Origin of the sequence: Pseudomonas sp., assembly GCF_050739935.1 — a bacterium.
GTDB lineage: Bacteria > Pseudomonadota > Gammaproteobacteria > Pseudomonadales > Pseudomonadaceae > Aquipseudomonas.
Genome location: NZ_JBOICF010000127.1, coordinates 1 through 95,916, shown reverse-complemented (window position 1 = coordinate 95,916; position 95,916 = coordinate 1). Strand labels below are relative to the sequence as shown.

Below are 95,916 nucleotides of genomic sequence, written 5' to 3'. Positions count from 1 at the left end.
GTGTTACTCATATGTACCCGACCCACCGCGTTCGCCAGCAAGCCGGCTCCTACAGTAGATCGAGGTGCGGCAAAGAGGTGTGTTCGGCATCAGAACGCGAAGAGCGTTGGCGCTGGCAGTCAGGCTGTCGCGCGTGATCATTCCTACGCCCACCCGCAACGGATAAGCCAATCCCACAACCCTTACAAAACACACGCCCAAAAAAAGCCCCGCCAATGAGCGGGGTTGAGGTACGAGCGTGGCAGCTCGAAAAACAGCGAAGGCCCGCCCAATGTGGAGCGGGCCTTTTGAGGTTTACAGCAGGATCGTGCGGATGTCCGCCAGCAGATCGCTCAGACGCTTGGTGAAGCGAGCAGCTGCGGCGCCGTTGATCACGCGGTGATCGTAGGACAGAGACAGCGGCAGCATCAGGCGCGGCTGGAAGGCTTTGCCGTCCCAGACCGGTTGCATGGTGGCCTTGGACACGCCGAGGATCGCGACTTCCGGCGCGTTGACGATCGGCGTGAAGCCGGTACCGCCAATGTGGCCCAGGCTCGAGATGGTGAAGCAGGCACCCTGCATGTCATTGGCCGACAGCTTCTTGGAACGTGCCTTTTCGGCCAGTTCGGCCGCTTCGGCAGCCAGTTGCAGCAGGCTCTTCTGATCGACGTTCTTGATCACGGGGACCAGCAGGCCGTCCGGGGTATCCACCGCGAAACCGATGTGGAAATACTTCTTGCGAATGACCGCTTTGCCGCTTGGTGCCAGCGAGCTGTTGAAGTCCGGCAGTTCCTTGAGCAGGTGCGCGATGGACTTGAGCAGCAGTGGCAGCACGGTCAGTTTGACGCCGGCTTTTTCAGCGACGGCTTTCTGCGCGACGCGGAAAGCTTCCAGGTCGGTGATGTCCGCCTGGTCGAACTGAGTGACGTGCGGAATGTTCAGCCAGCTGCGGTGCAGGCCGGTTGCGCCCAGTTGCATCAGGCGAGTCATTGGCACTTCTTCGATTTCGCCGAAACGGCTGAAATCGACTTCCGGAATCGGTGGAATGCCCGAGCCGCCGGTGGCGCCGCCGGCAGCTGACGCGTCCTTGGACTTGGTCATGACGGATTTGACGTACGCCTGCACGTCTTCCTTCAGCACGCGGCCATGTGGACCAGTGGCGGTCACAGCATTCAGTTCGACACCAAACTCGCGAGCCAGCTGACGAACAGCCGGACCAGCGTGGACTTTGGCGCCGCTTGGTGCTGGCGCTGCAGCAGGAGCAGGAGCAGGAGCAGGAGCAGGAGCAGGAGCAGCTTCAGCTTTTGCTGCTGGAGCAGCGGCCGGAGCGGCGGAAGGAGCCGCAGCAGGCGCGTCAGCCTTGGCCGGAGCCGGGGCAGCAGCTTGTGCTGGAGCTGCAGCAGGTGCAGCGCCTGCGACTTTCAGTTTCAGGATCAGATCGCCAGTGCCGACTTCGTCTTCGACTTTGACGCTGATGCTTTCGACCACGCCAGCGGCTGGAGAAGGGATCTCCATCGAGGCTTTGTCGGATTCCAGAGTGATCAGCGATTGATCAGCTTCGATGCTGTCACCCACCTTGACCATCAGCTCGATGATGCGTGCTTTGCCCGACGAACCGATATCAGGAACGTGAATGTCCTGAACGGTCTCAGCAGCGGCCGATGCTGGAGCAGGCTCGGCGGCAGGCGCCGGGGCGGCAGTTTCGGTCAGTTTCTCGGTGGCGGGTGCAGGAGCAGCCGCGGCCGGTTCAGCAGCAGGGGCGGCGGCAGCCTCGCCTTCGCCTTCCACTTCCAGTTCGAACAGCTCGTCGCCTTCTTTCAGGCGGTCGCCCAGCTTGACCTTCATGGTCTTGATGACGCCGGCCTTTGGAGCAGGAATTTCCATGCTCGCCTTGTCCGATTCGAGCGTCAGAACGCTCTGGTCCGCTTCGATGCGATCACCGACCTTGACCATCAACTCAATGACTTCACCTTCACCGTTGCCGATGTCGGGTACGCGAATTAGCTCACTCACAATGTCTCTCCTTAGGAGAACCTGTTCACTCGACTGCGCTGGTGCACTAGCGACGAAACAGCCCTGGATGCTCATTTACCGGAGTAAATTCCGCATCGAAGGCTGTTTCGCGCATTCTGTCAGCGCTCTATACGATCTTCAGCGCAGACCTTAGCAGTCCAGCGGGTTGCGTTTTTCCGGGTCGATGCCGAACTTGGCAATGGCTTCAGCCACGACTTTCGGTTCGATATCGCCGCGATCGGCCAAGGCTTCCAGGGCGGCCAGCACAACGAAGTGGCGGTCGACTTCAAAGAAGTTACGCAGCTTCTTGCGGCTGTCGGAACGGCCGAAACCGTCGGTGCCCAGGACTTTGTATTCCTTGGTCGGAACCCACTGACGGATCTGGTCAGCGAACAGTTTCATGTAGTCGGTCGAAGCGATCACCGGACCTTTGCGACCATCGAGGCACTCTTCAACGTAGCTCAGTTGTGGCTTCTGGCCTGGCTTCAGACGGTTGCTGCGCTCCACGGCCAAGCCGTCGCGACGCAGTTCGTTGAAGCTGGTTACGCTCCAGACGTCCGCGCCGACGTTGAACTGCTCGCGCAGGATCTTCGCCGCTTCGCGAACTTCGCGCAGGATGGTGCCCGAACCCAGGAGCTGCACGTGATGCGCGGCTTCCTTGGTGTCCTCTTCCAGCAGGTACATGCCCTTGACGATGCCTTCTTCCGCACCGGCCGGCATGGCTGACTGGGTGTAGGATTCGTTCATCACGGTGAGGTAATAGAAGACATCCTGCTGTTCTTCGAACATCTTCTTCATGCCGTCCTGAATGATCACCGCCAGCTCATAGCCGTAGGTCGGATCGTAGGTGCGGCAGTTCGGGATGGTCGAGGCTAGGATGTGGCTGTGACCGTCTTCGTGCTGCAGACCTTCACCGTTCAGGGTGGTTCGACCGGCGGTGCCGCCGACCAGGAAGCCACGGGTGCGGCTGTCGCCAGCGGCCCATGCCAGGTCGCCGATACGTTGGAAACCGAACATCGAGTAGAAGATGTAGAACGGAATCATCGGCTGGTTGTGGCTGCTGTACGACGTACCGGCAGCGATGAAGGAGGACATGGCGCCTGCTTCGTTGATGCCTTCCTCGAGGATCTGACCCTTCTTGTCCTCGCGGTAGAACATTACCTGTTCTTTGTCGACTGGCTCGTACAGCTGGCCTACGGAAGAGTAGATGCCCAGTTGACGGAACATGCCTTCCATACCGAACGTACGTGCTTCGTCCGGGATGATCGGCACGATGCGCTGGCCGACTTCCTTGTCCTTGACCAGCTGCGCCAGGATGCGCACGAAGGCCATGGTGGTGGAAATTTCGCGGTCGCCGGAACCGTCCAGGATTGCCTTGAGGGTTTCCAGCGGCGGGGTCGGCAGGCTGAAGCTTTCTGCGCGACGCTGTGGCACGAAACCGCCCAATGCGGCGCGACGCTCGCTCAGGTAACGGGCTTCGGCGCTGCCTTCTTCGGGTTTGAAGAACGGCAAGGCTTCCAGGTGCTCATCCTTGACCGGGATGTCGAAGCGGTCACGGAAGTGACGCAGGCTGTCCACGTCGACTTTCTTGGTGTTGTGTGCGGTGTTTTTCGCTTCACCGGCGCCGGTGCCATAACCCTTGATGGTCTTGGCCAGAACCACGGTCGGCTGACCCTTGTGGTTAACCGCCTGATGGTAAGCGGCGTAGACCTTGTACGGGTCGTGGCCACCACGGTTGAGTTTCCAGATTTCGTCGTCGGACATATCCGCAACCATCGCCTTGAGTTCTGGCGTGTTGAAGAAGTGTTCGCGAACGAAGGCGCCGTCTTTGGCCTTGTAGTTCTGGTATTCGCCGTCGATGACTTCGTCCATGCGACGTTGCAGGATGCCGTCGACGTCCTTGGCCAGCAGTGGGTCCCAGAAACGGCCCCAGATGACTTTGGTCACGTTCCACTGAGCACCGCGGAACACGCCTTCCAGTTCCTGGATGATCTTGGCGTTGCCGCGAACCGGACCGTCCAGACGCTGCAGATTGCAGTTCACGACGAAGATCAGGTTATCCAGCTTCTCGCGACCGGCCAGGGCGATGGCGCCCAGGGATTCCGGCTCGTCGGTCTCGCCGTCGCCCAGGAAGCACCAGACTTTCTGCTTGCCTTCCGGGATATAGCCGCGATGCTCCAGGTACTTCATGAAGCGCGCTTGATAGATGGCCTGGATCGGACCCAGCCCCATCGAAACGGTCGGGAACTGCCAGAAGTCTTTCATCAGCCACGGGTGTGGGTAGGACGACAGACCGTTGCCATCGACTTCCTGGCGGAAGTTGTTCATCTGCTCTTCAGTGATGCGGCCTTCCATGAACGCACGGGCGTAGACGCCAGGCGATGCGTGACCCTGGAAGTAGATCAGGTCGCCGCCATGTTCGTCGGTCGGGGCCTGGAAGAAGTAATTGAAGCCGATGTCGTACAGGGTTGCACTGGAAGCGAAGCTGGAGATGTGACCGCCCAGATCCGGATCGCCGATGTTGGTTTTGACAACCATTGCCAAGGCGTTCCAACGCACCAACGAGCGAATGCGGCGTTCCATGAACAGGTCGCCAGGCATGCGTGCTTCGTGGGTGACAGGGATGGTGTTGCGGTATGGCGTGGTGATGGCGTACGGCAGCTGCGAACCACTCCGTGTGGCCAGCTCACCCATACGGGTCATCAGGTAATGAGCACGGTCTTCGCCTTCTTTGTCGAGAACCGATTCCAGGGCGTCCAGCCATTCCTGGGTTTCGACGGGATCGAGGTCTTGCATGGCTTGCTCCAGGGCGGAAAGGCTTCCAGAATCGGTTGCCTGAGTTTGTTGCGACTGGCCTTGTGGGCAGACGACGTAAAAATTCTTGGATGACCGGAGTGGTATCCGGCGTTGTGTAGTTTTACTACAAATCTTTAGCCGTTTCAGCTTTTTGACTTGTATATACAGTAGTAAAACTACAGCTGAGCGATGTTTTCGCTCATGTGTCGCAATGAATCAAATGAACAATGTTGGTAGAAACAATAAAAAAATCAGCTGCTAAATTATGCTGACATCCAAAAACAGGCAAATGCCAGCAATTTTTAACCTTTGTTCGACAGTCCGGTCCGTTTCGTGGGTGCAACCCTCACGGCGGGTAGTCTTTTGAACGCCGATCAAGGATAGACCATGAGCCTCCCCTCGCTGGCTGATCTGCCGGCCGTCCTTCTGCCGTTGGTCACTCGCGCGCAGCAGTCGTTCCGCGCTGCGCTTGCTGCTTCGTCCGATACCGGCCTTGCGACCTTCGAGGCCTGGCCCGCTGAACGCCTGGCCGCTTTCGATCGCGTCTGCGCGGCCAGTGATTTTGTCGCCGACCAGATCGTGCGCGATCCTCAGATGCTGCTAGATCTCGCCGCATCGGGTGAGTTGGAGCGCAGCTTTACGGCCGGTGAGTTGCGTGAGCACATCGCCAACGCGGTTGCCGAGGCGACCAGCGACGATGAACTGGGGCGTAATCTACGTCGTCAACGGACACGTCAGCAAGTCCGAATTATCTGGCGCGACCTTACACGCCGTGCTGACCTGGTCGAAACCTGCCGCGACCTTTCCGACATGGCCGATGGCAGTATCGACCTCGCTTATCGCTGGTTGTACGACAGACATTGCCAGCAATTCGGCACGCCGACGGGGCGCCGCAGCGGCGAACCACAGCAAATGGTCATCCTCGGCATGGGCAAGCTGGGGGCCGTTGAACTCAACCTTTCTTCCGATATCGACCTGATCTTCGCCTACCCCGAAGGGGGCGAAACCCAAGGCGTGAAGCGTGCGCTGGATAACCAGGAATTCTTCATTCGCCTGGGCCAGCGGCTGATCAAGGCGCTGGACCCGGTCACGGTCGACGGTTTCGTCTTCCGCGTCGATATGCGCCTGCGGCCTTACGGCTCATCCGGGGCGCTGGTGCTCAGCTTCAATGCGCTCGAGCAGTACTACCAGGATCAGGGGCGGGACTGGGAACGCTACGCCATGATCAAGGCGCGGGTCGTTGGCGGCGATCATGCCAAAGGTGCCGAGTTGCTGGAGATGCTGCGACCGTTCGTCTATCGGCGTTATCTGGATTTTTCCGCGATCGAAGCGCTGCGCACCATGAAGCAGCTGATCCAGCAGGAAGTCCGCCGCAAGGGCATGGCCGCGAACATCAAATTGGGCTCGGGCGGCATCCGCGAGGTTGAGTTCATTGCCCAGGCTTTTCAATTGATCCACGGTGGGCGCGATCTGAGCCTGCAACAGCGGCCGTTGCTCAAGGTGCTGCGCACGCTGGAAGGGCAGGGCTATCTGCCAGCGGCGGTGATCTCCGAACTGCGCGAAGGTTACGAGTTCCTGCGCTACACCGAGCACGCCATTCAGGCGATTGCCGACCGTCAGACACAGATGCTGCCCGAGGACGCCCAAGATCAGGCACGCATCGCACTGATCATGGGTTTTTCCGACTGGGACGCTTTCCACGAGCAGCTGATGTACTGGCGCGGCCGGGTCGACTGGCATTTCCGCCAGGTGATTGCAGACCCGGATGAGGAAGAGGGCCAGGAAGACGGCGGCGAAGAGATCGTCGGCGGCGAGTGGCTGCCGCTGTGGGAAGAATCGCAAAACGAAGAAAGCGCCTGTCTTCAGTTGCAGGAAGGCGGATTCGCCGATGCGCCGAGAGCGCTGAAACATCTGAGCAATCTGCGTAACAGTTCCCAGCTGCGCTCGATGCAACGCCTGGGGCGTGAACGGCTCGATGCGTTCATTCCGCGTCTGCTTGCGCAGGCGGTCGAACACGATAATCCCGATCTGGTTCTCGAACGCGTGTTGCCCCTGGTGGAAGCGGTGGCCCGGCGTTCGGCTTATCTGGTGCTCCTGACTGAGAATCCTGGTGCGTTGCGCCGCTTGCTCACCTTGTGCGCGGCCAGCCCCTGGATTGCCGAACAGATAGCTCGTTTTCCGCTTTTGCTGGATGAACTGCTCAACGAGGGACGTTTGTTCAGCCCGCCAGACGCGCCGGAATTGGCAGCCGAGCTGCGCGAACGGCTGACGCGGATTCCGGAGGATGATCTGGAGCAGCAGATGGAAGCGCTGCGCCACTTCAAACTCGCGCATCGCCTGCGTGTGGCCGCGTCGGAAATCACCGGCAGCCTGCCGCTGATGAAAGTCAGCGACTACCTGACCTGGCTGGCCGAGGCGATTCTGGAGCAGGTGCTGGCGCTGGCCTGGCGGCATACGGTTGCCCGCCATGGTGCGCCGCGCCGTCCTGATGGCACGTTGTGCGATCCCGGGTTCGTGATTGTCGGTTACGGGAAAGTCGGCGGCATCGAACTGGGGCATGGTTCGGACCTGGATCTGGTGTTCATCCACGATGGCGATCCGCAGGCCGAAACCGATGGTGCCAAACCGATCGACGGTGCGCAGTTCTTCACCCGTCTGGGGCAGCGGATCATTCATTTGATCACCACGCAGACCAACTCCGGTCAGCTGTATGAGGTGGACATGCGCCTTCGGCCGTCCGGCGCCTCGGGGCTTTTGGTCAGCTCGCTGGGGGCGTTTTCGCGCTATCAGGAGAACGAGGCCTGGACTTGGGAGCATCAGGCGCTGGTGCGCGCGCGAGTGCTGGTGGGCAGCGCCGACGTGGGCAAGGGATTCGAGGCCGTACGCGCCTCGGTGCTGGGGCGCGAGCGCGATCTGGATCTGTTGCGCCAGGAAGTCAGCGACATGCGCGCCAAGATGCGCGACAACCTCGGGACCAGGGGAACGATGGCCGGCAAGGGCGCGAATGCCTTCGAAGTCACGGCTTCGTTCGATCTCAAGCAGGACGCCGGAGGTATCGTCGATATCGAATTTATGGTGCAATACGCGGCCTTGGCGTGGTCCAGAGAGCATCCCGCGCTGCTTCGATACACCGATAACATCCGCATTCTCGAAGGTCTGGAAGAGGCAGGTCTGATACCTGCCGCCGACGCGAGCCTGTTACGCGAGGTGTATAAAGCGTACCGTTCCGCCGCTCACCGACAGGCCCTGCAGAAGGATGCGGGGGTTGTCAGCGGGGACCAGTTCGCCAATGAGCGGCGTGAAGTGATGCGGATCTGGGGGCAGTTGGGGTTGAGTTGAATTGAGCGTCGGGCACAGGACCCTGTGGGAGCGAATCATTCGCGAAAAATCGTGCAGTCGATGAAGCTGTGTCGGCTGTTCGAGGGGCTCGCGCATGAATTCGCTCCCCACCGTGGGCTCCGGTGCTCGCCGTCATGAACATGCAGTATATAAAGCTATGACAGGGAGGCGTCAGGCTGTGTGCAAGCGTCACGCAGTCTGATGGGCCTCCCTGCTCGTTTCTGGTCGTTTTTGGATTGAGCATGAGAATTCTGATCGTAGGGCCCAGCTGGGTCGGTGACATGGTGATGGCGCAAACGCTGTTCCAGTGCCTGAAGCAGCGCCACCCGCAATGCGAAATCGATGTCCTGGCTCCCGAGTGGAGTCGGCCGATCCTTGAGCGTATGCCAGAGGTGCGCACGGCCTTGAGCTTTCCGCTCGGTCATGGCGCGCTTGAACTGGGCACCCGCCGTCGAATCGGCAAATCCCTCAAGGGCCAGTACGACCAGGCGATCCTGCTGCCCAATTCCCTGAAGTCGGCGCTGGTGCCGTTCTTCGCCGGTATTCCCGAACGCACCGGCTGGCGTGGTGAATTCCGCTATGGCCTGCTCAACGACGTGCGCACGCTCGATAAACTCAAATACCCGTTGATGATCGAGCGCTTCATGGCGCTGGCTTACGACAAGGACGCTGAACTGCCGCGCCCATATCCCAAGCCAAGCCTTTCGATCGAACCCGCCAGTCGCGATGCAGCAATCGCGAAGTTCGGGCTGAGCCTTGATCGCCCGGTCCTGGCGCTGTGCCCTGGCGCTGAGTTCGGCGAGTCCAAACGCTGGCCGTCCGGGCACTATGCCAAGGTCGCTGAAGCAAAGATTCGCGAGGGTTGGCAGGTCTGGTTGTTCGGCTCCAAGAACGATCATGCGGTCGGTGAGAGCATTCGCGAGCGCTTGATTCCCGGCCTGCGTGAAGAATCGACCAACCTCAGCGGCGGCACGTCCCTGGCCGAAGCCATTGATCTGTTGTCCTGCGCCGATTCCGTCGTCTCCAACGATTCCGGGCTAATGCACGTCGCCGCCGCGCTCAACCGCCCGCTGGTAGCCGTGTACGGCTCCACATCGCCGAGCTTCACGCCGCCGCTGGCCGACCGGGTCGAGATCGTGCAACTGGGCATCGAATGCAGCCCGTGTTTTGATCGCACCTGCCGTTTCGGTCATTACAACTGCCTGCGTCTGCTGGAGCCGGATTCGGTGATCCACGCATTGAGCCAGCTGGGCGGCACGCCGGTAGAGGTCGCCTGACTTGCGGGTACTGCTGATCAAAACTTCGTCGCTGGGTGACGTCATTCATACCCTGCCTGCGCTGACCGACGCCGCTCGCGCGCTGCCGGGCATTCAGTTCGATTGGGTGGTGGAAGAAGGCTTCGCGGAAATCCCGACCTGGCATCCTGCGGTGTCCGGGGTAATTCCGGTCGCGATCCGTCGCTGGCGCAAAAATCTCTGGCAGACCTTCAGGAACGGTCAGTGGCGCCAGTTCAAACAGCGGTTGCGCGACACCCATTACGACTTGGTCATCGATGCGCAGGGCCTGCTGAAAAGTGCGTGGCTGACGCGTTACGTCAAAGCCCCGATTGCCGGTCTGGATAAAGACTCTGCACGTGAACCGCTTGCCGCACGCTTCTACGACCAGGCATACCCTGTCGCTCGTGGCCAGCACGCGGTCGAGCGCCTGCGTCAGCTGTTCGCTCAGGCGCTGGGCTACGAAGTGCCTGGGGGGCTTGGCGATTACGGGCTGGATCGCAGTCGTCTGCTTGGAGCAGGAAGCGGCGCGCCGTTCGTGCTGTTCCTGCACGGCACGACCTGGGACACCAAGCACTGGCCGGAGCTTTACTGGCGTCAGCTGGCCGAACGCATGATCGCTCAGGGGCTCGAAGTGCATCTGCCTTGGGGCAATCCGGCAGAGAAGGCGCGGGCCGAGCGTATAGCCGAGGGCCTTGATAAAGCCGTCGTGCTCCCCAAACTCAATCTGGCTGGCGTCGCCAAAGTGCTGGCTGGCGCGCAGGGTTGCGTGGCCGTGGACACAGGCCTTGGGCATCTGGCGGCGGCGCTGGACGTGCCGACCCTGTCGTTGTTCGGCCCCACCAACCCCGGCCTGACCGGCGCCTACGGCAAGTCGCAAGTTCATCTGGCGAGCGATTACCCGGCCTGCGTGCCCTGCCTGCAAAAGAAGTGCACCTATCGACCGACGGCTGAAGATCAGCGTCAGTTCGATACCGAACGCGAGTGGCCGATGTGCTTCACTCGCCTGAATCCCGAGCGAGTAGCGAGCCAGTTGGGTTCGCTGTTGCTGGCAAAGGAACATCCGTGATGCAACTGGCATTCGTGCTTTATAAATATTTTCCCTTTGGCGGCTTGCAGCGCGACTTCATGCGCATCGCCCTGGAATGTCAGCAGCGCGGCCACTCGATCCGCGTCTATACCCTGATCTGGGAAGGCGACGTGCCGCCGGGTTTCGAAGTGCTAGTGGCGCCGGTCAAGGCGATCTTCAACCATCGGCGCAATGAAAAACTCACCGACTGGATGAACGCCGATCTGGCCAGACGTCCGGTAGACCGGCTGATCGGCTTTAACAAAATGCCCGGCCTGGACGTGTATTACGCCGCCGATGGCTGCTTCGAAGACAAGGCGCAGAACCTACGTCACGGCTTGTACAAACACTGGGGCCGCTATCGTCACTTCGCCGCTTACGAGCGCGCGGTGTTCGCCAGGGATGCGAAAACCGAAGTATTGATGATCTCCGAAGTGCAACAGCCGCTGTTCATCAAGCACTACGACACGCCGCTCGAACGCTTCCATCTGCTGCCGCCGGGGATTTCCCAGGACCGCCGCGCACCGGACAATGCCGCCCAGATCCGCGCCGAGTTCCGTCGCGAGTTCAAGCTGAGCGATGACGACCTGCTGCTGGTGCAGATCGGCTCCGGCTTCAAGACCAAGGGCGTCGACCGCAGCCTCAAGGCACTGGCCGCGTTGCCGTCCGAGCTGCGAAAACGTACGCGCCTGTTTGTCATCGGTCAGGACGATCCCAAGGTTTTCCAGTTGCAAAGCACTGCATTGGGCCTTAGCGATAACGTCACTTTCATGAAAGGCCGCAGCGACATTCCGCGTTTCCTGTTGGGCGCCGACCTGTTGATCCACCCGGCGTACAACGAAAACACCGGCACCGTGCTGCTCGAAGCGTTGGTCGCAGGCTTGCCGGTGCTGGTCAGCGCGGTGTGCGGTTATGCCCATTACATCGCCGAGGCCGACAGCGGTCTGGTGCTCGATGAGCCGTTCGAACAGAACCAGCTCAATCAGTTTCTGGCCCGCATGCTCAAGGACGATGCCGCGCGCCAGATGTGGCATCGCAACGGGCTGGCATTCGCTGACACGGCTGACCTTTACAGTATGCCGCAGCACGCTGCGGATGTGATTCTGGCGGAGCACCACGGATGAAATTGATCCTTGCTGAACCCTTCAAGAGCCTCTGGGCCGGACGCGATGCATTCGAGGCCGTCGAAGCGCTGCAGGGGCAGGTTTATCGCGAACTGGAAAACCGCCGAACGCTGCGCACTGAAGTCGACGGGCGTGGCTACTTCGTCAAGATCCATCGCGGCATCGGCTGGGGGGAAGTGGCGAAAAATCTGCTGACCGCGAAATTGCCGGTGCTCGGTGCAGGGCAGGAATGGCAAGCGATCAACCGCCTGCACGAGGTTGGCGTGCCGACCATGACCGCGGTCGCCTATGGCGAGCGTGGCAACAGTCCGGCATCGCAACATTCGTTCATCGTCACCGAAGAGCTGGCGCCGACCGAAAGCCTGGAAGACGTCAGCATCAACTGGCGTAACGAGCCACCTGAGCCGCGCATGAAACGTGCGTACATCGCCGAAGTGGCGCGGTTGGTCGGCATGATGCATCGCGCCGGGGTAAACCACCGCGACTGCTACATCTGCCATTTCCTACTGCACACCGACAGGCCGATCACGCCCGAGGACTTCAAACTCTCGGTGATCGACCTGCACCGCGCCCAGACACGCCCGGCGATCACGATGCGTTGGCGCAACAAGGACCTGGCCGCACTGTATTTCTCGGCGATGGACATCGGCCTGACCCGCCGCGATAAGCTGCGTTTTCTCAAAGGCTATTTCCAGCAGCCGCTGCGCCAGATTCTCGCGGAAGAATCGGCGCTGCTGAGTTGGCTCGAAGCCAAGGCCGAGAAGCTCTATCAGCGCAAGCTGCGGTACGGGGATGCGCTCTGATGGCGGGTTGGAACCTGGAACCGAAATACGCTGCGCTGGCCGACGACTTTGGCTCACTGGACGCTGTTTTTGCCCTGAAAGGCGAACGCCTGACGCGGGATCCGTTGTCGGAAGTGATTCGCGTCGAGCGCGATGGCGTGAACTATTACGTCAAGCGGTATGTGGCGGCGGGCAAGGGCCTGCGTCGTTATCTGGGGCGGCCTCGGGTCAAGTCCGAGTGGCAGAACCTCAAACGTTTCGCCAAGTGGGGCATTCCGACCGCCGAGGTCGTGGCGTGGGGGCTGGAGCGCAAGGGCGCGGCTTACGATCGTGGCGCGCTGATCACCCGCGAACTGCCACGCACCGAAGATCTGTCGGAGCTGGCCCGAACTCACGATGTGCGTCTGAACAACCGTTCCTGGGTCGACGGCATCAGTCAGCAGGTCGCGCGATACACCCGGACCATGCACGATCACCACTTCACGCATAACGATCTGAAGTGGCGAAATCTGCTGGTGGACGACCGCTCGACGGTGTTCCTGATTGACTGCCCCAACGGTGCGTTCTGGGTCAGCTTCATGCTGCGGTATCGCATCACCAAAGATCTGGCGTGTCTGGACAAGGTCGCTAAATATCACCTGTCAGCCACCCAGCGCCTGCGTTTTTATCTGCAATACCGAGGGCGCGAACGCCTGAATGATTCAGACAAAAAGCGCATTCGTCACATCGTCAGCTTTTTCGAGGGCCGCGAATGAGTGATTTTATCGCTGAAGCCGATCGCGCCTTGCTGGAACGTCATGGTCTGGCGGATTTCGATTCACTCTGGGACGTGGAACTCGACGCGGTCGACGAGCCGAATACCGGGCGCGGCGGCTGGAGCAGCGTGTTTCGCCTGGAGCTTGAAGGTTCGGGGTATTACCTAAAGCGCCAAAGCAATTACCTGACCCACACCTTGCATCATCCGTTGGGCGAGCCTTCTTTCTCACGCGAGTTTCGCAACATCAGTCTGTACCAGAAGCTGGGTATTCCGGCGCTGCACGCGGTGTTCTATGGCGAGAAGAAAGTCGATGGCGAGCGCCGGGCTATCCTGATGACTCGCGCGCTGGACGGCTGGACGGATCTGGACACACTGCTGCTACAGTGGGGCGAGTTATCCGCCACGCAGCGACTGGCGATCCTGCAGGCTTGCGCAGAACTGGCGCGTACGCTGCACAAGGCCGGGCAGGTGCATGGCTGTTTCTACCCCAAGCACATTTTCCTCAAGGCTCGGGGCACTGCCTATCAGGCGCAGTTGATCGATCTTGAGAAAACCCGCAAATCGATCTTCGGCCAGCGCGACCGGGTCAAGGACATCGAGCCCCTGCTACGCCGCGCGCCGGTGTGGAACGAAGCGGAAATCCGCGAACTGCTCGCGGCCTATTTACAGGCGCCGGGCGACAGCGGTCTGGTCGACGCATGGTGGGAGCGGCTGGCGAAACGCGGCAGTCATAAGCGGGGCGGGCGGCCTGCTACGTGATGTCGGCGGGCACTGTCCTCTGTGGGAGCAAATTCATTCGCGATGCGTCGGTACATCCGACACATTCATTTGGTCCGAAAACTCTTTCGCGAATGAATTCACTCCCACAGGTTCATCACCCTTGGCAATGTCTGCGTTTCATTCATGTTTGATCGAAGAGGGCACCGATGCGTTTGTCTGAACTGAAAAACGCCGGTCGCACCCCGGCGCTGCCGATGAGCATTGCGTTGGCGGATGCTGCCGGTCCGGCTGAATTGCAACTGCTGAGCCTGCTGCGAGTGCTGCCCGGTCAACGTTACGTGGGCGCCGGGGTCTGGCGTGGGCGTCCGGTGTTGGCCAAGTTGCTGGTCGGGCAAAAAGCGCCGCGGCATTTTCAGCGCGAGCGCGCCGGGGTGCAGTTGCTCGCCGAGCAGGGCCTGGCCACGCCGCTGCTGTTGGCTGATGGGCTTCAGGAAGGCGAAGGCGGCTGGCTGTTGTTCGAGTTTCTCGACAAGGCCGAGAGTCTGGGTGATGCCTGGAAGTCAGTCGAACACCTACCGCCGTTGGCCGATGAGCAGGCTGCCGTATTGGGCGACGCGCTCGCTGCCGTGGGGCAGATGCACGCAAAAGGCCTGTGGCAGGAAGATTTGCACCTGGACAACCTGCTGCGTCAGGACGGCAAGCTGTACATGATCGATGGCGCCGGCATTCGGGTCGAAGAAGCCGGCAAGCCATTGTCCCGCCAGAAGGTGCTGGAAAACCTCGGCGTGTTCTTCGCGCAATTGCCCAAGTCGCTGGAGCCGTACACCGAAGAACTGCTGGTCTATTACCTGCTGAGCAATGGCGAACATGCGCTGCCCGTCGAAGCGCTGCAAAAGCAAATCGACAAGGTCAGCCATTGGCGTTTGCGCGATTACCTGATCAAGGTCGGACGTGAGTGCAGCCTGTTCAGCGTTTCGGATGGCCCGTTTGGGTTGCGTGCGATTCGTCGCGAAGAAGAAGCCGCCATGCTGCCAGTCCTGGAAAAAGCTGACGCGCTGATCGATAACGGCCACCTGTACAAGACCGGCGGCGCTGCGAGCGTGGCGAAAACCGAGGTCAGCGGTCGAGCTTTGGTGATCAAACGCTACAACATCAAGCATTTCGCCCACTGGCTCAAACGCTTCTGGCGTCCGAGTCGTGCCTGGCATTCGTGGCGCGAGGGTAATCGCCTGATGTTCCTCGGTATCGCCACACCCAAGCCGCTCGCGTTGCTGGAGCAGCGTTTTTTCTGGTTGCGGCGCAAGGCGTATCTGGTCACCGAATACCTACCGGGCCCGGACATCATCGAGCGTTTCGCGCCCTATGTCGCGACAGGCGATGCGCCGGAAAGCGAATTGCAGGCGCTGGACAGGTTGTTCGCACAGTTGATCCGTGAACGCATCAGCCACGGCGACCTGAAGGGGCATAACGTGTTCTGGCATCAGGACCGCTGGGCTCTGATCGATCTCGACGCGGTGTGCCAGCACACCTCGCAAAGTGCATTCGCCGCAGCCTTCGCGAGGGATCGCGCGCGGTTCATGCGCAACTGGCCCGCCGACAGCGCGCTGCACCAATTGCTGGAGCAGCGCTTGCCGACCGCGCCTTAGCCAGAACTCAAAAAGGGCGGCCCCTGAGGACCGCCGCTTCTTGGCTTGCGGGCCTAGCCAACTCGGCTCAGCCCGTGCCTGGCCATCGCCAGCACCAATGCATCCAGGTTCTCATAGGACTGCAGGTGGATAGCGGCCCAGTTCGGACGATTCACAAATGGCTTGCCTTCGGCATCCAGCCGAATGGGCGTGCGGTAAATCTCATTGTCCCGAGACCGGTGGACGATGACCCGCGAATGATCGGCCTGCTCCTCAATCACGAACTCGCCGGGTTTTGCCAGACGATCTTGCAGCGACAACGCTTGAGGAGGTGTAACGTCCAGCGCGGTCCCCGGAACATGCATGTCGAGCTTGAAGTCGCCTTTGACGAAACCTTCTTCCTTCTTGATCGAAAGTCGTGCAATTTCGCCTGAGTCTTGGGCAATGCCCGTGGGTACCCCGGCGGGTACTTCAGCGACGCGAATACCGATGGCGCCTTCCAGCTCAGCCAGACCAGGCACCGTTCTGTAAATATTGCAGTGACTGTTTCCCACCAAGGCGATCCACTTGTGTTTACCCATGATCGCCTGGTGTCGGCGGATCGTGCGTGAGGCGAAGTAATTCATCATTTGCTGGCGAGTCGTCGGGGTCGGCAGGCGCAAGCCCTTAAGGTGATAACTGGCGGCGCAATCGATGGCGCGAATTTCAATGCCATGTTGCTGCGCCTTGAGCACCAGGTTTTCGAAGTTATAGACCTTCTGCGGATCTGTCATATGTCCAGTATCGAGCGTTCTGAGGTCCTTCAGAAGTTTGTCGCTCATAAGTCCGGTGTCGAAAAAACGGTCCAGGTCTACCTGATGCAAATCCGTCAGCAGATGCTCCATGTACAGCGTTTTCACATTCTGCTGCGCGAGCAGCGGCATGTTGTCGATGATGAACTTCTTGCTGGCGACCGAAGAATGAAACTCGCCAATCACCATCCCGTCGGTTTGTTGATACAAACTCTGGATGAATTGTGCAGGGCTGGTTTGCGGCTCAATGACGGGCATTGTTGGCCGTGGAGGAAGATCGACGGAAAGAATCTGGTTGGCATCGTTTCGCAGTTTCGCGCGCAATTCGAAGAATCGCGTCTGCACCGGTATCGACTTGGGCTCGACCGTAAAGTAGTCGCCGTCCAGGCCCCTTGGTTGGTCATAGGCCAAGTGGTGGAGTGTGTCTGCCGATTCTGTCGGGATTTCGTAGGTGGCATCTGTGAGCGATTGCTGCAGTGCGGTCAGCGGATTTTCGGCAAGCCGGTTTTCAGCGGCAACGCGTTGCCATCCTGCCCCTTCTTCCCAGCGAAAACCTGTATCCCTCGTATCAGTTTTGGCAGCCGCCGCGCCTGCGCCGCTTGATGGGGGGTTGTCCAGCCTGCCGACGATCGCAGGAGAAGCCGCAGGTCCGACCGTGTTCCGGTCGGCGAACTCTATTTTGAAGTCGCACCCGACGGGCTGGGCATCCAGTTGCACAAGGCCGGCGTCTCGGCTGATCAGTGTTGGTCGGCCAGCAGGTACGTCCTGTATGTGGACACTGATAGCCCCCTCCAGATCGGCAATTCCGGGAATCTGTTCGTAAGTAGTTGCCAGCTTTTCGTCCAGCAGGGCGATCCAGCGCTTCGAGGGGGCCGCCGCAACGTCACGGCGTATCACCTTGTGGCTGAAAAACTTGCTCATTTTTTGGACGGCTGTGCTGTCAGTCGCAGGTGTTGCAACGAGGAAATCATCCAGCGGATAACTGACCGACGAACTCAACGGACGGACCTCAATATTGTGCCGATGCGCTTCTTTGATGAGGTGGTAGTAGTCGTATTCCTGGCTCAGATTATCCACCGATTTGTTGTTGATGGACTTGAGGTGATACTTGATTTCATGTGAGCCGGAACGAATGCTTCGCCCTTGGGCATAATATTTGGCCAATTTGCGCACGTGCTTGTCCGTAAACAGATGCGGGATGTAAAGCACCTCGACACGCTGCTCAGCGAGGGTCTGCATGTGAGTCATGAGCAGGCGTTTGCTGGCAATGGATTTGGGAGCCTCACTCAAAACCAGCCCGTTGCTTTTATTGAATACGTTTTCCAGAAAGCCGGAGACAGTCGTGGATGCGTCGATGTCAGGAAGGGAGGGGCGTGGCGGCAGTTCCACAGCGCGTGAAAAAAAGGCCTGTGCATCGCGATACAGATTTTCCCTGAGTTCCAAGAAGGCCGGGCGCATCTGGGCGTAATAGGTTTCGAAGTATTCGTCTATGCCCGCGCCCAGGTCATCCAGCCGACGTAGGCCCAGGATGCCCTCCATGTGAGGTTGCAGGTGTTGCGGCAGTTCATAATCACTCAGGCTTGATGCCGCAGCGCTGCTCGATGTGGCTTCCTGGGGCAAGGGGGTGAAGCCTGTTGGGTCGTCCTTGCCACCGCCGCGTAGGCGTGAACGCTCTACCACCTTCCATTGCCCCTGCTCGTTCAGCCTGACAGGCTGACGGCCGAAAAAGGCGAACGGATTTTTCGGGTCGACGATGTGCCAGCAGCGGACGCTCGCGTCGTAGTGCACCTGATACGCCAGACCGTTCATCTCGATGTAATGTTTGCCGTTGCCCAAGGCGACGCCCTTGGCGTGTCCATCGTTGACCTTGGGCAGGTCGTCCAGGGAAATATTGACGATGCGATCGGCGCCGACCCCATTCGGCGCAGACGCTGAGGGCGGGGTGGAAGGCTGCCCCAACGGTTGCCAACTGCCGTTATCATCCATGACGGCATAGTGTCTGGTGGCGTGCAACTCGTCAGTGTCGAAACCCAGACTTCGATAAACCGGTGCCTGGCCGCTGGCGTTGGGTTTACTGATGAGGAAAGACTCGTTCTGCACCTCGACCGGGTACAGCCCTTGCTGGCGTGCCGGTTTCGAAAGTTTTTTCAGCGCAGCCGGTCGGGCACCTTTCTGCGACTTGCTGGCAAGCTTGCGAGCCATGCCACCAAAACCCTTCAAGCCTTGACTGAGGTCGCCTGCTGCGCCGGCGGCGTTCAACACCGAAGCGAGAATCAGCGCGCTGGCGTCATCCGCAGACTCCCCCGTCAGCGCCTGAAACGCCCTGAAACTGTCGCGTAATGACAGCGCGACCCCGACAGCGAAGCTTGCTGGCGGGAAGGGCAGCGTGAGCACCGTGGCGATGATGTCGACACTGGTCCAAATCAAGTTGCTCAGCATGTCATGGCGACCGGTCGTGGTTTCCTCCACGTCACGCAATTTGCGCTCGATTGGCCGGTTGAAGCAGATTTGCGCGAGGTCCGAAATCGACTCCCGTGGGATGACCGGAGGCTTGTTGGCATTACCCCGCTTCATATCGTTCAGAAAGAAGGACAAGACCCTGCGCGCCTTGATTCGGCAGCGATCCTTGTAGTAGTCGATCATGCCTGGCTGGCTCAGCGATTCGACGAACGAGCTGAAAACGCGGAACTCAACCCCGTCGGGTGCCTCGGGGGTATACAGCAGCGCCGCCAGCCTGTTGTCGGCCGACAGCAAGGCGAAGCAACCCTGGACGGTTTCCACATGAGTCAGATTCGTGTCGGGCATGACCAACTGGTCCACTGCGCGCAGACCTGAGGCAATAAAAGGCTTGTCGACGTGAATTTGCAGTGGATAGATCGGATAGCGTGCGCGGGTAGCGGGATCGCTCAGGTGTGCGTTGCTCAATACCCCCTCAAGCGAGCGATACTGAGCGGCGTCGATATGGCCTTTGAGGAAACTGCGCAGTGCCGCCGCCTGCATTTGCAGAACGGTTATCGCGGTGCTGGTCTGGCGTCGGTATTCATAACCGGTGGATTGCGGGTTGAGCAGGGTGCGCCTGATCAAGGCGGCATAGTCGTCGGCGAGCCATTTGCCGTGTACCGAGCGCGCTACCGATGCCGGCGTGAGCACGCTCAGGTCGACGCCTTCCGGACCGCTGAAGGTCGCCATGGTGTCGGCGGCCGGATTGAGAAACCCGATGCTGTCGTCATATCCGTTGCGAATCATCCTGGTGTAGGTGATCGTTTCGCGTTCGGATGTTATGACGATTTGATCCGGGTCCACCGTGCCCGCCGGGACCTTCAACAACTGACAGATTTTTTCGCTGGCGCGCTGGTGTACGTAGTCTTCGAAATCCTGGACCTTGGTGTGCGCCTGGGCTTCATAGTTGCGAGCGGCTGCAACTGCGGCGTCTTCCAGAGCCACCAGCTTCTGGCGATTCGACGGGCTGGCTTCCAGATACCAGTTGGGGGTGTGGGTTTCGTGCTCGGAGAGCGATACGCGAACAAGCTCACTGACCAGGCCCTGCACGCCTGCGTCGTAGCTGTCGAGTGATACCAGTTGAATGAAGTCGGATTCGGGATGCGGTTTGTCCCTCAGCCTTTCCAGCGTTTCATTGAGTGCTGCTCGGTTGGGGGCTTGCAGTTGTTGAAGCAGGTAATCGTGCATCTCGGGCATCGCGGCCCATCCCACCAGTTCGTGACACAGCTGGGTTTCGTTGTGGAAACTCTGGAAAAGTCGGTCGCGTGGTGCATCCGACGAGAACATGATCAGCCGTTCGAGTCCGCCCTGAGCGTTCTCCTTTCTGAAGACCAGTACGCGCGCAAGAGTGTCGCTGTCGTTGATGCGAATATGCTGGACGCGCAACGCACTTGCGTTTCCAGCGGCCGAAACCTTGGTAAGGCTCTCAATGATGCTCAAGTCTTCGAGCGAAATATGCCCCTGCATCTTTGCAGCGTGCGCCGATTCCGCGATCTGGATGTGAAGCAGCTCACGCATCAATTTCTGATTGTCTTCTTTTGCATACGTGGTGCGCTGGTAGCCGCCGAAACTGATGCGCAGTTTCAGCTCGTCGATCATCCCGGCCAGATAGGCCGGAGTGAGCGAGACGTATGTGTCCTCGGCAGGCGCACCGTCGACGCTGATCGTGGTTTGGGTCAGAAATTCCGAACCGTCGCGCTGGTCGTCCGGGTGCATGCCGTAAAGCGCCAACTGCGGCAGTGAGCGAGTGACGGTGTAGCTTTCGCCGGTAACAGGCAGGGTGCGCTGCGTACTGACGGTGACCTTGTCGGGCGCAATGTCGTAACCCAAATCATTGGCCAGCCGTACGCGCAGATTCACGTCTGCATATTGCTCGGCAAAAGCGGCCCCATTGAGCGCGCTGGAAAGCGCTTCACGCGCCTGGTCATAGCGTTTGATGTGCCCCGTGTAAGCTTCGAGGTCTGCAGGTGTCGCGATTTTTATCCAGTCCGGCAGCGCTGAACGCAGTTTTCGTTCGGCCAGGGCTTGCTCGCGTCGCTCTAACATGGCTGACGGGCCGAACAGCCCGGGCATGCGTATTGCGCTCTCGATTTGCCCTGCATGGAGTTTCGGATCGGGGTTCAATCCCAGGCCACAGACGTAGCGCAGATCCTCGCGCTGTTTATCGAGCTGTCGTTTTAACGCGTGCCGATAGGGATCATCGGTGATTGCCTGAAGCTGCACATCGGTTATATCGAATGCCTCTATGAACAGGTCTGGATCTTCAGCGATGCCGAAGGCTGCATCCTGATGTCGCTGATCGGCATTGATAAGCAGCGCCCATCGCAGCTCGTCGTCATTGAGCCATTGCGCGACTTTTTCTAACAGGGCGTTTTGGGTCGCAAACTCCGTCAGGCCACTGCCGGGTAACGCCAGTAACGTGCGCTGCGCGGAGAGGGTCATAACGAGCGCCCCCTTGATTTCCACCCACGTCTGTTCGTTTAGCTTCACGTGCAGTGAATGGACGCTGATCGGCGCCAGCGAGTTTTCACCTTCGGCGGTCGCGGAGACCGGGAGGCACGCCGCCGCGTTCGGTCCGAGGTCGTTCTCATGGGATTTGAGCAATGCTTCATCATGAAGCGTCTTTTCCAGGCTGGTTGCGAACAGCGTGCGTCGGCTTTGCTTCGAGGCCCCAGGCGCACGCCAATAGGCATCGATCTGTTGCAGCAGACTGGAGATTTCCTGGTCCAGATGCTCCTTGCTCTCGGTCTTCAAACCTTCGAGCAGTGCCTGGTGGGGTTGTGGAAGTTGCGACAGCTCAGTGGACAAGGTTGAGCTTGAATCGATAAGACGTTTCAAGGCTGCGCTGGCGTCATGCTGCGTGACTGTGGGTTTTGCGGGAACGGGGCTGAATGTCTGCATTGAATGTGGTTCCTGATTGGCCCTTTTCAGCAAGGGCACCTGTGGCACGGGTGGATCCGCGTGCTTCGAGGGTTTCAATCAATCAGAGCTCAGGCGGGGCAAGGCGGTAGATATGTATGACAGGGCGGGGGATGCAAAGGGAGAGAATATTTTCAGCGTAGGCCGCTGAACCGATGCCGGGTCCTGTACGGTTCGAATATCGGTCTGGGCGGTTTTTTTCGGCCGCGCCATATCCTGGTTCATTACGCTATAATCCCGCCCTTTAGCTGCCCGCCGCACTTGCGCCAGGCGCACCTTATTTGTCAGGCGCGACGCCTGTCTGCAGACTTTAAGAGGCTAGACCCTAGTGGCATTGACGATCCTTGGCCTGTCCGGCGCCCTTAGCCATGATCCTTCCGCAGCCCTGTACATCGACGGCAAGCTGATTGCAGCCGCCGAAGAAGAGCGCTTCGTTCGCGACAAGCACGCAAAGAACCGCATGCCTTACGAATCTGCGAAGTTCTGCCTCGAACAAGCTGGCATCAAACCGTCCGATGTCGATGTGGTGGCTATTCCATTTGCCCCGATCAGCCTGTTCGGCGAAGCACGCTGGCACTACGCCAAGCGTTACTGGTACGCCCCGGACCGCGCGCTCGACGCCATCCTGATGGGCAACCGTCGCTACAAACGCTATCGCAACAAGATTGTCTGGTGCCTCGAACAACTGGGCTTCGATCCGAAGAAGATCAAGATCGAGCCGGTCGAGCACCACCTGGCCCACGCTTCCAGCGCCTACCACTGCTCCGGTTTCCAGGAGAAAACCGCGATCCTGGGGATCGACGGCAAGGGTGAGTACGCCACCACGTTCTTCGGCTATGGCGAAAACGGCAAGATCCACAAGATCAAGGAATTCTACGATCCGGATTCCTTGGGCGGCCTGTACGGAGCGATCACCGAGTTTCTCGGTTTCGAAATGCTCGATGGCGAATTCAAGGTCATGGGCATGGCGCCGTACGGCGACGCCAGCAAATACGACTTCTCGCGTCTGGCCAGCTTTGAAAACGGCGAACTGGTGATCAACACCGAATACGCCAACGTCATCGGTCTGCGTCGTTATAAAGAGAAGGGCAAGGGCTTCTACTTCTCGCCGAAACTGATCGAGTGGCTGGGTCCGAAGCGCGAAGGCGACATCGCCGACGAGCCGTACATCCACTACGCGGCCAGCATGCAGGCGCTGTTCGAAAAGCTGGCGCTGCAAATGATGGATCACTATCTGGGCGACATCCTCAAGGAAACCGGCAAGATCGCTTTCGCCGGTGGCTGCGCGCTTAACGTCAAACTGAACCAGAAGATCATCGCCCGCCCAGAGGTCAAGGAGCTGTTCGTGCAGCCTGCCTCCGGGGACGCCGGTACTGCGGTCGGTGCCGCGGCTTACGTTTCCCACGCGCGCGGTGTGCCGGTGGAGAAAATGGAGCATGTCTACCTTGGCCCGTCGTACAGCAACGAAGACGTGATCGCGGCTTGTGCCCGTCATCCGAGCACGCCTGCATGGCGCAAGCTTGAAAACATGCCGGAGCAGATCGCCCGGATCATGGTCGACGGCAATCCAGTGGCCTGGTTCCAGGGGCGAATGGAGTTCGGCCCGCGCGCACTGGGCGGCCGTTCGATCATCGGCTGCCCGAGCGTTGCGGGCGTTGCCGACCGCATCAACCACCAGATCAAGTTCCGCGAGCGCTGGAGGCCTTTCTGCCCGTCGATGCTCGACACCGTTGCGCCGCAGATGATCAAGATCGATCACCCCGCACCGTTCATGACCTTCACCTTCGAAGTCGCCGAAGAGTGGAAAACCCGCGTGCCGGAAGTCGTCCACGAAGACGGTACGTCCCGTGCCCAGGTACTCAAGCGCGAATACAACCCGCGTTACTACGACATGATGAAGGCGCTGGAAACCCTGACCGGTAACGGCGTGTCGCTGAACACCTCGCTGAACCGTCGCGGCGAACCGATGATCTGCTCACCGACCGACGCCCTGAACATGTTCTTCGGCTCGGACCTGCAGTACCTGATCATGGAAGACATCCTGGTGGTCAAAGAGGGCGCGGATACCTATGACACGCTCGGCTGAGCGCCATGTGCTGCAGTTTTGCCACGGCTATGACAGGCCGTTTCTTGACTGCGCCCGTCAATACGCCAGCCTGTTCGTGGGCAAGGGATATCGGGTCACCACGGTATTCCTGACCGGTGCCGCAGACCCTGAAGTGGCTGCGGCCTGCGCCTCCGATGATGTGCTGTTCATGGAGTACAGCTCCAAGGCCATTCGCGGCCTGAAGCTGGGTGCTATTCGTGATCTGCGCAAGATCGCCGCATCCCGGGATTTCGCGTTCTGCATTGCTCACCGTTTCAAGCCGACCTATGTCGCGCTGTTGGCAACCAGTTTGCCGGTCATCGGTGTGCATCACGCCTTTGGCGACTATGAGCGCCGCAGCCGCAAGCTGTTGGCGCACCTGTTCCGCATGCGCCTGAGCCTGCTGGGGGTATCCGACGCAGTGCGCGACGACATCCGCAAATGCCTGCCCAAATGGCCGACCGGACGTATCCAGACGCTTTACAACCGGATCGACATCGATCAACTCGCGGCCGCTCAGGTATCCCGCGAAGAGGCTCGCGAAGCGCTGGGTCTTCCGCAGGACGCCTGGATCGTCGGCAACGTCGGTCGCCTGCACCCGGACAAGGACCAGGCCACGCTGCTGCGCGGCTTCGCCCAGGCGCTGCCCGGATTGCCAGCGAACAGTCAGCTGCTGATTCTGGGCAAGGGGCGCCTTGAGCAGGACCTCAAGGAACTGGCGATGGAGCTGGGTATCGGCTCGCGTGTTCTGTTGCCGGGTGAGGTAGAGCAAGCCAGTCGGTACTTCAAGGCGTTCGATGTGTTCGTGCTCAGCTCCGACCACGAACCGTTCGGCATGGTCTTGCTCGAAGCCATGGCGGCGGGTGTACCTCTGCTGGCAACTGCAGGCGGTGGCGCTCGTGAAGTGGTCGACGGTGTGGGGATACTGTTTCCATTCAGTGATGCCGAACGCTTGGCGCAGGGTCTTGAGCATCTGTCCCGGCTTGACGCCGGACAACGAGACGCGTGCGCCGAGCTGATGCTGCAACGGCTACGCGAGCGGTTCTGCGATGAAGCCGGCAGAAGCGTATTCTGGCAACTGCCTCAGGTTGTCGGGATTACCGAACGGTTATGACGTACGAGGCCTCCGATGAAAGTGTTCTGTCGGTGGCGGCGCGGTATTTACAAATTGCATGATGGCCAGCGCATAGGCAAACCCTGAAGGTACGGATGGTGATGGTCGTTAAAAGTTTGTCGTTGCGTTTGGGTTATTTCGCCGGTCTGTTACTCGCGGTTGCGATGATTGCCCTGTTTGTCGGCCCCTTCTGGTGGCCCGGTGAATCCAGTTCCTGGGCCGCGTTCATTCGAGCCACATTGGTATTGGCGCTGCTGTGCGCCGTGCCTGGCGCACGCAAGCAGTCGTTCCGGTTCACGCCGCTGGCGGGCACGGTATTGGTGCTCATCGGCTATTTGATACTCAATAGCCTGTTTGCCGATGATTCGCTGCGCTCTTTCAGGCGGTTGTTGCTCATTATCGTATTCATCCTTGGGGTTGGTCTGATCAAGTCAGACGGGCCTTTCGACTGGAAAAAGATTCTGCAGTTGTCGGTCGTTATCGTTGCCGGATTTGCTGCGTTTTCCATGCTCAATCTCGCAGCGCGCGGGACCTTTTTGCTTGGATACAGGCAGATGTCGTTGTCCGGTTCCGGCGTCACCGACGTCGCGGATTTCGGCAATACCATCGTCGCAGGTATGCACTATGGGCTGTTCCTGCTGGCCGGCCTATGGCTGATGCTCCGTTCCCGACAGCGCAGCGAATTCGCCATCTGGTTCGTATGTTGCGGGCTCATCGCGCTCTATATCTTTTTCACTTTTGCCCGTACGGCCTGGGTCGCTACGATCGTAGGCGGCTTCGTACTGATGTGCCTGATGACTACCGGCAAGGTGCGGCGAAACATCCTGCTCGCCTCGGCCGCTATCGCGATCATTATTCTGCTCCTTGGCTTTCGTGAATTGCTTTATGAAGTGCAAGTGCGGGGTATCACCAATCGCGACGAGGTCTGGCACACGGTGTTCGAGAGGTTGTCCGGGCAGTGGTGGTTTGGTGTAGGGGCGGGCGGGGCGTTGGGCGAAGTGGTGCTCAGAAGCGGGCAAGTCGTGCGCAACACCCATGGCCTTTACTTCGAGGTGCTCTATCAGTTCGGCATCGTGGGCGTCGCGCTGCTGTTGGCAACCATGGCGCACAGCGCTTTCTGTCTGTTGCGCGCCCGCATGACCTGCGAAATTTCCCGTCTGTGGCTGGCGCTGCTCTGTTCAATCGCGGTTGTCATGATGGTCGAGCTGCATACCTTCGTCGGTTCGCCCAGCCTGGTGTGGGAATGGCTATGGCTTCCGATCGCAGGCGCCTTGAGTATTTCGCGGGAGGCCAAGCGTGCTGCAGCTTGAAGCGCGAGGTGGTGACCGTTGGCTGGTAGCGACCGGTTTCGAGGTCAGGTTGCAAGACTTCGCCGAATCGCAGGGCAGCATGAACGGTCCTGTCCTTCTCTTGGCCTCGGGCCCATCGGCCAATAATTTTCCGCTGAGCCGATACAGCCGTTTGCCGGTCGTGGCGATGAATGGCTCGATCGTACGCTGCGTGGAGGAAGGCCTGGCGCCGTTGTACTACCTGTGCGACGACCCAAATTTCGTAGTCGGCCGGCCACAGCTGGCGCTGTTAGGGGTGGGTCATAGCAAGCACTTGGCGATGAGCCTGGACGTCTTGCAGGCTATCCACTCGCTGGACGCCACCGCCTTAACCGGGAAGAGTATTTATCTGCTGGAACGGGTCAATCGCGCGCAGGGCAAGGCGGTGCTTTCCGATCGCGCCTATGCCTGGTCCATTCGCAATGACGCCGATTTGATTTCCAACTTCTCGTTGTTGCGTCGCAAGCCCAACCGCATTGGCTTTAGCCTGAATCTCAAACGGGGCTATTTTGGCAGTCGAACGATCCCTTTCGGCGCCTTGCAACTGGTGTGTCATCTTGGCTTTCGCCAGGTATTCGTGGTGGGCATGGACCTGCGCCAGAACGGTGGGCGCTTCTATGAAAAGGGCGCGGCTGCGTTGCCGAGCAGTCTGGACGAGGACTTTGAGCAATACATCCTGCCCAGCTTCCAGTTGATGGCTAAAAAGATAGCGCCGAAAACCGGCTTGCAGGTGTTCAATCTTTCGTCCGAAAGCCGGTTGCCGGCAAGCGTAGTGCCGAAGATCGACGTCGACACACTGGATGAACTGGTTCGCGCTTATCTGGCGGACGTCAAGCCAGCAAGCTCTTCAGCTGGGCAATGAATCGCGAAGTCCGGCCCTGCGCATAAGCTGCCACGAATGCCGAGCCGGCATCGCCATCGACCAGCCAGGCGCGATCGTTCTTGTAGCGCAGCAGATGCTGGAAATTGCGCAGGCGCTTGCGTTGGCTCAACGCGCGCCTCTGGCATTTCATGTCGGAGATGTCGATCAGCCCCAGTTTGGCATCCGGGGTCAGGATCACGTTGCCCAGGTGCAGCGAGCGAAAATAGACGCCCTGATCGTGTAGTCGAGCAATGAAAGCTCCAAGCTCAACACGAAGCTGCTCATGATCGCCGTCCTGACTGAGCACCTGGCGTAATGTCAGCCCTGGCAGCGGGGTATAGCGCACGGCGTCGCGGCTGATGCTGGCGATGCGATAGGTCGCAATGACGTCCGGGCAGGGGATGTCGCGCTGCTTGAGAGCCTGGATGTTGTCTGCGAAGCGGCGGGCGTACGGAAACACCAACGCCGAACTGATCAGCCGTTTGCGGCGAAACAGCTTGAGAATGGTCCCGTCTTCAAGGAGCAGCACCTTGTCTCCCGAGCCGTCCGCTTCAAGTACTGTCGCGTTTTCTCTCACGGCCAGATAGGCGCTGTGGTCCATAGGATGCATCGGCGTACTTACCTGAAAAATGCAGCATGTTACCCGAATCGGGCAGCTTGGGTCAGCGGCGGCTTAGCCGAAGGTGTGTGTTAACATAGCCGCCTAATTTTTCTGTGCGGATTCCCATGAGCAGTCCTGATCCTCAAGCGAAATCAACCCTGGCGATCTACTTTCGTCTCTTGACCTATGTGCGGCCATACATAGGCCTGTTCAGCTTGAGCATTGTCGGTTTTTTGATCTTCGCATCCACTCAGCCGATGCTTGCCTACATCCTCAAATACTTCGTGGATGGTCTGGCCAATCCGGAGGCCAGCCTGTTCCCCGGTAACCCGTATCTGGGGCACCTTCAGCTGCTTCAGGCCGTGCCATTGATGATCGTCATCATCGCGGCCTGGCAGGGCGCGGGCTCTTATCTGGGCAACTTTTTTCTGGCCCGCGTTTCGCTGGGGCTGGTGCACGACTTGCGCAAGGTGTTGTTCGACAAGCTGGTGACTCTGCCCAACCGCTACTTCGATAACCATAATTCCGGTCATCTGATTTCCAGGATCACCTTCAACGTCACGATGGTCACCGGCGCTGCGACAGACGCCATCAAAGTGGTGATTCGTGAAGGCATGACGGTGATTTTCCTGTTCGGCGCGTTGCTGTGGATGAACTGGAAGCTGACCCTTGTGATGTTGGCGATCCTGCCGTTGATCGCGGTGATGGTAAGCAGCACCAGTCGGAAGTTTCGCAAGCAGAGCAAGAAGATTCAGGTGGCAATGGGCGATGTGACGCACGTGGCCTCCGAGACCATCCACGGTTATCGCGTGGTCCGCAGCTTCGGTGGTGAAGAGTACGAGCGCAAACGCTTCGAGAAAGCCAGCCTCAGCAACACCAAGAAGCAGCTGGCGATGACCAAGACGGGAGCGGTCTACACACCGATGTTGCAATTGGTGACCTACAGCGGCATGGCGATCGTCATGTTTCTGGTGCTGTATCTGCGTGGCGATTCCTCCGCCGGTGATCTGGTGGCCTACATCACTATGGCCGGCCTGCTGCCCAAACCTATTCGTCAGCTGTCGGAAGTCAGTTCGACGATCCAGAAAGGTGTCGCCGGTGCCGAAAGCATCTTCGAGCAACTGGACGAAGCGCCCGAGCAGGACACCGGAACCGTCGAGCGCGAAAAGGTCAGCGGCCGCCTGGAAGTCAGGAACCTCACGTTTACCTACCCTGGCACCGAGAAACAGGTGCTCGACAACGTCAGCTTTACCGTCGAAGCAGGTCAGATGGTAGCGCTGGTGGGTCGTTCCGGCAGTGGCAAGTCAACATTGGCTAGCCTGATTCCACGCTTCTATGACCACGTCCACGGCCAGATTCTGCTGGATGACCTCGATGTGCAGGACTATACGCTGCGCAACCTGCGTCGCCAGATCGCCCTGGTCAACCAGAACGTCACGCTGTTCAATGACACCATCGCCAATAATATTGCCTACGGCGATCTGGCTGGCGTTCCGCTTGAAGAAATCAAAAAAGCGTCCGCCGATGCATTTTCGGACGAATTCATCGACAAGCTGCCGCAGCAATATCAGACGCTGGTGGGCGAAAACGGCGTGTTGTTGTCCGGCGGTCAACGCCAGCGGCTGGCGATTGCACGAGCGTTGTTGAAGAATTCGCCAGTGCTGATACTCGACGAAGCGACCTCCGCGCTCGACACCGAATCTGAGCGTCACATCCAGAAAGCGCTGGAAAAAGTCATGGAAGGCCGCACGACGCTGGTCATCGCTCACCGATTGACCACGATTGAGAAGGCCGACCTGATTTTGGTCATGGATGATGGCCGTATCGTCGAGCGCGGCACGCATAGCACGCTGCTGGCCCAAAATGGCTATTACACGCGTCTTCATGCCAAACAGTTCGAGGAAATGGAACCGGCCGAGGCTGACAAGGCGATCGATGCATGCTGAACCACTTGCGCGTATGGCGTGAGCGAGGCTGGACGGTCATTGACGCACCGACCTATACGCAGGCGTGGGACCGGTTCGGCGGCAGTGTCGTGACGCATCCGCTGGTGGTTGAGCGCTTGGCGGGACTGGCGCAGATCCCGGTCAGGTATCTGGGCTGGTTAAGCGGCGGGGATGTGGTTGCTGCCGTTCCCTGCTGGGGGCGCGATCTGGCCTTGTCCAAGAAGGTCCTCAAAGACCGCAACAGGCGGATCTTCGATCTGGGCAATGCCGAAATCATTCTGCCTGTCGCAGAAGGCGTTCAGGTTCCGGTGCGTCAACGCATGAGCTATGTGTCCGAGCTGAACGCCCGGCAGATCGAAACCCTCAAGCCACAGGCCGAGAGTCTGGCAATTGCCAGGGCGCCGGAAGACTACTCCAAAAAGTTTCGTTACAACCAGCGTCGCGAGCAGCGTCTGTTGGAAGAGGCTGGCGCGGTGATCCGTCCCATGCTCGACTTTGCTCCCGCCGAGCAGGCATCCATGTACGCCACGCTGTTTCGGGCCAGGTGGGGCTTCGATGTCCCAGGCACGGCGCATCTGGCGCAGGTTTTCGAGCTGATGCGCGAATTCATGACCGGCTCGGTGGTGATGCTGGCAGGACAGGCGATCGCGATTCAGGTGCTTTACCGGGTGGAGTCCCCCAAATGGGTGTCGATTGAATACATCAACGGCGGCGTCGACCCCCAACATCAGGCGTTGAGCGCCGGCAGCGTGCTCAGCTTCGTCAACACACAGGATGCGTGGGCGGCCGCCAGGGCAATCAACAAGCCGTTGCGCTATTCGTTTGGCCGTTCTGACCGCGAATACAAGGACCGCTGGTGCCAGACGGTGCCGGTGTACAAGGTCTGATGACATGACAGGGCGCAAACAGCAGTTACTCAAAAAACATCGGCGCAACAAGCGCGCGGCGTTGATCATCGCTTTGGTGGCATTGATCGCGGTCGGCGTGCTCGTGGCGTGGTGGTGGGTGCCGTTGTTCATCGTTATCGGCTGGCTTGCCCACGAAGCCTGGTTTTCCGACCACCTGTTCTACTCGCCCAAGAGCGACTATCGATATGTGTTTCCGGAGGGGGCGCAAGACCAGCCGGTTACGTTATCGAATGGCAAGCTGCAACTGAGCGAGCCGTTGGGCGAAGGGCAGACGCTTCTACTCGAACTGCGGATGCGCAGCACCTGGCTAGGTCGCTGGCTCGATCCGTATGTCCTTGCAGGGGACGACCGGCAGGACTTCGAACGCGGTTTCGCGGGGCTGCGCTACGTCAACCTGTCCGGGCAGAAAGACACGCTTGCTGATGGCGTCCTGCATATGCGTGGCGTTTTCTGCCGCCTGCCGGCGACTGCGCGGCTATATGTCCTAGACAACCCCGATTACTCCAGACAGCGACTGATGATCCTGGCGCCCCATGCCGATGACGCCGAGCTGGCTGCATTTGGCCTTTACAGTCGTGGCACGGAGCGTTCTATCGTAACCATCACCCAGGGTGAAATCGAAGCCGAAACCTACCAGCAACTTGGGCTTGATCGGGCACAGGCCGCTGAACTGAAAGGCCGGCTGCGCAGTTGGGACAGCATGGCCGTTCCGTTGTGGGGCGGCGTGCCGCAGCGCGATTGCGTGCAACTGGGTTATTACTGTCTGCAACTGCCCGCCATGGAGCAGGCTCCGGAGCGGCCTTTCGGATCGCGGGAATCAGGACAGTCCGACACCCGTAGCGCACGCCGGTACAATGCGATGACCTTGCCAGGCGACGCAGACGGGACGCCAACCTGGCAGAATCTCGTCGCTGACCTGGCGGCACTGCTTGAAGCTTTTGAGCCGCAAGTCATCGTGATGCCGCACCCCGAACTCGACCCTCATGTCGACCATGTGGCCACGACGCGTGCGCTTTATGAAGCGGTCGGGAAAAGCAGTTGGAAACCCGACGTTGCCCTGTTTTACGCCAATCATTTGCATGACAACGATCGTTGGCCGATGGGACTCGCAGGCAAGGGCGTCGCTCTGCCGCCGTTCGTGGAGGCCCCGTCTTGCGATCAGATCTGGAGCCCCTGCCTTACGGCGGGCGAACAACTGGACAAAGCCATGGCATTGGGCATGCAGCACGATTTACAAGGTCCGTTGCCGTTCAAGCGTCGAATGCGCCGAGGGATTCAGCGTGTGCTGGCAGGCCGGGAGTGGCCGCTGACCGGGGAAGACGAGTTTTTTCGAAAGGCGGTGCGGCGCCATGAAGTGTTCTGGGTGCGCCAGTTTACGGATAAGCCCCGCTGAAAGGCGTTTCGTTTCCAAGCCGGTAATCTGCATTTCACCCTGTGCTAAGATTCCGCCCTTGTTCATTATTAGTTACGGGTTGTTCGATGAAGTTGTCCATGCCGCAGTTTGATCATGCAACAGTGTTGGTAGTCGGCGATGTCATGCTCGACCGCTACTGGCATGGCGGTACTTCCCGTATATCCCCGGAGGCCCCGGTCCCCGTGGTCAAGGTCGATCAGATCGAAGATCGTCCCGGCGGTGCAGCCAACGTGGCATTGAACATCGCTGCACTGGGCGCTTCGGCTTCGCTCGTGGGTGTTACCGGCGCCGACGAAGCCGCGGACAGCCTCACGAACAGCCTCAAGGCCGCAGGCGTCAACGCTTCATTTCAGCGCATCGCCCATCAGCCTACCATTGTCAAACTACGGGTAATGAGTCGTCACCAGCAATTGCTGCGCATTGATTTCGAAGAACCCTTTGCCACCGACGCCGAGGCATTGAGCCGCGAGGTTGATACCTTGCTCGATGGCATCAAGGTGCTGGTGCTGTCGGACTATGGCAAAGGCGCGCTGAAAAACCACCAAATGCTGATCAACGCCGCTCGCCAACGGGGGGTGCCAGTGCTGGCCGATCCCAAGGGCAAGGACTTCAGCATCTATCGCGGCGCCAGTCTCATTACCCCGAACCTGAGCGAATTCGAGGCCATCGTTGGCCATTGTTTCGATGAAGCGGAACTCGTCGCCAAAGGCGCTTCGTTGATGAGCGATCTGGATCTGGGCGCGTTGCTGGTTACTCGTGGCGAGCATGGCATGACCCTGTTGCGCCCGGAGCAGCCGGCATTGCATCTTCCGGCTCGCGCTCGGGAGGTTTTCGACGTCACGGGTGCCGGCGATACCGTGATCTCGACACTGGCAGCCGCCATCGCTGCCGGTGAAGAGCTACCCCACGCTGTCGCGCTCGCCAACCTGGCCGCGGGTATCGTGGTAGGCAAACTCGGCACCGCAGCGATCAGCGCGCCAGAACTGCGCCGCGCCATTCAGCGCGCCGAAGGTTCCGAGCGTGGCGTGTTGACACTCGACCAGCTGTTACTGGCTATCGACGACGCGCGGGCGCACAACGAAAACATCGTCTTTACCAACGGTTGCTTCGATATCCTGCACGCCGGTCACGTCACCTACCTGGAACAGGCTCGTGCCCAGGGCGATCGCTTGATTGTCGCGGTCAATGACGACGCTTCCGTCAGCCGTCTGAAAGGCCCTGGACGCCCGATCAACAGCGTCGACCGTCGCATGGCCGTACTGGCCGGCCTGGGAGCGGTTGACTGGGTCATCAGCTTTTCCGAGAACACACCCGAAATGCTGCTCAGCCATGTCCGTCCGGATGTCCTGGTCAAAGGTGGCGATTATTCCGTCGATAAGGTCGTCGGTGCAGACATCGTCACCAAGTACGGCGGAACCGTGAAAGTCCTGGGGCTGGTCGAAAACAGTTCGACGACAGCCATCGTGGAAAAAATCCGCAGCAGTGACTGATGTAAGGAAACTTCAGATGAGTTGCTCCACACCCAGGCCCGCAATTATCGTTTTCGTGATCCGGTAAGCTGGCGTATGAAAGTCATGTTACTGGTCATGGACGAACAACGCGTCATCCTTGACCGGCTGTATGAAACCGTGCAGCGGAGTTGCGACGAGTGCGTGATTTTTCGTCTGAGCAAACAGCAACAGATGAATCTCGGTCCGTTTCTGGCCTCGGTCGATTACCAGGCATTCGACCGCGTGGTGATTTTCTCTCGGGTCAAACGCCTGGTTCGGCAACTGGCTGTCTTGAAATGCATTCCCGGGCTGGTATTTCTTGAGCACGATGCGTACCAGAACTACATGCCTGGCAGTAAATACCGGGACGTATATTCTCGCCTGTACCACCGATTGCCTTGGTGTCGGGTCTTGGTGTCGGGCGCGGTAGTTGCGCGTCGGATGCGCAATGAAAACATCGATGCAGTGTTCGTCTCCAAGGGCTACGACGAGACGATGTTGAGCAACCTCGGTCGTCCCAGAGACATCACACTTGGCTTTCTTGGCAGCCTTAAAAGTCGAGAGTACGCCGATCGCAAAGCTATTCTCGAGTCACTGGCCCAGCGTACAGGGATGCTGGTGACGCGTACGGAATCGGGCAACGAATACCTGGAAACTCTCAATCGCATCAGGATTTTCGTCAGCGCCGACATCGGCATGGGCGAATTCATGATCAAGAACTTCGAAGCCATGGCCTGTGGCTGTGTTCTTCTGGCCTGGAGTCAGGGCGAAGAGGATGAGCTGCTCGGCTTCCGTGACATGCACAACGTCGTGCTGTATCGCAGTGAAGATGAGGCCATCGAGAAAATCCGCCTGTTGCAACAGGATGCGGCACTTGCCGCCCGGATTGCCAGAGAGGGGCAGGCATTCGCCGAAAGCCGTTATTCGTTCGATCGTGTCGGACGAGATCTGGCCGCCGAAATTCAGCGCGAAATGCGTCCTTGGGAGCCGCCGTCGACGTTGACTCGCTTATGGGTCAAGGCACGTTACGGCATGCAGGTGCGTGGCTGAATGAACGAGCAGCAAGCGCCAGGGGGCGCCGCCGACATTGAACGAGATGCGCTGCCAGGCGGTGATCAGGATGTTTTCAATAATCTGCCCTCTGACCTGAAGTGCTGTCTTGAGCAGGCGGAGCGGGTGATTCTGCTGGCGAATAATCCGGCAATCACGCAAGAAGACGTTCAGGCGCTGAACATTGGCCCTAACGATGTGGTTGTAAGCTTCAATCTATGCATCCACTCCGGTCTGCTTCACCGCGAAAGCGTCAACGTATTCGTTCACGGCTTCAACGCGCCGGATTGCTACTTCTTCGGTCTCCCCTATAAATACGACGTTCAGCAGCTATTCACCGATCCGCAGGCGCGGTGTTTCACCGTGCTCGTGGGCTGCGCGTTGCCGTTATGCCCAATGCCAGGCGTGGCTGCGTATTGGGACAGAATTCCGCTGCCTGCCTTGTGGCATTACCCGGTGGATCGAGCGGGCGGCAAGCGCTACGTCGGTCCTTCGACGGGCTTCAATGTATTGGTGTTGCTGGACGGGTTGCGAGGGCATGCCGGGTACGGTTACCGCCTGCTGACGCTCGGGTTTTCCAACGAATCCGGCAAATTGTGGGGTGGACATGCCTGGGAGTATGAGCGCCGCTGGCTGCTCGCTGCCGATGTCGAGTCTGTCCCGCTGAAGCCCCGAAGCTGGTGGCGCAAACTGTTCCACCAGCGATGAAGAACCTCGAATTTTCCCCTTATTGATTGCCCATTTCTCAGGCCTGGAGGACTGTCAGTGCTGAACGTCGCGGTCGCGTTTTTCGGGATTCCGAGAAACTCCGAAATCTGTTTCCCGTCCATCGAACAAAACGTCCTTGGTCAGCTCCCCGAAAACTGCAACGTCAGGTGTTTCTATCACCTGTACCGGATCGACGAAGTACAAAACCAGCGCTCGGGCGAACAAGGCCAGTTGAAGGCCGACAACTATCACGTCTTCGAACCGATGACCGGTGTGCTCGACTCAACCGACGGCGTGCTCGAACGCTGGGATTTCGAGCGTGTGAAAGCCGTTGGCGATACTTGGGGCGATGAGCATGTTTCGTTGCGCAATCTGATCTATCAGCTCAATTCGCTGTACACCGTGAGCAACATGATGGAGGACTTCGACCCCGATTTCGTTGTATTCGTGCGGCCGGACAACTTCTACCACACGCCGCTGCCACGCTATGTTTTCAAGCGCCCGCAGGCGCGGCGGCAGAATGTCTATATTCCGGACTGGCAGTGGTGGGGCGGGTTGAATGACCGGTTTTCCGTGTGTGGGCGTGATACTTGGCGGGTGTACGGCAAGCGGATCGAGCATATTTTCGAATTTTGCGAAGCGACCGGCCGAAAGCTGCACTCCGAGCGTCTGCTCAAGTACGTGCTGCTCAAGGCCGGTGCCAGGGTGTGCACCCTGGACACCACTGCCTCGCGCGTTCGAATCAACGGCGCGTTCGCTGAGGAGTCGTTCTCACCAAAGCGCGGAATGGGCAAGCGCGAGAACCGCTATTTCCACTTGTTCGCGCGTCTTCGCACCTGGTTCGACAGGCGTTTGGCCGACAGATCGGAAGGGTGAAGACGGGGCTTCTTATTTGTGAAGCCCGCCACGCACCATGCGAACTAGCCGGCGGGCCTTTATTCTCAGCTTGGTCAACCCGGTTTTCGGCTTTTTCTTCGGCGTCATCCCTTGCTGCAACAGCCAGTCCTTCCAGCGAATCCTCTCCTCTCGTACCACCCAGCCCTCCTGAGCGGCGAAGCTTTCCGCTAGATACAAGCCGCGCGTGCCAGCCGGTGTCAGCTTGTCGTTCTTGAGGGTGTACAGCTCCGGCAATGGCGAGCCGTTTTCCAGCGGCATCAGGTACAAATCAGGTTTGCTGCGGTTGAGCCTAGCGACGAGTTGATCGTTCTCCAGGACTTCATCGACGTGAAACAGACTCAGCGGGCGCGCCTCTTTCGGCACCTCCAGACGCATGTCGTAAATCAACTGCAATGAAGCGGTGGGCAGATGAACGTACGCGCGGGGGCGCTCGATCAGCGTCATGCTGCCGCAACGCACCGGCCGCGCCGCGCCGGACAACGGACTCAGGCGAAAGGGCATAGCCTCACGATAGTGCAGGGCGGCGGCGTAAGGCGCGGGTAGCCAGGTGTCGTTGAAGCGTCCGCCGAGCCAGCCTTGTGGGGTTTCGATCAGGCATTCCTCGGCCACTTCCTGGATCGCCGTGTGCAGCGGCAGATTCAGCTCATGGGCCGGGACGTAGCCGGAAATCAGTTTCAACACCACATCGCCACGGTCCTGACGACGCTGGCGCACCAGCACCCAATAATCACGATTCTGCCAGTTCAGGGTCAGTCGCACCGACACACCGAGATTGGCCAGTTCGGTGGAAAATCGCTCGCTGTCCTCTACCTCGATCTTGCGACGACGTTGCAGGGTCTGGGAGAAATTGAGCGGCATCCCGACGCTCTGATAACTCAGGCTTTCGGGAGTGGCTTCGACGAACAGCGGTAAGGTTTTGAAGTTACTGGGGTTTTTTCTTATTAGCGTTCGCGGCATATCGGCTCCTTCTTGCGTTGGGGTCGGCCGCCCTTTTAGGCTTGACGGCGAATCACGGCAGCGGCAGTTGCTACGTTATGGGCCAGGTGCAGCGGGTTGATGGTCCCGACGATAGCACCGGTGACGCCAGGATGCTCAAACAGCAGCTCGAAGCTGGCTTGCACAGGATCGACACCGGGGCTCAGGCAAACGTGTCCGCTGGCCAGCGCTTTTTTGATCAAGATGCCTTTGTTGTGAGAAGCAGCGTAGTCCAGTACCGGTTTTTCGCCTTGTTCGTTGAGGTTGTAGGTGACCATTGCGCAGTCACCCTCCTGCAACGCCCGTAAGCCACCTTCGACGGTCTTGCCCGAAAAGCCGAAGCCGCGAATCTTGCCTTCGCGCTTGAGTTCGGCCAAGGCCTGATAGACGCCGCACTCATTGAGCACGTGCAAATCGTTGCCGTCGGAATGCACCAGCACCAGATCGATGAAGTCGGTTTCCAGACGCTTGAGGCTGCGCTCCACCGACATTCGCGTGTGGGCCGCGCTGAAATCGTGGCGCGACTGGCCCGCTTCGAACTCTTCGCCAACCTTGCTGACGATGACCCAGTCGTGACGCTGCCCGCGCAGCAGAGGACCCAGGCGTTCCTCGCTGCGACCGTAGGCCGGTGCGGTATCGATCAGGTTGATGCCCAGCTCCCGGGCCAGCTTGAGCAGCATCCGTGCTTCGTCATCGTCGGGGATAGTGAAACCGCTGGGGTATTTGACGCCCTGATCGCGCCCCAGTTTGACCGTTCCCAGACCGACAGGGGAGACGTCGATGCCGAGGCTGCCCAGTGGTCGGTGCAAATCATGCAAGGTCTTCATGGCAGCAGCACATCCCACACAGGTTTGGCCAACGGCGGCCGGGGCAAGTCTGGAGAGCTCGGCTGCGGAATCGGATGAATATCGTCGCGCGACAACGAGGCCAGTACACGATCGGCGAAGTCCGGCGCCAAGGCGAGCTTGGTTGGCCAGCCCACCATCAACCGGCCCTGTACGTCGAGGAATGCGTTGTCCGGCCGCACCAGCCCACTCTGCTGAGGCTCTGCGCGATCGACCCGCAAGGTAGCAAATTGCGCTTGGCTCAGATCGACCCAAGGCAACAGCTGCGCGAGTTCTTTCTTGGCGAAGGTGATCTGCTCCTCGGGTTCACGGGCCACGCCGTCGGCTTCGGAAATATCACCGCCCAGGTACCAGACCCACTGACCATCAGCGGCCGGGTGGCTGGTGACAGTGATGCGCGGCTTCGGCCCGCCGCCCAGGCAATGAGCGTAGAGCGGCTTGAGCGTCGGACCTTTGACCAGCACCATGTGCAGCGGTCGGCGCTGCATGGCCGGATGGCTGACGTTCAGCGCCTTGAGCAGATCGGCGGTGCCTGCGCCAGCACTCAGTACCACGCGCTGGGCATGGATATCGCGGCCATCGACCCGCAGACCGACCAGTTCACCCTCATTGCGCAGCGGCTCGATGGTTTCGCCTGCCAGCAGACTGTCGCCCGCCAGTTCGGCCAGTTTTTCCACAAGGCTGGGTACGTCGATTACCAACTCGGCCAGGCGATAGACCTTACCCTTGAAGCGTGGGTCCTGCAGCGCCGGAGGCAGTTCGCTGCCTTTGACCTGATCGACACGGCCACGCACGGCTTTGGAGGCGAAAAAGCTGGTGAGGTTGCCGGCGATGGTGCCCGGCGACCACAAGTAATGCGCTTCGGACAGCAGTCGCACGCCGGAGAGGTTCAGTTCGCCCTTGCCCGCCAAGGCCTCGCGCCAGCGGCGGGGCATGTCGGCGATGGCTTCCGACGCACCGGACAAAGCCCCATGCAGGGCGTATTTGGCACCGCCGTGAATGATTCCCTGGGATTTGAAGGTCTGCCCGCCGCCAAGGCTGGCGCTTTCCACCACCACCGTCGAAAAACCCTGCCGACGCAGACGCGCGTTGAGCCAGAGGCCGGCAACGCCTGCGCCGACAATCAGGACGTCAGTGGAGATAGCAGATGGCATGGGCACCTCAAGTCGCGAAATCGATGGCGCCATTATAGGGGAAGCCGCTTTTCAATGACCTCCTTAATGACCGGCCGTTTTGGAGAACAACTGGATCACCACCACACCCGCAACAATCAGGGCCATCCCGGCGATTGCTGGCAGGTCGAGTTTCTGGCCATAGATGAATAGCGCGGCGATGCTGACCATGACAATGCCCATGCCCGCCCAGACCGCATACGCCACGCCCACCGGAATGCTGCGCACCACCAGCGTCAGCATCCAGAACGCCACGGCGTAACCGACGATCACCAGCAGCAAAGGCACAGGCGTGCTTAGGCCTTTGACGGCTTTCATGGAAACGGTGCCGATGACTTCGGCGCAGATGGCGATAGCGAGCAGGTAGTAGGCGGACATTATTCAGCTCTCTTTGGAAGCGGTCTTCATTGCCAGCGATTCTAGAGAAAACGCAGATGGGGTAAAGTCATTACCTATCTCCTCAACTGATAGGTTGTCAGGTCATGGAATGGAGTCTCGAACAGATCCGCCTGTTCGTCAGTGTTGCCGAGCAGCGTTCGTTTTCGGCGGTGGCCAGGAAGTCGAAGCGTGCGCAGTCAGCGGTGAGCAGCGCGATCGCCCTGCTCGAAACCGATCTGGGGGTGAGCCTGTTTGATCGCAGCAGCGGACGACAGCCTCGCTTGACTGAGGCGGGGAGCGCGCTGCTGGAAGAAGCGCGAGAACTGTTGCGTCAATGCGATCGTCTCGATGGTCGCGCCTTGGCCCTGATGCGTGGGCAGGAAGTTTATTTACGTCTCGCCCTCGACGAGGCGATGCCTTATCAACCCGTGCTCGATAGTCTTGAAGCGCTCGATGAGCGTTTTCCCAGCGTCGAGGTGCAACTGGCTAGCGGTGCTCAGGGCGATGTGGCGCGCAAACTTCTGGAGCGACGCGCCGATCTTGGCTTGCTTTTCCACCACGAGCAAATGCCGGAGGCGCTGGAAAGGCGCGTCTTGGGCAGCGTCGAAATGGTCACGGTCTGCGCGACCAATCATCCTCTGGCTAAGGAAACTCAGATCACCCGGCAGCGCCTGGCTCGACATAGGCAATTGCTGATCACGCCGCAGCAGAGTGGTTATCCCGGTGGCGAGCAGATCAGCCCGCGGGCCTGGCGAGCCGACAGTTTTTACGCCATGGCCGAACTGCTCATGCGCGGCATGGGCTGGGCCTGGCTGCCGCGCCACGTGGTGCAATACCCGACCTACCAGAACCAGATGATCGAATTGAGCAGTGAGTGGACCCCGCCCGCGTTGGTGGTGGAAATGGTCTGGCGCCGGGACGAACCGCTGGGGCCTGCCGCCCGTTGGCTCGCCGAATGCTTCGCTCATCATCTGAAGGCCATTGGCTGATAAACTCCGCGCCCATGAATAGAACTCTCTACACCTTCCTGTTCCATCTCGGTCTGCCCCTGATCGCCCTGCGCCTGTGGCTGCGTGCACGCAAGGCCCCGGCTTACGCACAGCGTATCGGCGAACGTTTCGCTCGCGAATTGCCACCCATGCAAAAAGGCGGCGTCTGGGTTCATGCGGTCTCGGTGGGCGAAAGTATCGCCGCGGCGCCAATGATTCGCGCATTGTTGGCGCGTTATCCACAGCTGCCGATCACCATTACATGCATGACGCCAACAGGCTCCGAGCGCATCCAGTCGCTGTTCGCCAACGAGCCGCGCATTCAGCATTGCTATCTGCCTTACGATTTTCCCTGGGCGGCGGCGCGTTTTCTCGATCACATTCAGCCGAAGATCGGCGTGATCATGGAAACCGAGCTGTGGCCCAACCATATTCATCAGTGTGCGAAACGTGGCATCCCGACGGTTCTGGCTAACGCTCGCTTGTCGGAGCGTTCAGCGCGGGGCTACGGAAAGTTCGCCAAACTCACTCGCCCGATGCTGGCCGAGCTGAGCCTGATCGCCGTGCAGACCGAAACCGAAGCCCAGCGTTTTCGTGATCTCGGCGCACGGCCGGAATGCGTGACCGTGACTGGCTCGATCAAATTCGATCTGACCATCGACCCGCAGTTGCTGGCGCATGCGGCGCAGCAACGTGAGGCTTGGCAGGCCACCGCGCGCCCGGTGTGGATCGCGGCCAGCACCCATGCGGGCGAGGATGACGTGGTGCTGTCCGCCCATCGCGAGCTGCTGAAAAGTCATCCTGATGCGCTGCTGATTCTCGTACCGCGTCATCCCGAACGCTTCAATAGCGTGTTCGAATTGAGTCAGCAGCAGGGGTTCGCGAGTGTTCGTCGATCGACCGCCGAGACAGTCACGGGCGGGATTTCGGTGCTGGTCGGCGACACCATGGGCGAGTTGCTGTTTCTCTATGCATTGGCTGACATCGCCTTCGTCGGCGGCAGTCTGGTGCCCAATGGTGGCCACAACCTGCTGGAGCCCGCTGCATTGGACAAGCCCGTATTGAGCGGCCCGCACCTGTTCAACTTCCTTGAAATCGCGGCGATGTTACGCAATGCCGGGGCGTTGGAGGAGGTGAGCGATTCGGCGGGGTTGGCAGCGGTGGTGCAGCGATTGATTGAACAGCCTGACGAGGCCAAGGCCATGGCCGACGCCGGGTTGGGAGTGATGAAGGCCAATCAGGGAGCGCTGCAGAAATTGTTGGATGGGATCGGACGTTTAGTGCGATGAATCAGTCAGCATCGACAGTGCCAGATCCGCCTCATGCGCCAGCAAGCCGGCTCCTACAGCGTTGTGCATTGCCGGCTCGAAAGAGTGAAGCGCCTCACTGATTCACCTCTCCGACGGCCTCTCGAAATTCTTCGCCGCCTCTTTCGCCAGATCGGGCGGCAGGAAGTCTTTGTCCGGGTTGTAATCGGCCTTGAGAAAGCGCGACAGATCCTGCAAATCCCCCGGACTCAACGTCCCCGCCGCCTGCTTCAGACGCAGGTTGTCGAGGATGTAGTCGTAGCGGGTGTTGTTGTAGTCGCGCACCGAAGCATACAGCTGACGTTGCGCGTCGAGTACGTCGACGATGTTGCGCGTGCCCACCTGGTAGCCGATTTCGGTGGCCTCCAGCGCGCTCTGGTTGGAGATGATCGACTGCTTGCGCGCCTGCACCTGTTCCACATCGGTATTGACCGCACGATGCAGGTTGCGAGTGTTTTCCACCACCTGACGACGCAGGCCTTCGCGCTGTTGCTCGTTCTGGCCGAGGCGGGCATAGGCTTCGCGAACCTGAGAGCTGGTCAGGCCGCCGCTGTAGATCGGAATGTTCACCTGCAGGCCGATGCTGCGTTGCTCGACGCTGCCATGAAAGTCCCGTCCGGTGTAGTTCGGGTTGGTGAAACCCAACTGGTCGTTGTCGCCTTTCTCGTACTGGGCGACGGCATCGACGGTGGGTGCATGACCGGCCTTGCGCTGGCGCAGGGTTTCTTCGGCGGCGCTGACCGCGTAGTTGCTGGCCAGCAGATTGAGGTTCTGTTGCGAGGCGGTGTCGACCCAGGATTTGGCGTCGTTGGGCGACGGCGCAAGCACCGGCAGCGTGTGCACGATGCCTTCGATGGAGTTGTATTCGCGATTGGTGAGGGTCACCAGCGCCTGAAAGGCATCGTCCACCTGGCGCTTGGCAACGATTCGCGCGGCGCGGGCCGTATCGTAACTGGCCTGGGCTTGCAGCACATCGGTCTTGTCCGAAAGGCCGACATCGAAGCGCTCATTGGCTTGATCCAGCTGACGTTTGAACGCCGCCTCTTCGGCCTTGGTCGAGGCCAGGTTGTCTTGAGCCCGCAGTACCGAGAAATAGTCTTCGGCGCTTTGCAGAATCAGGTTCTGTTCAGTGGCCGAAAGTTGCAGCAGCGCCTGCTCATTGACGTCCTTGGCGGCCTTGAGTTGGAACCAGCGGTCGGCGCGGAAAATCGGCTGGCTCAAAGTCGCGCGATACACCGTGCCGCTGCGATTGATCACCGCAGACGGCTCGTCGATCTTGGTCCGCGTGCTGCTCACGTCCGCGCCGCCCGAGATATTGGGCAGCAAGCCGGCTCGCGCCTGAGGCACGATTTCTTTCTGCGCGGCATAGTCGGCGCGGGCTGCCGCCAGATCGGCGTTGTTGTTGACGGCTTCCTGATAGACGCTAACCAGACCGGTCCGGATCGGTAAAGGCAAGTCCGCTGCCCCGGCCATTGCATTCGAAGCACACGACACGGCAATGGCCAGTGAAAGTTTGCGCAGCATAGACATTCCCTAGTAGTTCTGGCTGTAGAAATCCTGGACCCCAAGCAGGTACAGATGGCTTTGGCGTCGCGTAGCGAGTGTAGTTCCGGACGATGTCGACAACAATCGGGTAAAACAGCCATTTAACGAGCGTTTGAATTCCGCGCTTGGCGTTTGACCTGCGTCGCGTCTAGACTGACGCCGTTCTTGTCGGGGTGCCTTGATATGAGGCTGAGATCGGATAATCCGGATCCCGTTGAACCTGATCAGGTTAGCGCCTGCGTAGGGAACAAGATTTCTCGTCTCCCGGCGAGTCCTCTTGAGTGTCGTCCGGGGTCATCTTTGTTCAACTATTGAACAGTCCTCGTTTTTCGATTCTCAGCATCCGTATCATTTCTGGGTGCCTCCGTCGTTCGAATCAGGCTCAAGCTCCGACAAACCAATCCGCCGCTGGATGATGTCTGGAGAGCCGTGATGAGTACAAAACTAAAAAACGCCAATCTGAGTGAATCCGCTCAGGTCGATTCGGGGTCGGTGCAGCCGTTCACCCGCTCGCAGAAAATCTACGTTCAGGGTTCGCGCCCGGACATCCGCGTGCCGATGCGTGAAATCAGCCTGGACGTCACCCCGACTGACTTTGGCGGCGAGATCAACGCTCCGGTCTGCGTGTACGACACCTCAGGTCCCTACACCGACCCCAACGTCATCATCGATGTGCGCAAAGGCCTGGACGATGTGCGCTCGGCGTGGATCGAGTCCCGTGGCGATACCGAGCGTCTCGACGGCCTGAGTTCCGATTTCGGTCAACAGCGTCTGGCCGATGCCGAACTGACCAAACTGCGCTTCGCCCATGTGCGCAACCCGCGCCGGGCCAAGGCCGGGGCCAACGTCAGCCAGATGCATTACGCGCGTCGGGGCATCATCACCGCCGAGATGGAATACGTCGCTATCCGCGAAAACATGAAGCTGCAAGAGGCCCGCGCTGCCGGCCTGTTGACGCAGCAACACGCGGGTCATAGCTTCGGCGCGAGCATTCCGAAAGAGATCACCGCTGAGTTCGTGCGCGAAGAAGTCGCCCGCGGCCGCGCGATCATTCCGGCCAACATCAACCATGTCGAGCTGGAGCCGATGATCATCGGCCGCAACTTCCTGGTGAAGATCAACGGCAACATTGGCAACAGCGCGCTGGGTTCGTCCATCGAAGAAGAAGTGGCGAAACTGACTTGGGGCATTCGCTGGGGCTCGGATACCGTGATGGACCTGTCCACCGGCAAGCACATTCATGAGACCCGCGAGTGGATCATTCGTAACTCGCCGGTGCCGATTGGTACTGTACCTATTTATCAGGCGCTGGAAAAAGTCGGTGGCGTTGCCGAGGACCTCACTTGGGAGCTGTTCCGTGACACGCTGATCGAGCAGGCAGAGCAGGGCGTGGACTACTTCACCATTCACGCCGGCGTGCTGCTGCGTTACGTGCCGCTGACCGCCAAGCGGGTTACCGGCATCGTCAGCCGTGGCGGTTCGATCATGGCCAAATGGTGCCTGGCGCATCACAAGGAAAACTTCCTCTACACCCACTTCGACGAAATCTGCGAAATCATGAAGGCCTACGACGTCAGCTTCTCGCTGGGCGATGGTCTGCGTCCGGGGTCGATTGCCGACGCCAACGACGAAGCGCAGTTCGGCGAGCTGGAAACCCTTGGCGAGCTGACCAAGATCGCCTGGAAGCACGACGTGCAATGCATGATCGAAGGCCCCGGCCACGTGCCGATGCAGTTGATCAAGGAGAACATGGACAAGCAGCTGGAGTGCTGCGACGAGGCGCCGTTCTACACCCTCGGCCCGCTGACCACCGACATCGCGCCGGGTTACGACCACATCACCTCGGGCATCGGCGCGGCGATGATCGGCTGGTTCGGTTGCGCGATGCTCTGCTACGTGACGCCGAAAGAGCACTTGGGGCTGCCGAACAAGGACGACGTGAAGACTGGGATCATTACCTACAAGATCGCCGCTCACGCAGCGGATCTCGCCAAGGGGCACCCCGGCGCACAGATTCGCGACAACGCTTTGAGCAAGGCGCGTTTCGAGTTCCGCTGGGAAGACCAGTTCAACCTCGGCCTGGACCCGGACACGGCTCGCTCTTATCACGACGAAACCCTGCCGAAAGACTCCGCCAAAGTCGCGCACTTCTGCTCCATGTGCGGCCCGAAGTTCTGCTCGATGAAGATCACCCAGGAGGTCCGTGAATACGCCGCCAACCAGAAGATCGAGGCGGTTGACGTGTCCGTGGCCGAGGGTATGCGCGAGCAGGCCGAGCGGTTCAAGCAGGAAGGTAGTCAGTTGTACAAGAAGGTCTAGCGACGAGTTGCAAGCTGCAAGAAGAGGTGGTGTTTGATCGTTCCCACGCTCCGCATGGGAACGATCAAAAGCACCGAACCCCTGTGGGAGCGAATTCATTCGCGATGCCGTGGTACATCCGATGAATATTTGCCGGATGTTCCTACCCCTCGCGAATGAATTCGCCCCCACAGGTTGATCGCATGTAACCAATAACAACGTTCCTCCGAGATCACATTCCGTGAACACACCCAGCACTTATTCACCCGACATTCCCGTCCCCGCCGCCAAACGGGTCTTTGGCGGACGGGATCTGTTTTCCCTCTGGTTCTCGCTCGGCATCGGCTTGATGGTGCTGCAAACCGGCGCATTGCTCGCGCCGGGGTTGGGGATGTCCGGCTCGATGCTGGCGATTTTCCTCGGCACTCTGGTCGGCGTTCTGCTGCTCGCCGCGGTCGGCGTAATAGGCAGCGACACGGGGCTTTCTTCCATGGCGGCGCTCAAGCTCAGCCTCGGCAGCAAGGGCGCGGGTGTGCCGGCAGTTCTCAACCTGCTGCAACTGGTGGGCTGGGGCTCGTTCGAGATCATCGTCATGCGCGACGCAGCCAGTCTGCTGGGCGCTGGCGCGTTTTCCGAAACCAGCCTCTGGGCCAGTCCGTTGCTCTGGACGCTGATCTTCGGGGCGCTCGCGACGCTACTTGCCGTCAGTGGCCCGCTGACGTTCGTGCGGCAGATCCTGCGCAAATGGGGCATCTGGCTGTTGCTTGCGGCGTGCGCCTGGCTGACCTGGAATCTGTTTGCCAAAGCCGACCTTGCAGCGCTTTGGTCTCGTGCCGGAGACGGCTCGTTGCCATTCGCCGTGGGTTTCGACATTGCCATCGCCATGCCGCTGTCCTGGCTGCCGCTGATCGCCGATTACTCTCGTTTCGGCAAACGCGCGGCCGGCGTATTCGGCGGCACGGTACTGGGCTTCTTCATCGGTAACTTTTGGCTGATGACGCTCGGCGTCGCCTACACCCTGGCGTTCGCGCCGAGTGGTGAGGCCAATGCACTTCTGCTGGCACTGGCCGGAGCAGGGATGGGGATTCCATTGCTGCTGATTTTGCTCGATGAGTCCGAGAATGCTTTTGCCGATATCCACTCGGCGGCGGTATCAAGCGGGATTCTGCTCAAGGCCAAGGTCGAACACCTGGCGCTGGCCATCGGCATTATCTGCACGCTGATCGCCTGCTTCGCGCCATTGGCTCAGTATCAGAATTTCCTGCTGCTCATCGGCTCGGTGTTCGCGCCGCTGTTTGGCGTGGTGCTGGTGGACCACTTCATCCTGCGTCGGCGTAGCCATGGCGCCGCGACGGGCGACCGCAGCCGGAGCGCTGCGACTGAAAAGCTGCGCTGGATGACTTTGCTGGCCTGGCTCGGCGGAATTTTAACCTATCACTTGCTGGCCAATCTGTACCCGGACATCGGTGCAACACTGCCAGCCCTGATCGTGGCTGGCGTGTTGCAGCTGATTCTGAGTAAGGCGATCAGCTCCGGCCGGGGAACAGTTCCGGCTTGATGATGCCGTTGAGCTGGGGGTAAGGAATCTTCAGCTCGATATGGCCCATGGCGTAAGGTGCGATGGTGGTGACTGGATATTTCAGGATCACTGCACCGTACGTCAGAGCGATGTTGGAAGTTCGCTTGAATGGCCACATCTTCTGGAACTCGGTGTCCTTGTCCAGTTGGGTGCTGATCTGCCAGGCCTGGTGTGCCAATTCGGCTTTCTCCCAGAACGCGGCTTCCTGGCCGGGTACCAGCATGTCGGCCAGCGTCAACACCCGTTGCTGCTGCCGGGAGTAGTTGATGAAGGCACGGCCCGGGTTACCGTGGGCGCCGCCGGTGTCCAGGTAGCTCGACAGCTCGACCACCACGATTCCGTCATGCTGCTCGCGCACTTTGGCCTGCAAATAACTGCTGTTGCGTGCCTGAGCACGGGCCAGGAATTGCTCTTGATAGTCTTTCAGGGTCGGCGGCACCGGGCCGTCGGTGTCACTGCGGGTCAGTTGCAGCAAGGTCCGCTGTACGATCGCGTCGAGTTTGGGCTCGTCCGGGAAGTGCACGGTATCGATGTTCACCAGCGGGCAATCGTCCGTGGTGCAGCCGGGCTTGATCAGCTCGGAGGCGTCGCGCTGAACGGTCAGCGGACTGCGCAGATTGGGTTGAAACAGGCTTTGGCAGGCGCCCAGTATCAGGGCCAGGCAGGCCATCGAAATGATCTTCAGAAACGACATGTTGATCCTTGGCGTTGGCATAAAGGGCCATCACAGGGAGGTAACGGCAACAGGCTTCGACTGCGTCTGGCGCAATCAGTTCGCCATTGGGCGGATTAGAGTGCCTTTCCCTTGTCGTCGTCTACCCTGAGGGCCGGATTTGCCGATTCCAGGGGCTGCATCCAGCGCGACAGCACGTTAGGATGGCGCGAAGTCACGAGTGCTTGGCAGTGAGAAATTTATGACCGATACCGATAAATCGACACCCACGAAGCACGAGATCACCCATCGCGAAAACTGCTTCAAGGGTTTCTACCAACTGGACCGTCTGCACCTGCGCCATGAGCTGTTCGACGGCGGCATGAGTCCGGAAATCACGCGCGAACTCTTCGTGCGGCACGACGCTGTGTGCGTGCTGCCGTATGACGCCAAGCGTGACGAAGTGGTGCTGATCGAGCAGTTCCGGGTGGGCGTGATCGGCAAGCATCCCAATCCCTGGTTGATCGAAATGGTCGCCGGCCTGATCGATAAAAAAGAGCAGCCCGAAGAGGTTGCTCACCGTGAGGGAGAGGAGGAAGCTGGCTTGGTCTTCAGCGCGTTGTGGCCGATCACCAAGTACTTTCCGTCACCGGGTGGCAGTAATGAATTCGTTCATTTGTACCTGGGCAAATGTGAAAGCGAGGGGGCCGGTGGGGTGCATGGGCTGGAGGAAGAGGCCGAAGACATCCGTGTGTCGGTCTGGTCGTTCGATGACGCAATGCAGGCCGTAAAAGACGGACGCATCGTCAATGCGGCAACTATCATCGCAATACAGTGGCTGGCGCTCAATCGCGCCGAAATCAGGGGGCTGTGGTCGTGAATCTTCTGCGCGAGCGCTATCGTGTCGACCTCGCCGGGCTGCAAGCAGCCTGTGAGGCGAACTACGCGCGCTTGATGCGTCTGTTGCCTGACATGCGCAATGCACAACGCTCTCGCCGGGTGGCCGTCACCCAGGGCGATCAAATGCTGGGCGTGCTGGCGGTCGAGGTCATTCTCGACTGCCCGTACACCACCACCTTGCAGGTTCGTCAGGAACACAGCCTGCCGTGGCTGCCAGTGCCAGTGCTGGAGGTACAGGTCTACCACGACGCACGCATGGCCGAAGTCATCGGTGCCGAGCACGCGCGGCGTTTCCAGGGCATCTACCCGTACCCCAATGCCGATATGCACCAGCCTGATGAAAAGGCCCAGTTGAATTTGTTTCTGGGTGAATGGTTGAGCCATTGTCTGGCGTGTGGGCATGAGTATGAGGCGGTTCGCTGACGGCTTCGGCAGCTCTGACGACCTGTAGGAGCCGGCTTGCTGGCGAACGTCAGTCAGGTACGTGGAGGGTGACTGATCCTACGTATTCGCTGCTGTCGTAACCTCCGACGTCTCGCACAAGGGATGTTTCATGCCGAGCCTCCGTGATCGACGCAATATTGTAGGAGCCGGCTTGCTGGCGAATGCGTCAGTCATGTACGTGGAGGGTGACTGATCCTACGTATTCGCTGCTGTCGTAACCTCCGACGTCTCCTACAGGGGGTACGTCATGCGCAGTCTCTCGCACCAATGAGAACCGCCGTCCTCTTTCCAGGTTTGCCGTCGTAACAATCAGACACCATAATCCGGCCATATCTGCTCAAGGAGATGGCCATTGCCGAGCGCATCCTCAAACCCGTCCTCCGTGTTGGTGGTTCAACTGTCCGACAGCCACCTGTTCGCTGCAGCGGATGGAATGTTGTTGGGCATGAAAACCCGCGACAGCCTGCATGCCGTTGTTGATCTGGTGCTGGCTGAGCACGCGCAGATCGATCTGGTGCTGGCGACCGGCGATCTGTCTCAAGACGGCACAGTCGAGTCCTATCAGGCGTTCCGCGAGGCAAGCGACCGGCTTCAGGCCCCGAAACGCTGGCTGCCGGGCAATCATGATGAGCTACGGGAAATGGCCTTCGCCGCCCAACACAGCGATTTTCTCGACCCTGTCGTGGATATCGGTAACTGGCGCATCACCTTGCTCGACTCGGCGGTACCGGGTTCGGTGCCTGGCTATCTGGAAGACAAGCAACTGCAACTGCTCGCCCAGGCGTTGAGTGAGACCCCGGAGCGTCATCATCTGGTCTGTCTGCATCATCACCCGGTGCCCATTGGCGCAGCGTGGATGGAACCCATTGGCCTGCGTAACCCGGACGCGCTGTTTGCCGTGCTCGAGCGGTTTCCGCAAACCCGAGCGCTGCTCTGGGGCCATGTGCATCAGGAGTTCGACCAGCCGCGCAACGGTGTAAGACTGATGGCGTCACCCTCGACCTGCATCCAGTTCGCGCCCAATAGCGTGGATTTTGGCCTTGATTCACTGGCGCCGGGCTATCGCTGGTTGCGCTTGTTGGACGACGGTGAGATTGAAACAGGCGTGTCCCGGGTTCATCCCGATCTGTTTGAGGTCGACCTCAGCGGCGCCGGTTATTGAAGGAAATGTCCTGAATTCGCGGTGAACCATCAACAAATGAGTCTTCACGCACTTGGCCCTGTAAACTGCGTGGCTTTGCCCCTGTGGGAACGAATCGACTCGCAGCTTCTGGAGGCACGTTGTGAACCACGACCACTCGACTCTTCTTTATATACATGGCCTGAATAGCTCGGCGATGTCGACAAAAGCCACGCAGCTCGCCGGGTTGATGGCGCATCTTGGGCTCAGTAAGCAATTGCGCGTGCCGGAGCTGCATCATCATCCGCGTCAGGCGATTGCCCAGCTCGAAGCGGCGATCGATGAGCTTGGCGGGCGGCCATTACTGGTCGGCAGCTCACTCGGCGGCTACTATGCGACTCACTTGGCTGAGCGTCACGGGCTCAAGGCTGTGCTGATCAACCCGGCGGTGAATCCGCACCAACTGTTCGACGGTTTTCTGGGCACCCAACAAAACCTCTATACCGGCGAAAGCTGGGAGCTGACGCACGACCATGTGAATGCGCTGGCAGAGCTTGAAGTGCCTGCCCCGCAAGATCCGCAGCGCATTCAGGTATGGCTGCAAACCGGTGACGAGACGCTGGATTATCGGCGCGCGCAGGCGTTCTATCGGGCCTGTGCGCTGCGTATCGAGGCGGGTGGCGATCACAGCTTTCAGGGTTTTGTCGAAAAAATGCCGACCCTGTTGAGCTTTGCCGGATTCGCCCCCGAACTATTGCAGGCAATCGATCTGTCGGCACTGTGACCAGGCCTCAGATCGAAGCTTTTGCTGAAACGAACAGGTAGAACAGTGTCACTCCGAAATTTCATGAACGACTTGATGACGAGACCCCATGGCCAATCCCAGCGCTAGCTCTTATAACGCAGACGCCATCGAAGTCCTCTCGGGCCTCGACCCGGTCCGCAAACGACCGGGCATGTACACCGATACCTCGCGGCCAAACCACTTGGCCCAGGAAGTCATCGACAACAGCGTCGACGAAGCCCTGGCCGGCCACGCCAGATCGGTGCAGGTCATTCTCCACGCCGACAACTCGCTGGAAGTGGCCGACGACGGTCGCGGCATGCCAGTGGACATTCACCCGGAAGAGGGCGTGTCGGGCGTAGAACTGATCCTCACCAAGCTGCACGCGGGCGGTAAGTTCTCCAACAAGAACTATCAGTTCTCTGGTGGCTTGCACGGAGTGGGGATTTCCGTGGTCAACGCGCTCTCCACACAGGTGAGGGTGCGGGTCAAGCGCGATGGCAACGAATACGAAATGACCTTTGCCGACGGCTTCAAGGCGACTGAGCTGGCCGTTATCGGCACTGTCGGCAAGCGCAATACCGGCACCAGCGTGTATTTCGCCCCGGACCCCAAATATTTCGACAGCCCCAAATTCTCGGTCAGCCGGCTAAAGCATGTGCTCAAGGCCAAGGCCGTTCTGTGCCCAGGGCTGTTGGTCAGCTTCGAAGACAAGAGCAGCGGCGAGAAGGTCGAATGGCATTACGAAGACGGTCTGCGGTCCTATCTGCAGGATTCGGTGAGCGACTTCCTGCGTCTGCCGGAAGAACCGTTCTGCGGCGCCTTTGCCGGTAATAAGGAAGCCGTCGACTGGGCGCTGTTGTGGTTGCCGGAAGGCGGCGACAGCGTTCAGGAAAGCTACGTCAACCTGATCCCGACCGCCCAGGGCGGTACCCATGTCAACGGTCTGCGCCAGGGCCTGCTCGATGCGATGCGTGAGTTCTGTGAGTTCCGCAATCTGTTGCCACGCGGCGTGAAGCTGGCGCCGGAAGACGTCTGGGAGCGCATCGCCTTCGTCCTCTCGATGAAAATGCAGGAGCCGCAATTCTCCGGCCAGACCAAAGAGCGTCTGTCATCCCGTGAGGCCGCGGCGTTCGTTTCCGGCGTGGTCAAGGACGCCTTCAGTCTATGGCTCAATGCGCATCCGGAAATGGGCATGCAGCTGGCGGAACTGGCGATCAACAACGCCGGCCGTCGCTTGAAAGCGAGCAAGAAAGTCGAGCGCAAACGCATCACTCAAGGTCCTGCGCTGCCCGGCAAACTGGCTGACTGCGCGGGCCAAGACCCGATGCGCGCCGAGCTGTTTCTGGTCGAAGGTGATTCCGCGGGCGGCTCCGCCAAACAGGCGCGGGACAAGGAGTTCCAGGCGATTTTGCCTTTGCGCGGGAAGATCCTGAACACTTGGGAAGTCGATGGCGGCGAAGTGCTCGCCAGCCAGGAAGTGCATAACATCGCGGTCGCCATCGGCGTTGACCCGGGCGCAGCAGACATGAGCCAGCTGCGTTACGGCAAGATCTGCATCCTCGCTGACGCCGACTCCGACGGCCTGCACATTGCCACTTTGCTCTGCGCCCTGTTCGTCCAGCATTTCCGCCCGCTGGTGGACGCCGGCCACGTTTACGTCGCCATGCCGCCGCTGTACCGCATCGACTTGGGCAAGGACATCTATTACGCCCTGGACGAGGCCGAGCGCGACGGCATTCTCGACCGTCTGGTGGCCGAGAAGAAGCGCGGCAAGCCACAGGTCACGCGATTCAAGGGGCTGGGTGAAATGAACCCGCCGCAACTGCGCGAAACCACCATGGACCCGAACACTCGTCGCCTGGTGCAACTGACGCTGGACGATTTCGAGGCCACATCGGAGATCATGGACATGCTGCTGGCCAAGAAACGCGCGGGCGATCGCAAGACGTGGCTCGAATCCAAGGGCAACCTGGCCGAGGTGCTGGTTTGATGCGAGGTTGGCTGGCAGCCCTGTTGCTGACCGCCATCCCTGCCTTCGCCGCGCAGCCACTGCCGCAAAAGCCGCTGCCTGAACTCAAGTTGCTGTCCGAGCATGCGGTCGACGACATGGTCGGCGGCAATCTGTCCGGTCTGGCGTCCTGCAATGGCGTGCTGTGGACAGTTTCCGACCGTGACGACACGCTGCTGTACAGACTCGATACCTCGGCGACCGTCTGGAAGGCTTATGCACAGAAGCTTGAAATCCCGCCGATCCCCGACAGCGGCCTGTCGGCGACATTGCTCGGCATGGCCAAGGCTGCGTCGCTGCTTCGCGGTGGCGCCCTGGATTTCGAAGGCGTGAGCTGTGATGCCGCAGGCAACCGTTATCTGGTCAGCGAAGGCTTCGCCACGGTGCTGAAAGTGCCGGTCGACGGCGCACCGACCTGGCTGGCGTTGCCGAAGAAACTGGTTCAGGACGGTCAGTCGGCTGGCATGCTGCAGCACTTCAACGCGATTTTCGAAGGCGTTGCCGTCAGTCCGGCAGGCGATCAGCTGTGGCTGGCGGCTGAGCGCGAGAAGCGTGGCTTGCTGACCGCCAAGCTGGGTAAGGATGGCTGGGCCTGCAGTGCCAGCTGTATTTTGCGGGTGGAATCCGGCGACGACATTTTACCGCCGCAACTGAGTGGCAAATCAGTCGCCAAGGATTTTTCCGATATCTCGCTTTACAACGGCAAGCTGTATGCGCTTGAGCGCGCGGCGTATCGAATCTGCCGGCGGACCCTGGAAACCGGGCAGCTGGAGACCTGCTGGTCGTTCGCCAAGGAGGCTTTGCTACCGAACCGGCTTTATGATCAGAAGTATGGCCTGGCCGAAGCCCTGGTCGTAGACGATACCGGAGCGTGGGTCGGAATCGACAATAACTTCGGTGCCCGTGCCGATGGCGAAAAGCGCCCGATCGTCTGGCATTTTGCCGCGCCTCAGGGCGGCTGGGGCGTCAAGCCTTGACGCAGGCGCCTCCCGGCAAACGCGCCGGGCGTCTGATGCTGATCATCGCCTGGGCCGCGGCGCTGTTTCTGGCGACGCGCTTTTTTGGTGAATGGGAACAGCGTCAGGAAAACCCGAACAGCAACGTCACATCGGAGCACGGTGACGGCTATGTCGAAGTTCGGCTGGCGAGCAATCGTCAGGGGCATTTCGTCATGACGGGGCAGATCAACGCTCGCCCTGTGCAGTTCATGCTCGATACGGGCGCAACCAACGTTGCGATTCCCGAAGAGGTGGCGGACACGTTGCGTCTGGAGCGTGGCGACCGAGTGCAGGTGAGCACGGCCAATGGCCGCACCGAGGCGTTTCGGACCACGCTGCAGAGACTGCAAATCGGCGATATCGTCCTGAACAACGTGCGCGCCCTGGTGGTGCCCGGTCTGGATGGCGATCAGGTGCTGCTGGGTATGAGCGCCATCAAACAACTCGAATTCACACAGCGTGGCGGCACATTGCTGTTACGTCAGACGACAAAATGATGAGGCCCGCATGAGCGACTCCCTTGACCTCAGCCTGGACGGTGTAGAACGCCGGTCACTGGCTGACTTCACCGAACAGGCCTATCTCAACTACTCCATGTACGTGATCATGGACCGTGCCTTGCCGCATATCGGCGACGGCCTGAAGCCAGTACAGCGGCGCATTATCTACGCCATGAGCGAGTTGGGCCTGGACGCCGACGCCAAGCACAAGAAATCGGCGCGTACCGTCGGTGACGTGCTGGGTAAATTCCACCCCCACGGCGACTCGGCCTGCTACGAAGCCATGGTGTTGATGGCCCAATCCTTCAGCTACCGCTACACGCTCGTTGACGGCCAGGGTAACTGGGGCGCGCCGGACGATCCCAAGTCCTTCGCGGCCATGCGTTACACCGAGGCGCGCCTGTCGCGTTACTCCGAAGTCCTGCTCACCGAATTGGGCCAGGGCACTGCGGACTGGGTGCCTAACTTCGACGGCACCCTCGATGAACCGGCCGTTTTGCCGGCGCGTTTGCCGAACATCTTGCTTAACGGCACCACGGGTATCGCCGTGGGCATGGCCACTGACGTTCCGCCGCACAATCTGCGGGAAGTCGCCTCGGCATGCGTGCGCTTGCTGGATGAGCCAAAGGCAACCATCGAGCAACTGTGCGAGCACGTCCAGGGTCCGGATTATCCGACCGAAGCGGAAATCATCACGCCGCGCGCCGACCTGCTGAAAATCTACGAAACAGGCCGTGGCTCGGTGCGCATGCGCGCGGTGTATCGCGTCGAGGATGGCGATATCGTCGTCACCGCGCTGCCGCATCAGGTCTCCGGTGCCAAGGTGCTGGAGCAGATTGCCGCGCAAATGCAGGCCAAGAAACTGCCGATGGTCGCCGACCTGCGTGACGAGTCGGACCACGAGCATCCTTGCCGTATCGTGATCATTCCGCGCTCCAACCGCGTCGATCCCGAAGAACTGATGCAGCATCTGTTCGCCACCACCGAGCTTGAGTCCAGCTATCGGGTGAACATCAACATCATCGGTCTGGACGGCAAGCCGCAGCTGAAAAACCTCAAGGCGCTGCTGTCCGAGTGGCTGCAGTTCCGCATCACCACGGTGCGTCGTCGCCTGCAGTTCCGTCTGGACAAGGTCGAGCGTCGCCTGCACCTGTTGGAAGGTTTGCTCACTGCGTATTTGAACCTGGACGAAGTGATCCACATCATCCGCACCGCCGAGCATCCCAAGGCTGAGCTGATCGCGCGTTTCGAGCTGTCCGAGATTCAGGCCGACTACATCCTCGACACCCGTCTGCGTCAGTTGGCGCGACTGGAAGAGATGAAGCTGCGCGGCGAGCAGGACGAACTGCTCAAGGAGCAGGCCAAACTTCAGGCCCTGCTGGGCAGCGAAACCAAGCTGCGCAAGCTGGTCCGCAGCGAGTTGATCGCCGACGCCCAGACCTACGGCGATGACCGTCGTTCGCCGATAGTGGAGCGAGCGGAGGCCAAGGCGCTGTCTGAAAACGAACTGATGCCGACCGAACCTGTGACCGTCGTGCTGTCGGAAAAAGGCTGGGTGCGTTGCGCCAAAGGCCATGACATCGACGCGACCGGTCTTTCCTACAAGGCCGGCGACGGCTTCAAGGCGGCGGCGGCGGGGCGTTCGAACCAGTTCGCCGTATTCATCGACTCCACCGGGCGCAGTTACTCGCTCGCGGCCCATTCCCTGCCATCGGCGCGCGGTCAGGGTGATCCGCTGACCGGTCGCCTGACCCCGCCGCCTGCCGCGACGTTCGAATGCGTACTGCTGCCGGATGACGATGCGCTGTATGTGATCGCTTCCGACGCCGGTTATGGCTTTGTGGTCAAGGGTGAGGACTTGCAGGCCAAGAACAAGGCTGGCAAGGCGTTGCTGAGTCTGCCGTCCGGCGCGAAGGTGATCCTGCCGCGTCCGGTACCTGATCGGGAGCAGAACTGGCTGGCCGCCGTCACCACCGAGGGTCGCTTGCTGGTCTTCAAAGTCAGCGATCTACCGCAGTTGGGCAAAGGCAAGGGCAACAAGATCATCGGCATTCCGGGCGAGCGGGTGGCCAGTCGTGAGGAATTTGTGACCGACTTGGCAGTCATTCCCGAGGGTGCCACCTTGGTGCTTCAGGCAGGCAAGCGTACGCTGTCGCTCAAGCCCGATGATCTCGAGCACTACAAAGGTGAGCGTGGCCGTCGTGGCAACAAGCTGCCACGTGGCTTCCAGCGAGTAGATGCGTTATTGGTGGAAAACGTCGCTTAAGCGGTTAATCACGCCGTCGATCTTCGTTTTGTCACGAAGATCGACGCAGAATCGCTGGAGTCATAGCGCATATTCACGGATGATATGTCGTCTTGAAGTGCAGCCGTGGCTGTGTGCTTTCATGATTTCTTGAGTATTTGACATCGTGGCCGCCGTGCGGTGGCCACTTGGACGGAATGATGAATTTTTTACGCGTTCCTTTTGTTCTGTTGTTGACCGGCGTTCTGGGTTTGGCCGGATGCAGCGTTCATCAGCCCCAATCGCTCTATCAACTGGACAGTGGCGATCCTGGGCAACCAAAACAAAGCGCCGGAGTCGCGGTTTTGTTGGGTCCGGTTTCCGTTGCCGATTATTTGCAACGGGAGACATTTTTGCAGCGTCAGTCTGACGGTAGTCTGACGGCCTCGACCGACGGTCGCTGGGCGGGCAGCCTGTCTTCTGATATCGACCAGCTGCTGTTGCGTCAGCTTGCCTGGAAGCTGGACAGTCAGCGTGTGGTACTGGCGCCAGCCGCTGCCAATTTCAGCCCGGATGTGCAGGTGGTGTTGTCGATCACTCGTCTGGATTCGGGCGTGAACCAACCGGCTGTGCTGGATGCTCAATGGCGTCTGCTGGACCGCCGCGGCACTGTGCGTGACAGCAAGCTGGTACACCTGGAAGAGCCTCATGCAGGAACTTCGGCCGCGCAGGTCAAGGCCCAAGGCTTGCTGTTGCAGCGTCTGGCGGAGCAGCTGAGCGCTGCGGTCAAGCCTGTGGCGAGTCAGCCATTGGTGGCTGAGGAGCCGAAAAAGGCCGCTCAGCCCGCCAAGACGCGCACCGATCAGGACAAGCCGAAGATCCCGATGGCCTCGCCGATTCGTACTGATCTGGAAGTATTCCGCTTCTGAATCCAGCGCAAACAAAAAGCCCGCAGCGATGCGGGCTTTTTTGTGGGTGACCGGTCGCGTTTGATTCTGGCCGGAGGCCGTAGGAGCAAGCTTGCTCGCGATCTGCCGGGAACCGGCAGTAAACCCTGTGAACTCGATACATCTGACAGGGCCGGATCGTCCGATTCTATTGCCGCTGCGGTCGGCCGCGACCCCCGAGCAGATGGCCTGCAAGTAAGGCTCCTACGGCCTCCAGCCAGAATCAAGAGCCAGACTGGGGAAATCTCATGTCCCGCAGAGCATCATCAGGCCTTACGCGCCTCATGCATCCGCGCGAGCTGACGCTCAAGCATCGACGGATAAGGTTCCATCAACCGCTCGACACAGCTTGCGCCCTCAGGGCTGGCGATCGGGCGAATGCGGGCGCGTTGGCGGATGGTGTGATCGTCGCTGATCTTGCGCTCAACCAGCAGCAGGTTACGGCTGTGTTGCGACAGAGCCAGGGCATCCTGCGCCGTCTCAGTCAGCAGCAGGTCGATCTGGTTCATGCCGTGCAGGCCTTCGCCGAGTGTCAGACCCAACTGCAATTGCAGGGTGATGCCGCTGTCTGCGACTTCGATCTGCAACGCGTGACTAAGCGCGCGCAGCAACTCGCCACAGCAGATGGCGTTAGTCAGGTAGTCGTCGCCGCTGTCCTGGGTGCTGAACACCATCAGCGAGCTGCCGTCGTTCAGCGTATGCAGTTCACTGTCGTACAGCGATGCCGCCTGATCGATGCAATCGCGGTAGCGCTCCAGCAACTCGGTCAGCCGGCTACGTGGCAGACGACGCAGTTGTTCCTGGGAGCCCAGTTGCACGGCCAGCACGGCGCTGTATTGCGGTTGCGAAGGCGCCACCGGCAACACAGGACGTGGCGCAGGCTTCTGTGCCACTGGAGAGTTGTCGCGAATATCGGCGAACGGATCTTCTTCGTCGTCTTCATCCTCCTCAGCAACGATGCGTCGAGCCGGGATCGCCGTCGCGCGGGGTTTCGGCGCTTCGTCGAATTCGGGGTCGCTCAAGTCGCTGGCATCGAATTCCGGCGAGGTATCTTCTTCGTCTTCGACCTGCTCCGGTTCCGGAACAGGTTCCGGCTCAGGCTCAGGCGGTGCATAGGAAGTCTTGAGCTGGCGCGCCAGATCACCGATTTCATCCTGGCGATCAGTGGCCGGGGTGTACGGATCGATGTACCGCAGCCACATGCGCAATTGCAGCATAGGCGTGGAGATATGCCGCCCCAAACGCAGGCTCAGGGCCAGCGCCAGGGCCAGCAGGATACCGGCCAGAATGCCCATGCTTTGCAGGCTGATGGTCAATGGCTGCTGGAATTGGGACATGTCCAGGCTGATGCGCAGCGTACCTGCGACCACATCCTGGAAGGTGATTTTTATCTCGTAAAGTCCCTCCGCTTCGCCCAGCAGCCCATTTTTCGGACGTTGCCCCGCTTCGGCAAGGATGCGGTTGTCCACGCTGTAGATCGCAGCATGGGCGACCAATGGATTCTTCACCAGATTCCCCAGCAATACGTTGAGGCTGAGAATGTCGTTGGACACCAATAGCTCAGTGGCGGAGGTCGCGGTTTGCGTGGTCAGGGCCTGCCCCAATGCGTCCGCCTGTTCGTGCATGGCTTGCTTGAACTGCAAACCCATCACGCAGGCGTAGATCACCAGAGCCAGCGCGACGAGGATCACGTTATGGCTGGCGATGCGCAAAGCAATCGGAACACGTCGATGACGCAATGCCCGGAAGATCAGCAAGAAGAAATTATCGGTTTTTACTGGCGTGGGCCGGTTCACTGAGCACGGCTCTCTTGGAGAAGTTGGGGCGCAGTATAGCGAGCGACCTAGACGCGGCAAAGCGCTCACTGTGCCCGGCGGTCACTGAAAGTGAGTAGAATGCGGTTTTTTTCCACTGCGGGGGTGCGGCTTGCGCGAAATTGTCCTGATAAACATCACAGGTCTTGACCGTCCGGGTCTTACCGCGGCCATTACTGGCGTTTTGGCTCAAGGTGGCGTGAATATCCTGGATATTGGTCAAGCGGTGATCCACGACGCCTTGTCGTTCGGCATTCTGGTCGAAATCCCCGACACCGAACCGGGCGCTGCGGTGCTCAAGAATATCCAGGCCAAGGCAGATGAACTGGACCAGCAGGTTCGCTTCACCCAAGTGTCCGAAGCCGATTACCAGCATTGGGTCGACGGCCAGGGCAAGGCGCGGCACATCGTGACCTTGCTGACCCGCAAAGTAACCGCCGAACAGCTGCAAACGGTCAGTTCGATCACCGCCAGATACGGCCTGAACATCGACCGCATCGATCGTCTCTCCGGACGCATGCCGCTGGATACGCCGACCGACAAGAGCAAGGGCTGCATCGAGTTTTCAGTGCGCGGCGAACCCGCAGATACGCAGGAAATGCAGGCCGAATTTCTGCGTGTGGCGCAGGAGCTAAACGTCGATATCGCGTTTCAGCAGGATTCGCTGTTCCGCCGCAATCGTCGTCTGGCGGTGTTCGACATGGACTCGACGCTCATCGAGGCCGAGGTTATCGACGAACTGGCCAAAGCGCATGGGGTTGGCGAGCGCGTTTCGGAAATCACCGAGCGGGCGATGCGTGGCGAACTGGACTTTCGCGCGAGCTTCAAGGAGCGTCTGGCGCTGCTCAAAGGGTTGGACATCAAGGTGCTGGACGAAATCGGTGCCTCGTTGCGTCTGACCGAAGGCGCCGAAGCCCTGTTCGCCGAACTCAAGCGTCTGGGTTACAAGACCGCGATTCTGTCCGGTGGCTTCACCTATTTCGCCCGCCAGTTGCAGGCCAGACTGGGCATCGATTACATCTTCGCCAACGAGCTGGAAGTGGTCGATGGCAAATGCACCGGCAACGCGATCGAACCAATCGTCGACGCACAACGCAAAGCTGACTTGTTGCGCGAACTGGCGAGCAAGGAAGGTTTGAGCCTGGAGCAGACCATTGCGGTCGGCGATGGCGCGAACGACCTGCCAATGCTGGCCATTGCGGGTCTGGGCGTCGCATTCCGCGCCAAGCCGCTGGTCAAGCAGTCTGCCAAGCAGGCGATCTCGACACTGGGGCTGGACGGTGTGCTTTACCTGCTGGGGTTCCGTGATCGGGAAGGGCGCAGCGCATAGAGCACAGTGCCCGGGGCGAGGTTAAGGCTTGGGCGACCGCCTACAACACCGTCCACAACGAATCGAATTCCTGCTCCGGCCCCACCTCCGGCGCGGGTTTCTTCGGTCCTTCAAGAATCTCGTATTCGAACTGGTTGTAGCTTCCGGTCGTCGCCCGACGCTTGCTCAGCGTGGCGCGACGCTCTTCGCCGTTGCTGTTGATCATCACCTTGCAACCATCCTCGAACGGCAAACGCGGCGCGATCACAGTGGCGGGGACGTCGATCACCCGCACCTCGGGCAACAGCAGCACGCGCAGATACTGGCTGCTCTGCTCGGCACGCAACAATTGCATGCCACACGCCTGAGCGAACGGGGCGATCAGTTCGACCCCCATTTGCGTGCCGCCGCTGCGCACCTGACGCACCCAGCGGACCACCGCGATGCTCCAGCCGTGCCCGTGATCCTGAATGCCAATCATCTCCCCGGCCTGCAATTGGTCCGGGACGTCTTTCGGCCAAGCCAGGCAGTAACCGCCGGGACTGTGGTTGACGATGTTCAGGCCGTAAGTCGCAAAACTCTTCTGTCCGTCCATTGCCGACGCGCCACCTTCGGATTCCTCACGCTGATATTCAATCTCTTCGAAGGGCAGCAGGGTGGTCGATGTGCCAGAGCGCTGAACGTCCATCGCCTGTGCCCACGGGTCGTCGCGCGTCGGCTCTATAGGCTGCAAAGTATAGTCGGCGACCTTGCCCACAGTCCCGGCGGGGACCAGTAACAGGTCGCTGAAGCTTTTCTGGCCACCGACGAAGTAGTGCAGCGCGCTCATGCCGACGCAGACCGTCAGCGTGCCTTGACCTGCGGTGCGCTGGAAGGCGCGCTCCGATACATCACCCCACGCCGCCGCCAAGTGATGCAGTACATCGATCGACAGGCCCGGGGGCACATGCAGATAGGACTGGGAACGCTGCTCCACGGGCATTTCGATGTAACGCTGCAACGCCGCCGATAGAGGCCGCGGGTTGATACCCAACAGATGGGTGCGCTGATCTTCGGTATACAGCGAGGTGTAGCGCGGCGCCGTGTCGGTGGTGTGGGCCACGGCATAGAGGCTGGCGTCATCGATTGGTTGCTGCAGCGTGACCATCGAACTCCAGGCGTCGAGTGCATCGGCCAGCTTGCCGATGTTGTGCTGACGCATCTGATTGCAGCGCGAGCAGCCCATCAACAATGCCACGACGTAGGTCTGTTCCACGGTCAGCGTGCGCGTGTGATGGGCCTCTTTATCGGCCACCGGAATGTTGTGCAGCTGATTCTGGCGGGCGATCTGATAGATCTGATGCAGCTCCAGCCACAGCCCGTCCTGTACCGGACAGTAAAGCTGGTTGGCGCGAATCAGGGGGCCGTTGAGGCAGTGCAGGGCGCGTTGCAGCGCAGTAGTCAGCAGCGTGGTGCGGTCCCGGCTGAGCTTGGGTGCCACTCTGGCGATGATTTGCTTGTAACCGATCGCGAGATGGTTCTGCAGCGCCTGACACAAGTTGGCGACCTTGCGCGGGCGTTCTTCCAGAACCACCGATTGATTGAGGAAGTGCCGTTCAAGGTGCCTGCACACGAAAAAGACTTCCGGGCGCAGCAGTTCCAGCAATTGCAAGCGGTTGTCGCTGGGAGTCAGAAGCTGATTGAGTTCGCCCAAGCCCTGATAAAGCTGACGTGCCATTTCGCCCAGGTTGGCTTTGGGAAGGGTAGAGATCCAGCGCTTCAAGTCTTTCGGCGTCCCATCGCAGAACGACAGGCTCGACTGCGTCGGCACAGGGGCGCGCAACAACAGCGGGAGACTTAAATTACTCATGTGACAGGTAAACTCCAACAACTACTGGCCCAAATGGCTCCGACAGACTGCGAATGCAGTGATGCGTGACCGAGCGAAACGAGCAAGCTAACGTCAATTGAAAGCGAAGTTTCCTACGAGACTGACGAAAGACTCTAACAGCATTGAACCCTGTGAACAGCCTTTAATATCAAAATGACACTGTATCAGCGATGATACGGAGGCGTGCACTGGACCAACGGCGGGCTGCATCGGTCGTTGCAGGTCCCCGCCAAAAAAACGTTTCAGAACTTACTCAGGCAAGAATCAGGCCTGCACCGGGGTCGCCAGCAATTGGCCCATTCGCGTCGGCGAACCGGCCGCCAGTTGTTCGGCCCATTGCACTTGGTTCGGACCGAACAACACGATGGCCGTCGAACCCAGTTTGAAACGGCCCAGTTCGGCGCCTTTCTCCAGATAAATTGGCGCGCGGGCGGCTTCGTCGTAGCTGAAGCTTTTCAGCTCCCGCTTGGGCGGCGTCACCAGCCCGGCCCAGACAGTTTCAATGGACGCCACGATCATCGCACCCACCAGCACCACTGCCATCGGGCCGCGCTCAGTGTCGAACAGGCAGACGACGCGTTCGTTGCGGGCAAACAACTCGGGTACGTTTTCAGCCGTGGTCTGGTTGACCGAAAAAAGCCGCCCCGGCACGTAGACCATCTCGCGCAGAGTGCCAGCCAGTGGCATGTGAACGCGATGGTAGTCCTTCGGCGACAGGTAAATGGTTGCGAACTCGCCGCCCATGAAAGGCGCGGACAGGCGTGCATCGCCGCCCAACAGTTCCAGTGCACTGTAGCTGTGGCCCTTGGCCTGGAAAATACGACCATGATCGATCGGTCCCAACTGACTCACTGCGCCATCGGCAGGGCAGAGAATCGCACCGGGGGTTTCATCCAGAGGGCGCGCGCCTGGTTTCAGGGCGCGGGTGAAGAAGTCGTTGAAGTGCGGGTAAGCCGTCATGTCTTCGACCAAGGCCTGGGACATGTCCACCTGATAGCGGCGCACGAACCACTGGGTGAAGGCATTCTTGAACCAGCGCACTCGGCATTCGGCGACGCAGCCGGCCAGACGCGACAGCAAGTGATGGGGAAGCAGGTATTGGAAAAGAATAAACAGACGCTGTTTCATCAAGGTTCCTAAAGCGTTTCAAAAGGGCTTTTTCAATAGGTGAAGACAGATTGGGATTGCAAAAGCGCCGGTTATTTCTCGACCGGTGTATCCGGATGATTGCCCCATTCGCCCCATGAGCCGGCATAGCCCTTGATTCGCGGGTAACCCAACGCCTTGGCGACCAGGTAGGTAAAGCCGGAGCGATGGTGGGTCTGGCAATGGGTAATGACTTCTTTATCCGGAGTGATCCCCAGGCTTTCGAGAATTTGCGGCATGTCCCGACGAATCCGCAGATTGCGTGCCTGATCCATGCCTGCGGTCCATTCGAAGTTCACGGCACCCGGAATGTGACCGCCTTTGGCTGCCACGACCTTCTCCCCCGAATACTCGGTCGGCCCGCGTGCGTCCCAGATTGCCAGATCGTCAGCACCCAGTCGGCTTTGCAGGTACTCGCGAGTGGCGGTGGGTTGGTCATGCACGGTCACGGAGACAGGGCCGCCAGCAGGAGCCGGCACTTCGGTGGACAGCGGCAACCCCTCGGCCTGCCAGGACAGCAGGCCGCCGTCGAGGTAGTGATATTTCAAATGACCGATGACATCCAGCAACCAGATGAAACGACCGGCCCAACCGCCGCCTTCATCGTCATAGACCACGTACACCGCTTCCGGGTTGTGGCCCAGTTCACCGAACAGCGCTTCGAGTTGTGCCTGGGCAGGCAGCAGGCCGGGAGCCGGTGGCTGGCCCAGTTGCGTGCGCTTCGGATCGACGAAGCGAGCGCCGGGAATATGACCGGCCTCATAGCGGGCGGCACTGGTCAGGTCGACCAGAATCAGCTCTGAAGCGCCAAGGCGTGCCTGCAGATCTGCGGGCTCAATCACCAGCGGCAAGCTTGAGAAGGCAGACATGTAAGGTCTCCAGATCATGAAAAGAGGCGAATTGTAGCTCAGCCGTCAGCCATTGCGATGGCTAAAGGTTGTCAGCGCCTTCTCGATACATTGTCCGGTTTTTCCGAATGCCTGCACCGTTACCTCCGAGAGCGGTCCGCCACCCTGATCCGCAACGACGACCATCACCACCCGGCCATTACTGGCAAGAGAGCGGATCAACAGGTTTTCCCCCGAAAACAGGCTGCGCAGTTGCGGCGGCAGCAACGCGGAAAACTGTGCATTGTTGCTGGCGGTCAGGCGCAATTGAGCAGCCTGGGTCAAAAGCCGCTGCAGCACCGTGCTTTCCTTGTAGGGAATCGGCAGCGAGGCGGCGGATTTGTCCACGCCCGCGATCTGATGCACGCGAAGAGTGTCGGTCTTGCGATCGATCATCAGCAACACGATGCGCTGCATGCCCGATGCCAGCAAAGCGTCCCGTGCGCAGGTGGTCAGGTGCATCGCGTTGGTGAACACGCTGGGCTCTTTGAGCAAGTCGCCGCAGTGCTTGCGCCAGATATGCAGCGCTTCGGCAGAGGGCGGCGGTGCAGGCAGCAAATCTTTGTGCAGGCGTCGGCTGTTCCAGGGCCACAACAGTGCCTCCGCCGGATGCCAGACGCCGGGGACCGCGTGTTGACGGGCGCTGGCGGCGGCGTTGCGGTGCACCTGTTGCTGTAGATCCATCAATGGCTGTTGTAGATAAAGGCTGGTCAACAGCTGCCAGCGCAGATTGTGTGGGGTGTCCCAAGCCTGCTGTGCTGAAAGGGCCAGGCCGTTGGCCAGCAAAATCGTGTTGGCTGGCTGATTGAACCAGCGACGCAGCGGCAGATCGGCATCCAGTAGCTGTTGCTGCTTGAGCGAGTCGTCGCTTCCATGAGCGATGCGCAGCACTTTCACCAGATTGCGCTGCTCGCCGATCAACAGGCTGTAGCCCTGAGTGACCCAGATCGGCAGTTGCCAATGTTGCGCCAGCGCCTGACACAGCTGCACCAGGCGCACGCCGAACAGGGCCTTTTCGACGACCCTGGCCGACTCGCCCTTGTGGATGACCCGCAGCTCCCACTCTTCCAGCAGCTTGGGGTAGGCCAGCGCCATCGGCCATAACGGCGCGAGAAACAGCAGGCTGCCCAGATGGATGTCCTGCCACAGGCGCGCCAGTTGTTTGGCGAACAGACCATAAGCCTGTTGCGCTGCGTGCTGGCTGATCAGTTGCAACTGGCGCAACGCTACCGGGATCTTCTGCAACTCGAGGCTCGGCAAGCGCGACAGCAGAATGCCGGTGCGCGCCAGTCCCAGCCGATTCAGCGCAACTTCCAGACTCTCCGCAGGCTCGGCCAATCCGCCACTGTGCAGGTTGGCCTCGCGCAATACGCTGAGCACCAGCGCCGGGCTTTCCTGCATCAGGTCGGCGATCTCGCGCAGCGATCTGCGACTGTCGTTCAGCGCTGCGCTCACTTTCGCGTGGGCGATAGCGGGTACGGGCAGGGCGAGGCTGTCCAGTTGTTTGATCCAGGTATCGAGTGTCTGCGGAACCGGGAGCGACGAGGCTTTAGCTGATTGCATTCACAAGGCCCATACGGCTGGGAGATTTTGATCAGGATCGAATGGTGGCATCATGCTGGCCTTTGCGCTGTTGTGCCCGAGCCAGACGCCAGACGGGTTTTTCGCCTGATTTGACTATAGTCTGGCGCACTGGTGCCGATAAGGTGAACAAGAGTTTTGAACGCTTCTCGCACAATGACCATGAACCCGACTCAGTAAGTATTTTTATCTATGGCAAAAATTATCGGCATCATCGTCGTTTTCGCGAGCGTCCTCGGCGGCTACGTACTTTCCCATGGTCAAATCGCTGCGTTGATCCAGCCTTTCGAGGTTGTGATCATCGGCGGTGCCGCGTTTGGTGCATTTCTCCAGGCGAACCCAGGCTACATGACCATGCACGTCATCAAGAAATCCTTGAAGATGTTCAGTTCGCGTTTCACTCACGCCTTCTATCTGGAAGTGCTTGGCCTGATCTACGAAATCCTCAACAAGAGCCGCCGTGAAGGCATGATGGCGATTGAAGGTGATATCGAAGAACCGGAAAACAGCCCGATCTTCGCCAAATACCCAAGCGTGTTGAAAGACGCCAGGATGATCGCCTTCATCTGCGACTACCTGCGCATCATGTCGTCCGGCAACATGGCTCCCCATGAGCTGGAAGGCCTGTTCGACATGGAGCTGCTGAGCATGAAGGAGGAGCTGGAGCACCCGTCTCACGCGGTGACCGGCATCGCCGACGGTATGCCCGGTTTCGGTATCGTCGCGGCGGTACTGGGTATTGTGGTGACCATGGCGTCGCTGGGCTCCGGCGACAAGGCGGCAATCGGTCAGCATGTCGGCGCGGCGCTGGTCGGTACCTTCTTCGGTATCCTTGCGGCCTACGGTTTCTTCGGTCCGCTCTCCCAGAGCCTGGCGCACGACGCCAAAGAAGAAATGAACGTGTTCGAAGCGATCAAGGCTTCTCTGGTGGCCTCGGCGTCGGGCGTACCGCCGTCGCTGGCTGTCGAGTTCGGCCGCAAGGTGCTCTATCCGGCTCACCGCCCCAGCTTCAGTGAGCTGGAACAAGCTGTTCGCGGTCGCTGATTCATGGAAAACAATCAGCCAATCATTATCAAGCGCGTAAAGCGCTATGGCGGGGGGCACCACGGCGGCGCCTGGAAAATCGCCTTCGCCGACTTCGCGACGGCAATGATGGCGTTCTTCCTTGTGCTGTGGCTAATGTCTTCGGCCACGCCCGAGCAGTTGATCGCGATTGCCGGTTACTTCAAGGACCCTGTCGGTTTTTCCGACAGCGGCTCGCCCTACGTCATCGACCTCGGTGGTTCGCCGGAGATGTCGCCGGACCGGACGCTCAATCCTGATGTGAAATCCACGCCTGCACCGGACAAGGTGCCTGTGGATGCCGATAAAGAGGACGCGGCTGCCGAGCAGGTCGAGCAAGAGCGGCTTGAGATGCTGTTGCAGGAATTGCAGAACAAAGTCAACGAGAACCCGCAACTGGCGAAGTTCAAGGACCAGATATTGTTCGAAATCACCCAGGACGGTCTACGCATCCAGATCATGGATGCGGAAAACCGGCCCATGTTCGACATCGGTAGCGCGCGTCTGAAACCGTACTTCGAAGACATTCTGCTGGCGATGGCTGACACCATCAAAGCGGTGCCGAACAAGGTCAGTGTCAGCGGTCATACCGACGCGACGCCGTATGTGGGCAACAACGGTTTCGGGAACTGGGAGCTGTCAGCCGGCCGCGCCAACTCTGCACGTCGGGCGCTGATCGCCGGTGGTTATCCGGATTCGCAGGTTGCGCGGGTGGTGGGTTACGCCTCGTCTTCGCTGTATGACAAGGAAAACCCGAACAATCCGATCAACCGCCGCATCGATATCGTGGTTCTGACGAAAAAGGCACAGACGCGTATCGAAGGCGCCCAGAACGCGGGTGAAGCGCCTAAATCGGATGCTGCACCGGCTCCGGCCGCGCCGACCTCACCGGCGGCAAAGCCCGGCGCGTCGAGCGCAATCCCCGCCGTCGACCCCCAGGCCTATGCCCAGCCCCATGAGATTCGGCAGAAGCTGAACATCTTCGATCAAGGGCAGTTGAAGATTGAAGAGACAAGCAACTGACATTTCGTTCTGAAAAAACGCCGCGTTGATCGCGGCGTTTTTATGTTGGCATCTTTCTGACTCACCGCCTTCGCCAGCAGGCCAGCTCCTACATTTGTTCGGTGAAAATTCCCGAGATCAGCGCCGGCATGAGGCAGCTCAACCTAATAACTGCTCTCAGGCAAACTCGCGATGATCGAACGATAGCTGTTCATCCGCTGTTGCTGCACTCGACCATCTTCCAGAGCCTTGAGCAACGCACAGCCCGGTTCGCGGTCATGTTTACAATCGCGGAAGCGGCAGCGGCCTAGCAGGTCGTTGAATTCGATGAAGCCCGCTTCTACATCGGCGCGGCTGACATGGCCCAAGCCGAATTCGCGGATCCCGGGAGAGTCGATCAGGTCGCCGCCACGGGGGAAGTGGAACAGACGGGCGGTGGTCGTGGTGTGTGTGCCTTGCCCGGAATACTCCGATAACGGCCCGACACGCGTGCCCACTTCTGGCAGCAGGCTGTTGACCAGCGATGATTTACCGACGCCCGACTGGCCGACGAAAACGCTGATGTGGCTGTCTAGCAAATCCTGCAGTTGCTGCATGCCGTCGCCGTGATGCGCGGAGACTTCCAGCACCGGATACCCCAGCGTGCGATAAACCGCCAGCAGCGCATTGAGCGCCGGGGCGTTCTGCTCGTCGATGAGGTCGAACTTGTTCAGCAGCAGAAGGGGCCGAATGCCGGCGTGCTCGGCCGCCACAAGGTAGCGGTCTATCAGGTTGGCATGGGGCTCGGGTGCCGGGGCGAAGACAATGACGATCAAGTCGACGTTGGCTGCCACAGGCTTGAGTTGGCCCCGAGTGTCCGGTCTGCACAGTTCGGTGTTGCGCGGCAGTTGCGCGACGATCACGCCGATGCCCTGATTGCCAGCTCGCCAGACGACTCTGTCGCCCGTCACCAGCGCGGGCAGGTTGGCGCGCAAATGGCAGCGGAACACCTGCCCGCTCAGCTCGCCTTCCTGCGCCTCGACTTCCACTTGAACGCCGAAGTGCGCGATCACAAGCCCGGTCTGTTCAGGGCCCAGATCGCCGCCTTCCAGCGTTTCCAGGGCTTGCGATTCACGTTTGGCGGCGCGGGCAGCGCGCTCGCCTTGAATCTTTTCGATGCGCCAGTTCTGGCGGCGGTTGAGTTGGCGTTTGGCCATGGGTGTTCAGTGTCTCGTTTGATGACGCGTAAAGCTGCTTAAGATTGAAACGCGGGGGAGTCTAGCACGACGGCCTAAGCTAAACTGCGCGCCTACGCTTAGGAGCCGACATATGCAAAACAAGCAGAATCTGATCTGGATCGACCTGGAAATGACCGGTCTGGACCCTGATAACGACGTCATCATCGAAATGGCGACCATCATCACCGACAGCGAGCTGAACACGCTGGCTGAAGGCCCGGTCATCGCCGTGCACCAGAGTGACGATCTGCTCAACGGCATGGATGAGTGGAACACCCGCCAGCACGGCGGTTCGGGCCTGACCCAGCGCGTGCGCGAGAGCAAGATTTCCACCGCCCAAGCCGAGGCCATGACCCTGGAATTCATCAAGCAATGGGTGCCGGAGCGCAGTTCGCCGATCTGCGGCAATAGCATCTGCCAGGACCGTCGCTTCCTTTATAAGCGTATGCCGACGCTGGAAAACTATTTCCACTATCGCAACCTCGACGTTTCCACGCTCAAGGAGCTGGCTGCCCGCTGGTCGCCTGAGCTGAAGTTCAAGAAGGGCAGCACTCACCTGGCGCTGGACGACATCCGCGAGTCCATTGCCGAGTTGCAGTTCTACCGCAAGCACTTCATCAAGGTCTAAGCGGCGACGCGAAAGGGGCTGTCGCTCACGCCCTCTTTTGGTGCTCTGACCGAGTGGTTAGACTGCGCCCCTTTCTCGCAGGGATGCCACCATGCTGTTGATGCTTTACCTGATCGCCATTACCGCTGAAGCCATGACCGGCGCGTTGTCTGCCGGGCGGCGTGGCATGGACTGGTTTGGCGTGGTACTGATCGCTTGCATCACCGCACTTGGTGGTGGCTCGGTGCGGGACGTACTGCTGGGGCACTACCCGCTGACGTGGGTTAAACACCCGGAATACCTGATTCTCACCAGTGCTGCGGCGCTGGTGACGATTCTTATCGCGCCGCTGATGCGCCATCTGCGCTCGCTTTTTCTGGTGCTCGACGCCCTGGGGCTGGTCGCCTTTACCGTGATCGGCTGCACGACTGCGCTGGACATGGGCCTAAGCATGATGGTCGCGGCCGTGAGTGGCGTGATTACCGGCACGTTCGGCGGCATCCTGCGGGACATCTTCTGTAACGATATCCCGCTGATTTTCCGCCGCGAGCTATACGCCAGCGTTTCATTCGCTGCTGCCTGGTGCTTTCTGCTGTGCCAGCACGCGGGGCTGCCAATTGAGCAGGGCACGCTAATCACGCTGTTTGGCGGGTTACTGCTGAGGTTGCTGGCAATCAAGTTTCACTGGGAGATGCCCAAGTTCATTTATAAGGATGGGCATTGAACAACTTCGGTGAACCGGGCTGCACGTTATGGTGGGCTGCGGAATCCTCTGTGGGAGCGACTTCATTCGCGAGACGTCGTGACAGCCGACACATCTCTGTAGCCCGAGCATCTTTCGCGAAGGAATTCGCTCTCACAGATCACCATCCGCCAATCAGCTAGCGGGTTTGCTCGCATGCTGGCGCAATGCCCATTCCACATGCTCGCGCACCATCTCTGAGGGATGCTCGCGCCGCGCCTTCAGCGCCTCGATCACTGGAATGCTCGACGGCGCATTTCCCAGCCCCACTGCCAGATTCCGCAGCCACCGCTCATAGCCCGCACGACGCAGCGGCGAGCCTTCGGTGTTGCTGAGAAAGGTCGCTTCGTCCCACAGAAACAGCGTGGTCAACTCGGCGTTATCCAGGCCATGGCGCGGCTTGAAGTCATTTTGATCGGTCGGCCGGGCGAAGCGATTCCAGGGACAGACGATCTGGCAGTCATCGCAGCCGAACACCCGGTTGCCGATCAGTGAGCGCAACTCTTCGGGAATCGAAGTCTTCAATTCGATGGTCAGGTATGAAATGCAGCGCCGCGCGTCCAGTACGTAAGGCCCGACGAAGGCATTGGTCGGGCATACATCCAGGCACGCGTTGCAACGCCCACAGTGCTCGCTGGCGTGGGGCGGATCCACCGGCAGCGGCAGATCGACGAACAACTCGCTCAGGAAGAAATAACTGCCCGCCTTACGATTGAGTACCAGCGTGTTCTTGCCGATCCAGCCCAGCCCGGCTTTCTCGGCAATGGCCTTTTCCAGTACTGGCGCGCTGTCGACGAAGGCGCGAAAACCGAATGGCCCGATGGCCTGCTGAATTCGCTCGGCCAGTTGCTGCACGCGCTTGCGAATCAGCTTGTGATAATCGCGGCCCAGGGCATAGCGCGAAACGTAGGCTTTTTCTGGCTGAGCCAGCAGCTGCGCCATCTGCGTGTCACCCGGCAAATAGTCCATGCGCAACGAAACGACCCGCAGCGTACCCGGCACCAATTCGTCCGGATGCGAACGTTTGCTGCCATGCGCTGCCATATAGTCCATCTCGCCGTGGTAACCGGCCTCGAGCCAACGTTCAAGATGCTGCTCATGTTCCGCCAGATCCAGTCCGGAGATGCCGACCTGCTGAAAGCCAAGCTCACGCCCCCAGTCCTTGATCGACAGGGCAAGCTCGGTCAACCCGGCAGCCGTTAAAGGTGCTGGGTTTGTTGATGGATTGACGGTAATAACGGACATGCAGGGAGGACACCGGGGCGCAGGTGCGTATAATTCTGCCAGACATCGGAGCCTAAAAACGCATGTTGCACACCAAACCCCCATTTCCCGACGCGCTGTATAGCGCTGCGCAGGTGCGCGACCTCGATGCACGCCTGATCGCCGCTGGCACGCCGGGCTTCGAACTGATGCAGCGCGCCGCCCATGCCGCCTGGCGCGCGATACGTCGCCACTGGCCTGACGGGCAGCAATTGACGGTGCTGGCGGGCCGCGGCAACAACGCCGGCGATGGCTATTTGATTGCGGCCTTGGCTCAGCGGGCGGGCTGGCAGGTCACTGTGTTGGCCGTCGGCGATTGTGCTGCGCTGACCGGGGACGCCGAGAGTGCATATAAAGAAGCGCTCGGCGATAAGGTCGATATTCAACCCTGGCATGGGCAAGCGTTGAGCGGCATCGTAATCGACGCGCTGTTGGGTACCGGACTCAAAGGTGACGTCCGCGATCCTTATGCATCGATCATCCAGGTCGTCAACGATAGCGGTCTGCCGGTCATGGCAGTCGATATCCCGTCGGGACTTTGTGCCGATACCGGGCGCACTTTGGGTGTGGCAGTTCGTGCCGATCTCACCGTAACCTTCATTGGTCTGAAGATCGGACTGTTTACCGGCGATGCTCCGGATTTGGTTGGAGAGCTGATTTGCGACGACCTGCAAGCCGATCCGGCGATTGTCGAACGGACGCCGATCAGCGTTACACGTCTGGATACATTCAATCTGCCGAAACTCAAACCGCGACCGCGCACGGCCCACAAAGGCCTGTTTGGCCGGGTCCTGGTCATTGGCGGCGACCTGGGTTTTGGCGGCGCTACCCTGCTGTCGACCGAAAGCACCTTGCGCAGTGGCGCGGGCATGGTCACGCTGGCCACCCGTCCCGAGCATGTCAGCGCGGCGCTCACGCGCTTCCCGGAAGTCATGACCGCCGGAATCAGTTCAGCCAACCAGTTGATGGCGCTGATCGAACCTGCAACCGTTTTGGTCGTGGGGCCAGGGTTGGGGCAGCACAGCTGGGGACGTAGCCTGTTGTCAGCCGCAGCCAATGCCGAGCGCCCGCAAGTTTGGGATGCCGATGCGCTGAATCAGCTGGCAGCCGGTTTCGTGCAATTGCCCAAGGACTGCGTGATCACGCCGCATCCCGGCGAGGCCGCGCGATTGCTGGGCATCAGCACCAAGGAGGTACAGGCCGATCGTCCGGCGGCGGCTCGGGCGCTGGCGAAGAAATTCGACGCTGTATGCGTACTAAAAGGCAGCGGCAGCCTGATCGCCAATCCTGCAGGCGAACTTTCGCTGGCCGATCACGGCCATCCGGCGATGGCGACCGGCGGCTTGGGCGACGTGCTGTCCGGCGTCATCGGCGCATTGCTGGCGCAAAAGATGCCCGCGTTTGAGGCAGCCTGTCTTGCGGTCTGGCTGCATGCGTTGGCCGGTGAAAAATGTGGCGCCGGCGGACGTGGCTTGGCTGCCGCTGATCTGATTCCTGTCATTCGCACGCTTCTGGAGGAGCAACAACCTTGTCTGAGTTAACCCTGCACCTGACGGGTGAAGAGGCGATGATCAACTTTGGTGCACGGATTTCCCAAGTTACTGAAAGCAATGGGATTATTTTCCTCGAAGGTGATCTTGGCGCTGGTAAGACCACACTTTCGCGGGGAATCATCCGCGGTCTGGGCCACGTGGGCGCGGTAAAAAGCCCTACTTTCACACTCGTAGAACCTTACGAAATTGGGAGAAATCGCGCGTATCACTTTGATCTTTACCGACTTGTTGATCCAGAAGAGCTAGAATTCCTCGGCATACGCGACTATTTCGAAGGCGAAGCGCTTTGCCTGATCGAGTGGCCCAATCTCGGTGCAGGCTTTTTGCCAAAGCCCGACCTGATCATTACCATAAGGCCGCACGCGGAAGGTAGAGCGCTGACTCTGAGCCCGAGAAGCTCGCGCGGTGAAAAGTGGTGTGCCGCTTTGGCTTTGGAATTCAAATAGATATGGGGTTAGGTATGCGCATGCGCGCGCTGGTTACTGTGATTGGACTGCTGCTGACGACCATGGCCGTCGATGCGTTGGCCGCCTCACAGGTACGAAGTGTCCGCTTATGGCGTGCTCCGGATAACACTCGACTGGTTTTCGACCTTTCCGGGCCGGTTCAGCACAGCGTCTTCACCCTTCAGTCCCCGGACCGCCTGGTGATCGACATCAACGGCGCGACGCTGGGTGGCTCACTCAACATCCCGACTGCCAATACACCGATTACCAGCATGCGCTCGGCGCAACGTACGCCAGACGATTTGCGCGTGGTCATAGACCTGAAGAAGGCCGTGACCCCGAAAAGCTTCACCCTCGCGCCGAATCAGCAGTACGGCAACCGGTTGGTGGTCGATCTCTATGACAACCCGGCGGATGCCAACCCGCCGCCAACCGTTGCCGACACACCTGCGACAGTGCCTCCGGCGACACCAGCGGTGCCGGTTACCCCTTCAAAACCTGAAATCAAGCTGCCGCCTGTGCCCAACGGCAAGCGCGACATCGTGGTTGTGATCGACGCCGGACATGGCGGCGAAGACCCTGGCGCATCGGGTGGCCAGGGTCAGAAAGAAAAAAACGTGGTGTTGTCGATTGCCAAGGAATTGCAGCGTCAGATCAACGCAGAGAAAGGTTATCGCGCCGAACTGACCCGCACTGGCGATTACTTCATCCCATTGCGTAAACGGACCGAGATTGCCCGCGCCAAGGGTGCCGACCTGTTCGTTTCCATTCATGCTGACGCCGCGCCGTCTTCGGCCGCTTTCGGTGCTTCGGTGTTCGCGCTGTCCGAGCGCGGCGCCACGTCCGAAACCGCGCGCTGGCTGGCAGACAGTGAAAACCGCTCCGACCTGATCGGCGGGGCAGGCGCCGTGAGTCTGGACGATAAGGACCGCATGCTGGCTGGTGTGCTGCTTGACCTGTCGATGACAGCGTCACTGACGTCAAGCCTGAACGTGGGCCAGAAAGTGCTGACCAATATCGGTCGCGTAACGTCGCTGCACAAGGCGCGTGTCGAGCAGGCGGGGTTTATGGTGCTCAAGTCGCCAGACATCCCGTCGATTTTGGTCGAAACCGGCTTCATCTCCAACGCCGCCGAGGCCAACAAACTGCAAGGTGCCAGTCATCAGCAGGCGTTGGCGCGTTCGATCACCGCGGGCGTGAAGCAATTCTTCCAACAGAATCCGCCTCAAGGCACCTACATAGCCTGGCTGCGGGACAGCGGCAAGCTGGCGATGGGCGCACGCGAGCACGTCGTGCGTCCTGGCGAGTCGCTGAGCATGATTTCGGTGCGTTATGACATGAGCATGACAACACTGCGCGCGGCCAATAATCTGCGCTCAGATGAGTTGAAGGTCGGGCAGCAATTGAAGATTCCGAGTGCGGAACTGGCGGGTGAGCCGTGAGTGATCTGTTGCTCGATGAGCCGGGTTTCGATGCAGGTATAGGCGATAGCCTGGCGGCCCAGGCTGCGCGTATTCAGTTGCTCAGCCCACGATTGGCGAACCAGATCGCTGCGGGCGAGGTGGTCGAGCGTCCCGCATCGGTGATCAAGGAGTTGCTGGAGAACAGCCTGGATTCCGGGGCCCGACGCATTGATGTCGATGTCGAGCAGGCCGGTATCAAGCTGCTGCGCGTGCGCGATGACGGCGGTGGCATTTCTTCCGATGACCTGCCGCTGGCCCTGGCGCGGCACGCCACCAGCAAGATTCGCGAGCTGGAAGATCTCGAGCGGGTCATGAGCCTTGGGTTTCGTGGCGAGGCCTTGGCATCGATCAGTTCGGTCGCTCGCCTGACGCTGACCTCTCGTACGCGCGACGCCGATCAGGCCTGGCAGGTGGAAACCGAGGGCCGGGATATGGCTTCGCGTGTCCAGCCGGCTGCGCATCCGGTGGGCACGTCGGTGGAAGTGCGCGACCTGTTCTTCAACACCCCGGCGCGACGCAAATTCCTCAAGGCCGAAAAGACCGAGTTCGATCATCTGCAAGAAGTGATCAAGCGCATGGCGCTGGCGCGCTTCGATGTTGCTTTCCATCTGCGCCATAACGGTAAGACCATTCTGAGTCTGCATGAAGCCCGTGACGACGTTGCCCGCGCGCGACGTGTCTCGGCGGTCTGCGGACCGGGCTTTCTGGAGCAGGCGCTGCCTATCGAAGTCGAGCGCAACGGCCTGAAACTCTGGGGTTGGGTCGGTTTGCCGACGTTCTCACGCAGTCAGGCGGACTTGCAGTATTTCTTCGTCAATGGCCGTGCGGTGCGCGACAAGCTGGTCGCTCACGCAGTGCGTCAGGCGTATCGCGATGTGCTGTTCAACGGGCGTCATCCAACGTTCGTACTGTTTTTCGAGGTCGACCCTGCGGTGGTCGACGTCAACGTGCACCCGACCAAGCATGAAGTGCGTTTCCGCGACGGGCGTATGGTGCATGACTTCCTTTATGGGACGCTGCATCGCGCGCTTGGCGATGTGCGCCCGGAAGATCAACTGGCAGGCACGACTTCAGTCACCGCCCTGGTGCGTCCGACCGGGCCCGAAGCGGGTGAGTTCGGGCCACAGGGCGAAATGCGTCTGGCCAATAACGTGCTGGAAACCCCGCAGGGGCCTGCCTGGAATACGCCGAGCGATTCCGCAGCGAGCCCGGCCGCGGGTTCCGGGAGTGGAGCGGGTTATCAGTATCAGTACACGCCACGGCCTTCGGCGGTGTCGCCCGCCGAGGAGGCGCGCGCTGCCTACAGCGCGTTTTTCGCCCCGCTGCCGGGCGCCCAAACTGATCCGACCGCAAGTGCCGGCGTTTCCCTGCCTGAGTCCCAGGGCGATATCCCGCCACTGGGCTACGCGCTGGCTCAACTCAAGGGCATCTATATCCTCGCCGAGAATGCTCACGGTCTCGTGCTGGTGGACATGCACGCTGCCCACGAACGCATCATGTACGAGCGGCTGAAGATTGCCATGGCCAGCGAAGGCCTGAGCGGCCAGCCGCTGTTGGTGCCTGAGTCGATCGCCGTCAGTCAGCGCGAGGCTGATTGCGCGGAAGAGCACATGACGACATTCCAGCAGCTGGGTTTCGAGTTGCAGCGTCTGGGGCCGGAAAGTCTGGCGATCCGCCAGATCCCGGCCTTGCTCAAGCAGGCCGAGGCCAATCGCCTGGTGCATGACGTGCTTGCGGATCTCATGGAGTACGGCACCAGCGACCGGGTTCAGGCACACATGAACGAGCTGCTCGGCACCATGGCCTGCCACGGCGCCATACGTGCCAACCGGCGCCTGGCGATTCCGGAAATGAACGGCCTGCTGCGCGACATGGAAAACACCGAGCGCAGCGGCCAGTGCAACCACGGCAGGCCGACCTGGACCCAACTGGGACTGGACGATCTCGACAAACTGTTCCTGCGCGGTCGCTGATGAGTGCCCTTCCACAGGCCATCTTTCTGATGGGGCCGACCGCCGCCGGCAAGACCGATCTGGCCATCGAACTGACCAAAGTGCTGCCGTGCGAGCTGATCAGCGTCGATTCAGCGCTGGTCTATCGCGACATGGACATCGGCACGGCCAAGCCTTCAAAAGCGCTTCTGGACCAGTATCCACACCGGCTTATCGATATTCTCGACCCGTCGCAGAGCTATTCCGCCGCGGATTTTCGCACCGACGCGCTGCAGGCCATGGCCGAGATTACCGCCAAGGGAAAAATTCCCCTGCTGGTCGGCGGCACCATGTTGTATTTCAAGGCTCTATTGGAGGGTCTGGCTGACATGCCGGCTGCCGATGCAGAAGTTCGCGCGCAACTCGAAGCAGAAGCGGCCACCCGTGGCTGGCAGGCGTTGCACGATGAGTTGGCGAGCGTCGATCCGGTGTCGGCGGCCAGAATTCATCCCAATGATCCGCAGCGGTTGGTTCGTGCGCTGGAAGTGTATCGGGTCAGCGGGATGAGCATGACCGCACACCGTGAGCAACAAAGTGCGCAAAGTGCTCAAGCTGGCGGTTCGGGGCGGCATCAATTGCCCTATACTGTCGCAAATCTTGCGATCGCTCCTCTGGATCGCAAGGTACTGCATGACCGGATCGCACTGCGTTTCAGGCAAATGCTTGACGAAGGATTCGTTGAAGAAGTAGTGGCGTTACGTTCGAGGGGTGACCTGCACTCGAATTTACCGTCTATGAGAGCTGTAGGGTATCGCCAGGTCTGGGACTATCTGGACGGCAAGCTGACACGGGACGAGATGCAGGAACGCGGCATCATCGCCACGCGCCAGTTGGCCAAGAGACAGTTCACCTGGTTACGAAGCTGGGAAGATTTACACTGGTTGGACAGCCTGGCTTGCGACAATCTGCCACGCACCTTGAAATACCTGGGATCGGACTCCATATTGAGCTGAGTCCTTGCAATAGCCGTCTATCCTTGGGGGGTAACGGCCCAAGCCAATGTTTTCGAATTTATTCTATTGATCCTTAAAGGAGTGCGGCACATGTCAAAAGGGCATTCGCTACAAGACCCTTACCTGAACACTTTGCGTAAAGAAAAAGTGGGGGTTTCGATCTATCTGGTAAACGGTATCAAGCTGCAAGGCACGATCGAGTCCTTCGACCAGTTCGTTATTTTGCTGAAAAACACTGTCAGCCAAATGGTTTACAAGCACGCTATCTCGACCGTCGTTCCGGTTCGTCCAATTCGTCTGCCTAGCGCGACCGAATCCGAGCAAGGTGACGCTGAGCCAGGTAACGCCTGATAGGAGTCTGCATTGTTCTTTGAGCGCCACGGCGGTGGTGAGCGGGCAATCCTCGTTCATTTGGATGGTCAGGACCCTGAGGCGCGCGAAGATCCGCAGGAGTTCCGGGAGCTGGCTCTTTCGGCAGGTGCCGATATCGTTGCGTTTATCAACGTGCCACGGCATCGGCCAACCGCCAAGTATCTGGTAGGCAGCGGCAAGGTCGAGGAACTGCGCGATCTGGTCCATGCCGAAAAAACCGATCTGGTCATTTTCAATCACGTCCTTACACCTAGTCAGGAACGCAACCTCGAACGTGTTTTCGAGTGTCGCGTACTTGACCGTACGGGCCTGATTCTCGACATCTTCGCCCAACGCGCGCGGACTCATGAAGGCAAGTTGCAGGTCGAGCTGGCTCAGCTCGAGCACATGAGCACGCGTCTGGTTCGTGGGTGGACTCACCTTGAGCGTCAGGGCGGCGGTATCGGTCTGCGCGGTCCGGGGGAAACCCAGCTGGAGACAGACCGTCGTCTGCTGCGGGTTCGCCTGCGTCAGATCAAGGGCCGTCTGGAAAAGGTCCGCAGCCAGCGTGATCAGGCCCGTCGTGGGCGCTCGCGTGCCGACATCCCGACCGTCTCCATCGTGGGCTACACCAACGCCGGTAAATCGACGCTGTTCAATGCGGTGACCGATTCCGACGTCTACGCTGCTGACCAGCTGTTCGCAACCCTGGACCCGACCCTGCGCCGTCTCGAACTCAACGACCTAGGCCCGATCGTGTTGGCTGATACGGTGGGATTCATCCGCCATTTGCCGCACAAACTGGTCGAGGCCTTCCGGGCGACGCTCGAAGAGTCGAGCAACTCGGACCTTCTGCTGCATGTCATTGACGCTCACGAGCCCGACCGCATGGAGCAGATCGAGCAAGTAATGGCGGTCCTGGGCGAGATCGGTGCCCAGGACTTGCCGATGCTGGAGGTCTATAACAAACTCGATTTGCTCGAAGGGGTCGAGCCTCAGATTCAACGCGATGCCGATGGCAAGCCGCAGCGGGTCTGGGTCTCTGCTCGTGATGGTCGTGGTCTGGATTTGCTCAAGCAAGCCATTGCAGAGCTGCTAGGCAACGATCTGTTCGTGGGTACCTTGTGTCTGTCGCAACGTTTCGCCCGGCTGCGTGCCCAGTTCTTTCAACTGGGCGCGGTGCAGAGCGAAGAACATGATGACGAAGGTCAGAGCTTACTGGCTGTACGTTTACCCCGAGTTGAATTCAATCGCCTGGTGAGTCGCGAAGGACTGCAGCCGCTGGAATTCATCGAGCAACACACTTTGCAATAAAAGCCTGAAGAAGCGGTTGTGCTGCTTCGATGGGCATTCTGTAGCATTGGTCGGCGCGCCGCGGGCGCGTCTTTGCTTTATCAGATGGAGAGCGCTATGGCTTGGAATGAGCCGGGTGGCAACTCGAATAATCAGGATCCTTGGGGTGGTAAGCGCAAGGGCGGCGACCGCAAGGGGCCACCAGATCTCGACGAGGCCTTCCGAAAGCTGCAGGAAAGCCTGAATGGGTTGTTCGGTGGTGGTAAGAAACGCAGTGGTGATGGCGGCGGCAGTGGCGGCGGTTCAGGCAAGGGCGGCGGTTTCGGCCTGCTCGGTATTGGCCTTGTCGTGCTGCTCGCAATCTGGCTCTACAACGCGATCTACGTGGTTGACGAGCAAGAGCAGGCTGTCGTGCTGCGTTTTGGCAAGTACTACGAAACGGTCGGGTCGGGTCTGAACATCTATTTCCCGCCATTCGATCGCAAGTACCTCGAGAACGTCACGCGCGAACGTGCGTACAGCAAGCAGGGCCAGATGCTCACCGAAGACGAGAACATCGTCGAAGTGCCTCTGACCGTGCAGTACAAGATCACCAACCTGCAGGATTTTGTGCTGAACGTCGATCAGCCTGAAGTCAGCCTGCAGCATGCAACCGAAAGCGCCCTGCGCCATGTGGTCGGTTCGACTGCCATGGACCAGGTGCTGACCGAAGGTCGCGAGTTGATGGCCAGCGAGATCAAGGACCGCCTGCAGCGTTTCCTCGACACCTATCGCACCGGCATCACCGTGACTCAGGTTAACGTGCAGAGCGCCGCGGCGCCGCGTGAGGTCCAGGAAGCCTTCGATGACGTGATTCGTGCCCGTGAAGACGAGCAGCGTTCGCGCAACCAGGCTGAAACCTATGCCAACGGTGTGATTCCGGAAGCTCGTGGTCAGGCCCAGCGCATCGTCGAAGACGCCAACGGCTACCGCGATGAAGTGGTTTCGCGCGCCAAGGGTGAGGCTGATCGCTTCACCAAGCTGGTCGCCGAATACCGCAAGGCACCGGAGGTTACTCGTGAGCGTCTGTATCTGGACACCATGCAAGAAGTCTTCAGCAACACCAGCAAGGTGCTCGTGACCGGCGACAAGGGTCAGAACAACCTGCTTTACCTGCCATTGGACAAAATGATTGAAAGCAGTCGTAACGGTTCGACATCGTCGGCGAACGGTGTTTCGGCAACCGCCATCGACCCGGGTTCTCGGACTTCGGACGCGCAACAGCAACGCGACACGCGCACTAGGGAGACTCGCTGATGAGCAATAAATCTCTGGTTGCCCTGATTGTCTGTGTTGTGCTGGCCGTTGTGGCGTGGAACAGCTTCTATATCGTCGCTCAAACCGAGCGCGCGGTATTGCTGCAATTCGGTCGTGTGGTTCAGGCCGATGTTCCGCCGGGTCTGCATGTGAAGGTTCCTTACGTGAACCAGGTGCGCAAGTTCGACGGTCGCCTGTTGACGCTGGATGCGCCGACTCAGCGTTTCCTGACACTGGAAAAGAAAGCCGTCATGGTAGATGCCTACGCCAAGTGGCGCGTGAAGGACGCAGAGCGTTTCTACACCGCGACATCGGGTCTGAAGCAGATCGCCGACGAGCGTCTGTCCCGTCGTCTTGAATCGGGCCTGCGTGACCAATTCGGTAAACGCACCCTGCACGAAGCCGTGTCGGGCGAGCGTGATGCACTGATGGCTGATATCACCGCTTCGCTGAACAGGATGGCCGAAAGAGAATTGGGCATCGAAGTCATCGACGTTCGGGTCAAGGCCATCGATCTGCCGAAGGAAGTGAACCGCAGTGTGTTCGAGCGTATGAGCACCGAACGTGAGCGTGAAGCCCGCGAGCACCGCGCCAAGGGTAACGAGCTGGCAGAAGGCATTCGCGCTGACGCTGATCGTCAACGCCGCGTGCTGCTCGCCGAAGCCTATCGTGAGTCCGAGGAAGCGCGTGGTGACGGTGATGCACAAGCCGCTGCGATCTACTCCAAGGCTTATGGTCAGGATCAGGAGTTCTATGCGTTCTATCGCAGCCTGCGTGCCTATCGTGAAAGCTTCGCCAACAAGAGCGACGTGATGGTCCTCGATCCGGGGAGCGAGTTCTTTCGTTACCTGGAGAAAGCAAAACCGTAATCGCACTCCGTGATCGATGACTCCGCCGGGCGGCAAAACTGCCCGGCGGGGTGATCGCGCGGCAAAACGTGTGTATGATGCGGCAGCCGGGAAATTCCCGGCTTTTTTGCGTCTACACGATTGATTGGCCGTGGCGTATTTCGTGCGCGGCAGTTTTTTCGAGGACAGTGTTGGCAAAGCTGCAGCAATGTGTGCGCGGATAAATGGTCCGCGTACACGTTCGCTGAGCTGAACGCTGTCTGCTTCACTCAAGGCTTGCCCAAGGGTTGGCCGCCCGGATCATAGGGGAAAGGCGTAATGGCAACGGTTGACCGCTGGCTGCTGCCGGATGGCATCGAAGAAGTACTGCCGCCGGAAGCTGCGCGCATAGAAGTGGCGCGTCGTCAGGTGTTGGATCTGTTTCAAAGCTGGGGCTATGAATTCGTCGTCACCCCACACATCGAATACCTTGAATCTCTGCTCACAGGTGCTGGCCAGGATCTGGATCTGCGTACCTTCAAAGTGGTCGACCCGCAGTCGGGGCGGCAGATGGGCTTTCGCGCGGACATCACCCCGCAAGTCGCACGCATCGACGCGCATACCCTGCGCCGCGAAGGCCCGAGTCGCCTGTGCTATGCCGGCAGCGTATTGCATGCTCAGCCACGTGCGCTGTCGTCCTCGCGCAGCCCGATTCAACTGGGTGCCGAGTTGTACGGCGATGCCAGTCCGAGCAGCGACGTCGAAGTCATCAGCCTGATGCTGGCTATGCTGCAACTGGCGGACGTGCAGGATGTTCATATGGACCTGGGCCATGTCGGCATCTACCGCGGCCTGGCCCGTGCGGCCGGTTTGTCCGGTGAAGTCGAGCAACAACTGTTCGATGCCTTGCAGCGCAAGGCAATCGACGAAGTCATTGCGCTGACCGAAAACCTGCCGGCGGATCTGGCGGCCATGTTGCGTGCGCTGGTCGATCTGTGTGGCGGCCGGGAGGTGCTGGCCGCGGCGCGTGATCGTTTGGCCAAGGCGCCGGCCCCAGTGATTGAGGCGTTGGACGACCTGCTGGAAATTGCTGAACGTCTGTCGGCTCGTTTCCCGGATTTGCCGTTGTACTTCGACCTCGGTGAGCTTCGCGGCTATCACTACCACACGGGCGTGGTGTTCGCGGTGTTCGTGCCGGGGGTCGGCCAGTCGATCGCCCAGGGCGGTCGCTACGATGACATCGGTGCCGATTTCGGTCGCGCTCGTCCGGCAACGGGCTTCTCCACCGATTTGAAAACCCTGGTTACGCTGGGGCAGGCCCAGATCGAGCTACCGTCTGGCGGTATCTGGATGCCTGATAGCACCGATGCGGCACTCTGGCAGAAAGTCTGCCAGTTGCGTAGCGAAGGTCAGCGCGTGGTTCAGGCATTGCCCGGCCAACAGGTCTGGGCCGCAAAAGAAGCCGACTGCGATCGGCAATTGATTCAGCACGGCGAGCTTTGGCAGGTAATGCCGCTGGCCTCTTGAGTTTTCCAGTCGGCTGCAGCCGGCACCAAGTTTGCGTGAATGAGGACAAGTGTTATGGGTAAGAATGTCGTAGTCCTGGGCACCCAATGGGGTGATGAGGGCAAAGGCAAGATCGTTGATCTGCTGACCGAACATGCTACCGCGGTAGTTCGTTATCAAGGCGGCCACAACGCCGGTCACACCCTGGTGATCGATGGCGAAAAAACCGTTCTGCACCTGATTCCATCCGGTGTGCTGCGCGAAGGCGTGCAGTGCCTGATCGGTAACGGTGTGGTCGTAGCGCCTGACGCTCTCATGCGCGAAATCACCAAGCTGGAAGAGAAGGGTATTCCTGTGCGCGAGCGTCTGCGCATCAGCCCGTCCTGCCCACTGATCCTGTCCTATCACGTGGCGCTGGATCAGGCCCGTGAAAAAGCCCGTGGCGAGCACAAGATTGGCACCACCGGTCGTGGCATCGGCCCGGCTTACGAAGATAAGGTTGCGCGTCGCGGTCTGCGTATCGGCGATCTGTTCCATCGTGAACGTTTCGCCGCCAAGCTGGGCGAGCTGCTGGACTACCACAACTTCGTTCTGGTCAATTACTACAAAGAGCCAGCGGTCGATTTCCAGAAGACACTCGACGAGTGCATGGAATACGCCGAGCTGCTCAAGCCGATGATGCTCGACGTCACTGCAGAGCTGCACGCCCTGCGTCGCGCTGGCAAAGACATCATGTTCGAAGGCGCACAAGGTTCGTTGCTGGACATCGACCACGGCACCTACCCGTACGTGACCAGCTCCAACACCACCGCTGGCGGTATCGCCACCGGTTCGGGTGTCGGCCCGATGTTCCTGGATTACATCCTCGGCATCACCAAGGCCTACACAACACGCGTTGGTTCGGGCCCATTCCCAACCGAGCTGTTCGACGACGTCGGCGCGTTCCTGGCCAAGCGTGGTCATGAGTTCGGTGCTACTACGGGTCGCGCTCGTCGTTGCGGCTGGTTCGATGCGGTCATCCTGCGTCGCGCCATCGACGTCAATAGCATCTCGGGCATCTGCCTGACCAAGCTGGACGTTCTGGACGGTCTTGAAACCATCAACATTTGTGTGGGTTACAAAAACGAGAACGGCGCTGTAATCGACGCGCCGACCGACGCCGACAGCTATATCGGTCTGGAGCCGGTGTACGAGCAAGTGCCAGGCTGGACCGAATCGACCCTGGGTGCCAAGACCCTAGAAGAGCTGCCAGCCAACGCTCGCGCTTACATCAAGCGTCTTGAAGAGCTGGTCGGCGCGCCGATCGACATTATTTCGACGGGCCCGGATCGCAACGAAACCATCGTTCTGCGTCATCCGTTCGCATGATAAGTCGTTGAAATAACAGAAAAGGGTCGCTCAGGCGGCCCTTTCTTTTGTCTGCTTGATTCTGGTCATGAGAACGGCACGGCCCTTGCTGTAAATACCGTCATAAAAGATGCCATCATTTTAATGGCGTTTGTTGTGAGGGAATCTCCAGTGTCAGCCATCCTTTCGCTTTTGCGCAGCCGCTTGCTGCGGCCTGTATTCATTGCCCTTGGCATCGCCCTTTTGGTGCAGGTGCTGGTGGCGGTCGCCCTGACCCGGAGCACTGTTACCGCGCTCGAGGCTGATCTGGCTGCGCGCCTGGGTGTAGATTCGCAACACTTGTCGGAAGAACTGGAGCAGGCAAGCCGTGACGTAACGTCGAATCTGGACAGTCTTTCGCAAAATACCCGTCAGCGTTTGAGCGCGGGACTTTCCACACGTCTGAAGGACGAGCAGAAGCAACTGCGCGCGACCCTTGAAGCGGATCTGAAGGATTCTGCCACCGATATGGCGGAGCTTCTCGCCGCCGTCGCCCCACGTGCCATGTGGGATGGCGACACGCCGACACTCTCTGAATTCGCACGCCGTGCCCAGCGCAATCCCAACGTGTTGTTCGTTGTGTATGACGATGCACAAGGCGAACATCTGACCCGCTACCTCAACCGCGAGAACGAATCGATCAAGGCGTTGTTGGCCAAGGGCGAGGGTGAGCGGGCGATGGACAAGGTCCTGAACGCCGCTCAAAAAGATCCGTCGGTGTACTACGTCGAAGCTTCCATCAGCCCCAACGGTGTCGAAATCGGCAAGGTGCGCATGGGGGTGTCGACGGCTGCGGTCGAAACCAATCTGGCCGCGCTTGATAAGCGCTTCACTGCACTGATCGACAATGGCGAGCAATTGGTATCCGACAGCCTCGGCGGTGCGGCTGCGGAAAGCTCCAGCGCCTTGCGTTCCCGACTACAAACCGCTCAAGCGGCTGCATCGGCGATGGCGACCAACACCGGTTCCACTGTTCGGGAAGCGGCTGAAACCTTGCGCTGGAGAATCGGCGTTGGTCTGGCGCTGGTCGGGTTGGGCGTCTTGCTGGTGCTGGCTGTGGTGCTTGGACGTCGCGTCGTGTTGCGCTTGCAATTGCTGATCCGCGCGCTGGACGATCTGGCGGCAGGCGAGGGCGATCTGACCAAGCGGGTCAAGCTCAACAGCAATGACGAAATCGGCGACATGGCTTCGGCGGTCAACCGTTTCGTCGACAAATTGCAGCCCATTGTGCGTGAGGCCGGGGATGTCGCGCAGCAGACAGGCGTCGAAATCGGCGCCATGAGCAAGCGCAATGCAGGCGCCGATGCGGCTGCCGAATTGCAGCGTGACGAAGTGGCCGCCAGCCTTCAGGCGCTGGCGCAGATGGCTGATGAGGCGCAGGCTGAAAGTCAGGCAATGCAGGCAGCGTTGCAGCAGGTGGTGGATATCCGGCAGGCAACCGACGAGAACACGCGCACCTCGAATCAGGTTGGTAGTTTGATCGAGGCGTTGGCGGGGCAGGTCGAAAATGGCGCGCAAGTCATCGAGCGCTTGGCGCAACAGAGCGAGCAAATCGAAGTGGTGCTTGAGGTCATTCACGGCATCGCCGAGCAAACCAATCTACTGGCGCTTAACGCTGCTATCGAGGCGGCGCGTGCGGGCGAAACAGGGCGCGGCTTCGCGGTGGTTGCCGATGAGGTTCGAGCGCTGGCCAGTAAAACACAGAGTTCGACCGGCGATATTCAGGAGCACATCACCAAGCTGCAATCCGGCGCGAAGGAGGCAGTGGCAACGATCGGGCTAGCTGGGCGTCAGGCTAAGGAAGGTCTTGAGGTCTTGCGTGACAGCGCCCGCCTGCAGAAAACAGTGCAGGCATCGGTGGAGCAGGTGCATGCCGCGATTGGCCTGGCGACTCGTGCGGCTGAACACCAGGCGCAAGGTGCGCAGGCGGTGAGAGGTCGCGTGGAAGTAATTCACGCTCAGGCGGAAAAAGCCGCTCAGGCGGTCGTGGAGACTACTGCCAGCGGCAAGACCCTGGATAAGCTGGCCGCGCAATTGAAGGCGAGTCTGGGGCAGTTCCGGGCCTGATCAGTCTTCGTTCGGCGCAGGGGTGTCTCGTGTAGGAGCCGGCTTGCTGGCGAACGCGTTCAGTCAGATGTGCGAGTGTCGGCTGACAGATCATATTCGCCAGCAAGCCGGCTCCTACAAGTAATTGCGCTCGAGCGAGATTTTACAAACCCCAGAAAGCACAAAACCGAGCACTTGGCTCGGTTTTGTTTGTTTGGTGCCCAGGAGAAGACTCGAACTTCCACGACCGTAAGGTCACCAGCACCTGAAGCTGGCGTGTCTACCAATTTCACCACCTGGGCATGGCGCTGATTTAATTAGATTTTTCGTTTCAATGCAACTGAATTTTTTGATTGCGTGCTTTGCATATGCGAATCAACGTAGAAGCGCGCGTACCCGTGGGAGCTTCTGCGGATTCAGCACTCATTTCGAAGGGAAATGATCGCAGGCAAGCGCGCCTATTGAGTGCGGCAGGACAGAGGTCAGGAAGTGATCTACGCTCAAGGCTGTTTTGCAGGGCAGGATTTTCAAACCCCGAAAAGCACAAAACCGAGCACTTGGCTCGGTTTCGTTGAATTGGTGCCCAGAAGAAGACTCGAACTTCCACGACCTTGCGGTCACCAGCACCTGAAGCTGGCGTGTCTACCAATTTCACCATCTGGGCAATGCGTTGATTTCATTCGATATTTCGTTTGATTTCAACTACAACTTGGCAGTGCCGTCGTTGTGGGGCGCATCTTACGGATGGGAAACGGGGCTGTAAACCCCTCCCGTGAAATTTTTTTTGAAATAGCGAAAAGTCTCAGCAAACGCTGTCTTCGCGTTTCAATCTGGTATATGCCAAACTAATTGCATACAGATAAGGTGAACTCATTCTAATGGCCGATTGGCAGTCCCTCGATCCCGAGGCCGCTCGTGAAGCGGAAAAATACGAAAACCCCATCCCTAGCCGTGAGCTGATTCTGGCGCACCTCTCCGAGCGCGGATCCCCAGCGGCCCGCGAGCAACTGGTGGAAGAATTTGGCCTGACGACTGAAGATCAGATCGAGGCCCTGCGCCGCCGTCTCCGTGCAATGGAGCGCGATGCGCAATTGATCTATACCCGCCGTGGTACCTACGCGCCAGTGGATAAGCTGGACCTGATTCTGGGGCGCATCAGCGGCCACCGCGACGGTTTCGGCTTCTTGGTGCCTGACGATGGTTCCGACGATCTGTTCATGAGCCCGGCGCAGATGCGTCTGGTGTTCGACGGTGATCGCGCGCTCGCGCGGGTTTCCGGGCTGGACCGTCGCGGCCGCCGCGAAGGCGTGATCGTAGAAGTCATTTCCCGGGCTCACGAAACCGTTGTCGGTCGTTATTTCGAAGAAAGCGGCATCGGTTTCGTCGTGCCGGACAACCCGAAGATTCAGCAGGAAGTGCTGGTCACACCGGGTCGCAATGCCGACGCCAGGATCGGGCAGTTCGTCGAAGTGAAGATCACCCACTGGCCGACGCCGCGCTTCCAGCCACAAGGCGACGTGGTCGAAGTTGTGGGCAACTACATGGCGCCGGGCATGGAAATCGATGTCGCGCTGCGTACTTACGATATTCCGCACGTCTGGCCTGAAGCAGTGCTCAAAGAAGCCGCCAAGCTCAAGCCGGAAGTCGAGGAGAAAGACAAGGAACACCGCGTCGACTTGCGGCATCTGCCGTTCGTGACCATCGACGGCGAAGACGCTCGCGACTTCGACGACGCGGTCTACTGCGAAGCCAGGCCGGGCAAGCTGCGCCTGTTCTCTGGCGGCTGGAAGCTCTACGTGGCGATTGCCGACGTCTCCAGCTACGTGAAGATCGGCTCTGCGCTGGACGCCGAATCCCAAGTGCGCGGCAACTCGGTCTACTTCCCGGAGCGCGTCGTGCCGATGTTGCCTGAGCAACTGTCCAATGGCCTTTGCTCGCTGAACCCGCTGGTTGACCGTCTGGCGATGGTTTGCGAGATGACCATCTCCAAATCCGGCGAGATGACCGATTACGTGTTCTACGAAGCGGTGATCCACTCTCATGCGCGCCTGACCTACAACAAAGTCAGCTCGATCCTGGAACACCCGAAAACCACCGAAGCCAGACAGCTTCGTGGTGAGTACAGCGAAGTCGTGCCGGATCTCAAGCAGCTCTATGCGCTGTACAAGGTTCTGCTTGCCGCCCGCCATACTCGCGGCGCAATCGATTTCGAAACCCAGGAAACCCGGATCATCTTCGGCTCCGAGCGCAAGATTGCGGAGATTCGCCCGACCACGCGCAACGATGCTCACAAGCTGATCGAAGAATGCATGCTGGCCGCCAACGTGGCCACCGCAGAATTCCTCAAAAAGCACGAAATCCCGGCGCTGTATCGCGTCCATGATGGACCGCCGCCTGAGCGTCTGGAAAAACTGCGCGCCTTTCTCGGCGAGCTGGGCCTGTCCCTGCACAAGGGTAAAGATGGTCCGACGCCGAAGGATTATCAGGCACTGCTGGAAACCATCAAGGATCGCCCGGATTACCATCTGATCCAGACCGTCATGCTGCGCTCCTTGAGCCAGGCGGTTTACAGTTCGGACAACAATGGTCACTTCGGCCTGAATTACGAGGCGTATACCCACTTCACCTCGCCGATTCGCCGTTACCCCGACCTGCTTACGCACCGCGCGATTCGCAGCGTTATCCGTTCCAAGCAAGACACCCCGCACGTGCGCCGTGCGGGAGCGCCGACGATTCCGAAAGCACGCATCTATCCGTACGACGAAGCGGTGCTGGAGCAATTGGGCGAGCAATGCTCGATGAGCGAACGCCGTGCCGATGAGGCCACCCGCGACGTCACGAACTGGCTTAAGTGCGAGTTCATGAAGGATCGTGTGGGCGAGTCGTTCCCTGGTGTGATAACGGCTGTGACCGGTTTCGGACTGTTCGTCGAACTGACCGATATCTATGTCGAAGGGCTGGTACACGTTACGGCGCTGCCGGGCGATTACTACCACTTCGATCCGGTTCACCACCGCTTGGCGGGCGAGCGCACCGGTCGTAGCTTCCGTCTCGGCGACACCGTCGAGGTGCGAGTCATGCGTGTCGATCTCGACGAGCGCAAGATCGACTTCGAAATGTCGGAAAAAACCACCAGCGCCCCAGTCGGTCGCAAGCGCAAGGCAGCAGAGCCTGCTCCGGTGGAGAAAGAGAAGGAAAAAGCCAGTGCTTCCCGGCCAAGTCGTCGCAGCGCTGCCAAAGAGCCTGTCGTCGAGGCGTATCGTCCAAGCGATGCTGCTGCAAAGAACGCCGAAGTGCGCAAAAGTCGTGAGATGAAAAAAGCGCTTTTGGCAGACGCGAAGGGTGGTGGCAAGGCGTCGTCGGGAAAGCCGTCAAGGAGTGATTCCGCTCCGGCAGCTAAAACCGGAAAACCGAGTAAACACCGTAAGGGCCCGCCAAAATCGGGCTCGGCCCCGGCTGCCAAAAGCGGCGGGGTGCGTAAACCTAAGGCGAAGTCATGAGTCAGCTGGAAAAAATCTACGGCGTACATGCTGTAGAAGCGTTGTTGCGCCACCACCCCAAACGGGTCAAGCAGATCTGGCTGGCTGAGGGCCGAAGCGACCCGCGCGTGCAGGTGTTGATCGATCTGGCTGCGCAGAACCGCGTTTCGGTCGGCCAGGCCGAGCGCCGTGAAATGGACGCTTGGGTTGAAGGTGTCCACCAAGGCGTGGTAGCGGATGTGAGTCCGAGCCAGGTCTGGGGCGAGGCGATGCTCGATGAGTTGCTGGACCGCACCGAAGGCCCGCCGCTGATTCTGGTCCTCGATGGCGTGACTGATCCGCATAACCTTGGCGCTTGCTTGCGTACGGCGGACGCAGCAGGCGCGTTGGCTGTGATCGTGCCGAAAGACAAGTCTGCGACGCTGACTCCAACTGTACGAAAAGTGGCATGCGGCGCTGCGGAAGTGATTCCGTTGGTAGCGGTGACCAATCTGGCGCGGACGCTGGAGAAACTCCAGCAGCGCGGGCTATGGGTCGTCGGTACGGCGGGTGAGGCCGAGCAGGAACTGTATCAGCAGGACCTGACCGGTCCGACGATCCTGATCATGGGAGCTGAAGGTAAAGGCATGCGTCGCCTGACCCGTGAACACTGCGACTATCTGGTTCGCCTGCCGATGGCGGGCAGCGTCAGCAGCCTTAATGTGTCCGTGGCCACTGGCGTTTGTCTGTTCGAAGCCATGCGTCAGCGCAGTGTGAAAGCTGCCGCCAAGAAGTAATTCTGGCAACAGTCCCTGTGCGAGCAAGTTCATTCGCGAAACGGTATTTCAGTCGATGAGGTTGTGTCGGCTGAGCCAATATCTCGTGAATGAATTCGCTTCCACAGATCCACGTCCGTTGTGGGCGTGTATTACAACTCCGCTGTTCAAATAATCGCCAATTGCCTTGCGCCGCCTCCGGCCCTTCTCTACAATTGCGCCCCTTGCTGTCACGGCAGGCGCTCATGTGCCTGTCCCTGTGCAAGATAAACCAGTGTTATTCACTCCTTGTCTGACCGCTTTGGCGGCAGGCTACAACCCGTAAGGAGCATTCATGCGTCATTACGAAATCATCTTTCTGGTTCACCCGGACCAGAGCGAGCAAGTCGGCGGCATGGTTGAGCGTTACACCAAGCTGATCGAAGAAGACGGCGGCAAGATCCACCGTCTGGAAGATTGGGGCCGTCGTCAACTGGCCTACGCAATCAACAATGTTCACAAGGCTCACTACGTGATGCTGAACGTTGAGTGCACCGGCAAGGCCCTGGCCGAGCTGGAAGACAACTTCCGCTACAACGATGCCGTGATCCGTAACCTGGTCATCCGTCGCGACGAAGCCGTCACCGGCCAGTCCGAGATGCTCAAGGCTGAAGAAAACCGCAGTGAGCGCCGTGAGCGTCGCGACCGTCCTGAGCACTCCGACGCTGAAGGCGTTGACAGTGATGACAGCGACAACAGCGATAACGCTGACGAGTAATCCACGGACCTTTTAAGGAGCCTATCAAATGGCACGTTTCTTCCGTCGTCGTAAATTCTGCCGCTTCACCGCTGAAGACGTGAAAGAGATCGATTACAAAGATCTCAACACTCTGAAAGCCTACGTATCCGAGACCGGCAAAATCGTTCCAAGCCGTATCACCGGTACCAAAGCTCGTTATCAGCGTCAGCTGGCCACCGCTATCAAGCGCGCCCGCTTCCTGGCCCTGCTGGCCTACACCGACAGCCACGGCCGCTGAGACCGGGCAGTCGACAAGTAGTAAGGGATTGAATGCATGCGCGCCTTAGCTGAGTTCATCATGCGCGGACGCGTGCAGGCCACTCTGGTAGTGGCTGGCTGTGCGGCATTGCCGTTGCTTTATTGGTTGGGTGCTGCTGCAGGTTGCCTTGTGCTCCTGCGGCGCGGTTTGAAGGACGCCGTTGGCGTTCTTGCCCTGGGATTGTTGCCGGCCTTGATCTGGTGGCTGCAATTCGGTGATCCACGGGTACTTCTGGTACTGCTGGGGTCATCGAGCCTTGCGTTGGTTTTACGCGCAAGCGAGTCCTGGGTCCGTACGCTGCTGGTCAGCGTGGCATTGGGTTTGGTGTACTCGGTGATGCTTGGCGCGGCTTTCCGCCCGCAGATCGAGGCGTTGGCGCAAGAGATCGTCAAGATCCTGCCGCTGGCCCTCGGGGATATCTACCAGCAATTGTCGGTAGATGAGCGAGCGCGGTTTGCGTCACTGATTGCCCCGGTCCTGACTGGCCTGATTGCGGCACTGTTGCAAGTTGTCAGCGTGATGAGCCTGATTCTTGGGCGTTACTGGCAGGCGTTGTTGTACAACCCGGGTGGTTTTGGTCGCGAGTTTCGCAGTATCAGAATCCCTGCGGGGCCGGCGATGTTGCTGCTGGCGTGCATGGTTGTCGGACCGAACTTCGGTCCTCAGATGGCCTTGCTGGCGCCGATTTGCAGCGTACCGCTGGTGTTTGCCGGACTGGCCCTGATTCATGGGCTGGTTGCGCGAAAGCGCCTGGCCAAGTTCTGGCTGGTGGGGTTGTACGTCACGCTGTTGCTGTTCATGCAGCTGATCTATCCGTTACTCGTGGTTCTGGCCATTGTCGACGGCCTGATTGATTTTCGCGGTCGTCTGGCGCCGAAAGACGCCGATAACGCGAACGGTGAAGGTTAAAAGTTAGAGGATTTTCACATGCAACTGATCCTTCTGGAAAAAGTCGCCAACCTGGGCAACCTGGGCGACAAAGTGAACGTTAAGGCCGGCTACGGTCGTAACTACCTGCTGCCATACGGCAAAGCCACCGCTGCAACCGCTGCCAACCTGGCTGCGTTTGAAGAGCGTCGTGCTGAGCTGGAAAAAGCAGCAGCAGACAAAAAAGCTTCGGCTGAAACTCGCGCTGCCCAACTGGCTGAGCTGGAAGTGACTATCACTGCCACCGCCGGTGACGAAGGCAAGCTGTTCGGTTCGATCGGCACCCACGACATCGCTGATGCACTGACCGCCTCCGGCGTTGAAGTTGCAAAAAGCGAAGTTCGTCTGCCGAACGGCACCATCCGCAACGTAGGCGAATTCGACGTAGCCGTGCACCTGCACGCTGAAGTTGAAGCCACCGTACGCGTTGTCGTGGTAGCAGCTTAAGTCGCACCTAACTGACTGGCACCTCGCGTGCCAGGCGGTTAACATCGGGCACGATCCTGTTTACAGGTCGTGCCTTTTGTTTTTCTACACTCCCCCAATTCCAAGTGGCCATGAACGATATTTCAGCTCCTGAGCAATACGATCTGCAAACCGCTGCCCTGAAGGTGCCGCCGCATTCCATCGAGGCCGAACAGGCCGTGCTCGGTGGCTTGATGCTGGACAACAACGCCTGGGAACGCGTGCTGGATCAAGTCTCGGACGGTGATTTCTATCGACATGACCACCGCCTGATCTTCCGCGCCATCGCCAAGCTGGCCGACCAGAACTCGCCGATCGACGTGGTGACCCTGGCCGAACAACTCGACAAGGAAGGCCAGACCTCCCAAGTCGGCGGCCTGGGTTACCTGGGCGAGCTGGCGAAAAATACGCCGTCCGTCGCCAACATCAAGGCCTATGCCCAGATCGTTCGCCAGCGCGCCACCCTGCGCCAATTGATCGGTATCAGCACCGAGATTGCCGACAGCGCCTTCAACCCCGAAGGACGCACCGCCGAAGAGATCCTCGATGAAGCCGAACGCCAGATCTTCCAGATCGCCGAAGCGCGCCCGAAGACTGGCGGCCCGGTAGGCGTCAACGAGCTGTTGACCAAGGCCATCGACCGCATCGACACGCTGTTCAACACCGATGCGGCCATCACGGGTATTTCCACCGGCTACACCGACCTCGACGAAAAAACCAGCGGCCTGCAGCCGGCTGACTTGATCATCGTCGCTGGTCGTCCGTCTATGGGTAAAACCACGTTCGCGATGAACCTGGTGGAAAACGCCGTATTGCGCAGCGACAAGACCGTTTTGGTGTACTCCCTGGAGATGCCAGGCGAATCGCTGATCATGCGTATGCTTTCCTCCCTGGGTCGTATCGATCAGACCAAAGTCCGTTCCGGCCAACTGGAAGATGACGATTGGCCGCGCCTGACGTCGGCGGTCAACCTGCTCAACGACCGTAAGCTGTTCATCGACGATACCGCGGGCATCAGCCCCTCGGAGATGCGCGCGCGTACCCGTCGCCTGGTGCGCGAGCACGGTGACATCGCCCTGATCATGATCGACTACCTGCAGTTGATGCAGATCCCGGGTTCCAGCGGTGACAACCGGACCAACGAGATCTCCGAAATCTCCCGGTCCCTCAAGGCCCTGGCCAAGGAATTCAACTGCCCGGTGGTGGCACTTTCCCAGCTCAACCGCTCCCTGGAACAACGTCCCAACAAGCGCCCGGTGAACTCCGACTTGCGGGAATCCGGAGCGATCGAGCAGGACGCCGACGTGATCATGTTCGTGTACCGCGACGAGGTGTATCACCCGGAAACCGAACACAAAGGCATTGCCGAAATCATCATCGGCAAACAGCGGAACGGCCCCATCGGCTTTATCCGCCTGGCGTTCATCGGTAAGTACACCCGCTTCGAAAACCTTGCGCCGGGTAGTTACAACTTCGACGACGACGAGTAATTCTCCTGCGCTTGTAAGGGCCTCATCGCAGGCAAGCCAGCTCCCACATTGATGTGTGAATGCATTCAAAGGTGGGAGTTGGCTTGCCTGCGATGGCGTCACCACAATTCCGACTGCTGTCGTCGGAATTGGTCAAAATTTGTGCTATATTCCGCGCCCGCGATTTTTCATCTCAACACCGGTCACCGTCATGCAAACAGCCAAGCCGTTATTTGACTATCCCAAGTACTGGGCCGAATGTTTCGGTCCAGCGCCATTCCTGCCGATGAGCAGGGAGGAGATGGATCAGCTTGGCTGGGATTCATGCGACATCATCATCGTCACCGGTGACGCGTACGTGGACCATCCGTCGTTCGGCATGGCAATCATCGGCCGGCTGCTGGAGTCCCAGGG

At 59.6% G+C, this 95,916-nt stretch carries 73 protein-coding genes, 2 tRNA genes, 2 pseudogenes and 1 riboswitch; of the genes and pseudogenes, 57 read left to right on the top strand and 20 right to left on the bottom strand.

All coding sequences use genetic code 11. From position 1 onward, the window contains the following. Positions 1-294: 294 nt before the first annotated feature. A complete protein-coding gene (gene aceF, locus ACRER8_RS25535; protein WP_431748944.1) occupies positions 295-1,992 on the bottom strand; it encodes a dihydrolipoyllysine-residue acetyltransferase in 1,698 nt (565 codons plus the stop codon). A gap of 150 nt (positions 1,993-2,142) precedes the next feature. Further along, positions 2,143-4,788: a pyruvate dehydrogenase (acetyl-transferring), homodimeric type gene (gene aceE, locus ACRER8_RS25530; protein WP_431748943.1), complete on the bottom strand. Its 2,646-nt coding sequence runs from the start codon at positions 4,786-4,788 to the stop codon at positions 2,143-2,145. A gap of 387 nt (positions 4,789-5,175) precedes the next feature. Between aceE and glnE the strand changes: the two genes are divergently transcribed. The 8 genes from glnE to ACRER8_RS25490 all read left to right on the top strand — a co-directional run bounded on the left by glnE (position 5,176) and on the right by ACRER8_RS25490 (position 15,499). Continuing rightward, on the top strand, positions 5,176-8,127 hold the full coding sequence (gene glnE, locus ACRER8_RS25525; protein ID WP_431748942.1) for a bifunctional [glutamate--ammonia ligase]-adenylyl-L-tyrosine phosphorylase/[glutamate--ammonia-ligase] adenylyltransferase: 2,952 nt from the start codon (positions 5,176-5,178) through the stop codon (positions 8,125-8,127). Between the two features lie 242 nt (positions 8,128-8,369). Next, positions 8,370-9,404 carry a lipopolysaccharide heptosyltransferase II gene (waaF, locus tag ACRER8_RS25520; RefSeq protein WP_431748941.1) on the top strand — a complete coding sequence of 345 codons (1,035 nt, stop codon included), beginning with the start codon at positions 8,370-8,372 and terminating at the stop codon, positions 9,402-9,404. Between the two features lies 1 nt (position 9,405). Then, the gene (gene waaC / locus ACRER8_RS25515; RefSeq protein ID WP_431748940.1) at positions 9,406-10,470 is read left to right on the top strand and encodes a lipopolysaccharide heptosyltransferase I; all 1,065 of its coding nucleotides are present in this window, start codon (positions 9,406-9,408) and stop codon (positions 10,468-10,470) included. Further along, positions 10,470-11,594, top strand: a complete 1,125-nt coding sequence (locus ACRER8_RS25510) for a glycosyltransferase family 4 protein (RefSeq protein WP_431748939.1) — start codon at positions 10,470-10,472, stop codon at positions 11,592-11,594. The genes waaC and ACRER8_RS25510 overlap by 1 nt, the downstream gene beginning before the upstream one ends. Continuing rightward, a complete protein-coding gene (gene rfaP, locus ACRER8_RS25505) occupies positions 11,591-12,397 on the top strand; it encodes a lipopolysaccharide core heptose(I) kinase RfaP (protein WP_431748938.1) in 807 nt (268 codons plus the stop codon). Before ACRER8_RS25510 ends, rfaP begins: the two co-directional genes overlap by 4 nt. Beyond that, entirely contained in the window at positions 12,397-13,131 is a 735-nt protein-coding gene (locus ACRER8_RS25500; RefSeq protein WP_431748937.1) for a lipopolysaccharide kinase InaA family protein, read from the top strand. The genes rfaP and ACRER8_RS25500 overlap by 1 nt, the downstream gene beginning before the upstream one ends. Then, positions 13,128-13,892, top strand: coding sequence for a lipopolysaccharide kinase InaA family protein (locus ACRER8_RS25495; protein ID WP_431748936.1), 765 nt, complete (start codon positions 13,128-13,130; stop codon positions 13,890-13,892). Before ACRER8_RS25500 ends, ACRER8_RS25495 begins: the two co-directional genes overlap by 4 nt. Before the next feature lie 167 nt (positions 13,893-14,059). Beyond that, positions 14,060-15,499 carry a lipopolysaccharide kinase InaA family protein gene (locus ACRER8_RS25490; RefSeq protein WP_431748935.1) on the top strand — a complete coding sequence of 480 codons (1,440 nt, stop codon included), beginning with the start codon at positions 14,060-14,062 and terminating at the stop codon, positions 15,497-15,499. A gap of 53 nt (positions 15,500-15,552) precedes the next feature. Here the strand turns inward: ACRER8_RS25490 and ACRER8_RS25485 are convergent, their stop codons facing one another. Next, complete coding sequence (locus ACRER8_RS25485; RefSeq protein ID WP_431748934.1) at positions 15,553-21,669, bottom strand: membrane-targeted effector domain-containing toxin; 6,117 nt, start codon at positions 21,667-21,669, stop codon at positions 15,553-15,555. 346 nt (positions 21,670-22,015) lie between these two features. Between ACRER8_RS25485 and ACRER8_RS25480 the strand changes: the two genes are divergently transcribed. From ACRER8_RS25480 to ACRER8_RS25465, 4 genes are all read left to right on the top strand, one after another. Continuing rightward, positions 22,016-23,773 carry a carbamoyltransferase family protein gene (locus tag ACRER8_RS25480; RefSeq protein WP_431748933.1) on the top strand — a complete coding sequence of 586 codons (1,758 nt, stop codon included), beginning with the start codon at positions 22,016-22,018 and terminating at the stop codon, positions 23,771-23,773. Next, positions 23,757-24,887: a glycosyltransferase gene (locus tag ACRER8_RS25475; RefSeq protein ID WP_431748932.1), complete on the top strand. Its 1,131-nt coding sequence runs from the start codon at positions 23,757-23,759 to the stop codon at positions 24,885-24,887. Before ACRER8_RS25480 ends, ACRER8_RS25475 begins: the two co-directional genes overlap by 17 nt. Positions 24,888-24,988: 101 nt before the next feature. Beyond that, on the top strand, positions 24,989-26,197 hold the full coding sequence (locus tag ACRER8_RS25470) for an O-antigen ligase family protein (RefSeq protein WP_431748931.1): 1,209 nt from the start codon (positions 24,989-24,991) through the stop codon (positions 26,195-26,197). After that, positions 26,184-27,077 (top strand): lipopolysaccharide core biosynthesis protein, encoded by an 894-nt coding sequence (locus tag ACRER8_RS25465; protein ID WP_431748930.1) that lies wholly within the window; start codon positions 26,184-26,186, stop codon positions 27,075-27,077. The genes ACRER8_RS25470 and ACRER8_RS25465 overlap by 14 nt, the downstream gene beginning before the upstream one ends. Here the strand turns inward: ACRER8_RS25465 and ACRER8_RS25460 are convergent. After that, positions 27,046-27,687 (bottom strand): lipopolysaccharide kinase InaA family protein, encoded by a 642-nt coding sequence (locus tag ACRER8_RS25460; RefSeq protein ID WP_431748929.1) that lies wholly within the window; start codon positions 27,685-27,687, stop codon positions 27,046-27,048. The two genes, ACRER8_RS25465 and ACRER8_RS25460, sit on opposite strands and share 32 nt — an antisense overlap. Before the next feature lie 116 nt (positions 27,688-27,803). Between ACRER8_RS25460 and msbA the strand changes: the two genes are divergently transcribed. The 7 genes from msbA to ACRER8_RS25425 all read left to right on the top strand — a co-directional run bounded on the left by msbA (position 27,804) and on the right by ACRER8_RS25425 (position 36,070). Next, positions 27,804-29,624, top strand: coding sequence for a lipid A export permease/ATP-binding protein MsbA (msbA, locus tag ACRER8_RS25455; RefSeq protein ID WP_431748928.1), 1,821 nt, complete (start codon positions 27,804-27,806; stop codon positions 29,622-29,624). Next, positions 29,618-30,511, top strand: coding sequence for a GNAT family N-acetyltransferase (locus tag ACRER8_RS25450; RefSeq protein ID WP_431748927.1), 894 nt, complete (start codon positions 29,618-29,620; stop codon positions 30,509-30,511). The genes msbA and ACRER8_RS25450 overlap by 7 nt, the downstream gene beginning before the upstream one ends. 4 nt (positions 30,512-30,515) lie before the next feature. Continuing rightward, positions 30,516-31,925: a PIG-L deacetylase family protein gene (locus ACRER8_RS25445; protein WP_431748926.1), complete on the top strand. Its 1,410-nt coding sequence runs from the start codon at positions 30,516-30,518 to the stop codon at positions 31,923-31,925. Positions 31,926-32,011: 86 nt separating this feature from the next. Continuing rightward, entirely contained in the window at positions 32,012-33,436 is a 1,425-nt protein-coding gene (gene hldE, locus ACRER8_RS25440; protein ID WP_431748925.1) for a bifunctional D-glycero-beta-D-manno-heptose-7-phosphate kinase/D-glycero-beta-D-manno-heptose 1-phosphate adenylyltransferase HldE, read from the top strand. Positions 33,437-33,511: 75 nt separating this feature from the next. Next, on the top strand, positions 33,512-34,486 hold the full coding sequence (locus ACRER8_RS25435) for a glycosyltransferase family protein (protein WP_431748924.1): 975 nt from the start codon (positions 33,512-33,514) through the stop codon (positions 34,484-34,486). Further along, positions 34,487-35,194, top strand: a complete 708-nt coding sequence (locus tag ACRER8_RS25430; RefSeq protein ID WP_431748923.1) for a hypothetical protein — start codon at positions 34,487-34,489, stop codon at positions 35,192-35,194. A gap of 57 nt (positions 35,195-35,251) precedes the next feature. Next, on the top strand, positions 35,252-36,070 hold the full coding sequence (locus ACRER8_RS25425) for a hypothetical protein (protein ID WP_431748922.1): 819 nt from the start codon (positions 35,252-35,254) through the stop codon (positions 36,068-36,070). A 12-nt stretch (positions 36,071-36,082) separates the two neighbouring features. Here ACRER8_RS25425 and ACRER8_RS25420 read toward each other — a convergent pair whose 3' ends face one another. The 4 genes from ACRER8_RS25420 to ACRER8_RS25405 form a co-directional block, all read right to left on the bottom strand. Then, positions 36,083-37,048, bottom strand: a complete 966-nt coding sequence (locus ACRER8_RS25420) for a metal ABC transporter ATPase (protein ID WP_431748921.1) — start codon at positions 37,046-37,048, stop codon at positions 36,083-36,085. Between the two features lie 35 nt (positions 37,049-37,083). After that, positions 37,084-37,893: an aldo/keto reductase gene (locus ACRER8_RS25415; RefSeq protein WP_431748920.1), complete on the bottom strand. Its 810-nt coding sequence runs from the start codon at positions 37,891-37,893 to the stop codon at positions 37,084-37,086. After that, complete coding sequence (locus tag ACRER8_RS25410) at positions 37,890-39,065, bottom strand: NAD(P)/FAD-dependent oxidoreductase (RefSeq protein WP_431748919.1); 1,176 nt, start codon at positions 39,063-39,065, stop codon at positions 37,890-37,892. Before ACRER8_RS25410 ends, ACRER8_RS25415 begins: the two co-directional genes overlap by 4 nt. A 63-nt stretch (positions 39,066-39,128) precedes the next feature. Next, positions 39,129-39,461, bottom strand: coding sequence for a DMT family transporter (locus tag ACRER8_RS25405; RefSeq protein WP_431748918.1), 333 nt, complete (start codon positions 39,459-39,461; stop codon positions 39,129-39,131). A 104-nt stretch (positions 39,462-39,565) separates the two neighbouring features. On the opposite strand from ACRER8_RS25405, the gene ACRER8_RS25400 reads away from it, so the two are divergent. Beyond that, a complete protein-coding gene (locus ACRER8_RS25400; protein ID WP_431748917.1) occupies positions 39,566-40,450 on the top strand; it encodes a LysR family transcriptional regulator in 885 nt (294 codons plus the stop codon). A 14-nt stretch (positions 40,451-40,464) separates the two neighbouring features. Then, positions 40,465-41,739 carry a lipid IV(A) 3-deoxy-D-manno-octulosonic acid transferase gene (waaA, locus tag ACRER8_RS25395; RefSeq protein ID WP_431748916.1) on the top strand — a complete coding sequence of 425 codons (1,275 nt, stop codon included), beginning with the start codon at positions 40,465-40,467 and terminating at the stop codon, positions 41,737-41,739. 102 nt (positions 41,740-41,841) lie between these two features. On the opposite strand, the gene ACRER8_RS25390 is transcribed toward waaA, so the two are convergent. Further along, positions 41,842-43,281 carry a TolC family outer membrane protein gene (locus tag ACRER8_RS25390; RefSeq protein ID WP_431748915.1) on the bottom strand — a complete coding sequence of 480 codons (1,440 nt, stop codon included), beginning with the start codon at positions 43,279-43,281 and terminating at the stop codon, positions 41,842-41,844. A 180-nt stretch (positions 43,282-43,461) separates the two neighbouring features. Next, positions 43,462-43,566, top strand: a riboswitch (TPP riboswitch). Positions 43,567-43,734: 168 nt separating this feature from the next. On the opposite strand from ACRER8_RS25390, the gene thiC reads away from it, so the two are divergent. Together thiC and cytX are read left to right on the top strand one after the other, a co-directional pair. Then, the gene (gene thiC / locus ACRER8_RS25385; RefSeq protein ID WP_431748914.1) at positions 43,735-45,621 is read left to right on the top strand and encodes a phosphomethylpyrimidine synthase ThiC; all 1,887 of its coding nucleotides are present in this window, start codon (positions 43,735-43,737) and stop codon (positions 45,619-45,621) included. Between the two features lie 220 nt (positions 45,622-45,841). Then, entirely contained in the window at positions 45,842-47,158 is a 1,317-nt protein-coding gene (gene cytX / locus ACRER8_RS25380; RefSeq protein ID WP_431748913.1) for a putative hydroxymethylpyrimidine transporter CytX, read from the top strand. Here the strand turns inward: cytX and ACRER8_RS25375 are convergent. Then, positions 47,127-47,873 (bottom strand): RsiV family protein, encoded by a 747-nt coding sequence (locus tag ACRER8_RS25375; protein WP_431748912.1) that lies wholly within the window; start codon positions 47,871-47,873, stop codon positions 47,127-47,129. The genes cytX and ACRER8_RS25375 overlap by 32 nt on opposite strands. A 220-nt stretch (positions 47,874-48,093) precedes the next feature. On the opposite strand from ACRER8_RS25375, the gene ACRER8_RS25370 reads away from it, so the two are divergent. From ACRER8_RS25370 to ACRER8_RS25330, 9 genes are all read left to right on the top strand, one after another. Continuing rightward, positions 48,094-48,711 (top strand): NUDIX domain-containing protein, encoded by a 618-nt coding sequence (locus ACRER8_RS25370; RefSeq protein ID WP_431748911.1) that lies wholly within the window; start codon positions 48,094-48,096, stop codon positions 48,709-48,711. Continuing rightward, entirely contained in the window at positions 48,702-49,154 is a 453-nt protein-coding gene (locus ACRER8_RS25365) for a DUF1249 domain-containing protein (protein ID WP_431748910.1), read from the top strand. Before ACRER8_RS25370 ends, ACRER8_RS25365 begins: the two co-directional genes overlap by 10 nt. Positions 49,155-49,527: 373 nt before the next feature. Next, on the top strand, positions 49,528-50,337 hold the full coding sequence (cpdA, locus tag ACRER8_RS25360) for a 3',5'-cyclic-AMP phosphodiesterase (RefSeq protein WP_431748909.1): 810 nt from the start codon (positions 49,528-49,530) through the stop codon (positions 50,335-50,337). A 175-nt stretch (positions 50,338-50,512) separates the two neighbouring features. Continuing rightward, the gene (locus ACRER8_RS25355) at positions 50,513-51,079 is read left to right on the top strand and encodes a YqiA/YcfP family alpha/beta fold hydrolase (protein WP_431748946.1); all 567 of its coding nucleotides are present in this window, start codon (positions 50,513-50,515) and stop codon (positions 51,077-51,079) included. A gap of 88 nt (positions 51,080-51,167) precedes the next feature. Beyond that, positions 51,168-53,072: a DNA topoisomerase IV subunit B gene (gene parE / locus ACRER8_RS25350; protein WP_431748908.1), complete on the top strand. Its 1,905-nt coding sequence runs from the start codon at positions 51,168-51,170 to the stop codon at positions 53,070-53,072. Beyond that, complete coding sequence (locus tag ACRER8_RS25345; protein WP_431748907.1) at positions 53,072-54,067, top strand: esterase-like activity of phytase family protein; 996 nt, start codon at positions 53,072-53,074, stop codon at positions 54,065-54,067. The genes parE and ACRER8_RS25345 overlap by 1 nt, the downstream gene beginning before the upstream one ends. A gap of 35 nt (positions 54,068-54,102) precedes the next feature. Beyond that, complete coding sequence (locus tag ACRER8_RS25340; protein WP_431748945.1) at positions 54,103-54,585, top strand: retropepsin-like aspartic protease family protein; 483 nt, start codon at positions 54,103-54,105, stop codon at positions 54,583-54,585. A 10-nt stretch (positions 54,586-54,595) separates the two neighbouring features. Continuing rightward, on the top strand, positions 54,596-56,854 hold the full coding sequence (gene parC, locus ACRER8_RS25335; RefSeq protein WP_431748906.1) for a DNA topoisomerase IV subunit A: 2,259 nt from the start codon (positions 54,596-54,598) through the stop codon (positions 56,852-56,854). Between the two features lie 179 nt (positions 56,855-57,033). Further along, positions 57,034-57,741: a PqiC family protein gene (locus ACRER8_RS25330; protein ID WP_431748905.1), complete on the top strand. Its 708-nt coding sequence runs from the start codon at positions 57,034-57,036 to the stop codon at positions 57,739-57,741. A 284-nt stretch (positions 57,742-58,025) separates the two neighbouring features. Here the strand turns inward: ACRER8_RS25330 and ACRER8_RS25325 are convergent. Further along, positions 58,026-58,751: pseudogene (locus tag ACRER8_RS25325) on the bottom strand (histidine kinase); the annotation flags it as partial. A gap of 71 nt (positions 58,752-58,822) precedes the next feature. Beyond that, positions 58,823-59,555 (bottom strand): annotated as a pseudogene (locus tag ACRER8_RS25320) (histidine kinase); the annotation flags it as partial. A gap of 130 nt (positions 59,556-59,685) precedes the next feature. On the opposite strand from ACRER8_RS25320, the gene serB reads away from it, so the two are divergent. Then, a complete protein-coding gene (serB, locus tag ACRER8_RS25315) occupies positions 59,686-60,903 on the top strand; it encodes a phosphoserine phosphatase SerB (RefSeq protein WP_431748904.1) in 1,218 nt (405 codons plus the stop codon). Between the two features lie 40 nt (positions 60,904-60,943). Here serB and ACRER8_RS25310 read toward each other — a convergent pair whose 3' ends face one another. The 4 genes from ACRER8_RS25310 to ACRER8_RS25295 all read right to left on the bottom strand — a co-directional run bounded on the left by ACRER8_RS25310 (position 60,944) and on the right by ACRER8_RS25295 (position 66,348). Beyond that, positions 60,944-62,731 (bottom strand): molecular chaperone, encoded by a 1,788-nt coding sequence (locus ACRER8_RS25310; RefSeq protein ID WP_431748903.1) that lies wholly within the window; start codon positions 62,729-62,731, stop codon positions 60,944-60,946. Between the two features lie 285 nt (positions 62,732-63,016). After that, a complete protein-coding gene (asd, locus tag ACRER8_RS25305; protein WP_431748902.1) occupies positions 63,017-63,880 on the bottom strand; it encodes an archaetidylserine decarboxylase in 864 nt (287 codons plus the stop codon). A 71-nt stretch (positions 63,881-63,951) separates the two neighbouring features. Continuing rightward, positions 63,952-64,767: a thiosulfate sulfurtransferase gene (gene rhdA, locus ACRER8_RS25300; RefSeq protein WP_431748901.1), complete on the bottom strand. Its 816-nt coding sequence runs from the start codon at positions 64,765-64,767 to the stop codon at positions 63,952-63,954. 45 nt (positions 64,768-64,812) lie between these two features. Beyond that, positions 64,813-66,348 carry an HDOD domain-containing protein gene (locus ACRER8_RS25295; RefSeq protein WP_431748900.1) on the bottom strand — a complete coding sequence of 512 codons (1,536 nt, stop codon included), beginning with the start codon at positions 66,346-66,348 and terminating at the stop codon, positions 64,813-64,815. A 210-nt stretch (positions 66,349-66,558) separates the two neighbouring features. Here ACRER8_RS25295 and motA point away from each other — a divergent pair, with 210 nt between their 5' ends. Beyond that, positions 66,559-67,410, top strand: coding sequence for a flagellar motor stator protein MotA (gene motA / locus ACRER8_RS25290; RefSeq protein ID WP_431748899.1), 852 nt, complete (start codon positions 66,559-66,561; stop codon positions 67,408-67,410). Between the two features lie 3 nt (positions 67,411-67,413). After that, positions 67,414-68,451 (top strand): flagellar motor protein MotB, encoded by a 1,038-nt coding sequence (motB, locus tag ACRER8_RS25285; RefSeq protein ID WP_431748898.1) that lies wholly within the window; start codon positions 67,414-67,416, stop codon positions 68,449-68,451. 143 nt (positions 68,452-68,594) lie between these two features. On the opposite strand, the gene rsgA is transcribed toward motB, so the two are convergent. Continuing rightward, positions 68,595-69,626, bottom strand: a complete 1,032-nt coding sequence (rsgA, locus tag ACRER8_RS25280) for a small ribosomal subunit biogenesis GTPase RsgA (RefSeq protein ID WP_431748897.1) — start codon at positions 69,624-69,626, stop codon at positions 68,595-68,597. 112 nt (positions 69,627-69,738) lie between these two features. On the opposite strand from rsgA, the gene orn reads away from it, so the two are divergent. Both orn and ACRER8_RS25270 read left to right on the top strand, forming a co-directional pair. Beyond that, positions 69,739-70,275 (top strand): oligoribonuclease, encoded by a 537-nt coding sequence (gene orn / locus ACRER8_RS25275; protein ID WP_431748896.1) that lies wholly within the window; start codon positions 69,739-69,741, stop codon positions 70,273-70,275. Positions 70,276-70,366: 91 nt separating this feature from the next. Next, on the top strand, positions 70,367-70,978 hold the full coding sequence (locus ACRER8_RS25270; protein WP_431748895.1) for a trimeric intracellular cation channel family protein: 612 nt from the start codon (positions 70,367-70,369) through the stop codon (positions 70,976-70,978). Between the two features lie 153 nt (positions 70,979-71,131). On the opposite strand, the gene queG is transcribed toward ACRER8_RS25270, so the two are convergent. Then, complete coding sequence (queG, locus tag ACRER8_RS25265) at positions 71,132-72,241, bottom strand: tRNA epoxyqueuosine(34) reductase QueG (protein WP_431748894.1); 1,110 nt, start codon at positions 72,239-72,241, stop codon at positions 71,132-71,134. A 62-nt stretch (positions 72,242-72,303) separates the two neighbouring features. Between queG and ACRER8_RS25260 the strand changes: the two genes are divergently transcribed. The 12 genes from ACRER8_RS25260 (at position 72,304) to ACRER8_RS25205 (ending at position 87,391) form a co-directional block, all read left to right on the top strand. Beyond that, the gene (locus ACRER8_RS25260) at positions 72,304-73,800 is read left to right on the top strand and encodes an NAD(P)H-hydrate dehydratase (protein ID WP_431748893.1); all 1,497 of its coding nucleotides are present in this window, start codon (positions 72,304-72,306) and stop codon (positions 73,798-73,800) included. Next, complete coding sequence (tsaE, locus tag ACRER8_RS25255; RefSeq protein ID WP_431748892.1) at positions 73,788-74,258, top strand: tRNA (adenosine(37)-N6)-threonylcarbamoyltransferase complex ATPase subunit type 1 TsaE; 471 nt, start codon at positions 73,788-73,790, stop codon at positions 74,256-74,258. The genes ACRER8_RS25260 and tsaE overlap by 13 nt, the downstream gene beginning before the upstream one ends. Positions 74,259-74,260: 2 nt before the next feature. Next, positions 74,261-75,700, top strand: coding sequence for an N-acetylmuramoyl-L-alanine amidase (locus ACRER8_RS25250; RefSeq protein WP_431748891.1), 1,440 nt, complete (start codon positions 74,261-74,263; stop codon positions 75,698-75,700). Next, on the top strand, positions 75,697-77,694 hold the full coding sequence (gene mutL, locus ACRER8_RS25245; protein WP_431748890.1) for a DNA mismatch repair endonuclease MutL: 1,998 nt from the start codon (positions 75,697-75,699) through the stop codon (positions 77,692-77,694). The genes ACRER8_RS25250 and mutL overlap by 4 nt, the downstream gene beginning before the upstream one ends. Next, positions 77,694-78,665: a tRNA (adenosine(37)-N6)-dimethylallyltransferase MiaA gene (miaA, locus tag ACRER8_RS25240; protein WP_431748889.1), complete on the top strand. Its 972-nt coding sequence runs from the start codon at positions 77,694-77,696 to the stop codon at positions 78,663-78,665. Before mutL ends, miaA begins: the two co-directional genes overlap by 1 nt. A 90-nt stretch (positions 78,666-78,755) precedes the next feature. Continuing rightward, a complete protein-coding gene (gene hfq / locus ACRER8_RS25235) occupies positions 78,756-79,016 on the top strand; it encodes an RNA chaperone Hfq (RefSeq protein ID WP_010221594.1) in 261 nt (86 codons plus the stop codon). A gap of 12 nt (positions 79,017-79,028) precedes the next feature. Then, positions 79,029-80,330 carry a ribosome rescue GTPase HflX gene (gene hflX / locus ACRER8_RS25230; protein ID WP_110951031.1) on the top strand — a complete coding sequence of 434 codons (1,302 nt, stop codon included), beginning with the start codon at positions 79,029-79,031 and terminating at the stop codon, positions 80,328-80,330. Positions 80,331-80,426: 96 nt separating this feature from the next. After that, positions 80,427-81,605: an FtsH protease activity modulator HflK gene (gene hflK / locus ACRER8_RS25225; protein WP_431748888.1), complete on the top strand. Its 1,179-nt coding sequence runs from the start codon at positions 80,427-80,429 to the stop codon at positions 81,603-81,605. Continuing rightward, on the top strand, positions 81,605-82,474 hold the full coding sequence (gene hflC, locus ACRER8_RS25220) for a protease modulator HflC (protein WP_431748887.1): 870 nt from the start codon (positions 81,605-81,607) through the stop codon (positions 82,472-82,474). Before hflK ends, hflC begins: the two co-directional genes overlap by 1 nt. A gap of 297 nt (positions 82,475-82,771) precedes the next feature. Then, a complete protein-coding gene (locus tag ACRER8_RS25215; RefSeq protein WP_431748886.1) occupies positions 82,772-83,959 on the top strand; it encodes an ATP phosphoribosyltransferase regulatory subunit in 1,188 nt (395 codons plus the stop codon). Positions 83,960-84,013: 54 nt separating this feature from the next. Then, complete coding sequence (locus ACRER8_RS25210) at positions 84,014-85,306, top strand: adenylosuccinate synthase (RefSeq protein ID WP_431748885.1); 1,293 nt, start codon at positions 84,014-84,016, stop codon at positions 85,304-85,306. A gap of 150 nt (positions 85,307-85,456) precedes the next feature. Beyond that, positions 85,457-87,391 (top strand): methyl-accepting chemotaxis protein, encoded by a 1,935-nt coding sequence (locus ACRER8_RS25205; RefSeq protein ID WP_431748884.1) that lies wholly within the window; start codon positions 85,457-85,459, stop codon positions 87,389-87,391. Between the two features lie 194 nt (positions 87,392-87,585). On the opposite strand, the gene ACRER8_RS25200 is transcribed toward ACRER8_RS25205, so the two are convergent. Together ACRER8_RS25200 and ACRER8_RS25195 are read right to left on the bottom strand one after the other, a co-directional pair. After that, positions 87,586-87,672, bottom strand: a tRNA-Leu gene (locus ACRER8_RS25200). Between the two features lie 275 nt (positions 87,673-87,947). Continuing rightward, positions 87,948-88,034 (bottom strand) — tRNA-Leu (locus ACRER8_RS25195). A 214-nt stretch (positions 88,035-88,248) separates the two neighbouring features. On the opposite strand from ACRER8_RS25195, the gene rnr reads away from it, so the two are divergent. From rnr to ACRER8_RS25155, 8 genes are all read left to right on the top strand, one after another. Beyond that, entirely contained in the window at positions 88,249-90,870 is a 2,622-nt protein-coding gene (rnr, locus tag ACRER8_RS25190) for a ribonuclease R (RefSeq protein ID WP_431748883.1), read from the top strand. After that, positions 90,867-91,625, top strand: coding sequence for a 23S rRNA (guanosine(2251)-2'-O)-methyltransferase RlmB (gene rlmB / locus ACRER8_RS25185; protein ID WP_431748882.1), 759 nt, complete (start codon positions 90,867-90,869; stop codon positions 91,623-91,625). The genes rnr and rlmB overlap by 4 nt, the downstream gene beginning before the upstream one ends. A gap of 313 nt (positions 91,626-91,938) precedes the next feature. Next, on the top strand, positions 91,939-92,361 hold the full coding sequence (gene rpsF, locus ACRER8_RS25180; RefSeq protein ID WP_062379020.1) for a 30S ribosomal protein S6: 423 nt from the start codon (positions 91,939-91,941) through the stop codon (positions 92,359-92,361). A gap of 28 nt (positions 92,362-92,389) precedes the next feature. Next, positions 92,390-92,620, top strand: coding sequence for a 30S ribosomal protein S18 (rpsR, locus tag ACRER8_RS25175; protein WP_002551829.1), 231 nt, complete (start codon positions 92,390-92,392; stop codon positions 92,618-92,620). 36 nt (positions 92,621-92,656) lie between these two features. Further along, positions 92,657-93,550: a hypothetical protein gene (locus ACRER8_RS25170; RefSeq protein ID WP_431748881.1), complete on the top strand. Its 894-nt coding sequence runs from the start codon at positions 92,657-92,659 to the stop codon at positions 93,548-93,550. A gap of 18 nt (positions 93,551-93,568) precedes the next feature. Further along, positions 93,569-94,015: a 50S ribosomal protein L9 gene (gene rplI, locus ACRER8_RS25165; protein ID WP_010563337.1), complete on the top strand. Its 447-nt coding sequence runs from the start codon at positions 93,569-93,571 to the stop codon at positions 94,013-94,015. Positions 94,016-94,125: 110 nt separating this feature from the next. After that, positions 94,126-95,523, top strand: a complete 1,398-nt coding sequence (gene dnaB, locus ACRER8_RS25160) for a replicative DNA helicase (RefSeq protein WP_034095616.1) — start codon at positions 94,126-94,128, stop codon at positions 95,521-95,523. Positions 95,524-95,713: 190 nt separating this feature from the next. Next, positions 95,714-95,916, top strand: a 203-nt coding sequence (locus ACRER8_RS25155; protein WP_431748880.1) for a hypothetical protein, incomplete at its 3' end; no start/stop codon positions are given.

What these genes read in the sequence shown, in the direction of transcription:
- aceE (WP_431748943.1), bottom strand. Translation starts at nt 4,788, where the DNA reads ATGCAAGACCTCGATCCCGTCGAAACCCAGGAATGGCTGGACGCCCTG.
- glnE (WP_431748942.1), top strand. Translation starts at nt 5,176, where the DNA reads ATGAGCCTCCCCTCGCTGGCTGATCTGCCGGCCGTCCTTCTGCCGTTG.
- waaF (WP_431748941.1), top strand. Translation starts at nt 8,370, where the DNA reads ATGAGAATTCTGATCGTAGGGCCCAGCTGGGTCGGTGACATGGTGATG.
- ACRER8_RS25510 (WP_431748939.1), top strand. Translation starts at nt 10,470, where the DNA reads ATGCAACTGGCATTCGTGCTTTATAAATATTTTCCCTTTGGCGGCTTG.
- rfaP (WP_431748938.1), top strand. Translation starts at nt 11,591, where the DNA reads ATGAAATTGATCCTTGCTGAACCCTTCAAGAGCCTCTGGGCCGGACGC.
- ACRER8_RS25500 (WP_431748937.1), top strand. Translation starts at nt 12,397, where the DNA reads ATGGCGGGTTGGAACCTGGAACCGAAATACGCTGCGCTGGCCGACGAC.
- ACRER8_RS25495 (WP_431748936.1), top strand. Translation starts at nt 13,128, where the DNA reads ATGAGTGATTTTATCGCTGAAGCCGATCGCGCCTTGCTGGAACGTCAT.
- ACRER8_RS25490 (WP_431748935.1), top strand. Translation starts at nt 14,060, where the DNA reads ATGCGTTTGTCTGAACTGAAAAACGCCGGTCGCACCCCGGCGCTGCCG.
- ACRER8_RS25485 (WP_431748934.1), bottom strand. Translation starts at nt 21,669, where the DNA reads ATGCAGACATTCAGCCCCGTTCCCGCAAAACCCACAGTCACGCAGCAT.
- ACRER8_RS25475 (WP_431748932.1), top strand. Translation starts at nt 23,757, where the DNA reads ATGACACGCTCGGCTGAGCGCCATGTGCTGCAGTTTTGCCACGGCTAT.
- ACRER8_RS25470 (WP_431748931.1), top strand. Translation starts at nt 24,989, where the DNA reads ATGGTCGTTAAAAGTTTGTCGTTGCGTTTGGGTTATTTCGCCGGTCTG.
- ACRER8_RS25460 (WP_431748929.1), bottom strand. Translation starts at nt 27,687, where the DNA reads ATGCATCCTATGGACCACAGCGCCTATCTGGCCGTGAGAGAAAACGCG.
- msbA (WP_431748928.1), top strand. Translation starts at nt 27,804, where the DNA reads ATGAGCAGTCCTGATCCTCAAGCGAAATCAACCCTGGCGATCTACTTT.
- ACRER8_RS25450 (WP_431748927.1), top strand. Translation starts at nt 29,618, where the DNA reads ATGCTGAACCACTTGCGCGTATGGCGTGAGCGAGGCTGGACGGTCATT.
- ACRER8_RS25445 (WP_431748926.1), top strand. Translation starts at nt 30,516, where the DNA reads ATGACAGGGCGCAAACAGCAGTTACTCAAAAAACATCGGCGCAACAAG.
- hldE (WP_431748925.1), top strand. Translation starts at nt 32,012, where the DNA reads ATGAAGTTGTCCATGCCGCAGTTTGATCATGCAACAGTGTTGGTAGTC.
- ACRER8_RS25435 (WP_431748924.1), top strand. Translation starts at nt 33,512, where the DNA reads ATGAAAGTCATGTTACTGGTCATGGACGAACAACGCGTCATCCTTGAC.
- ACRER8_RS25430 (WP_431748923.1), top strand. Translation starts at nt 34,487, where the DNA reads ATGAACGAGCAGCAAGCGCCAGGGGGCGCCGCCGACATTGAACGAGAT.
- ACRER8_RS25420 (WP_431748921.1), bottom strand. Translation starts at nt 37,048, where the DNA reads ATGCCGCGAACGCTAATAAGAAAAAACCCCAGTAACTTCAAAACCTTA.
- ACRER8_RS25415 (WP_431748920.1), bottom strand. Translation starts at nt 37,893, where the DNA reads ATGAAGACCTTGCATGATTTGCACCGACCACTGGGCAGCCTCGGCATC.
- ACRER8_RS25410 (WP_431748919.1), bottom strand. Translation starts at nt 39,065, where the DNA reads ATGCCATCTGCTATCTCCACTGACGTCCTGATTGTCGGCGCAGGCGTT.
- ACRER8_RS25405 (WP_431748918.1), bottom strand. Translation starts at nt 39,461, where the DNA reads ATGTCCGCCTACTACCTGCTCGCTATCGCCATCTGCGCCGAAGTCATC.
- ACRER8_RS25400 (WP_431748917.1), top strand. Translation starts at nt 39,566, where the DNA reads ATGGAATGGAGTCTCGAACAGATCCGCCTGTTCGTCAGTGTTGCCGAG.
- waaA (WP_431748916.1), top strand. Translation starts at nt 40,465, where the DNA reads ATGAATAGAACTCTCTACACCTTCCTGTTCCATCTCGGTCTGCCCCTG.
- ACRER8_RS25390 (WP_431748915.1), bottom strand. Translation starts at nt 43,281, where the DNA reads ATGCTGCGCAAACTTTCACTGGCCATTGCCGTGTCGTGTGCTTCGAAT.
- thiC (WP_431748914.1), top strand. Translation starts at nt 43,735, where the DNA reads ATGAGTACAAAACTAAAAAACGCCAATCTGAGTGAATCCGCTCAGGTC.
- ACRER8_RS25375 (WP_431748912.1), bottom strand. Translation starts at nt 47,873, where the DNA reads ATGTCGTTTCTGAAGATCATTTCGATGGCCTGCCTGGCCCTGATACTG.
- ACRER8_RS25370 (WP_431748911.1), top strand. Translation starts at nt 48,094, where the DNA reads ATGACCGATACCGATAAATCGACACCCACGAAGCACGAGATCACCCAT.
- ACRER8_RS25355 (WP_431748946.1), top strand. Translation starts at nt 50,513, where the DNA reads ATGTCGACAAAAGCCACGCAGCTCGCCGGGTTGATGGCGCATCTTGGG.
- parE (WP_431748908.1), top strand. Translation starts at nt 51,168, where the DNA reads ATGGCCAATCCCAGCGCTAGCTCTTATAACGCAGACGCCATCGAAGTC.
- ACRER8_RS25345 (WP_431748907.1), top strand. Translation starts at nt 53,072, where the DNA reads ATGCGAGGTTGGCTGGCAGCCCTGTTGCTGACCGCCATCCCTGCCTTC.
- ACRER8_RS25340 (WP_431748945.1), top strand. Translation starts at nt 54,103, where the DNA reads ATGCTGATCATCGCCTGGGCCGCGGCGCTGTTTCTGGCGACGCGCTTT.
- parC (WP_431748906.1), top strand. Translation starts at nt 54,596, where the DNA reads ATGAGCGACTCCCTTGACCTCAGCCTGGACGGTGTAGAACGCCGGTCA.
- ACRER8_RS25330 (WP_431748905.1), top strand. Translation starts at nt 57,034, where the DNA reads ATGAATTTTTTACGCGTTCCTTTTGTTCTGTTGTTGACCGGCGTTCTG.
- ACRER8_RS25310 (WP_431748903.1), bottom strand. Translation starts at nt 62,731, where the DNA reads ATGAGTAATTTAAGTCTCCCGCTGTTGTTGCGCGCCCCTGTGCCGACG.
- asd (WP_431748902.1), bottom strand. Translation starts at nt 63,880, where the DNA reads ATGAAACAGCGTCTGTTTATTCTTTTCCAATACCTGCTTCCCCATCAC.
- rhdA (WP_431748901.1), bottom strand. Translation starts at nt 64,767, where the DNA reads ATGTCTGCCTTCTCAAGCTTGCCGCTGGTGATTGAGCCCGCAGATCTG.
- ACRER8_RS25295 (WP_431748900.1), bottom strand. Translation starts at nt 66,348, where the DNA reads ATGCAATCAGCTAAAGCCTCGTCGCTCCCGGTTCCGCAGACACTCGAT.
- motA (WP_431748899.1), top strand. Translation starts at nt 66,559, where the DNA reads ATGGCAAAAATTATCGGCATCATCGTCGTTTTCGCGAGCGTCCTCGGC.
- motB (WP_431748898.1), top strand. Translation starts at nt 67,414, where the DNA reads ATGGAAAACAATCAGCCAATCATTATCAAGCGCGTAAAGCGCTATGGC.
- rsgA (WP_431748897.1), bottom strand. Translation starts at nt 69,626, where the DNA reads ATGGCCAAACGCCAACTCAACCGCCGCCAGAACTGGCGCATCGAAAAG.
- orn (WP_431748896.1), top strand. Translation starts at nt 69,739, where the DNA reads ATGCAAAACAAGCAGAATCTGATCTGGATCGACCTGGAAATGACCGGT.
- ACRER8_RS25270 (WP_431748895.1), top strand. Translation starts at nt 70,367, where the DNA reads ATGCTGTTGATGCTTTACCTGATCGCCATTACCGCTGAAGCCATGACC.
- queG (WP_431748894.1), bottom strand. Translation starts at nt 72,241, where the DNA reads ATGTCCGTTATTACCGTCAATCCATCAACAAACCCAGCACCTTTAACG.
- ACRER8_RS25260 (WP_431748893.1), top strand. Translation starts at nt 72,304, where the DNA reads ATGTTGCACACCAAACCCCCATTTCCCGACGCGCTGTATAGCGCTGCG.
- ACRER8_RS25250 (WP_431748891.1), top strand. Translation starts at nt 74,261, where the DNA reads ATGGGGTTAGGTATGCGCATGCGCGCGCTGGTTACTGTGATTGGACTG.
- miaA (WP_431748889.1), top strand. Translation starts at nt 77,694, where the DNA reads ATGAGTGCCCTTCCACAGGCCATCTTTCTGATGGGGCCGACCGCCGCC.
- hfq (WP_010221594.1), top strand. Translation starts at nt 78,756, where the DNA reads ATGTCAAAAGGGCATTCGCTACAAGACCCTTACCTGAACACTTTGCGT.
- hflK (WP_431748888.1), top strand. Translation starts at nt 80,427, where the DNA reads ATGGCTTGGAATGAGCCGGGTGGCAACTCGAATAATCAGGATCCTTGG.
- hflC (WP_431748887.1), top strand. Translation starts at nt 81,605, where the DNA reads ATGAGCAATAAATCTCTGGTTGCCCTGATTGTCTGTGTTGTGCTGGCC.
- ACRER8_RS25215 (WP_431748886.1), top strand. Translation starts at nt 82,772, where the DNA reads ATGGCAACGGTTGACCGCTGGCTGCTGCCGGATGGCATCGAAGAAGTA.
- ACRER8_RS25210 (WP_431748885.1), top strand. Translation starts at nt 84,014, where the DNA reads ATGGGTAAGAATGTCGTAGTCCTGGGCACCCAATGGGGTGATGAGGGC.
- rnr (WP_431748883.1), top strand. Translation starts at nt 88,249, where the DNA reads ATGGCCGATTGGCAGTCCCTCGATCCCGAGGCCGCTCGTGAAGCGGAA.
- rlmB (WP_431748882.1), top strand. Translation starts at nt 90,867, where the DNA reads ATGAGTCAGCTGGAAAAAATCTACGGCGTACATGCTGTAGAAGCGTTG.
- rpsF (WP_062379020.1), top strand. Translation starts at nt 91,939, where the DNA reads ATGCGTCATTACGAAATCATCTTTCTGGTTCACCCGGACCAGAGCGAG.
- rpsR (WP_002551829.1), top strand. Translation starts at nt 92,390, where the DNA reads ATGGCACGTTTCTTCCGTCGTCGTAAATTCTGCCGCTTCACCGCTGAA.
- ACRER8_RS25170 (WP_431748881.1), top strand. Translation starts at nt 92,657, where the DNA reads ATGCGCGCCTTAGCTGAGTTCATCATGCGCGGACGCGTGCAGGCCACT.
- rplI (WP_010563337.1), top strand. Translation starts at nt 93,569, where the DNA reads ATGCAACTGATCCTTCTGGAAAAAGTCGCCAACCTGGGCAACCTGGGC.
- dnaB (WP_034095616.1), top strand. Translation starts at nt 94,126, where the DNA reads ATGAACGATATTTCAGCTCCTGAGCAATACGATCTGCAAACCGCTGCC.